At 72.6% G+C, this 111,680-nt stretch carries 106 protein-coding genes, 1 tRNA gene and 1 pseudogene (1 of these 108 running past the window's edge); 55 read left to right on the top strand and 53 right to left on the bottom strand.

The genetic code is table 11. The features are described 5' to 3' along the window. Positions 1–679, bottom strand: the 5' portion of a protein-coding gene (locus ACZ6RT_RS09865) for a metallophosphoesterase family protein (RefSeq protein WP_470152855.1). Its footprint begins 35 nt before the window's first position; the window shows 679 of its 714 coding nt (coding positions 1–679); the start codon lies at positions 677–679; its stop codon lies off the left edge, out of view. Continuing rightward, on the bottom strand, positions 676–921 hold the full coding sequence (locus ACZ6RT_RS09860; RefSeq protein WP_344894681.1) for a BON domain-containing protein: 246 nt from the start codon (positions 919–921) through the stop codon (positions 676–678). The genes ACZ6RT_RS09865 and ACZ6RT_RS09860 overlap by 4 nt, the downstream gene beginning before the upstream one ends. Before the next feature lie 145 nt (positions 922–1,066). Here ACZ6RT_RS09860 and ACZ6RT_RS09855 point away from each other — a divergent pair, with 145 nt between their 5' ends. After that, positions 1,067–2,338, top strand: a complete 1,272-nt coding sequence (locus tag ACZ6RT_RS09855; RefSeq protein ID WP_470152853.1) for a glycosyltransferase — start codon at positions 1,067–1,069, stop codon at positions 2,336–2,338. 291 nt (positions 2,339–2,629) lie between these two features. Here ACZ6RT_RS09855 and ACZ6RT_RS09850 read toward each other — a convergent pair whose 3' ends face one another. The 9 genes from ACZ6RT_RS09850 to ACZ6RT_RS09810 all read right to left on the bottom strand — a co-directional run bounded on the left by ACZ6RT_RS09850 (position 2,630) and on the right by ACZ6RT_RS09810 (position 9,057). Further along, positions 2,630–2,881 carry a DUF4235 domain-containing protein gene (locus ACZ6RT_RS09850; RefSeq protein WP_399186284.1) on the bottom strand — a complete coding sequence of 84 codons (252 nt, stop codon included), beginning with the start codon at positions 2,879–2,881 and terminating at the stop codon, positions 2,630–2,632. 121 nt (positions 2,882–3,002) lie between these two features. Next, positions 3,003–3,269 carry a DUF6458 family protein gene (locus tag ACZ6RT_RS09845; protein ID WP_399186285.1) on the bottom strand — a complete coding sequence of 89 codons (267 nt, stop codon included), beginning with the start codon at positions 3,267–3,269 and terminating at the stop codon, positions 3,003–3,005. Between the two features lie 155 nt (positions 3,270–3,424). Further along, positions 3,425–4,189, bottom strand: a complete 765-nt coding sequence (locus tag ACZ6RT_RS09840) for a DUF305 domain-containing protein (RefSeq protein ID WP_470152851.1) — start codon at positions 4,187–4,189, stop codon at positions 3,425–3,427. Between the two features lie 90 nt (positions 4,190–4,279). Then, a complete protein-coding gene (locus tag ACZ6RT_RS09835) occupies positions 4,280–5,155 on the bottom strand; it encodes a lytic polysaccharide monooxygenase (protein WP_470152849.1) in 876 nt (291 codons plus the stop codon). Positions 5,156–5,459: 304 nt separating this feature from the next. Continuing rightward, positions 5,460–6,317 (bottom strand): 3-methyladenine DNA glycosylase, encoded by an 858-nt coding sequence (locus ACZ6RT_RS09830; protein ID WP_399186288.1) that lies wholly within the window; start codon positions 6,315–6,317, stop codon positions 5,460–5,462. Positions 6,318–6,449: 132 nt separating this feature from the next. Then, positions 6,450–6,526 (bottom strand) — tRNA-Lys (locus ACZ6RT_RS09825). Between the two features lie 655 nt (positions 6,527–7,181). Continuing rightward, positions 7,182–7,577 carry an OsmC family protein gene (locus ACZ6RT_RS09820; protein WP_399186289.1) on the bottom strand — a complete coding sequence of 132 codons (396 nt, stop codon included), beginning with the start codon at positions 7,575–7,577 and terminating at the stop codon, positions 7,182–7,184. Positions 7,578–7,675: 98 nt separating this feature from the next. After that, positions 7,676–7,960 carry a hypothetical protein gene (locus ACZ6RT_RS09815; RefSeq protein ID WP_470152847.1) on the bottom strand — a complete coding sequence of 95 codons (285 nt, stop codon included), beginning with the start codon at positions 7,958–7,960 and terminating at the stop codon, positions 7,676–7,678. Positions 7,961–7,995: 35 nt separating this feature from the next. Beyond that, positions 7,996–9,057 carry an NADP-dependent oxidoreductase gene (locus ACZ6RT_RS09810; RefSeq protein WP_470152846.1) on the bottom strand — a complete coding sequence of 354 codons (1,062 nt, stop codon included), beginning with the start codon at positions 9,055–9,057 and terminating at the stop codon, positions 7,996–7,998. Between the two features lie 322 nt (positions 9,058–9,379). Between ACZ6RT_RS09810 and ACZ6RT_RS09805 the strand changes: the two genes are divergently transcribed. After that, positions 9,380–9,748: a phage holin family protein gene (locus tag ACZ6RT_RS09805; RefSeq protein WP_470152844.1), complete on the top strand. Its 369-nt coding sequence runs from the start codon at positions 9,380–9,382 to the stop codon at positions 9,746–9,748. Between the two features lie 49 nt (positions 9,749–9,797). Further along, positions 9,798–11,204, top strand: a complete 1,407-nt coding sequence (locus tag ACZ6RT_RS09800; protein ID WP_470152843.1) for an aromatic amino acid lyase — start codon at positions 9,798–9,800, stop codon at positions 11,202–11,204. A 79-nt stretch (positions 11,205–11,283) separates the two neighbouring features. Here the strand turns inward: ACZ6RT_RS09800 and ACZ6RT_RS09795 are convergent, their stop codons facing one another. Next, entirely contained in the window at positions 11,284–12,237 is a 954-nt protein-coding gene (locus ACZ6RT_RS09795) for a LacI family DNA-binding transcriptional regulator (protein ID WP_344894644.1), read from the bottom strand. A 239-nt stretch (positions 12,238–12,476) separates the two neighbouring features. On the opposite strand from ACZ6RT_RS09795, the gene ACZ6RT_RS09790 reads away from it, so the two are divergent. The 3 genes from ACZ6RT_RS09790 to ACZ6RT_RS09780 all read left to right on the top strand — a co-directional run bounded on the left by ACZ6RT_RS09790 (position 12,477) and on the right by ACZ6RT_RS09780 (position 14,674). After that, the gene (locus tag ACZ6RT_RS09790; RefSeq protein ID WP_399186294.1) at positions 12,477–13,466 is read left to right on the top strand and encodes an amidohydrolase; all 990 of its coding nucleotides are present in this window, start codon (positions 12,477–12,479) and stop codon (positions 13,464–13,466) included. A 145-nt stretch (positions 13,467–13,611) separates the two neighbouring features. Continuing rightward, on the top strand, positions 13,612–14,130 hold the full coding sequence (locus tag ACZ6RT_RS09785; RefSeq protein WP_344894638.1) for a cysteine dioxygenase: 519 nt from the start codon (positions 13,612–13,614) through the stop codon (positions 14,128–14,130). 121 nt (positions 14,131–14,251) lie between these two features. Continuing rightward, a complete protein-coding gene (locus ACZ6RT_RS09780; protein WP_399186295.1) occupies positions 14,252–14,674 on the top strand; it encodes a nuclear transport factor 2 family protein in 423 nt (140 codons plus the stop codon). Between the two features lie 40 nt (positions 14,675–14,714). On the opposite strand, the gene ACZ6RT_RS09775 is transcribed toward ACZ6RT_RS09780, so the two are convergent. After that, positions 14,715–15,125, bottom strand: a complete 411-nt coding sequence (locus ACZ6RT_RS09775; RefSeq protein WP_399186296.1) for a MerR family transcriptional regulator — start codon at positions 15,123–15,125, stop codon at positions 14,715–14,717. A 50-nt stretch (positions 15,126–15,175) separates the two neighbouring features. On the opposite strand from ACZ6RT_RS09775, the gene ACZ6RT_RS09770 reads away from it, so the two are divergent. Together ACZ6RT_RS09770 and ACZ6RT_RS09765 are read left to right on the top strand one after the other, a co-directional pair. Further along, positions 15,176–16,108, top strand: a complete 933-nt coding sequence (locus ACZ6RT_RS09770) for an NAD(P)-dependent oxidoreductase (protein ID WP_470152840.1) — start codon at positions 15,176–15,178, stop codon at positions 16,106–16,108. 154 nt (positions 16,109–16,262) lie between these two features. Further along, entirely contained in the window at positions 16,263–16,694 is a 432-nt protein-coding gene (locus tag ACZ6RT_RS09765; RefSeq protein WP_399186298.1) for a PPOX class F420-dependent oxidoreductase, read from the top strand. A gap of 126 nt (positions 16,695–16,820) precedes the next feature. Here the strand turns inward: ACZ6RT_RS09765 and ACZ6RT_RS09760 are convergent, their stop codons facing one another. Both ACZ6RT_RS09760 and ACZ6RT_RS09755 read right to left on the bottom strand, forming a co-directional pair. Beyond that, positions 16,821–17,486, bottom strand: coding sequence for a response regulator (locus tag ACZ6RT_RS09760; RefSeq protein WP_470152838.1), 666 nt, complete (start codon positions 17,484–17,486; stop codon positions 16,821–16,823). Next, positions 17,483–18,634 carry a sensor histidine kinase gene (locus tag ACZ6RT_RS09755; protein ID WP_399186300.1) on the bottom strand — a complete coding sequence of 384 codons (1,152 nt, stop codon included), beginning with the start codon at positions 18,632–18,634 and terminating at the stop codon, positions 17,483–17,485. Before ACZ6RT_RS09755 ends, ACZ6RT_RS09760 begins: the two co-directional genes overlap by 4 nt. A 124-nt stretch (positions 18,635–18,758) precedes the next feature. On the opposite strand from ACZ6RT_RS09755, the gene ACZ6RT_RS09750 reads away from it, so the two are divergent. Continuing rightward, positions 18,759–19,565, top strand: a complete 807-nt coding sequence (locus tag ACZ6RT_RS09750) for a lysostaphin resistance A-like protein (RefSeq protein WP_399186301.1) — start codon at positions 18,759–18,761, stop codon at positions 19,563–19,565. Between the two features lie 163 nt (positions 19,566–19,728). Here ACZ6RT_RS09750 and ACZ6RT_RS09745 read toward each other — a convergent pair whose 3' ends face one another. The 3 genes from ACZ6RT_RS09745 to ACZ6RT_RS09735 form a co-directional block, all read right to left on the bottom strand. Further along, on the bottom strand, positions 19,729–20,826 hold the full coding sequence (locus ACZ6RT_RS09745; RefSeq protein WP_399186302.1) for a glycerophosphodiester phosphodiesterase: 1,098 nt from the start codon (positions 20,824–20,826) through the stop codon (positions 19,729–19,731). Between the two features lie 19 nt (positions 20,827–20,845). Continuing rightward, positions 20,846–22,057, bottom strand: coding sequence for a CynX/NimT family MFS transporter (locus ACZ6RT_RS09740; protein ID WP_470152835.1), 1,212 nt, complete (start codon positions 22,055–22,057; stop codon positions 20,846–20,848). A gap of 194 nt (positions 22,058–22,251) precedes the next feature. After that, positions 22,252–23,358 carry an epoxide hydrolase family protein gene (locus ACZ6RT_RS09735; protein ID WP_470152834.1) on the bottom strand — a complete coding sequence of 369 codons (1,107 nt, stop codon included), beginning with the start codon at positions 23,356–23,358 and terminating at the stop codon, positions 22,252–22,254. 321 nt (positions 23,359–23,679) lie between these two features. Here ACZ6RT_RS09735 and ACZ6RT_RS09730 point away from each other — a divergent pair, with 321 nt between their 5' ends. From ACZ6RT_RS09730 to ACZ6RT_RS09695, 8 genes are all read left to right on the top strand, one after another. Further along, positions 23,680–24,480 carry a CoA transferase subunit A gene (locus tag ACZ6RT_RS09730; protein WP_399186304.1) on the top strand — a complete coding sequence of 267 codons (801 nt, stop codon included), beginning with the start codon at positions 23,680–23,682 and terminating at the stop codon, positions 24,478–24,480. Positions 24,481–24,515: 35 nt separating this feature from the next. Further along, positions 24,516–25,265, top strand: a complete 750-nt coding sequence (locus tag ACZ6RT_RS09725) for a CoA-transferase subunit beta (RefSeq protein WP_470153069.1) — start codon at positions 24,516–24,518, stop codon at positions 25,263–25,265. Beyond that, positions 25,262–26,443 carry a thiolase family protein gene (locus ACZ6RT_RS09720; RefSeq protein WP_470152833.1) on the top strand — a complete coding sequence of 394 codons (1,182 nt, stop codon included), beginning with the start codon at positions 25,262–25,264 and terminating at the stop codon, positions 26,441–26,443. Before ACZ6RT_RS09725 ends, ACZ6RT_RS09720 begins: the two co-directional genes overlap by 4 nt. A 187-nt stretch (positions 26,444–26,630) precedes the next feature. Continuing rightward, positions 26,631–28,001 (top strand): 3-carboxy-cis,cis-muconate cycloisomerase, encoded by a 1,371-nt coding sequence (gene pcaB / locus ACZ6RT_RS09715; protein WP_470152831.1) that lies wholly within the window; start codon positions 26,631–26,633, stop codon positions 27,999–28,001. Then, positions 27,998–28,483: a 4-carboxymuconolactone decarboxylase gene (gene pcaC / locus ACZ6RT_RS09710; protein WP_470152829.1), complete on the top strand. Its 486-nt coding sequence runs from the start codon at positions 27,998–28,000 to the stop codon at positions 28,481–28,483. Before pcaB ends, pcaC begins: the two co-directional genes overlap by 4 nt. Next, positions 28,467–29,273 carry an IclR family transcriptional regulator domain-containing protein gene (locus tag ACZ6RT_RS09705; protein WP_470152827.1) on the top strand — a complete coding sequence of 269 codons (807 nt, stop codon included), beginning with the start codon at positions 28,467–28,469 and terminating at the stop codon, positions 29,271–29,273. The genes pcaC and ACZ6RT_RS09705 overlap by 17 nt, the downstream gene beginning before the upstream one ends. A gap of 55 nt (positions 29,274–29,328) precedes the next feature. Next, positions 29,329–30,417, top strand: a complete 1,089-nt coding sequence (locus ACZ6RT_RS09700; protein ID WP_470152825.1) for a LacI family DNA-binding transcriptional regulator — start codon at positions 29,329–29,331, stop codon at positions 30,415–30,417. A 196-nt stretch (positions 30,418–30,613) separates the two neighbouring features. Beyond that, a complete protein-coding gene (locus ACZ6RT_RS09695; protein ID WP_399186310.1) occupies positions 30,614–31,249 on the top strand; it encodes an MBL fold metallo-hydrolase in 636 nt (211 codons plus the stop codon). Between the two features lie 87 nt (positions 31,250–31,336). On the opposite strand, the gene ACZ6RT_RS09690 is transcribed toward ACZ6RT_RS09695, so the two are convergent. From ACZ6RT_RS09690 to ACZ6RT_RS09675, 4 genes are all read right to left on the bottom strand, one after another. Next, the gene (locus ACZ6RT_RS09690) at positions 31,337–31,969 is read right to left on the bottom strand and encodes a maleylpyruvate isomerase family mycothiol-dependent enzyme (RefSeq protein WP_399186311.1); all 633 of its coding nucleotides are present in this window, start codon (positions 31,967–31,969) and stop codon (positions 31,337–31,339) included. A gap of 89 nt (positions 31,970–32,058) precedes the next feature. Then, positions 32,059–33,345: an RNA polymerase sigma factor gene (locus tag ACZ6RT_RS09685; protein ID WP_470152823.1), complete on the bottom strand. Its 1,287-nt coding sequence runs from the start codon at positions 33,343–33,345 to the stop codon at positions 32,059–32,061. Positions 33,346–33,358: 13 nt separating this feature from the next. Continuing rightward, positions 33,359–33,709, bottom strand: coding sequence for a YciI family protein (locus tag ACZ6RT_RS09680; RefSeq protein WP_470152821.1), 351 nt, complete (start codon positions 33,707–33,709; stop codon positions 33,359–33,361). Positions 33,710–33,956: 247 nt separating this feature from the next. Then, complete coding sequence (locus ACZ6RT_RS09675) at positions 33,957–35,354, bottom strand: MFS transporter (RefSeq protein ID WP_470152819.1); 1,398 nt, start codon at positions 35,352–35,354, stop codon at positions 33,957–33,959. 65 nt (positions 35,355–35,419) lie between these two features. On the opposite strand from ACZ6RT_RS09675, the gene ACZ6RT_RS09670 reads away from it, so the two are divergent. Then, positions 35,420–36,403 (top strand): ArsR/SmtB family transcription factor, encoded by a 984-nt coding sequence (locus ACZ6RT_RS09670; RefSeq protein WP_470152818.1) that lies wholly within the window; start codon positions 35,420–35,422, stop codon positions 36,401–36,403. Between the two features lie 27 nt (positions 36,404–36,430). Here the strand turns inward: ACZ6RT_RS09670 and ACZ6RT_RS09665 are convergent, their stop codons facing one another. The 5 genes from ACZ6RT_RS09665 to ACZ6RT_RS09645 form a co-directional block, all read right to left on the bottom strand. Further along, positions 36,431–37,363 (bottom strand): carbohydrate ABC transporter permease, encoded by a 933-nt coding sequence (locus tag ACZ6RT_RS09665; RefSeq protein WP_399186316.1) that lies wholly within the window; start codon positions 37,361–37,363, stop codon positions 36,431–36,433. 46 nt (positions 37,364–37,409) lie between these two features. Beyond that, positions 37,410–38,297, bottom strand: a complete 888-nt coding sequence (locus tag ACZ6RT_RS09660; protein WP_399186663.1) for a carbohydrate ABC transporter permease — start codon at positions 38,295–38,297, stop codon at positions 37,410–37,412. 143 nt (positions 38,298–38,440) lie between these two features. Continuing rightward, the gene (locus ACZ6RT_RS09655; RefSeq protein WP_470152817.1) at positions 38,441–39,730 is read right to left on the bottom strand and encodes an ABC transporter substrate-binding protein; all 1,290 of its coding nucleotides are present in this window, start codon (positions 39,728–39,730) and stop codon (positions 38,441–38,443) included. Between the two features lie 319 nt (positions 39,731–40,049). Then, on the bottom strand, positions 40,050–40,826 hold the full coding sequence (locus tag ACZ6RT_RS09650; RefSeq protein ID WP_399186318.1) for an AMP-binding protein: 777 nt from the start codon (positions 40,824–40,826) through the stop codon (positions 40,050–40,052). Positions 40,827–41,295: 469 nt separating this feature from the next. Further along, positions 41,296–43,773, bottom strand: a complete 2,478-nt coding sequence (locus ACZ6RT_RS09645; protein WP_470152815.1) for a tetratricopeptide repeat protein — start codon at positions 43,771–43,773, stop codon at positions 41,296–41,298. A 179-nt stretch (positions 43,774–43,952) separates the two neighbouring features. Between ACZ6RT_RS09645 and ACZ6RT_RS09640 the strand changes: the two genes are divergently transcribed. Next, the gene (locus ACZ6RT_RS09640) at positions 43,953–45,998 is read left to right on the top strand and encodes an ABC transporter ATP-binding protein (RefSeq protein ID WP_470152814.1); all 2,046 of its coding nucleotides are present in this window, start codon (positions 43,953–43,955) and stop codon (positions 45,996–45,998) included. Here the strand turns inward: ACZ6RT_RS09640 and ACZ6RT_RS09635 are convergent. Beyond that, the gene (locus ACZ6RT_RS09635) at positions 45,986–47,452 is read right to left on the bottom strand and encodes a penicillin-binding transpeptidase domain-containing protein (protein WP_399186321.1); all 1,467 of its coding nucleotides are present in this window, start codon (positions 47,450–47,452) and stop codon (positions 45,986–45,988) included. The two genes, ACZ6RT_RS09640 and ACZ6RT_RS09635, sit on opposite strands and share 13 nt — an antisense overlap. A gap of 196 nt (positions 47,453–47,648) precedes the next feature. On the opposite strand from ACZ6RT_RS09635, the gene ACZ6RT_RS09630 reads away from it, so the two are divergent. Both ACZ6RT_RS09630 and ACZ6RT_RS09625 read left to right on the top strand, forming a co-directional pair. Further along, a complete protein-coding gene (locus tag ACZ6RT_RS09630) occupies positions 47,649–48,068 on the top strand; it encodes a hypothetical protein (RefSeq protein WP_470152811.1) in 420 nt (139 codons plus the stop codon). Continuing rightward, on the top strand, positions 48,065–48,364 hold the full coding sequence (locus ACZ6RT_RS09625) for a transcriptional regulator (protein ID WP_399186323.1): 300 nt from the start codon (positions 48,065–48,067) through the stop codon (positions 48,362–48,364). The genes ACZ6RT_RS09630 and ACZ6RT_RS09625 overlap by 4 nt, the downstream gene beginning before the upstream one ends. 20 nt (positions 48,365–48,384) lie before the next feature. Here ACZ6RT_RS09625 and ACZ6RT_RS09620 read toward each other — a convergent pair whose 3' ends face one another. Then, positions 48,385–48,765, bottom strand: coding sequence for a MerR family transcriptional regulator (locus ACZ6RT_RS09620; RefSeq protein WP_470152810.1), 381 nt, complete (start codon positions 48,763–48,765; stop codon positions 48,385–48,387). A 252-nt stretch (positions 48,766–49,017) separates the two neighbouring features. Between ACZ6RT_RS09620 and ACZ6RT_RS09615 the strand changes: the two genes are divergently transcribed. Continuing rightward, positions 49,018–49,956, top strand: coding sequence for an aldo/keto reductase (locus tag ACZ6RT_RS09615; RefSeq protein ID WP_470152808.1), 939 nt, complete (start codon positions 49,018–49,020; stop codon positions 49,954–49,956). Positions 49,957–50,029: 73 nt separating this feature from the next. On the opposite strand, the gene ACZ6RT_RS09610 is transcribed toward ACZ6RT_RS09615, so the two are convergent. Beyond that, on the bottom strand, positions 50,030–50,686 hold the full coding sequence (locus tag ACZ6RT_RS09610; RefSeq protein ID WP_470152806.1) for a TetR/AcrR family transcriptional regulator: 657 nt from the start codon (positions 50,684–50,686) through the stop codon (positions 50,030–50,032). Between the two features lie 89 nt (positions 50,687–50,775). On the opposite strand from ACZ6RT_RS09610, the gene ACZ6RT_RS09605 reads away from it, so the two are divergent. After that, the gene (locus ACZ6RT_RS09605; RefSeq protein WP_470152804.1) at positions 50,776–52,077 is read left to right on the top strand and encodes a GH1 family beta-glucosidase; all 1,302 of its coding nucleotides are present in this window, start codon (positions 50,776–50,778) and stop codon (positions 52,075–52,077) included. A gap of 42 nt (positions 52,078–52,119) precedes the next feature. Here the strand turns inward: ACZ6RT_RS09605 and ACZ6RT_RS09600 are convergent, their stop codons facing one another. Continuing rightward, complete coding sequence (locus ACZ6RT_RS09600; protein ID WP_470153067.1) at positions 52,120–52,929, bottom strand: aldo/keto reductase; 810 nt, start codon at positions 52,927–52,929, stop codon at positions 52,120–52,122. A 328-nt stretch (positions 52,930–53,257) separates the two neighbouring features. Between ACZ6RT_RS09600 and ACZ6RT_RS09595 the strand changes: the two genes are divergently transcribed. The 7 genes from ACZ6RT_RS09595 to ACZ6RT_RS09565 all read left to right on the top strand — a co-directional run bounded on the left by ACZ6RT_RS09595 (position 53,258) and on the right by ACZ6RT_RS09565 (position 61,280). Further along, positions 53,258–53,932: a GAP family protein gene (locus ACZ6RT_RS09595; protein ID WP_399186329.1), complete on the top strand. Its 675-nt coding sequence runs from the start codon at positions 53,258–53,260 to the stop codon at positions 53,930–53,932. Between the two features lie 234 nt (positions 53,933–54,166). Beyond that, positions 54,167–54,982 carry an ErmE/ErmH/ErmO/ErmR family 23S rRNA (adenine(2058)-N(6))-methyltransferase gene (gene erm, locus ACZ6RT_RS09590; RefSeq protein ID WP_470152803.1) on the top strand — a complete coding sequence of 272 codons (816 nt, stop codon included), beginning with the start codon at positions 54,167–54,169 and terminating at the stop codon, positions 54,980–54,982. A gap of 357 nt (positions 54,983–55,339) precedes the next feature. Continuing rightward, positions 55,340–56,848 carry an arabinosylfuranosidase ArfA gene (arfA, locus tag ACZ6RT_RS09585; protein WP_399186331.1) on the top strand — a complete coding sequence of 503 codons (1,509 nt, stop codon included), beginning with the start codon at positions 55,340–55,342 and terminating at the stop codon, positions 56,846–56,848. Between the two features lie 164 nt (positions 56,849–57,012). Next, positions 57,013–58,353: an extracellular solute-binding protein gene (locus ACZ6RT_RS09580; RefSeq protein WP_470152801.1), complete on the top strand. Its 1,341-nt coding sequence runs from the start codon at positions 57,013–57,015 to the stop codon at positions 58,351–58,353. After that, complete coding sequence (locus tag ACZ6RT_RS09575; protein WP_399186333.1) at positions 58,350–59,270, top strand: carbohydrate ABC transporter permease; 921 nt, start codon at positions 58,350–58,352, stop codon at positions 59,268–59,270. Before ACZ6RT_RS09580 ends, ACZ6RT_RS09575 begins: the two co-directional genes overlap by 4 nt. Then, positions 59,267–60,100, top strand: coding sequence for a carbohydrate ABC transporter permease (locus tag ACZ6RT_RS09570; RefSeq protein ID WP_399186334.1), 834 nt, complete (start codon positions 59,267–59,269; stop codon positions 60,098–60,100). The genes ACZ6RT_RS09575 and ACZ6RT_RS09570 overlap by 4 nt, the downstream gene beginning before the upstream one ends. Positions 60,101–60,242: 142 nt before the next feature. Next, a complete protein-coding gene (locus ACZ6RT_RS09565) occupies positions 60,243–61,280 on the top strand; it encodes a sigma-70 family RNA polymerase sigma factor (RefSeq protein WP_470152799.1) in 1,038 nt (345 codons plus the stop codon). A 6-nt stretch (positions 61,281–61,286) separates the two neighbouring features. On the opposite strand, the gene ACZ6RT_RS09560 is transcribed toward ACZ6RT_RS09565, so the two are convergent. The 4 genes from ACZ6RT_RS09560 to ACZ6RT_RS09545 form a co-directional block, all read right to left on the bottom strand. Further along, complete coding sequence (locus ACZ6RT_RS09560) at positions 61,287–62,096, bottom strand: alpha/beta fold hydrolase (protein ID WP_470152798.1); 810 nt, start codon at positions 62,094–62,096, stop codon at positions 61,287–61,289. Then, the gene (locus ACZ6RT_RS09555; RefSeq protein ID WP_344894514.1) at positions 62,093–63,067 is read right to left on the bottom strand and encodes an SDR family oxidoreductase; all 975 of its coding nucleotides are present in this window, start codon (positions 63,065–63,067) and stop codon (positions 62,093–62,095) included. Before ACZ6RT_RS09555 ends, ACZ6RT_RS09560 begins: the two co-directional genes overlap by 4 nt. A 222-nt stretch (positions 63,068–63,289) precedes the next feature. Then, positions 63,290–63,886: an isopenicillin N synthase family oxygenase gene (locus ACZ6RT_RS09550; RefSeq protein ID WP_470152796.1), complete on the bottom strand. Its 597-nt coding sequence runs from the start codon at positions 63,884–63,886 to the stop codon at positions 63,290–63,292. 550 nt (positions 63,887–64,436) lie between these two features. Continuing rightward, entirely contained in the window at positions 64,437–65,087 is a 651-nt protein-coding gene (locus ACZ6RT_RS09545; RefSeq protein WP_470152794.1) for a helix-turn-helix transcriptional regulator, read from the bottom strand. A gap of 846 nt (positions 65,088–65,933) precedes the next feature. On the opposite strand from ACZ6RT_RS09545, the gene hisG (ACZ6RT_RS09540) reads away from it, so the two are divergent. The 11 genes from hisG (ACZ6RT_RS09540) (at position 65,934) to ACZ6RT_RS09490 (ending at position 79,189) form a co-directional block, all read left to right on the top strand. Then, positions 65,934–66,905 (top strand): ATP phosphoribosyltransferase, encoded by a 972-nt coding sequence (gene hisG / locus ACZ6RT_RS09540; RefSeq protein ID WP_470152792.1) that lies wholly within the window; start codon positions 65,934–65,936, stop codon positions 66,903–66,905. 172 nt (positions 66,906–67,077) lie between these two features. Then, complete coding sequence (locus ACZ6RT_RS09535) at positions 67,078–67,869, top strand: HAD family hydrolase (RefSeq protein ID WP_399186340.1); 792 nt, start codon at positions 67,078–67,080, stop codon at positions 67,867–67,869. A gap of 228 nt (positions 67,870–68,097) precedes the next feature. Then, positions 68,098–69,147, top strand: coding sequence for a BMP family lipoprotein (locus ACZ6RT_RS09530; RefSeq protein WP_470152791.1), 1,050 nt, complete (start codon positions 68,098–68,100; stop codon positions 69,145–69,147). A gap of 52 nt (positions 69,148–69,199) precedes the next feature. Next, on the top strand, positions 69,200–70,777 hold the full coding sequence (locus ACZ6RT_RS09525) for an ABC transporter ATP-binding protein (RefSeq protein WP_470152790.1): 1,578 nt from the start codon (positions 69,200–69,202) through the stop codon (positions 70,775–70,777). Continuing rightward, positions 70,774–71,907: an ABC transporter permease gene (locus tag ACZ6RT_RS09520; protein WP_470152789.1), complete on the top strand. Its 1,134-nt coding sequence runs from the start codon at positions 70,774–70,776 to the stop codon at positions 71,905–71,907. The genes ACZ6RT_RS09525 and ACZ6RT_RS09520 overlap by 4 nt, the downstream gene beginning before the upstream one ends. Further along, positions 71,904–73,223 carry an ABC transporter permease gene (locus tag ACZ6RT_RS09515; protein WP_470152787.1) on the top strand — a complete coding sequence of 440 codons (1,320 nt, stop codon included), beginning with the start codon at positions 71,904–71,906 and terminating at the stop codon, positions 73,221–73,223. Before ACZ6RT_RS09520 ends, ACZ6RT_RS09515 begins: the two co-directional genes overlap by 4 nt. Before the next feature lie 4 nt (positions 73,224–73,227). Further along, complete coding sequence (locus tag ACZ6RT_RS09510) at positions 73,228–75,483, top strand: N,N-dimethylformamidase beta subunit family domain-containing protein (RefSeq protein WP_470152785.1); 2,256 nt, start codon at positions 73,228–73,230, stop codon at positions 75,481–75,483. Between the two features lie 102 nt (positions 75,484–75,585). Next, a complete protein-coding gene (locus ACZ6RT_RS09505) occupies positions 75,586–76,497 on the top strand; it encodes a 6-phosphogluconolactonase (protein ID WP_399186345.1) in 912 nt (303 codons plus the stop codon). Beyond that, positions 76,494–77,444: a PfkB family carbohydrate kinase gene (locus tag ACZ6RT_RS09500; RefSeq protein WP_470152784.1), complete on the top strand. Its 951-nt coding sequence runs from the start codon at positions 76,494–76,496 to the stop codon at positions 77,442–77,444. The genes ACZ6RT_RS09505 and ACZ6RT_RS09500 overlap by 4 nt, the downstream gene beginning before the upstream one ends. Continuing rightward, entirely contained in the window at positions 77,441–78,166 is a 726-nt protein-coding gene (locus ACZ6RT_RS09495) for a GntR family transcriptional regulator (protein ID WP_399186347.1), read from the top strand. Before ACZ6RT_RS09500 ends, ACZ6RT_RS09495 begins: the two co-directional genes overlap by 4 nt. A gap of 42 nt (positions 78,167–78,208) precedes the next feature. Beyond that, a complete protein-coding gene (locus ACZ6RT_RS09490) occupies positions 78,209–79,189 on the top strand; it encodes a nucleoside hydrolase (RefSeq protein WP_470152782.1) in 981 nt (326 codons plus the stop codon). A gap of 9 nt (positions 79,190–79,198) precedes the next feature. Here ACZ6RT_RS09490 and ACZ6RT_RS09485 read toward each other — a convergent pair whose 3' ends face one another. From ACZ6RT_RS09485 to ACZ6RT_RS09465, 5 genes are read right to left on the bottom strand one after another with little or no spacing between them, the layout of a single operon-like run. Further along, entirely contained in the window at positions 79,199–79,726 is a 528-nt protein-coding gene (locus tag ACZ6RT_RS09485) for an NUDIX hydrolase (RefSeq protein WP_470152780.1), read from the bottom strand. Beyond that, positions 79,723–81,501 (bottom strand): ABC transporter ATP-binding protein, encoded by a 1,779-nt coding sequence (locus ACZ6RT_RS09480; RefSeq protein WP_470152779.1) that lies wholly within the window; start codon positions 81,499–81,501, stop codon positions 79,723–79,725. Before ACZ6RT_RS09480 ends, ACZ6RT_RS09485 begins: the two co-directional genes overlap by 4 nt. 48 nt (positions 81,502–81,549) lie before the next feature. Further along, positions 81,550–83,310: an ABC transporter ATP-binding protein gene (locus ACZ6RT_RS09475; RefSeq protein ID WP_470152777.1), complete on the bottom strand. Its 1,761-nt coding sequence runs from the start codon at positions 83,308–83,310 to the stop codon at positions 81,550–81,552. Between the two features lie 37 nt (positions 83,311–83,347). Beyond that, entirely contained in the window at positions 83,348–84,403 is a 1,056-nt protein-coding gene (locus tag ACZ6RT_RS09470; protein WP_399186355.1) for a Gfo/Idh/MocA family protein, read from the bottom strand. Continuing rightward, entirely contained in the window at positions 84,396–85,718 is a 1,323-nt protein-coding gene (locus ACZ6RT_RS09465; protein WP_399186356.1) for an aminotransferase class III-fold pyridoxal phosphate-dependent enzyme, read from the bottom strand. The genes ACZ6RT_RS09470 and ACZ6RT_RS09465 overlap by 8 nt, the downstream gene beginning before the upstream one ends. A gap of 73 nt (positions 85,719–85,791) precedes the next feature. Here ACZ6RT_RS09465 and ACZ6RT_RS09460 point away from each other — a divergent pair, with 73 nt between their 5' ends. The 4 genes from ACZ6RT_RS09460 to ACZ6RT_RS09445 all read left to right on the top strand — a co-directional run bounded on the left by ACZ6RT_RS09460 (position 85,792) and on the right by ACZ6RT_RS09445 (position 89,655). Beyond that, positions 85,792–86,586, top strand: a complete 795-nt coding sequence (locus ACZ6RT_RS09460) for a phosphoribosylaminoimidazolesuccinocarboxamide synthase (RefSeq protein WP_470152775.1) — start codon at positions 85,792–85,794, stop codon at positions 86,584–86,586. Beyond that, positions 86,573–87,277: an SDR family oxidoreductase gene (locus ACZ6RT_RS09455; protein WP_470152773.1), complete on the top strand. Its 705-nt coding sequence runs from the start codon at positions 86,573–86,575 to the stop codon at positions 87,275–87,277. The genes ACZ6RT_RS09460 and ACZ6RT_RS09455 overlap by 14 nt, the downstream gene beginning before the upstream one ends. Before the next feature lie 31 nt (positions 87,278–87,308). Further along, on the top strand, positions 87,309–88,199 hold the full coding sequence (hisG, locus tag ACZ6RT_RS09450) for an ATP phosphoribosyltransferase (RefSeq protein ID WP_399186359.1): 891 nt from the start codon (positions 87,309–87,311) through the stop codon (positions 88,197–88,199). Between the two features lie 232 nt (positions 88,200–88,431). Further along, positions 88,432–89,655, top strand: a complete 1,224-nt coding sequence (locus tag ACZ6RT_RS09445) for an MFS transporter (protein ID WP_470152771.1) — start codon at positions 88,432–88,434, stop codon at positions 89,653–89,655. 17 nt (positions 89,656–89,672) lie between these two features. On the opposite strand, the gene ACZ6RT_RS09440 is transcribed toward ACZ6RT_RS09445, so the two are convergent. Continuing rightward, a complete protein-coding gene (locus tag ACZ6RT_RS09440; RefSeq protein ID WP_470152770.1) occupies positions 89,673–90,503 on the bottom strand; it encodes an SDR family NAD(P)-dependent oxidoreductase in 831 nt (276 codons plus the stop codon). A 75-nt stretch (positions 90,504–90,578) separates the two neighbouring features. Here ACZ6RT_RS09440 and ACZ6RT_RS09435 point away from each other — a divergent pair, with 75 nt between their 5' ends. Next, positions 90,579–91,136, top strand: coding sequence for a winged helix-turn-helix transcriptional regulator (locus ACZ6RT_RS09435; RefSeq protein ID WP_470152768.1), 558 nt, complete (start codon positions 90,579–90,581; stop codon positions 91,134–91,136). Here ACZ6RT_RS09435 and ACZ6RT_RS09430 read toward each other — a convergent pair. The 4 genes from ACZ6RT_RS09430 to ACZ6RT_RS09415 all read right to left on the bottom strand — a co-directional run bounded on the left by ACZ6RT_RS09430 (position 91,121) and on the right by ACZ6RT_RS09415 (position 95,688). Beyond that, a complete protein-coding gene (locus ACZ6RT_RS09430; protein WP_470152766.1) occupies positions 91,121–93,511 on the bottom strand; it encodes an ATP-binding cassette domain-containing protein in 2,391 nt (796 codons plus the stop codon). The two genes, ACZ6RT_RS09435 and ACZ6RT_RS09430, sit on opposite strands and share 16 nt — an antisense overlap. Before the next feature lie 387 nt (positions 93,512–93,898). After that, positions 93,899–94,543 (bottom strand): hypothetical protein, encoded by a 645-nt coding sequence (locus tag ACZ6RT_RS09425; RefSeq protein ID WP_470152764.1) that lies wholly within the window; start codon positions 94,541–94,543, stop codon positions 93,899–93,901. Continuing rightward, positions 94,507–94,785, bottom strand: coding sequence for a hypothetical protein (locus ACZ6RT_RS09420; RefSeq protein WP_470152763.1), 279 nt, complete (start codon positions 94,783–94,785; stop codon positions 94,507–94,509). Before ACZ6RT_RS09420 ends, ACZ6RT_RS09425 begins: the two co-directional genes overlap by 37 nt. A gap of 207 nt (positions 94,786–94,992) precedes the next feature. Beyond that, positions 94,993–95,688, bottom strand: a complete 696-nt coding sequence (locus ACZ6RT_RS09415; RefSeq protein WP_470152762.1) for an alpha/beta hydrolase — start codon at positions 95,686–95,688, stop codon at positions 94,993–94,995. A gap of 223 nt (positions 95,689–95,911) precedes the next feature. On the opposite strand from ACZ6RT_RS09415, the gene ACZ6RT_RS09410 reads away from it, so the two are divergent. Then, positions 95,912–96,274, top strand: coding sequence for a nuclear transport factor 2 family protein (locus tag ACZ6RT_RS09410; RefSeq protein ID WP_399186366.1), 363 nt, complete (start codon positions 95,912–95,914; stop codon positions 96,272–96,274). 285 nt (positions 96,275–96,559) lie between these two features. Continuing rightward, a complete protein-coding gene (locus ACZ6RT_RS09405) occupies positions 96,560–98,032 on the top strand; it encodes a hypothetical protein (protein WP_470152761.1) in 1,473 nt (490 codons plus the stop codon). 84 nt (positions 98,033–98,116) lie between these two features. Here ACZ6RT_RS09405 and ACZ6RT_RS09400 read toward each other — a convergent pair whose 3' ends face one another. Then, positions 98,117–98,734: a Pycsar system effector family protein gene (locus tag ACZ6RT_RS09400; protein WP_399186368.1), complete on the bottom strand. Its 618-nt coding sequence runs from the start codon at positions 98,732–98,734 to the stop codon at positions 98,117–98,119. A gap of 627 nt (positions 98,735–99,361) precedes the next feature. On the opposite strand from ACZ6RT_RS09400, the gene ACZ6RT_RS09395 reads away from it, so the two are divergent. Next, entirely contained in the window at positions 99,362–99,574 is a 213-nt protein-coding gene (locus tag ACZ6RT_RS09395; RefSeq protein WP_470152760.1) for a hypothetical protein, read from the top strand. 18 nt (positions 99,575–99,592) lie between these two features. Here ACZ6RT_RS09395 and ACZ6RT_RS09390 read toward each other — a convergent pair whose 3' ends face one another. Beyond that, positions 99,593–101,074: a SulP family inorganic anion transporter gene (locus tag ACZ6RT_RS09390; protein WP_470153065.1), complete on the bottom strand. Its 1,482-nt coding sequence runs from the start codon at positions 101,072–101,074 to the stop codon at positions 99,593–99,595. 445 nt (positions 101,075–101,519) lie between these two features. Here ACZ6RT_RS09390 and ACZ6RT_RS09385 point away from each other — a divergent pair, with 445 nt between their 5' ends. Next, positions 101,520–101,915, top strand: a complete 396-nt coding sequence (locus ACZ6RT_RS09385; RefSeq protein WP_470153063.1) for a MerR family transcriptional regulator — start codon at positions 101,520–101,522, stop codon at positions 101,913–101,915. A gap of 165 nt (positions 101,916–102,080) precedes the next feature. On the opposite strand, the pseudogene ACZ6RT_RS09380 reads toward ACZ6RT_RS09385, so the two are convergent. Together ACZ6RT_RS09380 and ACZ6RT_RS09375 are read right to left on the bottom strand one after the other, a co-directional pair. Then, positions 102,081–102,176 (bottom strand): annotated as a pseudogene (locus ACZ6RT_RS09380) (hypothetical protein); the annotation flags it as partial. Between the two features lie 344 nt (positions 102,177–102,520). Then, positions 102,521–102,730: a hypothetical protein gene (locus tag ACZ6RT_RS09375; protein ID WP_470152759.1), complete on the bottom strand. Its 210-nt coding sequence runs from the start codon at positions 102,728–102,730 to the stop codon at positions 102,521–102,523. A gap of 110 nt (positions 102,731–102,840) precedes the next feature. Here ACZ6RT_RS09375 and ACZ6RT_RS09370 point away from each other — a divergent pair, with 110 nt between their 5' ends. From ACZ6RT_RS09370 to ACZ6RT_RS09360, 3 genes are all read left to right on the top strand, one after another. Continuing rightward, a complete protein-coding gene (locus ACZ6RT_RS09370; protein ID WP_470152758.1) occupies positions 102,841–103,149 on the top strand; it encodes a hypothetical protein in 309 nt (102 codons plus the stop codon). A gap of 220 nt (positions 103,150–103,369) precedes the next feature. After that, a complete protein-coding gene (locus ACZ6RT_RS09365) occupies positions 103,370–103,813 on the top strand; it encodes a CBS domain-containing protein (protein ID WP_470152757.1) in 444 nt (147 codons plus the stop codon). Continuing rightward, positions 103,810–105,102 (top strand): ArsB/NhaD family transporter, encoded by a 1,293-nt coding sequence (locus tag ACZ6RT_RS09360; RefSeq protein WP_470152756.1) that lies wholly within the window; start codon positions 103,810–103,812, stop codon positions 105,100–105,102. The genes ACZ6RT_RS09365 and ACZ6RT_RS09360 overlap by 4 nt, the downstream gene beginning before the upstream one ends. Positions 105,103–105,160: 58 nt before the next feature. Here the strand turns inward: ACZ6RT_RS09360 and ACZ6RT_RS09355 are convergent, their stop codons facing one another. Then, positions 105,161–106,018: an alpha/beta fold hydrolase gene (locus ACZ6RT_RS09355; RefSeq protein WP_470152755.1), complete on the bottom strand. Its 858-nt coding sequence runs from the start codon at positions 106,016–106,018 to the stop codon at positions 105,161–105,163. A 101-nt stretch (positions 106,019–106,119) separates the two neighbouring features. Between ACZ6RT_RS09355 and ACZ6RT_RS09350 the strand changes: the two genes are divergently transcribed. Then, positions 106,120–106,749 (top strand): TetR/AcrR family transcriptional regulator, encoded by a 630-nt coding sequence (locus tag ACZ6RT_RS09350; RefSeq protein WP_470152754.1) that lies wholly within the window; start codon positions 106,120–106,122, stop codon positions 106,747–106,749. After that, entirely contained in the window at positions 106,746–108,005 is a 1,260-nt protein-coding gene (locus tag ACZ6RT_RS09345) for a glycosyltransferase (protein WP_470152753.1), read from the top strand. Before ACZ6RT_RS09350 ends, ACZ6RT_RS09345 begins: the two co-directional genes overlap by 4 nt. A gap of 125 nt (positions 108,006–108,130) precedes the next feature. Here the strand turns inward: ACZ6RT_RS09345 and ACZ6RT_RS09340 are convergent, their stop codons facing one another. From ACZ6RT_RS09340 to ACZ6RT_RS09330, 3 genes are all read right to left on the bottom strand, one after another. Next, the gene (locus ACZ6RT_RS09340; RefSeq protein ID WP_399186378.1) at positions 108,131–109,369 is read right to left on the bottom strand and encodes a cation:proton antiporter; all 1,239 of its coding nucleotides are present in this window, start codon (positions 109,367–109,369) and stop codon (positions 108,131–108,133) included. Between the two features lie 306 nt (positions 109,370–109,675). After that, positions 109,676–110,824, bottom strand: a complete 1,149-nt coding sequence (locus ACZ6RT_RS09335) for an FAD-dependent monooxygenase (protein ID WP_470152752.1) — start codon at positions 110,822–110,824, stop codon at positions 109,676–109,678. 1 nt (position 110,825) lies between these two features. Next, positions 110,826–111,311: a GbsR/MarR family transcriptional regulator gene (locus tag ACZ6RT_RS09330; RefSeq protein WP_399186380.1), complete on the bottom strand. Its 486-nt coding sequence runs from the start codon at positions 111,309–111,311 to the stop codon at positions 110,826–110,828. Between the last annotated feature and the right edge of the window lie 369 nt (positions 111,312–111,680).

The raw sequence follows: 111,680 nt of genomic DNA, 5'->3' as shown, positions 1-111,680 counted from the left end.
CCGGCAGGGCGACGTTGCGCACCCGGATGCCGCCCGGCGTCACGCCCCTCTCCGTACCGGCGTGCGCGTGACCGTGAACGATCAGGTCGGCGCCCTCGGCGTCGACCGCCTCGGCCAGCAGGTAGCTGCCGAGGAAGGGGTAGATCTCCAGCGGCTCGCCCGCCAGCGTGTCCTTGACCGGCGAGTAGTGGGAGAGCACGACCGTGCGGTCGGCCTCCAGTTCCTTCAGGGCCACCCGCCAGCGCTCCGCGATCCGCTTGGTGTGACCCACGAACGCCTTGATCTCGGGCTCGCCGAAGTCACTGGCGCACTTGCCGGCGTACCCTCCGCCGAACCCCTTGCCGCCGACCACGCCGAGCCGCACCCCGTCGATGTCGAGCACCGTGGCGTCGTCGTGCAGGACGTGGATGCCGGCGTCCCGCAGCAGGGCGGCGATCTCGGCGGGCAGGTCGGAGTGGTGGTCGTGGTTGCCCAGCACGGCGACCACCGGGATCGGCAGGTCGCGGAACTCGTCGGCCACCACCCGCCCCTCCTCCAGCGTGCCGTGCCGGGTCAGGTCACCGGCGAGCAGCAGGACGTCGGCGCGCTCCTCGATACCCTCGAGCCGCTTGCGGTACTGCCCCCGCAGGCTCTCGTCCAGGTGCACGTCCCCGACGGCGGCGATGCGCAGCTCTCTCACAGCTTCTCCTCCTTCCCCGGTTCCCGTACGTCCACGACGTCGATCTCGTTGTGGACGACCAGGCCGGGGGCCGCCTCACCGGCCACCTCGGCGATCAGGTCACGGCGTTCGGCAGCGGTGACCTGACCGCGCAGGTAGAGCTGGTCGCCCCGGACGTCCGCCCGGATGCCGAGTTCCGTGGTCCTCTCGTCCTCGGCGAGCGCGCTCTGCACGCGCGCCGCGATGTACTGCGGAGCCTCCATCGTCGAACTCCTCTCCGTCCGAAGCAGTTCGCCTTCCCACGTATGCCGAGGTCAAACACGTTTAAAACCCTCGGCAGGGGCAGCTGGGACGCGTGTGCCTAGGACGCAGGCACGGCTACCTCGTACCCCAGGAGGAGACGTGCCCATGCGGATCGCCATCGTGTCCGAACACGCCAGCCCCCTCGCGACCGTCGGCGGCGCCGACGCCGGGGGCCAGAACGTCCACGTCGCCGCCCTCTCGCGGGCGCTCGCCGGACGCGGGCACGAGGTGACCGTCTACACCCGCCGGGAGTCGCCCCTCCAGCGGGAGGAGATCGCCCTGGCCCCCGGGGTGACCGTGGTCCACGTCCCGGCCGGGCCCGCCGTGGTCCTGGCCAAGGACGACCTGCTCCCCTGGATCCCGGACTTCGGCCGCTGGCTCGCCCGGCGCTGGAGGTCGCGCGCGTCGGCACCGCCCGACATGGTGCACAGCCACTTCTGGATGAGCGGCCTGGCCGCCCTGGCCGCCGCGCGGGACGCCGGAGTCCCGGTCGCGCACACCTTCCACGCCCTCGGCACGGTCAAGCGGCGCCACCAGGGCGCGGCCGACACCAGCCCGCCCGAGCGCGTCGGGATCGAGACCACGGTCGCCTGCCACGCGGACGTGACCATCGCGACCTGCTCCGACGAGGTGGAGGAACTGCGCCGGATGGGCGTGCCCGGCCACCGGACGAGGGTGGTGCCGTGCGGCGTCGACGTGCGCGCCTTCACCCCCGAGGGCCCCCGGATGGACCTGGGCGCCGGGCCCGTCCTGCTCTCCATCGGCCGCCCGGTGCCCCGCAAGGGCGTGGACACCGCGATCCGGGCCCTCGCCGACGTCCCGGAGGCCACCCTGGTGATCGCCGGCGGTCATCCGGACGACCCGGAGACCGAAAGGCTCGCGCGGGTCGCGTCCGGCTGCGGGGTGGGCGACCGCGTCAGGTTCCTCGGCAGGGTGGACAGGGAGGACGTCCCGGCCCTGATGCGCTCGGCGGACGTCGTGGTGACCGTGCCCTGGTACGAGCCGTTCGGGATCGTGCCGCTGGAGGCCATGGCCTGCGGCGTGCCGGTGGTCGCCTCGGCCGTGGGCGGGCACCTGGACACCGTGCTGTCCGGCGTCACCGGCCTGCTGGTCCCGCCGCGCGAGCCGCACGCCTTGGGCGGCGCGCTGCGCCGGCTGCTCGCCGCACCTGACCTGCTGTCCGCGTACGGTGCCGCCGCGGCCGCCCACGCGCGGGCGCACTACGACTGGGAGGGCGTCGCCGCCCGTACCTGCGCCGTCTACGCGGAGGTGCTCTCCCGCCGGGCCCCCGACCGGCGGACCGGCGGCACCCGGCGAGGCCACGATCTCCCCGCGCGGCGGACCGGCCGCAGGCGGCCGTGCACCGGGGTCGCCTGACCCGGCCTCCGTCCGCGCCTACGTCCGCGCCTCCGTTCCCGCCGCCCGGCCGCCCCTGCGTCGTCCCGACGCTCCCCTCGCCCCCGCCGTCCCCGGCCCCCGGCTCGTACGGGACCGTCCCCGGCCCTCCGGCTCGTACGGGACCGTTTCCGTCCTCGGTTCGTGCGGGACGCGGAAAGGCCGTCCGGACGCGCGAGAGCCCCGGCCCTCCGTGGAGGGCCGGGGCTCCTGGCGCCGGACCGGTGTCACCGGCTCGACCGGTCTCAGCCGCCGGTGGTGGCTCTCATGGGATCACTTGCCGGTGGCCCTGTGAATGCTCCGTGAGGCGGACCGGTCGATCGCGGCCTTGACCACGCCGAAGATCGCCCCCTGGATGGCGGCGGCGACCAGGACCTCGCGCCAGCCGTACTCCTCGTTCGTCGCCTGAGGCGCGTCGTCCTTACCCGAGGCGAACTTCCAGACCTGCTTGAAGATGGCGCCGGCGATGGCACCACCGAGCATTCCGCTCGCGGCACTCGCGCCGCGGGATACGACCCTGCTCAACGTCCTGTCCTCCGTTCGCTTCTACCGAGAAAGGACGGTTACCCGCCCGGAGAGGTTCTTAACGGATCCGACCCGATCAAGGACCGGCGGATCTCCGCCCTGCCGTGGCTCCCCCGGGGGATCACACCACCGGCGGGTCGTTGTAGCGGCGCTCCTCGTAGACGCGGCGCTGGACGACCGGGTCGTCGATGACCGCGGTCGCCGTGGAGTCCGCCACCGCCCGGCGGGCGAGGCTGAGCCGGTAGACGGCGAACAGCAGCCAGGCGAGGCCACCGATCATGAGGATGACACCGACGACGTTGATGTCGAATCCGGCGATGTCGAACTCGACCGCCCACGTGAGGATGGCGCCGAGCATGATGAGAATGATGCCGCCTGCGATGGTCATGGGATCTCCTCCTTCGAGCCAACATCTGACCATCTATCCCCCACACGGATCTCAAACGTCACCGGCGGAGGCATGTCCCTGTCGGCGCCTTCCCGCGGCCGTCAGGCGGCCCGTCGTCCCGCGGGGATCCTCCCGCCGTACGGGCGGGCGGATCCCTACCGGCCGCGCAGGGCCAGCATCTGCGCGACCTGCGCGGTACGCGAGACGTCGACCCGCCTGGCCATCCCGGTGACCTGGGAGTGCAACCCGGTCGCCACCTCCACCTTGGCCATCTGGGAGGCGTCGTCCTGCTGGGCGATCATCATGTCCAGGAACCTCCTCTCGAACTCGGCCGGTGGGGCGGAGGTGAGCGCCTCGATCTCCTCCTGGCTCACCCCGGGCATCCCGCCGTGGGCGGCGTGCTCGTCGTCCTCCGCGGTCGCGGGCTGCCCCCAGGCGGCCAGCAGGGCGGCCATCGAGGCGGCCTCGCGCTCCTGGGTCACCCCGATCGCCTCGGCCAGCTCCCGCACCTCGGGACGGACCTCCCGCCCGCGGACCAGCCGCACCAGTCCGACCACCTGGGTGTTGTGCGGGACCATCATCTGCAGGAACATCACGTCCGGGGCGTTGAAGGCGACTCCCGCGGCGGTCCCGACCGGTGGCGCCGGAGAGGGGCTGGGCACTCCCCCGCCGGCCCCGGTCCCGTCGTGGCCGCCGTGCTCCCCGTGCCCGGACGCGCCGGACGGGGAGGTGCCCGGCGTACCGGACGCGGGGGCACCGGGCGTGCCGGACGCCGGGGCGCCCGTGGTGACCGTGGTGGTCGGGGCCGAGGCGCCGTGCGCTCCGTGACCCGAGGCGCCGCGGAGCTGCTGGACGTCGTGGGCGCCGCAGCCGGACAGCAGCAGGACGCCGAACACGACCGCCGGTACCGCACTCCTCATCGGAACTCCTTCGAAGGACGACGGACCCGGCCGGGACGGGCCGCGGGTCGCGGTCCGTTCCGGCCGGGTCTCACCGGGGCACGGACCGGATCAGAGACGCTGCCACAGGGCCGGGACGTTCGGCGGCTCCCAGCCGTCCAGCGCGGTGTGCGCCTGCAGGCACCGGTAGGTCGCGCCGCCGTAGGTCACCTGGGTGCCCGCCGTGTAGGCGGTGCCCGCCCTCCAGCTGCCACCCGGCTGGCTCGTCGGCGTCGGGGTCGGCGTCGGGGTCGGGGTCGGCTTCACCGTGGGGGTCACGGTCGGGGTGGGGGTCGGCGAGGGGCCGGGGCCACCGCCGCCGAACTCCACGTCGGAGCAGGTGTAGAAGGCCTCGGTGCTGCCCACGACGCGCTGCCAGATCGAGAAGAGGATGTGGCGGCCGCTCCGCTGCGGGAGGTTGATCGTCCAGTTGGTGAACTGGGTGGGGTTCTGGTTGTTGAAGGTCCTGATGTGCTCCAGGTCCGACCAGCGCAGCGGCTGGGACGGGTCATAGCCCTGCCGGGTGATGTAGAACTCGAAGTTGCTGTTCGCGTGCGGCGCGGTCGCGTGGTAGGTGACGGTCAGCGGGCCCGTGGAGACCCGGGTGGCGGGCCAGTCGGTCCTGGCCAGGTTGAGCCCGCGGTACTTGTCACGTCCCGCGCCGCAGAGCTGGCCGTCGGGGATGATCTGACGGTGGTTGCCGCCGGCCTCTAGGCGGGACACCTCGTGCCAGTCGTAGAACGCCTGGGTGCCTCCCGCCGCGACGGCCGCCTTGCAGGCCGCGGACTTGGCGGTCTCGGGACCTTCGGTCTTGCAGACGTAGGCCCGGCTGGGCGGGTTCGACATGGATCCGTGGGCGACGGCCGGGGCGGACGGCAGCAGGACGAGCAGTGATCCCGCGCTGACCACGGCGGTACCGGCAGTGATGATCTTGTTGCGCAAACGCACGTCGACTCCTCCAGAAAGGGGGAAATGGGAGGCGGAACATGTCCAACGGCCGACGGATAGCACGTTATTAACAAGAAACCTTACTAACAGTCCCCTTCCGGACGCCAGCCGTTCGGGAAGATTCCCTACGCGCGGGAGCCGCGCGCCACGCACAGCGACGCCCGGCCCCGTGATGCGACCGGCCCACCGGCGCAGACCGGTGGGCCGGTCACCCGATCGGTTGCTTCATGATCTTCTTCATGACCGCGACGCGCTCGGCCGGGTCTTCCGGAACGACGGCGGCATGCTCGGCGGGACGGGCCGTTCAGGTCAGGGCAAGCAGCCGGTCGCACTCCCGCAGCAGCCGCTCGCGCAGCGGGGCGGCCCGCTCGGTGAAGCCGCGCTGGGCGGTCACGTACTCCGCGCGCCCGTCGGTGGTCTCCACCTGGATGGGCCGGTACCCCAGGGCGCTCAGGTCGTACGGGCTGGCCCGCATGTCCACGGTCCGGATGTCGCGGGCCAGCGCGAAGCAGTCCGCGACCAGCTCGCTGCCGACCAGGGGCGACAGCTTGTAGGCCCACTTGTACAGGTCCATGTTGGCGTGCAGGCAGCCCGGCTGCTCCAGCTCCCGCTGGAGCTCGCGGGTCGGCTGGATCGTGTTGAGCGGGCGGGCCGGGGCGGTGAAGAAACGGAACGCGTCGAAGTGGCCGCACCGCACCCCGCGCCGGTCGACGATCTCCTCGATCCGCTCGGGAGAGAGCCTGAGCGGGAAGGAGGAGTGCCGGATCTCCTCCTCGGGCGTCCGGTAGACCATCGCCCACTCGTGCATCCCGAAACAGCCCAGGTGCGGCGGCCTGCTCGCGGTGGCGGCCAGCAGGTCCCGGATCCAGCCGATCACGGCCGTGCGCCGGGGCAGGACCTCGTCGAGATCCAGTACGGCGCCCTCGGCGCAGTCGCGGTAATGGGTCCCGAAGGAGCGGGCCCCGGCCAGGACCACACCGGCCCCGGGATGCCACTGCAGCAGGCGTCCGGGCCGGAAGCTGTAGTAGGTGAACAGGAAGTCCTCGACCGGATGGGCGACCCGCTCGCGGCCACGGCGCAGATGCGGCCCGATCCAGGCCCCGACCCGGTCCCGGTGCGCCAGATCCCGGCGCCGCCACTCCTGCTCGCTCAGCACTTCCATACCGGCATCGTAGGAAGCCCCGGCCGGCGAGCGGTAAACGGAGCCCGCCCGGTCACGCGCCCGCTCTCGCCGGGGAGCGCGCGGGAACGGGGAAAGCCCAGGCCGGACGTGCCGACCTGGGCTTTCTGATCGTGGTGCGCCGCCAGGGACTCGAACCCCGGACCCGCTGATTAAGAGTCAGCTGCTCTAACCAACTGAGCTAGCGGCGCCCGCAACGGAGGTAACTCTAGCAGCAGCCTCGACGCGCCCGCACCCCGGTTGATCTCGGATCGATCTCCCTCGCAACGCGCCGTCCGGCCGGTGCCTCGATCATCGTTCCGGCCCCGGACAAGACTCGGGGCCGGACAGTCCCCCAACTGTCCGACCCCGATCTCTTTGCGGGCTGTGCCTTCGTCTCCCCCAAGACTCCGGCGGCTCCGCTAGGAACGCGATCCCCCTCGCGCCCTTTATCCGGTGAAAGGCTCTTGCGGTTCCGGAGGCTTCCCAACCCCCTCGACCTGCAACCACACTACCTGGCCAAATGTAACGTGCGCGTCATCCAAAGGTTGATTTTGCGCCTACACCCAACCTTGACCCGGTATCACCGAAGGGCCGCCATCTCCGCCTGACACGCGAAAATCGGCCTCCGGAGCGTCGATCCCATTGGTTCGGGTTTCGATTTCATTGGTTCGGCGGCTATCGCCTGGCTCGTCCCGGTCGACAGCCCCGGCCGGTCGCCCGCCCCGGCCCAGAACCCCGGAACCGGAGCCCTGGACCCGGAGCCTTCGGCCGAGAGCCCCGGCCCAGAACCCTGAACCCAGAACCCTGGACCTGCAGCCTCCGGCCGGGAACCGGCCCGGAGCCCCGGGACCGCCCGGCGCCCCCTCAGGGGAGTTCGAGGCGGACCTCGGTGGTCTCCCTCAGGGCCCGGCTCACCGTGCAGTACTTCTCCTCGACCCGGCGGGCCACCGCGTCGAGGACCTCCCCGGCCTTCTCGTCGCCCTCGGGCAGTTCCACGTCGTAGGTGATGGTGATCGGCCCCAGCCGGGTGGCCTCGACCTTCTCGGCGTGCACGGTCATCGCCAGGCGGACCATGCGGTGACCGCGCTGGGCGGTCAGCGGCTCCACGGTGACGATGTTGCAGCCGCCGAGCGCCGCGAGCAGCAGCTCGACGGGCGTGAACGCCCCCTGCTCGTCACCACCGCCCATGGCGACCTCGGCCCCGCGGTCGTTGCGCGCCACGAAACCGTCCTCGGTCCGCTCCACACTCACCCGCGCCATGGTGTCCTCCCTCGGCCTGTCCCGGATGCTCGGACTGCCCCGGATCCGCCGATCACCCTACAGAGGGCCGGACATCGGGATGACCCGCGGGAAAGGGCTCAAGTCTCCGGATGTTTGGACAGGTAGTCGATGTAGAACGGCCGCAGCGCCTCGCCCAGCTCCCCGTGGCCCGAGGCCATGGCGTCGCTGAGCAGCGCCGAGACCCGGCTGAGGTCGTTGGTCGTCTGATCCTCGTTCCCCGAGGACGCCTCCGCCGCCGGGATCAGCGTGAGCAGCTCCCACAGGAAGCCGAGATCTCCGTGGTGCACGGCGTAGTGGACCGCGCGGTCATGCAGTTCCTGGGCCGACAGCGCCTCAAGCTCGTCCGTCTCCAACAGACCCACCCCCTCACGCCCCTTCTGCCCCCAGAATGCGGACGTCATGCGCGATCTCGGTACGTGCCTCGGTTGCCCAGCCGGACCACCATTTTTCCGGTGTTGGCGCCACCCAGCATGTCGATGAAGGCCGTGGGGGCGTTCTCCAGGCCGTCCACCACGGTCTCGGTGAAGACCAGCCTGCCCTCGCGGATCCAGGCGCCCACCTCGGCGACCATGTCGGGCATCCGGTCCAGGTGGTCGGAGACGATGAACCCGCGCAGGGTGAGCCGCTTCCCCACGGCCAGGCCCAGGTTGTCCGGGCCCGGTACGGGACCGGTGGCGTTGTAGGCGGAGATCGCCCCGCACATCGCGACCCTGCCGTACGTCCTCAGCGCGCCGATGGCCGCCCGCAGATGGTCACCGCCGACGTTGTCGAAGTAGAGGTCGATCCCGCCGGGGGCGGCCCCGGCGAGCCGCTCGTCGATCGCGCCGTCATGGTAGTCGAAGGCCGCGTCGAAGCCGAGGTCGTCGAGCAGGTGGACGATCTTCTCCGGTGATCCGGCGCTGCCCACCACCCGCGAGGCCCCCTTCAGGCGGGCGATCTGCCCGGCCAGGCTGCCCACCGCCCCGGCCGCGCCGGACACGAACACCACGTCCCCCTCCTTCAGGCCGGCGATGTCGAGCAGTCCCACGTACGCGGTCAGGCCGGTCGCGCCCAGGGCGCCGAGATGGACCGAGAGCGGGACGCCGGGCGTCTCCTCGACCGGGCGGGCCCGCCCGGCGTCGAGGACGGCGTACTCGCGCCAGCCGTACCCGTGGTAGACCACGTCCCCGGGCGACAGTCCGGGCGCGCGGGAGACGACGACCTCGCCGAGGGCGCCCCCGTCGAGCGGTTCGCCGATCCGGAAGGGCGGGACGTAGGACTCGCCCTCGTTCATGCGCCCCCTCATGTAGGGGTCGACGCTCATGAAGAGGTTGCGGACGAGGATCTCATCGTCCGCGGGGGCGGGCAGGTCGGTCTCGGCGAGCTCGAAGTTCTCCGGGACCGGCGGACCGGAGGGGCGCGACACGAGCCGTACCTCCCGGGAGACCGTACGGCCGGTGGACGATCTGTTCTCGGACATGTCCGCCCCTTCGCTGCCCCACCCCGTGATCCGGGCTTCTCACCTGGGCCTTCCCATCTCCGGACGGTTCTCCCCGTCCGCGGGCGGACGGTTCCTGCCGGGACTCGCCGCTTTCGCGACCACGTACGGTCACGGATGCGACACTCTCCACGGAACCGGGTTCCGGTCCAGCGGGCCGGTCACCGCGCTCGCGGCCTCCGCGGTGCCCGCCGAGGTCCGGCGGCTGCGCGGCGGTCCGGAAAACTCACCAGTATTTGTATATGTCCACCTTTGGAGTACGGATTCATCGTCCGTTTGATCATCCATGCGAGGATGCCGAAACGTGAAAATTCTCATCAAGATCCTGGCCGTGGCGGCCACCCTGTGGGCGGCGACCCAGCTCGTGGACGGCATCGCGGTCTCCGCGAGAACCCCGCTGAGGGAGATCGGCACGCTCGTCGCCGTCGCCTTCGTCTTCGGGATCGTCAACGCGGTCCTCAAGCCGATCATCAAACTGCTCGGCTGCGCCTTCTACGTCCTCACGCTCGGCCTGTTCGCCCTGGTGGTCAACGCGGGGCTGCTGCTGCTGACCAGCTGGATCGCCGAGCAGCTCCGCCTGCCCTTCCACGTGTCGGGGTTCTGGCCCGCGTTCTGGGGCGCGATCCTCATCGGCCTGATCAGCTGGGTGCTCGACCTGATCCTCGGCGACTGAGACGGCCGAGGCGATCGAGGACACCGAGACGACCCGGAGGACCGAGAAGATGACCTTCGTCCTTGACGGCGCCCACCTGACCTGCGAACAGGTCGACCGGGCGGCGAACGGCTCCGGGATCGAGCTGGGCTCCACCGCCGCCGCGGAGGCGGCCTGGCGGACGGCCGCCCTGCTCGACGGGCCGGTGTACGGCCGGACCACCGGCGTGGGCGCCAACAAGGACGTGGAGACCGACGGCTCCGGCCTGGACCTGCTCCGCAGCCACGCGGGCGGCGCCGGGCCGCCGATCGGCGAGACCCGCGCCCGCGCCACCCTCGTCGTCCGGCTCAACCAGCTCCTCGCCGGTGGCTCGGGGGTCGATCCCGCCCTGCTGCCCGTCCTGGCCACCGCCGTCAACCAGGGCCTGACGCCACCGATCCGCGGGTACGGCGCCATCGGCACCGGCGACCTGACCGCGCTGGCCACCACCGCGCTCTGCCTGCTGGGGGAGATCGCCTGGACGCCGCCGTCGGCGGGCCTGCCCTCGGCGGGCACCGGGCCCGGCGGCGGCCCGGCCCCGGGACGCAGCGGGGAGGCCGTGCCGCGTTTCGCGCTCGCCTCCTCCGACGCGCTGCCCTTCATCAGCTCGGGCGCGGCGACGCTGGCGGACGCGGCGCTGGCCTGTCACCGCCTGCGGCTCCTGCTGGCCGCGGCCACCGCGGTCGCGGCCCGTTCCTTCCGGGCCGTCGAGGGCTCGCTGGAGCCGCTCTCGCCCCAGGTGCAGCGCGGCCCCGAACAGACCTCGGTCGCCGCCGGCCTGCGGGCCCTGGTCGGGCTCACCACCCCGCGCCGCGTCCAGGACCCGTACGGGTACCGCGCCTTCCCGCAGGTGCACGGGGCGGCGCTGGACGCCCTGGGGCGGGCGGAGCGGACCGTCACCGAGGAGATGAACGCGTCCCCGGAGAACCCGCTGATCGCCGGGGGGCGGGCCTGGCACAACGGCAACTTCCACTCGGCGCGGGTGGCGCTGGCCCTGGACGCCCTGCGGGCCGCGCTCGTGCAGACCGCGACGCTCAGCGCCGCCAGGCTCGCCACCCTGAACGACCCCGCGCACACCGGGCTCCTGCCCTTCCTCGCCGAACGCCCCGGGCTGTCCGGGGTGATGATCCTGGAGTACGTCGCGCACTCGGCCCTGGGCGAGCTGCGCCACCTGGCCGCCCCGGTCACCCTGGGGGGTGCCGTGCTCTCGCTGGGGACCGAGGACCACGCGAGCTTCACCCCGCAGGCGGCCCGCTCCTCGCTCGCCGCCGTCGAACCGCTGGAGATCGTCCTGGCGTGCGAGCTGGTCGCCTCGGTACGGGCGCTGCGGCTGCGCGGGATCCCCTGCGACGTGCCGCTCGACCCGGCGACGGGCGACCGCCCGCTCGACGGCGACCTCGACGCGGCCCGCGCGCTGCTGGCCTCGCTGGCCCCCTGACCTCCCCGTTCCGATCACCGGCAGTCCGGGAGGGGTCTCGGGACGGTCGGCCGGACCCGCTGCCGGCCGGTCCGGCGCGTCAGCCCACCGAGCCGCGTTCGCGCAGCTGGGGCGACTGCACGATGCGACGGCGGCGGGTGTTGCCGTCGGCGGCGGCGACCACGATCCGGACGGCGGCGCGGACGATGCCGTCGATGTCCCAGTCGACCGTGGTCAGGCCGGGGGTGAGCAGGCCCGACATGGGGTGGTCGTCGTAGCCCATCACGGACACGTCCGACGGGATGCCCAGCTTCCGCTCGGCCGCGGCCGCGTAGACGCCGTAGGCGATCGAGTCCGCGAAGCAGAAGAACGCCCGGTGCCCGGCGTCGAGCATCTCACCGGCGACCCGGGTGGCCGCCGCCAGCGACTGCGGGGCGGTGACCGTCCCGATCTCCAGGCCCAGCCGTTCGGCCTCGGCCATGACGTGCACGTCGGCGGGCCGGTCGGGGGTGCTGGCCCGGGTGGAGGTGAGGACGGCCATGCGCCGGTGGCCTCGGCCGCGCAGGTGCTCCAGCGCGAGGGTGACCCCGGCCCGGTTGTCGAAGACGACCTCGCCCGCCGACCGTCCCCCGGCCAGCGCGTCGCCGATCGACACCACCGGCAGCCCGTCGCACAGATCGGCCCAGAGCGGCGCCGCCGGGTCGACCGGCTGCACGATCAGCGCGTCCACCCGCTGGTCGCGGAGCTGCCTGGCGAGCGTGTGCTCCCTGGCCGGGTCCCCCGCGGCGTCCAGGATCAGGGCGTAGCGGTCGTTGTCCTTGAGCGCGCGGCCGATGCCGACGGCCAGCGCCTGCTGCCAGAGGTCCTCCAGTGAGCCGCAGAGCAGGCCGATCATCCCGGTCCTGCCGCTGGCCAGCGCGCGGGCGATGGGGTCGGCCTCGTACCCGAGCTCGGCCGCGGCCCGGCGTACCCGCTCGATGGTCTCCTCCGAGACCTGCATGCCACGCAGGGCGTACGACACGGCGGCGGGTGACAGACCGGTGGCCTTCGCCACCTCGCGTATGGTCGCTCGTTTCCGAGGCTGAGGCATCGGTCCAGCCTATTGCCAGGGGCCTGCGGAAGCGTGCCGGAACACGATCACGGCTCTCGCGGGGATTGACAGCGCTTCGGGTGAAGCGGTTCACTGAAACGGTTCACTGAAACGCATCACATGGATGTGTGGTGCGGTGGGAGGGGTTACCTATATTCTAGGTAGGTAATACCTCGAAACACCGGAGAGGAGGGGATCGACCCATGCCCGTCGACGTTCACCAGCACCTGTGGACGCCCGCGTTCGTGGACGCGCTCAGGCGCCGCACGACCGCGCCCTTCCTCGACGGCTGGACCCTCCACCTGGAGGGCGAGCCCCCCTACCGGGTCGATCCCGCCGCCCACGACCTCACCCGCAGGCTGGCGCTGGACGCGGACCTCGACCTGGCCCTGGTCTCCCTGTCCAGCCCGCTCGGCGTCGAGTCGCTGCCGCCCGAGGAGTCCTGGCCCGTCATCGACGCCTACCACGAGGACGCCCTCGCCCTGCCCGCGCCGTTCGGCGCCTGGGCGGCGACCTGCCTCGGCGAGATCGACCCGGCGAGGCTGGCCAAGACCCTCGACACGGCCGGCGCCGGTCAGGACGGCGCGCGAGGTGCCGTCCAGGGGTTCACCGGACGAGGGTTCGCCGGCCTCCAGCTCCCCGCGACCGCGGTGTCCGACGCCGAGGGCCTGGACCGGGTCGCCCCGCTGCTCGACGTGCTCACCGAACGCGACCTGCCGCTCTTCGTGCACCCCGGCCCCGCCCCCGTCGCCCCCGTCGCCCCCGTCGCCCGGGCCGCCCGGGCCGCTTCCGGGCCCGGGGAGCCCGGCTGGTGGCCCGCGGTCGTGCCGTACGTGCAGCAGATGCACGCCGCCTGGTACGCCTTCACCGCCTTCGGCCGCGCCCGCCACCCCCGCCTGCGGGTCTGCTTCGCGCTGCTCGCCGGGCTGGCCCCGCTGCACTCGGAGCGCCTGGCCAACCGGGGAGGCGAGGGCCGCGGACGGGTCGACACCGACCTGTTCCTGGAGACCTCCTCCTACGGCCCGCGCGCCGTCGACGCGATCGTCCGCGAACTCGGCGTCGACGTCGTGGTCAGCGGTTCCGACCGCCCCTACGCCACCGCACCGGACCCCGCGCTCGGCGACGCCGCCTGGCACGCCATCGCGGTCACCAATCCCGGCCGTCTACTGAACGGAAAGGAGTCGCGCACATGAAGCAAACGAACCAGTCCCGGGGCCGCGAGAGCTGTGCGCCCCGGGCGACGTTCACCCGCGAGGGGCGAGCACGGGCCGGCGGGCCCGGTCCGCACGCCGGGACGCCCGGCTCCGGTCCGTCCCGTCGGGCCGCCGGGGGAACCCGATGAGCTACGAGTCGCTGCCCGCCCGCGCCCTCGACCGGCGTGAACTCCTCGACCTGGTCAACGAGCTGGCCGCCGACCCGTCCCGGTGGCGGGACCAGGTGGAGTTCCCCGAGGAGGGCGGACGCCATTTCGCCTCCCTCTACCGCGACTCGCACGTGGACGTCTGGCTGCTGTGCTGGCGCCCCGAGGACGACACCGGCTGGCACGACCACGACACCTCCTCCGGCGCGGTCCGGGTGGTGGCCGGGACGCTGCTGGAGTGCAACCCGCGCATCGGCGGCGAGCACCTGGAGACCGTGGTCTCCGAGGGCGAGTCGTTCTCCTTCGGACCCGACCACATCCACCGGCTGACCGGCGCGGTGCACGGCAGCGTCTCGATCCACGCCTACTCGCCACCGCTCTGGCGGCTGGGGCAGTACTCGATCAGCGACAGCGGCGTGATGCGCCGCGTCTCGGTCAGCTACGCCGACGAGCTGCGTCCCATGGACGACGCCGAGCAGATGGCGGGGGTCGCCTGAGGTCCACGCGACGAGGAGCGACCCGTCCCGGTCCCGGACGGGTCCTCACCGCCCGGGACCCCGAAGCCGCCTTACCCTGGCGGTAATCGACGGGCCGGGCCCGGTCCGAAAGGCTGGGCGTATGAGCAGCGAGACCCGCAGCACCGTGGAAGAACTGATGCGCCGGATGACCGAGGGGGATCACGACCGTACGGCGGAGTTGTTCGCCGAGCCGGTCGACTGGCTGCTGAGCTGGCCCGACGAGGGGCACCCCGAGGTGCCGTGGATCCGTCCCCGGTCCGGCAGGACCGACGTGGCGGACCACTTCCGGTCGCTGGAGGCCCACCACGTGCCCGAGCTGAACGGCACGTCGGTGTCGCACGTCCTGGTCGACGGGGCGGACGCCGTCGTGCTCGGCGAGATCGTGCAGACGGTACGGAGCACCGGGGTCGCGTACACCTCCCCGTTCGCCCTGCACCTCACCGTCGCCGACGGGCTCGTCACCCGTTACCACATCTACGAGGACAGCCTCACGGTCGCGCGGGCCCTCGGCGCCCGGCCGTGATCGGGAAGCGAGCGGCTCATCGTGCCGGTACCGGCTCCGGTCATCGTGCCGGTACCGGCTCCGGCGCGGTGGCGTCGCACGGCGGGTAGTGCGGTGACACCCGCCGCTCGGTGACGTCGATGTAGTCGCGCAGGGCGTCGCGGGAGCGGCTGAGCGCGTCGATCTGCTCGTCCAGCCCGTACAGGCGGGCTCGCAGGGTGTCCAGGAGCTCGGGACAGGGCTCCAGATCGGGGGCAGGGCCGGTGACGCAGGGCAGCAGGTACGCGATCTGCCGGCTCGACAGGCCGGCCTGGAGCAGCTTCCTGATCTGGATCACCGTCAGGACGGCGTCGTCGCCGTACTCGCGGTAACCGCTGGCGGCGCGGTCGGGCTCCAGCAGCCCCTGGGCCTCGTAGTAGCGCAGCTGGTGCGTGTGGACGCCGGTCCGCCGGCTCAGCTCCCCGATCAGCATGCCCGCTCCCCCTTGACCTTCATACCGGTATGAACGTTGAGGATTCTGCCATGAGCACCGATTCTCCTAAGAAGGAGCACATGATGCAGGATCGCGACACCGGCCCCGCTCCCGTGGCGGTCCTCGGCCTGGGGCTGATGGGACGGGCGCTGGCCGAGGCGTTCCTGCGCGCGGGACACCCCACGACCGTGTGGAACCGCACCGCGGCGAAGGCCGAGCCCCTCGTCGCCCAGGGCGCGAAGCTCGCCGGTTCACCCGGCGACGCCGTCACGGCCGCTCCGCTCGTGATCGTCTGCGTCGCGGACCACGACGCCGTACGGGAACTCCTCGACTCCTTCGGTGACGTCCTCGACGGCCGGGTCCTGGTGAACCTGACGTCCGGCACGTCGCGGACGGCCCGCGAGACCGCGGAACGGGTGGAGCAGAAGGGCGGCGCCTATCTCGACGGCGCGATCCTGGCCGCCCCTCCGGGCATCGGCACCGAGGCCGTCATCCTCTACAGCGGGCCGCGATCGGCCTTCGACCCGCACGAGCCGGCCCTGAGGGTTCTCGGCGCGGGCACGACGTACCTCGGTGAGGACCATGCCCTGTCGTCGCTGTACGACGTGGCCGTGCTGGGACTGATGTGGGGCATCCTCAACGGTTTCCTGCAGGGTGCCGCCCTGCTCGGCGCCGCGGGCGTGAAGGCCACGGCGTTCACCCCGGTCGCGACGACCGGGATCGCCACCGTGGCCGGCTGGGTGGCCGGTTACGCGCAGCAGATCGACGACGGCGCGTACCCGGCCCCCGACGCCACCATCGGCACCCACCTGGCCGCGATGGAGCACCTCGTCCACGAGAGCGAGTCCCTCGGCGTCAGCACCGAGTTCCCCCGGCTGGTCAAGGCCCTGGCCGAGCGGGCCGTGGCCGACGGGCGGGGCGGTGACGGCTACGCGGCGATGATCGAGCAGTTCCGCACGCCCACCGCGGGAGCGCGGGCGTGACCGGCCACCGGCCCGGAACCTCCGCGAACGGCCGGTGGCCGGTCACGTACGCCCGTCGCGGGGGCGCGGGCGCGGCCGGCCACCGGCCCGGGACCTCCGGGACCGCCGGAACCTCCGGGATCGGGCGGCGTCCGGTCAGCACCCGGTCCCGGACATGACCGCCGCTCCGTTCAGCCCGCGCGCGCTGCTCGCGGAGAGCCGGCTCGGTGTCCTCGCGACGATCAAGCCCGACGGCCGTCCCCAGCTCTCCCCCGTCATGCCCTTCTACGACCGCAAGACCGAGCTCGTCCACGTCTCGATGAACGAGGGAAAGGCCAAGACGGCGAACCTGCGCCGGGACCCGCGTGCCACGCTGGAGGTCACCGGCCCCGACGGCCTGTCCTGGGCCACCGCCGAGGGGATCGCGACGCTCACCGGCCCGGGAACCGACCCCCACGGCCCCGAGGTCGAGGCACTGGTGAACTACTACCGCCTCGCCGCCGGGGAGCACCCGGACTGGGAGGAGTACCGGTCGGTGGTGGTGGCCGACCGCAGGGTGCTCATGGTGATGACGGTCGACCACGTGTACGGCGCCGAGATCCGCTGACGGCACCGGGCACGACCCGCAACGTCCACCATGCCCCGTCCCCGGCACGCGGCCCCTTCCCGGGGGCGGGAAGGATCCGGTCACCGTCACTCCTTCAGGTGCAGGGCGGGAAGGATCCGGTCACCGTCACTCCTTCAGGTGCAGGGCGAGCTGGATCCGGTCGCGCAGGCCCAGCTTGCGCAGCACGCTGGAGACGTGGTTCTTGACCGTGCCCTCGGTGATGAACAGCCTGGCCGCGATCTCCCGGTTGGCGGCTCCCTGGGCGACCATCCTGGCCACCTCGACCTCGCGGGTGGAGAGCAGTTCCTGTCCGCGGAAGCGGGCGGCGAGCAGGTTCTCCGCCCGCGGCCCCCCGCCCGCCGCGGGTGCGTGCCGGAGCTCGGCGACCAGCCTGGCGGCCACCGGGGCGCCGAGCACGGTCTCCCCCCGGCCGACCCGGTGGACGGCCGAGACCAGTTCCTCGGGGGAGCAGTCCTTGAGCAGGTAGCCGAGGGCACCGCCGCGCAGCGCGCCGAAGATGTAGTCGTCCTCGTCGAAGGTGCTGAGCACGATCGCGGCCACCCGCGGGTGCTCGGCGGAGAGCCGGACGATCAGCTCCACCCCGTCCATCCCGGGCATCCGCGCGTCCACCAGGGCCACGTCCGGGTCGGTCGCCGCCACCACCCGCAGGGCCTCCACCCCGTCGGCCGCCTCCCCCACCACCTCGATCCCGGGCTCGACCTCCAGCAGCTTGCGCAGCCCCTGGCGCATCAGCACCTGGTCGTCGACCAGGATGATCCTGATCGGGCTCATGACCGCCTCCCCACCCCGGCCGGCGCGACCGGCAGCTCGGCCCGTAACGCGAACCCGCCCTCGGGGGCGTTGCCGCCGGTCAGCGTACCTCCGAGGGCCCGGGCCCGCTCGGTCAGCGACGTCAGCCCGAAGCCCCGCCTGGAGCGCTCGTCGGCGCCCTTGCCGTCGTCGGTGACCACGAGCACGGTCCTCGCCTCGCCGAAGACGAGCCTGACGGTCACGTGCAGTGCCCGGGAGTGCCGCAGCGCGTTGGTCAGCCCCTCCTGCAGCACCCGGTACAGCACCAGCTCGACGTCGGCCTCCAGCCGGTGCTCCGTGCCCTCGACCTCGAAGGTGACCGTGATGCCGGTGCCGTCGAACGAGGCGGCCAGCCGTTCCAGCGCCGCGCTGCCGACCCGTCCGTCCAGGGCGAGCGGGCGCAGCGCGCGCACCCAGCGCCGGGCGTCGGTCAGCGCCTCGACGGTCAGCTCCTTGGCATGGCGCACCTCGTCCCAGGCGGCCTCCGGGCGGCGCTCGCGGAAGCGTTCGGCGTTCTCCAGGTCCATCTTGATCACGGTCAGGTGGTGCCCGATCGAGTCGTGCATCTCCGCGGCCATCCTCGCCCGTTCCTCCGCGACCGCGAGCTCCCTGATCCGTCCCAGCAGGCGCCGTGTCTCCTCGCGGCTGCGGCGCGCCGCCAGCGTGGAGGAGGCCATCCCCAGCACGAACACGGAGAACATCGCCATCTTGCCGACCTGGGCCAGCCCGTCGAGGACGGGCTTGCCGAAGAGCAGCGGGACGGCCGCGAACAGGCACACCCCCAGTGACGTCAGGATGACCGACGCGGCGCGCATGCCGTACAGGAAGGCGAGGTTGGCGACGGCGATGAGGGGGAGCAGCGTGTGGGTGCCGTTGGAACCGGTGGCCCCCAGCAGCAGGGTGGCCACCAGGAACATCGGGGCCACGAAGTGGCGGCCCCGTGACAGGTCCCACGGCAGCACCAGCCACAGGCCCGCGACCAGCGCGAGGTTCAGCCCGGTCAGCACGCGGGCGAGCGGGACGCTGGGAGAGAGCGCGTGCGCGACGGCGGTGGCGACGAGCACGCTCCAGAACACGACGGTGAACAGGAAGGGCCGGTCGTCGTCGCGGAGCCAGTCCAAACGCGGCATGTCACGACCTTAGGCCGCCGGACTCCCGCGGGTGATCCCCCCACGGTCACCATGACCGAGGTCATGGTCGTCTCTATCCGCCGCTCGATGTGCCGGACGGTGTCCGTTCCTAGGGTTACCGTCCATGAGAGCCACTCGCCCCGTCTGGGCCGTACCGATAACGATGGCCGCCATGTTCGTCCAGGTCCTGGCCGGCACGTTGCCCGTCACATTGCTGATGGACCGGGCGAATCCGCTCTACAGACCGCTGGGCATGCTCGGCATCACGGTCGCCTCGATCGCCCTGGTGTACGCGATCCGCCGTTACCTGGGCCGTCAGAGCTGGTCGGGGGTGCGGCTGACACGGTCCTGGTCGGCCGCGTGGCACCTGCCGGCCGGCATCCTCATCGGCGTCGTGCCGATGGTCGCCGGGAACGCGCTCTCGGTGGCGCTGGGCGTGGCCACCTGGGCGTCGTGGGAGCAGGGGGTGGCGCCCACGCCGCCCTACATCGCGCTCGCGGTCGCGTTCGTCGTTCTCGGCCAGGCGTTCCCCGAGGAGTTGCTCTGGAGGGGGCACCTGTTCGACACGCTCTCGGGCCGCCTCTCGCCGCGCATGGTCCTGTTCGTCGTGTCGGCGGGCTTCGGTGTCCTGCACATCGTCTCTCAGAGCCCGGCCGACAGCGTCGCCGAGAAACTGCTCTACGTCGTGCAGGCGACCGCCCTGGGCTTCGCCTGCACGGCGGCACGGGCCCGCAGTGGCGCGGTCTGGATGGCGGTCGGCGTGCACACCGGCTTCCACATCGGCAACATGCTGACGCCCACCAAGGACCTCCGCTACGACGTGCAGCTCATCCTGCTGACCTGCGCCCTGTTCCTGGCCGGGCTGGCCGTCCTGCCCCGGTCCCGCAGAGGCCCGCGCCCGGCCGACGCGGCTCTCCACTCCCGCGTATGACCTCTCCCCCACCCGTAGGAGGGCGGGGGATTCCAGGCCGTCGCCCACCACCCCGGTCCCGCCGCCATCGGCGAGACCGAGGAACAGCGGGACCGGGAGTGGTGAGCAGCGGGACCGGGAGGAGCAGCGGGACCGAGGTAGGGAGGGGAACGAAAGGGGAGGGTCAGCTCACCCGTTCCCGGACCGCCCTGGCCACCCCCGGGTCGTCGGCGAAGACGCCGTCCAGGCCGAGGCCGTAGAGCTTCTCCAGCCAGCCCATCACGTCTCCGGTGGCGCGCGGGTAGGCCGGGCTGGCCGGGTTGCCGAGTCGGAAGTCCACCGGGAGCTGGGCGTTCTCGTTCCTGACCGTCCAGGTGTGGACCTTCAGGCCGGCCCGGTGGGCGTCCCTGACGAGGGTGGTGGGCTGCAGGAGCCTGCCGTCGGGGCCGACGGGCACGAGACGCCGGGTGTCGACGCCGATACCGGCCGCGTAGCCCGCGACCTCGCGCAGTCCGGCGGGGGTGACCATGGTGTCGTAGGTGCGCGGGTCACCGGCCGCGATCCAGTCGTACGGGGAACCGGTGGCGGTGATCAGCTGGATCAGCGGCACCCTGGTCTTCCTGCTCAGCTCGCGCAGGTTGGCGGTCTCGAACGACTGGATGAAGACCGGGGCGCGCCGCCCGTTCCAGCCGTGCCGGCCGAGCACCTCCAGCAGCGGCTCCTCCAGGGAGAGGCCGATGGAGTCGAAGTAGCTCGGGTGCTTGGTCTCGGGGTAGACGCCCACGCCGTGGCGCCGCGCGAGCTGGACGACCTCGTCGAAGGTGGGGATCTGCGCGAGACCGTTGAAGGCGGTGTTGTCGGGGCGCAGGTCAGGGATGCGCTCCTCGGCCCGGAGGGTCCTCAGCTCGGCGAGCGTGAAGTCCTCGGTGAACCAGCCGGTGACCGGGGTGCCGTCGATGGTCTTGGTCGTACGGCGACCGGCGAACTCGGGGTGGTTCTCGACGTCCGTGGTGCCGCCGATCTCGTTCTCGTGCCTGGCGACGAGCACGTGGTCCTTGGTCGAGACCAGGTCGGGTTCGATGTAGTCGGCGCCGAGCGCGATGGCGGCCTCGTACGAGAGCAGCGTGTGCTCGGGCCGGTGCGCGCTGGCGCCGCGGTGGCCGATGACGAGGGGGGCGCGTCCGCGGAGGTCGGCGGAGGCGGGTTCGGGTCGTTGCAGCACAACGGCGACGGTACCGGTCGCGAGGACCGCCAGCGCCGCGGCCAGAAGCCTACGGATCATGCCCAGGACGGTAGAAGACTCAGGTGGCCGGAGGAACAACGATGCGCGAAGAAAGCGGGACGGACGCCACGATCGGGCGGCCCGCCAGGAAACCGGCCACCAGTTGCAGGCCGCACGCGCCCAGCCCGGCCAGCAGCGGCAGCGTCCAGCCGCCCGAGCTCTCGCGCAGCGCGCCGACCAGGAGCGGGCCGAGGGCGGCCAGCACGTACCCGAAGGACTGGGCGACGGCCGACAGCGCGGTCACCGAGACCGGGTCGGGGGCGCGCAGCGTGATGATGAGCAGGGCCAGCGCGATCGAGGCGCCCTGTCCCACCCCCAGGACGACCATCCACAGCCACGGCAGGGTGGCCGGGGCGAGGAGCACGCCGAGGTATCCGGCCACGGTCAGCACGGTCGCGGCCGTGACGTAGGTCACCTGCGAGCGCGCCCGGCCCGCCAGGACGGGGACGGTGAGGGTGGCCGCCACCTGGGCCAGGTTGGTGAGGCTGAGCATGTACCCGGCCTGGTCGGCGGGCAGGCCCGCGTCCTGGAAGATCGTCGGCAGCCAGGCCAGCATGATGTAGAAGGTCAGCGACTGCAGGCCCATGTAGACGGTGACGTACCAGGTCACCCGGGTGCGCAGCAGCAGGGCGAACGGCCGGGGCGCGGCCTCGGAGCGGGCGGGGCGGCGCAACGCCTGGGGCAGCCAGAGCGCCGCGGCCGCCAGCGCCGGGATCGCGGCCATGGCGGTCACCTCGCGCCAGCCGTACCCGGTGGCGCGCTCCAGCGGGACCGCCAGCCCGGACGCGGCGGCTGCTCCCAGCACCAGGCCGGAGACGTAGACCGCGGTGAACGGCCCGACCCGGCCGGGGAAGTGCTGCTTGACCACGCCGGGCATCACGACGTTCATGACGGCGATGGCCGTACCGGCGACGGCCGCGCCCGCGTACAGGGCGGGGACGCCTCCGGCAGCGCGCAGGACCACCCCGGCGGCGACGAGCAGCAGCCCGGCCAGGAGCGTGCGGTCCAGGCCGAAGCGGCGCGCGAGCAGCGGCGCGAGCGGGCCGAGCACGCCCAGGCAGGCCACCATGACCGTGGTGATCGCCCCTCCCCCGGCGGCGCTCAGCCCGAGGTCGTCCATGATCTCGTCCAGCACCGGGGAGACCCCCGCCAGCGCGGGCCGCAGGTTGAGCGAGGCCAGCACGAATCCCGCGACGAGCACCGCCCACGACATTCGCGACAAACGCGACACATACACCTCTTTGGACACCGCCTCACCTTCCCACAGCGCTCCCGGCCGGCCGGATGAAGGGTCGGTACGACGCGTTCCGGCCGCGGGGGCCAGGGGTGGCCGGGATCGGTTCAAGGGTGGACACGACGTGACCCGGTCACAGGGACAGCGGCGTGACCGGGGCCGGTTCTCCGCACGACGGTCCCGCCGGCCCGTCAGCGGGTGGCGATCGGGAGGCCGGACGCGACAAGGGCGAGGAAGAAGGCCCGGACGTCCTCGGCGAGCAGCTCCGGCACCTCCATCGCGGCGAAGTGGCCGCCGCGCTCGAACTCCGACCAGTGCCTGACGTCGTACAGCCGCTCGGCCAGCGGCCGTACCGACTGCGTGATGTCGTACGCGAACACCGCCACGCCGACCGGCACCGGGCACGGCTCGATCCGCCTCGGGGCCTCGCGGTGCAGCCGGGCCGAGGAGGCCGCGGTGGCGGTCAGCCAGTACAGCGAGATGTCGGTGAGCATCCGCTCGTCGTCGATCGGCGATCGAGGGTCGGTCCACTGCGCGAAGCGCTCGGCGATCCAGGCCAGCTGGCCCACCGGCGAGTCGGTCAGCGCGTAGCCGATGGTCTGCGGGGTGGTGGCCTGCAGGGCCTGGTACGGCGGACGGCTCGCCATCAGCTGCCTGACCTTGTCCAGCCGCGCCTCGTCCGTTTCGGACAGCTCGACGTCGGCGTCCGGGACCGGCCGGGTCGGCAGGTAGTTGACGTGCACCCCGACGACCCGCTCGGGTGCCACGGCGCCGAGCGCCATCGAGATGCCCGAGCCGAAGTCGCCCCCCTGCGCGCCGTAGCGCTCGTACCCGAGACGGCCCATCAGCTCGGCCCAGGCCCGCGCGACCCGGACGATGTCCCAGCCGCGCTCGTGGGTCGGCCCGGAGAAGCCGTACCCGGGGATGGAGGGGATCACCAGGTGGAAGTCGCGCGAGAGCGGTTCGATCACCTCGAGGAACTCCAGGAACGAACCGGGCCAGCCGTGGGTGAGGACCAGCGCGAGCGCGTCCGGGTTCGAGGACCGGACGTGGACGAAGTGGATGTTCTGGCCGTCGATCTCGGTGGTGAAGTGCGGAAGCTCGTTGAGCCTGGCCTCGTGCTCCCGCCAGTCGTAGCCGGTGCGCCAGTACTCGGCCAGTTCCCGCAGGCGCGCCAGCGGGAACCCGTAGTCCCATCCGGCGTCGGCGACCTCGTTGGGCCAGCGGGTGCGGGAGAGGCGGTCGGCCAGGTCGTCGAGGTCGGCCTGGGGGATGTCGATGCGGAACGGCTTGATCATGGTGGTGACTCCAGGAGAACGCGTTCGATGCCCAAACGTTGGTGCTACCAACGTTTGATGTCCGGACGATACCATAACCGTTGGTAGTACCAACAATTTGCTCGGACTCGTCCCCGGAGACCCCGCCGGGAAAGGCGCCCACCGCCCGAGAGAACCCGCCCGGCCACCGAGCACCGGCCACCGGCCACCGGCGATCCCGCACCGGCCGAGCCCGTATCCCCGTCGCCCGCACGTCCCCGGCCGGGTTGACCGTCCGAAGGCGTGACGGATATGTTCGATGGAAGAACATCCGTTCGCATGGCGAACACCGGGAGGGGATCGATGGCCACGGTGGTTCCGCTCGCCGAGGCGGTGGCCGACCTCGTGCACGACGGCGACAGCGTGGCGATGGAGGGGTTCACCCACCTCATCCCCTACGCGGCCGGTCACGAGATCATCAGGCAGGGGCGCCGCGACCTGACGCTGATCAGGATGACCCCGGACCTGATCTACGACCAGCTCATCGGGATGGGCTGCGCCCGCAGGCTGGTCTTCTCCTGGGGCGGCAACCCCGGGGTGGGGTCGCTGCACCGCTTCCGCGACGCCGTGCAGAACCGCTGGCCCGGTCCGCTGGAGATCGAGGAGCACAGCCACGCGGGCATCGCCAACGCCTACGTCGCCGGGGCCTCCGGGCTCCCCTTCGCGGTGCTGCGCGGCTACCGGGGCACCGACCTGCCCGGCAGGACCGCGAACATCAAGCCCATCACCTGCCCGTTCACCGGCGAGGAGCTGACCGCCGTCCCCGCGATCAACCCCGACGTGGCGGTGGTGCACGCCCAGCGCGCCGACCGTCAGGGCAACGTGCAGCTGTGGGGCATCACCGGCGTGCAGAAGGAGGCCGTCCTGGCCGCCCGCCGCTCGCTGGTCACCGTGGAGGAGATCGTCGAGGAGCTGGAGCCGCGGCCGGGCGCGATCGTGCTGCCGGGCTGGGCGATCACCCGTGTCTGCGAGGTCCCCGGCGGCTCGCACCCGTCCTACAGCGCCGGGTACTCCGGCCGAGACAACGACTTCTACCTCGCCTGGGACGAGATCAGCCGCGACCGGGAGACGTTCGCGGCCTGGATGAGGGAGCACGTGCTGTGACATCCTCCACCGCCGGCGCGTACACCTCGGACGAGATGATGACCGTGGCCGCGGCCCGGCGCCTGGACGACGGCGCGTGCTGCTTCGTCGGCATCGGCCTGCCCAGCACCGCCGCCAACCTCGCCCGCCGCACGCACGCCCCCGGCCTGGTCCTGATCTACGAGTCCGGCACCATCGGCGCCAAGCCGGACCGGCCTCCGCTGTCCATCGGGGACGGCGTGCTGGCCGAGACCGCGGACGCCGTCGTCAGCGTGCCGGAGATCTTCAACTACTGGCTCCAGCCGGGCCGCATCGACGTCGGCTTCCTGGGCGCCGCCCAGATCGACCGGTTCGCCAACATCAACACGACCGTGATCGGCCCGTACGACGACCCCAAGGTCCGCCTTCCCGGCGCGGGCGGGGCCCCGGAGATCGCCGCGTCCTGCCGCGAGGTGACGGTGATCGTGCGGCAGAGCCGGCGCGCGTTCGTCGAACGGGTGGACTTCGTCACCTCGGTGGGCTTCGGCTCGGGGCCGGGCGACCGCGAGCGCCTGGGCCTGCGCGGCAGCGGCCCGCGTACGGTCATCACCGACCTGGGCATCCTGGAGCCCGACCCGGACACCTGCGAGCTGGTCCTCACCCACCTGCACCCCGGCGTCACCCTGGAGGACGCCCGCGCCGCCACCGGCTGGGACCTCAAGGCCGCCCCGGGCCTGCGCGAGACCGCGGCCCCGTCCGCCGCGGAACTCGACGCCCTGCGCGCGCTCACCGGACGGCATCCCTCGGACAGGAGTGACCGATCATGAACGACGTCCACATCCTCGACGCGGTCCGCACCCCGATCGGCCGGCACGGCGGCGCGCTGTCCGGCGTACGCCCCGACGACCTGGCCGCGCACGTCGTCCGGGCGCTCACCGACCGCTCCCCCGCCCTGGACCCCGCCGCGATCGAGGACGTGTTCTTCGGCGCGGCCAACGGCGCGGGCGAGGACAACCGCGACGTCGCGCGGATGGCGGTGCTGCTCGCCGGGCTGCCGGTGACCGTGCCCGGCACCACCCTCAACCGGCTCTGCGGCTCCGGCATGGAGGCGGCCGTCGCCGCCTGCCGCGCGGTGGCCGTGGGCGACGCGTCCCTGGTGGTCGCCGGGGGTTCGGAGTCGATGAGCCGGGCGCCGTGGGTGATGCCCAAGCCGGCCCGCGCCTTCGACCGGGGACCGGCGACCCTGCACGACACGTCCCTGGGCTGGCGCATGGTCAACCCCCGGATGCCCGAGGAGTGGACGGTCGCGCTGGGCGAGGGCGCCGAGATCCTCGCCGACCGCTACGGCATCGGCCGCGAGGCCCAGGACCGGTTCGCGCTGCGCAGCCACCGGCGCGCGGCCGCGGCCCGGGAGCGTGGCGTCTTCGCCGGTGAGCTCGCCCCGCTCGACGTCCTCGACCACGACGAGTCGATCAGGGCCGACTCGACCGAGGAGTCGCTCGCCCGGCTCAAGCCGGTCTTCCGCGCGGGCGGCACCGTCACCGCGGGCAACTCCTCCCCGCTGAACGACGGCGCCACCGCGCTGCTGCTGGGCGACGAGGCCGGGGCGGCGCGGGCGGGACGGACCCCGCTGGCCAGGATCGTCTCGCGCGCGGTGGTCGGCGTGGAGCCGCAGCTGTTCGGCATCGGCCCGGTCGAGGCCGCCCGCACGGCGCTCGAGCGGGCCGGTATCGGCTGGGGCGACCTGAGCGTGGTGGAGCTCAACGAGGCGTTCGCCTCCCAGTCGCTGGCGTGCCTGGCCGAGTGGCCCGACCTCGATCCGGAGATCGTCAACGTCAACGGCGGCGCGATCGCGCTCGGTCACCCGCTGGGCTCCTCGGGCGCGCGCATCCTGGGCACCCTCGCCCACGAGCTGCACCGCAGGGGCGGCGGGTACGGGCTGGCGGCCATCTGCATCGGCATCGGCCAGGGACTGGCCGTGGTCCTGGAGGGGAACGGGTCCTGAACGGCCACGGCACGCCGCGCACGGCCACGGCCCGCCGCACGGCGACGGCCGCGGACCGCTCCGGAACGACGGCCGTGACCGGCTCCGGGACGGTGGCCGTGGCCGGTACGCGGCGATCGGGTACACGGGCGGCAGGCACACGACCGGCTCCGGAGACACCGGCGCCGCAGAGCAGGCGGAGGTGGACATGAGTCCTCCGGCGAACGACGGCCCGTCCCCTCCGGCGTCCCCGGGGGGCGGGCTGTTCTCCGGGACGACCGCCAGGGGCGGGGCCGCGGAGCAGGTGTCGGACGCCGCCTGGCTGGCCGCCATGCTGGACGTCGAGGCCGCGCTGGCCGCCGCGCAGGCGCGGATCGGCCTGGTCCCCGCCGAGGTGCCCGCGGCACTGGCCGCCGTCTGCCGTCCCGAGCTCTACGACCCGGCCGAGCTGGGGCGCGCGGCCGCGTGGACCGGCAACCCGGTCATCCCGCTGGTCGCCGCCCTGCGCGAGCGGGTCGATCCCGGCCTGCGGCGGTTCGTCCACTACGGCGCCACCAGCCAGGACGTCAACGACACCGCGGCGATGCTCCTCGCCCGCCGTGCCCTGGCACCGATCCTGGAGGACCTGTCCGCCTGCGCCGGTGCGTGCGCGCGCCTGGCCGCCGGGCACCGCGGCACCGTCATGATCGGGCGGACCGTGCTGCAGCACGCCGTACCGATCACGTTCGGGCTGAAGGCGGCGCTCTGGCTGAGCGCGCTGGACGGCGCCCGGGCCGGTCTGGCCCGGGTGCCGCTGCCGGTCCAGTACGGCGGCGCGGCCGGCACCCTGTCGGTGCTGGGCGACCGGGGTCACGAGGTGCCGCCGCTGCTCGCGGCCGAGCTGGGGCTGGCCGAGACGGTCGTTCCCTGGCACACCGACCGGGGTCCGGTGGCCCGGCTGGCCTGCGCGCTCGGCGTCTCCGCCGGGACCCTCGCCAAGATCGCGAACGATGTGAAACTGCTCGCCCAGACCGAGGTGGCGGAGGTGGCGGAGCCCACCGGGCCGGGACGGGGCACCTCCAGCGCGATGCCGCACAAGCGCAACCCGGTGGGCTCGATGTCGGTGCTCGCCTGCGTGCAGCGGATCCCGGGGCTGGTCGCCTCGATCCTCGGCGGCATGGTGGCCGAGCACGAGCGCGCGGCCGGTCCCTGGCAGGCCGAGTGGGAGACGCTGGGCGAGCTGCTCCGGCTCACCGGCAGCGCCGCCGCCTGGCTCCGCGAGGTGCTGGAGGGGCTGACCGTGGACGCGGGCCGGATGCGCGCCAACCTCGACCTGACTCGGGGGCTGCCCATGGCCGAGCGGGTCGTGGCCGGGCTCGGCGGCACCCCGCGGGCCCGGGAGGCGGTGGACGCAGCCTGCGCGCTCGCCGTGGACGAGGGCCTGTCACTGCGCGAGGCGCTGCTCGCCGACCCCGGCATCCCGCTGAGCGCCGAGGAGATCGACGCGGCCCTCGACCCGGCGGGCGCCCTGGGGTCCGCCGCCACCTTCGTCGACCGGGCGCTCGCCGCCCACCACAACGGCACGGGAGCAGGACCATGAACGCGAGACGGGCCGCCACGGGCACGGGTGCGGACACGAACACGGGCACGGGTGCGGGCACGGACATCGGCATCGGCACCGGCCGGGACCGGTGGGAGGCCGGGGACGCGACGCGCCGGGCCGTCCTGGGCGACGAGCACGTGGACCGCGCCGTCGCGGAGAGCACACCGTTCACCGCGGACTTCCAGGAGTTCATCACCACCTACGCGTGGGGGGAGATCTGGACCCGTCCCGGCCTGGACCGGCGTACCCGGAGCTGCGTCACGCTGGCCATGCTCGCCGCGCTCGGGCACGAGCACGAGCTGGGCATGCACGTACGGGCGGCGCTGCGGATCGGCCTGACCGAGGAGGAGATCAAGGAGGTGCTGCTGCAGACCGCGATCTACGCGGGCGTGCCCGCGGCCAACAGGGCGTTCGCGGTCGCGCGGGCGGCGCTGGAGTCCGGCCGGGACGAGGAGGACGGCAATGATCGAACCGGTTGACCGCGGCTCCGACCACGTGCAGTCGCTGGCCCGCGGTCTCTCCGTGATCAAGGCGTTCAGCGCCACGAGCCCCGAGCTGACGCTCAGCGAGGTCGCCCGTGCCACCGGCCTGACCAGGGCGGCGGCCCGGCGCTTCCTGCTGACGCTCGTCGACCTCGGCTACGTCAGGACCGACGGGCGGCTGTTCGCGCTCTCCCCCCGCGTCCTGGACCTCGGGTACGCCTACCTGTCCAGCCTCTCGCTGCCCGAGGTGGCCGAACCGCATCTGGAACGGCTCGTCGCCGAGGTGCACGAGTCGGCGTCGGTGGCGGTGCTCGACGGCGAGGACGTCGTCTACGTGGCCCGGGTGGCGACGAGCAGGATCATGCGGGTGACCATCAGCATCGGCACCCGCTTCCCGGCGTACTGCACCTCGATGGGCAGGGTGCTGCTGGCCGGGCTGTCCCCGGACGACCTCGACGCCTACCTCGACCGCGTCGAGCTGCGCAGGATCACCGCCAGGACGGTCACCTCGACCGCCGCGCTCCGGGCGGAGCTGGAGCGGGTCCGCGCCCAGGGCTGGGCCATGGTCGACCAGGAGCTGGAGGAGGGGCTGCGCTCGATCGCGGCGCCGGTCAGGGAGCGGTCGGGGCGGGTGACCGCCGCGATCAACATCTCCTCGCACGCCAGCCGTACGACCACCGACTCGGCCCGCCGCCACCTGCTGCCCCCGCTGCTGGCCACCGTCGCGCGGGTGGAGGCCGACCTGCACGCCACCGGTGCCGGTGGCGGCGTCTCCTCGCACCGCTGACCGGCGACCCGGTGACAACGTTGTCGGTACGGCGAACCTGGGTGATGATCGAGACGTGACAGAGAGTGCGCGGGGACGTCCCACCATGAAGGACGTCGCGGAGGCGGCCGGGGTGGCGCTGAAGACCGTCTCCCGGGTCGTCAACGACGAACCGGGGGTCACCCCGGCCACCGCGGAACGGGTCTCCGCCGCCATCGAGCGGCTCGGTTACCGGCGCAACGAGAGCGCCCGCGTCCTGCGCCGGGGCAGCACGTCGAGCATCGGCCTGGTGATCGAGGACGTGGCGGACCCGTTCTACTCGGTGTTCGGCCGCGCGGTCGAGGAGGTGGCGCTGCGGCACGGCTCGCTGGTGCTGAGCGGCTCCTCCGGGGAGGATCCGCTGCGCGAGCGGGAGCTGATCCTCACCTTCTGCTCCCGCCGGGTGGACGGCCTGATCATCGTGCCCTCCGGGACCGACCACGACTACCTCCGTCCCGAGCTGGACGCGGGCATCGCCGCGGTCTTCGCCGACCGTCCGGGAGGGCCGGGCACCGGTACGGCCCCGTACGGCACCGCGTACGGCACGGCCCCCGGCTCCGACCCCGGCTCCATCCATGACGTCCCGGGCGCCTCGGGTGGCGCCGTCTCGTGCGACACCGTCCTGTGCGACAACGCCGGGGGCGCGTACGCCGGGGTGAGCCACCTGATCCGGCACGGCCACCGGCGCGTCGCCTTCGTCGGCGACAGGGCGTCCATCTTCACCTCGGGCGAACGGCTGCGGGGCTACCGCCGTGCCCTTGAGGAGGCCGGCCTGCCCTTCGAGGAGTCGCTGGTCTCGACCGGCCCCGCCGAGCAGGCGGGTGCCGCCCTGACCCGGATGCTCTCCGGTGGCGACCCGCCCACGGCGGTCTTCACCGGCAACGGCCGGATCACCGTGGCGGTGCTGCGCGCCGGGCACCGCCAGGCCCTGGTGGGCTTCGACGACTTCGAGCTGGCCGACCTGCTGGTCCCCGGCGTGACCGTGGTGGCCCAGGATCCGGCCGGGCTCGGCAGGACCTCCGCCGAGCTGCTCTTCCGCCGCCTGTCCGGCGACCGCGGCGCCCCCGAGCGAATCGAGCTGCCGACCCGGCTCATCCCCCGCGGATCCGGAGAGCTCCCGCCCTGACCGGTCCCGGTGACTCCGGACCTGCCCTGACCGGCCCTGCCCCGGGCTCCGGTGGAGTCCGGGCTCGCCCTGACCGGTCCCGGTGAGGCCGGACCTGCCCCGACCGCCCCTGACCCGCCGTTCCCGGCCGGCAGGGGACGTTCGCCCGTGGCGGATCCGGCCGGGGGGTCACCCCGCGGCGACCAGTATGAGACGCATGAAAATCACCAAATTCGGACACGCCTGCGTACGGCTGGAGAAGGACGGGCGGGCCCTGGTCATCGACCCCGGCGCGATGACCCCGGAGGCCGACGCCCTGACCGGCGTGGAGGCCGTGCTCATCACGCACGAGCACTTCGACCACTTCGAGCCCGATCGCCTGCGCGCGGCCGCCACCGCCGATCCGGGCCTGGTCGTGTACACCTGCCCCGGCGTGGCCCGGCACCTGGAGTGGCTCGGTGACCGCGTGCACGTGGCCCAGGAGGGGGACGTGCTGTCGATCGCGGGCTTCGAGGTGTCGGTCGTGGGGGACAAGCACCACTTCAGCCATCCCGACGTGCCACCGGTCGACAACATCGGGTTCGTCCTCGACGGCGAGGTCCTCCATCCCGGTGACGCGCTGACCGCGATCGAGGTGCCGACGCTGCTGCTGCCCGGCCAGGCTCCCTGGATGACCGTGCCGGACATGATCGCCTATCTGCGGGCGATCGCCCCCCGGCGCGCGTACGCGATCCATGACGGGCTGATCAACGAGTGGGGTGTCCAGGTGCTGGAGAGTGTGCTCGCCGCCGAGGCCGAACGCCTGGGCGCCGACGTCCGGCGGCTGGTTCCCGGCGAGAGCGTCGAGATCTGACCGCCGGGATCCGGCCGGACCGGCCCGATGTCCCACGCGAGCGCGGGACCGCACGCGCGGGTACGAGGCCGCCCTCGCGGTACGGGCCTACAGTGCCGCCGCGATCCGCTCGGCCCCCGGCCCCGAGACCCCGGCGAGCCCGGCCGGGCGGCCGGTCGCCAGGAGGAGCAGGTCGCACACCTTCCCCCGTACCTCGTCGGGCCCCTCGCCCGCAGACCACTCCAGGTCGGTGGCCACCAGCCTCGTGCCGGCGAGGCGCTTGCGGGCACCGTAGAACATGCTGGCCATGACGTGCTCGATCGCCGTGACCGCGGGACGGAGGGGCATATCCCGCGCGCGTCCGAGGGGGCGCGCGATGTCCTGCCCGTGGACCAGCGCGTCGACGAGCGGGTCCACCGGACTGGACAGAGGGGCGCGGCGAGCCGAGCCGGCCGTCTCGCGGATCTGCGCGATGAGCTCCGCGGGCTCGAAGGCGAGTGCCCTCTCCCGTGCCTTGGTGTCCTCCATGCGGTCGAAGTCGCCGCGTGCCCGGATCGCGCTCCTGATCGTCCCGAGGAGGGTGGCGCGGGTGGACAGCGTCAGGTGCGCGGCCACCTCACGCACCGTCCAGCCGGCGCACAGGGAGGGAACCGCCCATTCGTGCTCGTCGAGGTCGTCGAGAAGGTCGGCGAAGCTGAGCCGTTCGGCCTTCACCCATGCGAGAACCTGGTCGCGGTCCATGTCTGTCGTTCTCCTCGTTCGGGTACGGGTACGGGTACGGGTACGGGTACGGGTACGGGTACGGAGGCCGGGCGGCGCGACGCGTGCCGTCACGCGCCGGTCCCGGTGTCCGGGCCGGTCGGTTCGACCGCGCTCAGCCTGCGCCGCAGGTGGGCGCGTTCGGGTTCGGTACCGGCCAGGGCGAGCGCCTCCCGGTAGGCCGCGGCGGCCTCGGGAAGGCGGCCGAGCCGTTGCAGCAGGTCCGCCCGTGCCATCGGGTAGGGGTGGTGACCGCGCAACCGCTCCTCGCCGGCCAGGTTCTCCAGCAGTGCCAGACCGGCCTCCGGGCCGTCGCGCATCGCGACCGCCGCGGCGTGGTTCAGGGCGACGACCGGGGACGGCGCGAGGGCGAGCAGCACCCCGTAGAGCGCCACGATCTGCGGCCAGTCCGTGGTCCGCAGGTCCGCCGCCTCGTCGTGCAGGGCGGCGATCGCGGCCTGCACGCCGTACGGGCCGGGCGGGCCGCCCCTCAGCGCGACGGGCACCAGGGCCAGCCCCTCTTCGATCATCGTCCGGTCCCAGCGGCCGCGGTCCTGGTCCTCGAGCAGCACGAGCCCGCCGTCCGGGCCGGTGCGGGCGTCGCGCCGCGCGTGGACCAGCAGCATGAGCCCGAGCAGTCCGGCGACCTCCCGCTCGGCGGGCAGCAGCCGGCGCAGGATCCGCGCCAGCCGGAGGGCCTCCTCGGCCAGGTCGAGCCGCTGCAACCGGGGACCGGCGCTGGCCGCGTACCCTTCCGTGAAGATCGAGTAGAGGACCTGGAGCACACCGGGCAGGCGGGCGGGCAGCTCGTCGGCGCCCGGCACCCTGAAGGGGATCCGGGCCTCGCGGATCTTCTTCTTCGCCCGTACGATCCGCTGCGCCATCGTCGCCGGGGGGACGAGGAAGGCCCGCGCGACCTGGGGTGTGGTCAGTCCCGCCAGGCAGCGCAGCGTCAGCGCGCCGCGGACCTCGGCCGGTAGCGCGGGGTGGGCGCAGGTGAAGAACAGCTGCAGCCGCTCGTCCGGGAGGTCGGCGTCCTCGCCCGCGGGCGGGGCCGGGGGCGTCCGGTCGGCCTCCACCTGCAGGACGGCGAGCCGGGCGGCGTACGCCTGGTCCCGCCGCAGCCGGTCGACGGCCTTGCGCCGGGCCGTGGTCAGCAGCCAGGCGCCGGGCCTGTCCGGGACGCCCCGCTCCGGCCAGTGCACCAGCGCGGCCTCGATCGCCTCGGCGGCGACCTCCTCCGCCAGGTCGAGGTCCCCGAAACGGTGGACGAGGGAGGCGAGCAGCCGGCCGTGTTCCTCGCGGAACACCGACTCCACGGCCCTGTCCGTACCGGTGCCGGTCGTCCGTTCCGTCATCCCCGTCACCTCGTCAGGCCCCGAAGTCGGCGACCGGCCGTACCACGACCGATCCGCTGCCGCCCGCGCCGGGACAGCGGGCCGCCCAGTCGAGCGCGGCGTCGAGGTCCGGCACGTCGATGACGTAGAAGCCGCCGAGCACCTCGCGGGTCTCGGCGAACGGCCCGTCGGTGACGGTTCGCTCGCCGTCGGCCCCGACCCGGACCGTCGTGGCGGTGACCAGGTCCGCCAGTGACTCCCCCGAGACGTAGATCCCCGCGTCCTGGACGGCCTTGTCGTAGGCCGTCCAGTCCTCGACGGTGCACTCCGCGGCCCCGCCGTCCGCGTCGGTCGCACCACTGTTGATCAGCAGCATGTACTTCATGGCCGGTTCCTCCGGATCCTCTCGCGCGGCGGGCCGCCGCACACCATGACGACGAACGGGACCCGGCCGCATCGACAGCGCCCGGGAGATTTCCTCGGACGGGCCCGGCCGCCGGGTCAGGGAAGACTACGCGGTCTCCGGGCGGTGCCCCTCCGGGAGCCCCGCACCGCGGGAGCGTGCTCGCGGGATCGGGCGGTCACAGGCCCGTGTCCCGTGGCCCCGTGCCCCGTCTCCGGGCGGGGCGGTGTCACGCGGGCCGTCGCCCGCCGCCCCTGAGCGACCGGTGCAGGGCGAGCGAGCAGGCGCAGGTAGCCGCCCCCGCGATGACGACGGCCATCGGCGGAGAGGTCAGCTCGGCGGCCACGCCGACCAGGGCGGCGCCCAGGGCCTGGCCGGTCATCATCCCCGCCGACGCCAGGCCGAAGGACTGCCCCCTGATCGTCTCCGGTACCGCCTCCACGAACCACCGCTGCAGCCCCAGCTCGAAGGCGGACAGCGCCGCCGTGGCGAGCAGCACGAGCAGGGCGGCCCCCACCAGACCCGGCCGGAGGGCGAACACCAGGAGGGGAAGGCCCGTCACCACCGCGAGGGGGAACGCCAGCCGCTCCCTGCCCGCGGGCGAGACCAGCCGGCCTGCGGCGAGACTCCCGAGCGCCATGCCCACCGAGGCGGCGGCGAGCGCGAACCCGGCCTCGTTCCCCAGGTAGGGGATCAGCATCGCCTCGGCACCGGCCACGATCGAGACCGGCAGCCACTGCGCGAGGAGCAGGCCGCGCACCCGCGCGTCCGCCAGCAGGAGCCGGTTGACCCGCAGCGTCTCCCGCACGGCGCCGCCCCTCGCGGACGCGCCCACCTGCTCGCCGCCGCCCGCGGGCGTCCCCGCGCGCCGATGACCTTCCGGGCGCGCCTGCACGCGCCCGTCGCCGCCCGCCTCTCCCCCGGACGGGTCACCGCCCTCGGTCTCCCCGGCGGGCGGGGCGTCCTCGCGCGTACGCCTTCCCGCGGGACCGGCGGGACCGGCGTTCCGGGCGGGGAAGTCGGGCATGCCGTAGCGCAGCACCACGGCGGCCACGACGGACAGCGCGGCGGTGACGGCCAGTGCCCCGGCGGGTCCGGTGACGGCGAGGACGGCGCCGCCCACGGCCAGGCCGCCGATCTGGGCTCCGGCGGCCGTCACGTTCAGCACGGACCTGCCCAGCACGAACGCGTCACCGGGCAGCAGGTCCGGCAGCAGGGCCGTCCGCGCCGCCCCGAAGACCGGGGAGAACAGGCCGGTGACCAGGACCAGGGCCAGCATCGCCCAGACGGGCATCCCGGTGAAGGCGAGCAGCAGGCAGGTCACGGCCCTGACCCACTCACCGGCGACCATCAGGACGCGTGGCCGGATCCGGTCGGCCAGCGAGAGCAGGAACGTCCCGCCGACGATGTAGGGCAGGAACCCCAGCATGTACGTCGCCGCCGACAGCCCCGGCGAGCCGGTCCGCGCGTAGACCAGCGCCGACAGGGCCAGCATCTTGATCTGGTCTCCCGCGACCAGCAGGGTGAAGCCGCCGAAGAGGATGCGGAACTCCCGGCTCGCGAAGACCTCCGTGTAGGTCGCGCCGCGTTCGTCCACCGCCTGCGTGTCACGTTCTTCCACCGTCATGGACACGATGGTGGAAGGCCCTCACCCGGCTGGCTAATCTTTCGGATATATCCGAAAGGTCAACCATGGTCTTCCGCATCGAGGTCACCCCGCAGGACATCATGGCCAGCAGGTTCGCCATCTCCCCGCTCATCGTGACCAAGCACGCGCTCTGGATCCTGTCCGGCAGGCGGGAGGTCGGGCCGTGGCGGGCCTGGGTGGACCGGGTGCGGGAGCCGTACGAGAGACTGCTGGTCACGCAGCCGGGGCTGGCCCTCATGGTGGCGTTGTTCCGCGAGAGGGCGTACAACGCCGACTTCCCCGCACCGCCGCCGACCGGGGTGAACACCCCCTTCGAGGCGGAGATCGCGGTGGTGCGCGCCACCCCGGTGGCGCGGGCGCACGCCGAGATCGCCAGGAACCTGGAGGGGATGCCGCGCCCTCCGCGGCACGTCGTGGACCTGCTGTTCTCCCCCGGCGTGGTGCGGCTGTTCGCCGACGCGCTCCAGGCGACCTGGGACGAGATCGTCGCCCCGGCCTGGCCGCGCTTCCACGCCATCATGGAGCGGGACGTGATCCAGCGGTCCGGCCGCCTGGCGACCTACGGCTGGGCCGCCGCGCTCGACGACCTCAGCCCCCGGGTCCGGTGGCATCCCGACGGTGTCATCGAGGTGCTCTCCGAGAGCGCGGACGAGAGCTACCGGCTCGACGGGCGCGGCCTGCTCTTCATCCCGAGCGTGATCCCCGTCGGGGTGGGCTCCTACCTGGAGACCCACTGGCCGTACGCGATCAGCTATCCGGCCCGGGGCACCGGCATCCCGCCCGAGGCGCCGGACGGCCTGGTCGGGCTGATCGGCGGCACCAGGACCCGGGTGCTGCTCGAACTGGCCGCCCCCGCGACGACCACGGCGCTCGTCGCCCTGCTGGGGCTGAGCCTGGGAACCGTGGGCGGCCACATCGCCGCCCTGCGCCGGGCGGGCCTGGTCACCGGCAGCCGCACCGGCCGCCGCGTCCTGTACCACCGCACCGCACTGGGCGACGCGCTGGTCAACCCCGGCCAGGCGACATGATCACCCGTCCGGGGCGGCCGCGCGGGTTCAGCCCTTGAGGGCTCCGGCCATGAGGCCGCGCATGAAGAAGCGGCCGAGGAGGATGTAGATGATCATTGTGGGGATGGAGGCGAGCAGGGCTGCGGCCATCTGCTGGCTGTAGGGGACGGTCTGGGCACCGGCGATGTTGTTGAGCATGACCGTGGTGGGCCAGCTCTGCGGGCCGGTGAGGAAGACGGCGAACAGGAAGTCGTTCCACATCGAGGTGAACTGCCAGATGATCACGACCGCGAAGGCCGGGCCGGAGACCGGCAGCACGACCGACCAGTAGGTCCGCAGCATTCCCGCCCCGTCCACCCGGGACGCCTCGATCAGCTCGTCCGGGATGGTGACGTAGTAGTTGCGGAAGATCAGCGTGCAGATCGGGATGCCGTAGACCACGTGGGCCAGCAGCAGGCCGGGGATCGCGCCGTAGAAGACCCCCGGCACCCCGGTGACCGCCAGCGTGACCTCGTTCAGCTTCACCAGGAGCTGGACCAGCGGGATCATGACGCCCTGGTACGGGATGAACATGCCGAACAGGAACAGGGTGAACAGCACGTCGGAGCCGGGGAAGCGCCACTTCGACAGCACGTAGCCGTTCATGGAGCCCAGGATCGCCGAGATCAGCGAGCCGGGGACCGCGAGCAGCACGCTGTTCCAGATGCCGGGGGCGAGCTTCTCCCAGGCCACCCGCCACGGCTCGGCCGTCCACACCTCGGGCAGTGCCCATGCCCGGCCCGGGTCGGCCTCGGTCAGCGGCTTGAAGCTGGTGACCAGCAGCACGTAGATCGGGATCAGGAAGACGAGCAGGAAGGCGACCAGCAGCACCAGCCTGACGCCGCGCGACAGCCGTGCCCGCCGCCTGGCCCGGTCACCGGGGTCGCCCGCGCCGCCGCCCCGCGCGGGGGCGACACCGGGACCGGTCACGGTGGTCGTCATCGGGTGCCTCCGGGGTGGGGGACCGTTCTCGGTGCCGGCGGGAGGGTCACGAGCGCCTCTCCTTGCGGAGCGTCCAGACCAGGTACGGGATGACGAAGACGCTGACCGCGAGCACGATGTAGGACGCGATGGTGGCGCCCTTGGCCGGGTCGTGGGAGTCGAAGACCGCGACCCACATGAACACGGCGGGCACGTCGGTGATGATCTGCTTGCCGGAGACCGCGACGATCAGGTCGAAGACCTTGAGCGAGATGTGCCCCAGGATGATCAGCGCGGACAGGGTGACCGGGCGGAGCAGCGGCAGCACGATGTGCCGGTAGACCTGCCACTCGCCACAGCCGTCGACCCGGGCAGCCTCCCTCAGGTCCTCGGGGACCCCGCGGAACCCCGCCAAGAACAATGCCATGACATATCCGGACATCTGCCAGATCGCAGGGATGGCCATGGCCGCCATCCCCCAGTCCGGGTCCCGGAACCACTGCCACTGCAGGAACTCCAGGCCCAGGGTGTCGAACAACCGGTTCAGCCCGACCGCCCGCTCGCCCTGGGAGGAGTTCATCAGCCAGCGCCAGACGACCCCGGTCGCGACGAAGGAGACCGCCATGGGGAACAGGTAGACCGCCCGGAAGGTCCCCTCACCCCTGATCCCCTTCTCCATCAGGAACGCCAGCAGCCAGCCGAGCACCAGCGCCCCGAACACGAAGACCACCGTGAAGACGATGGCGTGCTCGACCGAGATGCCCCAGCGCTTCTGGTCCCAGAGCGTGACGAAGTTCTCCAGGCCGACGAAGTTTCCCTCGGACACCTCGTCGTGCTTGTCGGTCATGGCCAGCCGGAAGTTCCAGCCGAGCATGCCGTACACGAAGACCGCGATCGCGACGATCGACGGCGTGACCAGCAGCAGGCCCGGAAGCCACCTGCGCATCCGCGACATCGTCCCCACGCGTGTCGTCCGTGTCGCCGGTGCTCTCGGCGCCGTCGGTGTCGTCGGCGTCGTCGGCGTCGGCCGCGTCATCGGTGTCACCGGCACCCCTTCCGCGAGGTACGGCCCGCGTCACCGCGGGCCGTACCGAAAGATCACTGTCCGGAGTTCTTGGCGGCCTCGGCCAGCGCCGTCTGGAACGCGGCCATGTCCTTGTCGCCGTGGAACACGCCGACCGCCTCGTTGATCGAGACGCGCCAGGCGTCGTTCACGACCACGCCGTGCTGGATGGAACCGGCGAGCTCGTCGGAACCCCAGTCCTTGAGCGCGTCCGCGAGGTAGTCGGTGTAGAGGGCGGTGTCGGCGTCCTTGCGGGCCGGGATGGAGCCCTTCTTGGGGTTGAAGGCGTCCTGGCCCTCCTTGCTGGCGGCCACCTTCAGCCAGGCCACGGCGCCGTCGCGGTTGGGCGCGCCCTTGGGCAGGGTGAAGCTGTCCGACAGCCACATGAACGTGCCCGCGGTGCCGGGCGAGGGCGCCCAGTCGAAGTCGGTCTTGGACGTCTTGCCCAGGCCGCCGTCCGGCGGGTTGTGGAAGTAGCCGTACGCCCAGTCGCCCATGATGTTGAAGGCGGCCTCGCCGTCGGCGACCTGCTTGGCCGCGGGCTGCCAGTCGTCGGCCGGGTCACCGGCGTAGGACAGGATCGTCTTGAAGTCGTTCAGCGCCTTGGTCATCGCCGGGCCGGACCAGTCCGAGCCCGCGGTCCACAGCCTGTTGTACGCGTCGGTGCCCAGCGAGCCGAGCAGCACGCTCTCCAGCAGGTGGACCATGGTCCACTCCGAGCCGATCGAGAGCGGGATCTTGCCCTTCTGCTTGACCTTCTCCAGCGCCGCGACGAAGTCCGGGATCGTCTTCGGCACCTCGGCGACGCCCGCCTCCTTCAGGACGACGGGGTTGAACCACATCACGTTGGAGCGGTGGACGTTGACCGGGACCGAGTAGATCTGGCCCTGGACGCTGATCTGGTCGACGAGCTGCTGCGGGAACGCCTCCTTGAGCTTGAGCTCGTCGTAGAGGAAGTTCAGCGGTTCGAGCTGACCGGCCTTGATGTATCCCTGCAGCTCGGCGCCCGCGTGACCCTGGAAGGTGTCGGGCGGGGTCTGGGCCTGCAGCTTGGTGGTCAGCAGGGCCCGCGCCTTGTCCCCGGAGCCGCCCGCCACGGCCGCGTCGAAGAACTCCAGCCCGGCGTTCTGCTTCTGGAAGATCTCCCTCATGGCCTTCAGCCCGTCGGCCTCGCCGGGGCCGGTCCACCAGGAGAAGACCTCGACCTTCTTCTTCGCGTCGGCCTGCGGGCTCTGCGGGGCACCGCCGCCGTCACCACCACAGGCGGTCAGGGCGAGCAGGCCCGCCATGGTGGCCGCGACGGCCGCCATCAACTGTCGTCGCACAGCTCTCCGTCCCTTCGGGGTCGAGGTTGCACAGGTGTTCCCCCGAGAACATGACAACGTTGTCAGCGTCGTCGACACGTGCAATCAAGCCACTCCGCACCGAGCGCCGTCAAGATTGCGGGGATAACAGCTCCGCATCCCGACATGTGAGAATCACCGGTGTCCGCGGGTGACGGCGAGCGCCCCCGCGCGCCGGTACGCGTTCCTGTGCGCCGGTACGCGGCGCCAGTGCCCGGTGGCCCCGCGCGTGACGTGCCCGGTGCCGCGCGCCCCGTCCCTGACCCGCCGGACGGCGCCGGACGGCGGGGCGCGGCCCGCCTCAGACGCGCTGGACGGCCCCGTCGGGGAGCGCCACGACGGTGACGCCGAAGTCCTGGATGGTCGCCGACAGCTCCCGGGACATCAGCCCCGGGGCCACCACGACCAGCGCGCCGCGCATCAGCGCCAGCCCGATCAGGATCGTCAGGGCCATGCTGCACCGCAGGGGCCAGGTGATCAGCAGCACGTCGGACTTGCCGAGGTCGGCTCCCCGGTCGAGCGCGTTCATCCGGGTGATCAGATCCTGGTGGGTCAGCACGCCCCCGTCCTCGACCAGCAGCGCGGGCTGCACCACCGGGTCGAGGAAGGGCAGCGGGACCGGTTCGAGCAGCAGCAGGTCGGCGAAGTCGACGGTGTCGCGGGCCTGGCCGAACGCGATCACCTGCCGCACCCGGGAGTCCTCCACCGCGCGCAGCGACGCGCCCGCCAGCCGCGGGGTGGTGATGAGCAGCCGCGCGTCCCACTCGGCCAGCAGGTCGGCCATCTCCTCGCACCCCGAGGTGATGGGCGCCGCCACCCCACCGGCCGCGATGACCGTGTGCACCGCCAGCGTCTGGGCCACCGCGCTGTCCACGTGGATGCCGGCGACCTGACGCCGCCTGGCCCCCCGCCGCACCAGACCCGAGGCTCCCCGCGTCACCTCCGCGGCCAGGCGGCGGTGGCCGTACACCAGGCCGGCGTCGAGGTCGATCAGCGCGGGCCGATCGCCTCGCCCGTGCGCGTAGCCGAACACCGCCTCGGTGAGGGTGCAGCTGGTGGACGGAGAGGTCGGTCTCATTCCGCCGACGCTAGGGGCGGGCCGTCCGCGCGGGCATCGGCAGATGTATGTAGATGGCTGTGTATCCGGCCCCTCCGCGCCCGCCCGTCCACCCGGCCGCGGGACGTCCGGCCCGCGGGTCCCCCGGCGCGTCCCGGGCGGCGTCGTGACCGTGGGCGGGAACGCCGGGCGGGCCCGGGCCCTGCGCGACCCGAGCCCGCTGTCACATGCCCCATGACCTGGTCCCCACCCCTCCGAGGAGACCCCGGCCGTCGACAAGGGCACGCGACGTCCGCGACGTGCCCGACCGAGACGTCCGGGATGGTGTGGACCTCCGTCCCGTACCGGGGTTTCGGCCGGCGCGGTGCGGAAGGCTGGACGTCATCGGTCGAACACCAGGAAAACGTACGGCGCGCCACGGGTCCGCCACATGCTCCGGAGTGCGTATCCCGGGATGTATCTTCCGCGCCGCACATGTGTAGCCCGCGGGCTAGGAACGGTTCTGCTCGACCACCCAGGTGGCGACCTGCGTCCGGGAGGAGAAGCCGAGCTTGGCCAGGATGTTGGCGACGTGCCGGGCGGCGGTGGCGGGACTGATCACCAGGTCGTCGGCGATGGCCTTGTTGCTCAGGCCCCTGGCGACGAGCTCGGCGATCTCCCACTCCCGGCAGGTGAGCGTGGTCAGCGGGGTGACCGCCGGGGAGGCGCCGAGCAGCGGGGGCGTCTCGTGCGGCTCCTCGACCTGCAGCGCGTAGCGGACCGCCTGCTCCTGGGACATCTCCTGGCCCTGCGCCCACAGCCGGGCGACCTGGCTCTCGCCGAGGCGCATCCGGGCGGGCTGGAGCAGCTCCTCCATCCGCGCCCCGAACCCGGGCGGGAGCACGGCGCCGCTCATCGCGCTCCTGATCGCGGCGGAGGCCCCGGCCAGGCGCACCGCGCGGCGGTCGTCCTCCTCGGCGAGGGCGAGCTGGGCGAGCGTCTCGATCCGGCGGGCCACGCCGAGCCGCTGGCCGGTCCCGATGCACAGCCGCAGGCTCTCGATCAGCCTGACCCGCGCGGTGGCGAGGTCTCCCTGGGCGAGGGCGATGCGGCCCAGTCCGGACAGGCACGTGACGACCTGCCAGTGGGCGGTGATGTCCTGGAGCATGTCGAGGGCGCGCTCGTAGCGGGCGCGGGCCTCGGCCAGGTCGCCGCGGAGCCAGGCGACCTGGGCCAGGCCGATCAGCGCGACCGGCGCGGCCCAGTGGTTGTCGAGCTCGTGCGCGATCGCCAGCGCGGCCTCGAAGGAGCGCTGCGACTCCTTCGCCCTGCCCTCGGAGAGGGCGAGCGTGCCCTCCATCGACCGGACGACCGTCTCGTGCCAGGGGTCGTCGACCGCGCGCACGGCCTCCAGCGCCTCGTCCAGCAGGGCCCTGGCCCGGTCGGGACGGCGCTGGTAGATGGCCACCCAGGCCAGCACGGCCAGCGCGCCGCCGAGCGGCCCGTGCAGGCCCGCCTGCCGGCACAGCCCGACCGCGGCGGTGCAGGCGACCTGGGCCGCGTCGGGGTCGCCCTGCCCGAAGGCCACCTGCCCGCGCAGCGCGAGGGCGTCGCCGCGCACCTGGGGCGACAGCTCCTCGGGGGCGGCCTCCAGCAGGCGGTCGAGCCACTTGTCGGCCGGGGTGAACCTGCCCCCGGCGATGAGCGGCCAGCGCAGCAGGACGAGCAGGCGCAGCGCGCTCTCCGGGTCGTCGTCGGCCTCGGCCGACCAGCGCACCGCCGCCCACACGTTGGCCTGGAGCTCGTCCATCATGACCAGCATCGGGCAGATCTCCGCCCAGGTGGGGCGGGGCCGCCGGACGATCGTGCGGTGCATCCGGGCGGCGACCTCGATCATGTGGTCGCGGTGCAGCCTGCGGAAGCCGGACTCCTCCCCGGAGGCGGCCAGCTGCTCGGCCGCGTACTCGCGGATCGTCTCCAGCATGCGGTAGCGCGTCTCGCCCGCGACCGCCGTCTCGGCCAGCACCAGTGACTTGTCGACCAGGACGCAGAGCACCCTCAGCACGTCCTCGGCGCGCAGGGCGTCGCGCGCGCAGACCCGCTCGGCCATGTCGAGCGTCCACCCGCCGGTGAAGACCGCCAGCCGCCTGAGCAGGATCCGTTCGGGCTCGTCCAGCTGCTGGTAACTCCAGTCGACGGTCGCCCTGAGCGTCTGCTGCCTGGCCGGGGCCGTCCGGTCGCCCGCCGACAGCAGCCGGAACCGGTCCCTGATCCGGGCGTTGATCTGCCCCACGGTCAGCACCCGGCACAGGGCGGCGGCGAGCTCGATGGCCAGCGGCATCCCGTCGAGCGCCTCGCAGAGCCCGGCGATGTCGGCCTCGTTCTGCTCGGTGACGGCGAACTCGCGGGAGGCCGCGGCGGCGCGGTCGACGAAGAGCCGCACCGCCTCGCTGTCGGCCGGGTCGTGGCCGCCGCCCCGGGGCAGGCTGAGCGGCGGCACGCGCCACACGGTCTCCCCGGCCACCCGCAGCGGCTCCCGGCTGGTCGTGAGCACGCGCACCTCGGGGCAGACGGTCAGGACCGCGCGGCAGAACCTGGCGGACTCCTCGATGAGCGATTCGCAGTTGTCCATGACCAGCAGCAGCCGCCGGTCGCCGAGCGCGTCGATCAGGGTCTCGGCCAGCGCGCGGGACGGCTCGGCCTTGACCCCGAGCACGGCGGCCACCCTGGTCTCGATCTGGTCGCCGGGCACCGCGTCGGCCAGCTCGACCAGCCAGACGCCCCCGGGGAACTCCGCCGCCACCTGGGAGGCCACCCGGATCGCCAGCCTGCTCTTGCCGATGCCGCCCGTCCCGCAGAGCGTCACCACCCGGGCGACGCCCAGCAGGTCGACGAGTTCTTCCACGTCGGTCTCACGCCCCACGAAGCCGTTCGGTTCGAGGGGCAGGTTGCCACCGGTGAGGGAGGCGTGCGCGGTGTCCTGGGTCATCGGCTCTTAGGGAGGTCGGGTAGAACCGTCACAGAAAGTGTGACATCAATTACCGAACCATGCCCGGTCTTAGTCCTTTTTCCGGGCGGCGCGCGGGCGCGGGTCCCGGTGCTGACCGTCAGCGGCCATCGGATGGCCATCGGATGGCCATCGCCGGGACGGCCGCTCACACTGCTTCCATGGCCGACTCCCCCGTCCCCCGCTCCCCCGACCCGTCGGGCTCCCCGCCCCCTTCCGGCACGTCCGGCCCGGCCGACGCCCCCGGCCCGGCCGGTGCTCCCGATCCGGCCGACGCCCCAGGCCCGGCCGGTGCTCCCGGCCCGGCCGGTGACCCGGGTCCGTCCCGGGCCCCCGGTCCGGCCGCGGACGACTCCCCCGAGTTCGGCGAGCTGAACCTCTCCGAGTGGTACGCGCACGCCGACACGATGGCGAAGGTCGGGTTCCTGACCATCGCCCGCAGGCTCCCGGCCCTGGTCTCGCAGGCCGTCGGGCTGGCGTGGTCGGCCAGCCGCCGCGACACCGCCGTCGCGATCGCGCTGAGCCTGCTGGCCGGCGTGTTCACCGCGTTCGGGCTGCTCGCCACCACCGAGGTGCTGTCGGCGCTGTTCGCGGCCGGTCCGACCCCCGAGCGGGTGCGGGCCGCCCTGCCCGGCCTGATCATGGTGGGGGTGGCCGCGGCCCTGCGCACCCTCATGCAGGCGGGCGCGGGCTGGGCGCAGTCACGGCTGGAGCCTCAGGTCGGCCGGCTCGCCGAGGAGCGCCTGTACGGGCTGACCAGCAAGGTCGAGCTCGCGGCCTTCGACGACCCCGACTTCCACGACGCCCTCCAGCGGGCCCGGACGCGCGGGGTCTCCACGGCCGACGTGGTGGTGGGCACGACCGTCAACGTGCTGACCGCGGCGATCGGCATCGTCGCCGCCGCGGGCGTGCTGGGGGTGCTCCACCCCGTGCTGCTGCCGCTGCTGGCGCTGGCGGTGCTGCCCGACGCCTGGGCGGCGGTCCGCTCGGCGCGGATGCGCTACACGACCCTGTACGCGCTGATCCCGGTCGGCCGCCGTAAGTGGATCATCTCGGACCTGCTGGCGCAGCGGGACCCGGCGGCCGAGGTGCGCTCGTTCACCATGCGCGACTTCCTGATGCGGATGTACGACGTGGTCGCCACGGCCGAGCAGACCGTCATGCTCACCCTGGCGCGGCGGCAGACGGTCGCCAGGATCGTGGGCGAGGCGCTGGGCGGGATCGGCACCGCCCTGGTGTACGTGGCGCTGGGGGTGCTGCTGGCGATGGGCGCGGTCCCGCTGGCGGTGGCGGGCACCGCGGTGCTGGCGATCCGCTCGGGCCAGACGTACCTGGCCAACCTGATGTTCGCCACGAACCGCCTGTACGAGGAGGGCCTGTACTTCACCGACTTCCTGGACTTCTGCGCCGAGGCGGAGGGGAGGATGGCGGCCGGGCGGCCGGCACCGGCGCCGGAGGCCTTCGCCCGGATCGTCGCCGAGGACGTCGTCTTCACCTATCCCGGCTCCGCCTCCCCTGCGCTGCGGGGGGTGAGCGTGCGCGTCGAGCGGGGCGAGGTGATCGCGCTGGTCGGGGAGAACGGGTCGGGCAAGACCACGCTGGCCAAGATCCTGTCCGGGCTGTACGAGCCGGACGCCGGCCGGGTCCTGTGGGACGACACCGACCTGTCCACCGTCGACCCCGACGCGCTGAGGCGCCGTATCGCGGTCATCGCCCAGGACCACACCCGCTGGCCGCTGCGGGCCCGCCACAACATCACCATGGGCACCGACAAGGGGGAGCCCGCGCTCGTCGCGGCGGCCGAGGTCGCCGGTGCCGACCAGGTCGTGGCCGAGCTGCCGCACGGCTACCGCACCCTGCTCGACCGGCGTTTCAAGGACGGCCACGAGCTGTCCGGAGGTCAGTGGCAGAGGATCGCGGTGGCCCGCGGCTTCCACAGGGACGCCCCGCTGCTGATCTGCGACGAGCCCACCGCCGCGCTGGACGCCCGCGCCGAGAACGCCCTGTTCGAACGCATCCGGGAGCACGCCGACGGGCGCACCGTCCTGCTGATCACCCACCGGCTGGCGAGCGTCCGCTACGCCGACCGGATCTACGTGCTGGACCACGGCAGGGTCATCGAGCAGGGCACCCACGACGAGCTCATCGGCCTCGACGGCCTCTACGCCGACCTGTACGGGCTCCAGGCCTCCGCCTACTCGGCCTGACCGACCAGCACGGCCTCGATGACGGCCCTGGCGATGGGGGCCGCCACCCGCCCGCCCTCCCCGCCGCCCTCGACCAGGACGCCCACCGCGACCCGGGGGGCGGCGGCCGGTGCGAAGCCGGTGAAGAGCGCGTGGTCCGCGGCCGGGGGGACGTTCCCTGCCGAACCGGTCTCGGCCGCGACCTTCACCCCGGGGACGGCCGCGGCGACGCCCGTCCCTCCCGGCTCGGTGACGGCGACCATCATCCCGGTGAGCCGTTCGGCCTCCTCGGCGCCGAACACCCGGCGGTAGGGCGACGGCTCGGCCCGCTCGATCACGGTGTCGTCGGCGAGGCGGACGTCCTCCACCAGGTGGGGGCGCATCAGCAGGCCGTCGTTGGCCACCGTCGCCGCGATCATCGCCATCATCAGCGGGGTGACCCGGACACCGGCCCCGCCCAGCGCCGACAACGCGGTCCGCGCGTCGTCCGTCGCCGGCGGGTAGACGCTCCTGACCACCGGCATGGGGATCCGCAGGTCGTCGGTGTCGAACCCGAACGCCTCGGCCCGCTCGCGCAGCGCGTCGTGGCCGAGCTCGATGCCGAGCTTGGCGAAGGGGGTGTCGCAGGAGGACCGGAACGCCTGGAGCAGGGCCGCCTCCCCTCCGGCACAGGCGGCGCCGCGCCGTTCGCGCAGGTAGGTGCCGGTGCCGGGGAGCCGGAGCGAGGCCGGGACGCTGACGGCGACGCCGGGGCCGTACCGCCCGGAGGCGAGCGCCGCGGCGCTGGTGACGATCTTGAAGGTGGACCCGGCCGGGTGGCTCCGCTGGATGGCCCGGTTGACCAGCGGGTCGGCGGGATCGCCCCGCAGCCTCTTGTCCGCCCGGTCGAGCCTGGCCGGGTTGAAGCTCGCGTACAGGTTCGGGTTGTAGGAGGGCAGGGAGACCATCGCCAGGACGGCGCCGGTGCGGGGGTCGATCGCGACGACTGCGCCGGGCAGGCCGGTGGCGCGCAGGCCGTCGTAGGCGGCCCGCTGGGCGCCGCGGTCGAGGGTGAGCCTGAGGGTGGCGCCGTCGCGGGTCCCGCCGATCAGCCCGCGCACCCGTACCCGGGGGTCGTTCCCGGACAGCAGGGCGTCCTCGGCCCGCTCCAGCCCGCCGCTGCCGTGGAGCGAGAAGTGCCCGGTGACCGGCGCGTACAGCCGGCCGCCGGGGTAGACCCGCCGGTAGCGGTAGGTGACGCTCCTGGACCTGCGGCTGGCCGCGACGACCGTGCCGTCGCGGAGCAGGATCCGGCCCCTGGGGCTCTCGAAGCGGGCGATCGTCGTCCGGCGGTTGCGCGGGTCCTCGTTGAGCCGTTCGGAGTCCAGCGCCTGCAGGTAGGTCACGTTGGCCAGGAGGGCGAACAGCATGGCGCCGCACATGAGGGCGACATGCCGCAGCGGAATGTTGATCCGGCGTGCCCGCGGTGCGATCATGACCCCTCCCGGACCCCGGCTCCGATACCGGTTTAACAGCCGGACCGAAAAGGGCGCCCCGAGCCGGGGCAAAGCCGCCGTACGGCTTGCGGTCCCCGTCACGCGACCCATGTGGGAAAAAGCGCGGGAAATTACTTAGCAATTTGGAAAGTAATGCCCTACTGTGAAGGTACTGCCCGAGCAGGAAGGTGGCCCCATGACACAGCACGATCACATGAGCCCGGCGGAGGCGCTGGCACGCGCCGAGGAGCTGGAGACCGTCGTGCGGAACCGCTCCAAGTGGTACGCCCGCTATCTGGCCACGTTCGGTGTCGCGACGTTCGCGTTGATGCTCGCGCTCGGATTCACCTCGGGCCCGCTCGCCCTGACGGTCTCCATGACCCTGTGGGTGGCGTTCGTCGCGGCCATATCCGTCTACGCCGTACGCCAGCCGGTGAGCCGCCGCGGGTTCGGCACCCGGCACGGCGTGATCATGGCGACGTGGGGGCTGCTGTACGCCGCCGTCCTGATGGGCGGGCTGGCCTGGTTCCGCGGCGAGCCCGTCTGGTGGGTCCCGGGCGCGGTCGTGGTGTCGCTGCCCGCCTTCGTCGGCGCCTACCTGGAGGCGCGCCGGTGAGTCATCCGCGCCACCTGCTCGACGACGTCATCCACTCGCCGGTCCGGTTCGCGATCGTGGCGCTGCTCGCCGCCGCCGAGAAGGCCGAGTTCGGCTACGTCCGCGACACCGTCGAGGTGACCGACTCGGCCCTGTCCCGGCAGGTCGCCACGCTGGAGAACGCCGGTTACGTCCAGGTCACCAAGGGCTACGTCGGCAAGCGCCCGCGGACCTGGCTCGCTCTCAGCAAGGAGGGCAAGGCCGCGTTCGCCGCGCACTGCGCGGCGCTGCGGGCGATCGCCGACGGCGTGCCGTAGCGCGAGCCCGCCGGAGGCGGTCAGCCGGCCACCGAGTGGTAGTACCGGATCTTGTTCCGGATCGCCACCTGCTGCTCGCGCAGGTCGTCGACCTGCTCCTCCACCCGCCGGTCGTGGGCCTCCAGCAGCGCGATCCGCTCGCGGAACGTGTGGTCGCCCGCCCTGGTCAGCTCCGCGAAACGGAGCATCTCCGCGATCGGCATGCCGGTGCCGCGCAGGCAGCGGAGCATGCCGAGCCAGCCGACGTCCTGCTGGGTGAACCTGCGCTGCCCGGCCGCGTTGCGGCCGATCGGTTCGAGCAGCCCGATCCGCTCGTAGTAGCGGAGCGTGTCGAGGCTGAAGCCGGTCTCCTCGACCACCTGTCCCGGTGTGTACACGCTCACGTCCGTGGACCCCGTCACCTGACCACCTCACCGAGAGTCGCCCCTGCCGGCCCGCCGTCGCCGGCGGATCGGCACAACCTGAAAGGTCCCGGACCGACGCGGCGGCCCGGAGCCCTGTCCCGTCCGTCCGGGATGGTTCACGAAGACACGAACCTGCCACGACCCTACCGACGCCCCCGCGGCCGTAACAAACGCCCGGACCCCCGGGACACGGGTCCCTCAGCGGTCGCGCTTGACCTGGAGTGAACTCCAGCCTGCAGGGTGGGACCCATGACGCACATCCCCCTCGCCCTGGGCACCATCCCGTTCGGCACCGCCGTCGACGACGAGACCACGTTCGCCATCCTCGACCGGTTCGCCGAGGCCGGCGGCACCATGCTGGACACCGCGAACAACTACCCGTTCTGGATCGAGGGCGCCACCGGTGACGAGAGCGAGCTGGCCGTCGGCCGCTGGCTGGCCGCCCGCGGCAACCGTGACCGGATGGTGCTGAGCACCAAGTGCGGCGCCCGGCCGGCCGTCCCGGGCGACCGTACCCTGGACTTCGCCGAGGGCCTGTCCGCCAAGGCGATCGCCGCCGCCGCCGAGGGCAGCCTGCGGCGGCTCGGCACCGACCACGTCGACGTGTACTGGGCGCACGTCGAGGACCGCTCCGTCCCGCTGGAGGAGACGCTGGGCGCCTTCGGCGAGCTGGTACGGGCCGGCGCGGTGCGCGAGATCGGCGCGAGCAACGTCCCCGCCTGGCGCCTGGAGCGCGCCCGCGCCCTCTCCCGGGCCATGGACCTGCCGCCCTACACCCACGTGCAGCTCCGCCACACCTACCTGCGGCCCCGGCCCGGGGTGAGGCTCCCCGAGGGGGGTCACGTCCTGGTCCAGGACGACATGCTCGACTACCTGCGCTCGGAGCCGGACCTGACGCTGTGGGCGTACAACACGCTCATGTTCGGCGCCTACACCCGCGCGGACCGGCCGATCCAGGACGTCTACGACCACCCGGGCACCACCCGCGGGCTCGCCGTGCTGCGGGAGATCGCCGGTGAGCTGGGCGCGAGCGTCAACCAGGTGGTGCTGGCCTGGCTGATCGGCGGTGACGTCAGGACGGTCCCGATCGTCGGCGTGAGCTCCCTGGCCCAGCTGGAGGAGGCCCTGGGCGCCCTGGACCTCACCCTCGACGCCGGGCACCGCGACCGCCTGGAGTCCGTCCGCTGACGCCCTCCCCGCGACGGCCCCGCGACGGCCCCGCGACGGCGCGGGGACGGAGACGGGCACGGGCGCCCGCGTGTCACCCGGCGGGCAGGTGGACCGACAGATAGCGCCGGACCAGGTTCTTGCACTCCTCGATCAGGTCGGGGTCGCCGTCCGGGTGGGAGCGGAAGGCGAGCTTGAGCACCGCGTCGGCGGCCTCGACCGCGACGAAGAGGGCCCGGTCCAGGCCGGGGCCGATCGGGGCGCCCATCAGCTCGACGGTGATCCCGCGGAGCCGGTCGGCCACGATGGCGTTGTTCTCCATCGCGGCGTCGAGCATCCGGTCGGTGCCCTTGACCACCGAACCGGACGGACCGGCGAGCACCTTCCCGAAGTCGACGACCGCGAAGCCCGGGGTGGACCGCTTCATCGCGACGAACTCGTCGACGGCGAGGTCGACCATCTCCGTCCAGTCGGACAGGTGCGCCTGCGCGAGCCTGGCCGTGATCCGGCCGAGGAACGCCTCCAGGTTGCGCATCGCCAGCGCCCGGACCAGCCCCTGCTTGTCCGGGAAGAACTGGTAGAAGGTCCCGATCGGCACCTCGGCGCGGCGGGCGACCTCCTTGGTGGTCATCATCTCGTAGCCGACCTCGTCGAGCAGACGCGCGCACTCGTCCAGCATGCGTTCCACCCTCTCCAGGCTGCGGCGCTGGGCAGGACGGCGGCGAAGCGTTCCCCCGGAGACGTTCGTCATCTCCCCATCATCCCTCACGGGAGGGATCGTCCCCTCACGAACGGGCGGGGGGTTACCATGATCCGGACTCAGGCGGGCTGGAGGCCGGGATGTTCCTGTGGGGTACGGCGACCGCGTCCTACCAGATCGAGGGCGCCGTCGCCGAGGACGGCCGGGGCGCCTCGATCTGGGACACCTTCTCCCACGAGCCCGGCCGGATCCGGGGCGGTGACACCGGCGACGTGGCCTGCGACCACTACCACCGCTGGCGGGAGGACGTCGCGCTGATGTCCGGCCTCGGGGTGAACTCCTACCGGTTCTCCATCGCCTGGCCGCGCGTCCAGCCCGACGGCAGGGGCGCGGTCAACCGGGCGGGGCTGGACTTCTACGACCGGCTGACCGACGCGCTCGTCGAGCGGGACATCGTCCCCGCGGCCACGCTGTTCCACTGGGACCTGCCCCAGCGGCTGGAGGACGAGGGCGGGTGGCTGAACCGCGACACCGCCCACCGCTTCGCCGAGTACGCCGCGGCCGTGGCCGACCGGCTCGCCGACCGGATCCCCATCTGGATCACCCTGAACGAGCCCTTCGTCCACATGGTCTACGGGTACGCGCTGGGTACCCACGCCCCCGGCAGGACCCTGGTCCTGGACGCGCTGCCCGCCGCCCACCACCAGCTGCTCGGGCACGGCCTGGCCGTGCGGGAGCTGCGGGCGCGCGGCGCGGAGAAGGTGCTGATCACCAACAACTGCACCCCGGTCCGTCCCGCCTCCGGCGACCCGGCCGACCTGGCCGCCGCGGACGCCTACGACACGCTGCACAACCGCCTGTTCAACGACCCGGTGCTGCTGGGCGCCTACCCCGACCTGTCCGCGTACGGGACGGACATGGACGGGGTCCGCGACGACGACCTGGAGCTCATCTCCGCCCCGCTCGACGGCATCGGTATCAACTACTACAACCCCACCCGGATCGCCGCCCCCGTCGACGAGGGTCTCCCCTTCCACGACGCGGGCGTCACCGGCCATCCCGTCACCGGCTTCGGCTGGCCCGTCGTCCCCGACGGGCTGCGCGAGCTTCTCGTCGGCCTCCGGGACCGGTACGGCGACGCCCTGCCGCCCGTGTACGTCACCGAGAACGGCTGCTCCCAGCCCGACGAGCCCGGCCCGGACGGGACGGTCGACGACCGGGCCAGGATCGAGTTCCTCGACGGCCACATCGAGGCCATGGAGCGGGCGCGGGCCGAGGGGGTGGACGTGCGCGGCTACTACGTCTGGTCCCTGCTGGACAACTTCGAGTGGGCCGAGGGCTACAGCCAGCGTTTCGGGCTCGTCCACGTCGACTTCCCCACCGGGGCGCGTACCCCGAAGGCCTCCTACCACTGGCTGCGCGAGCGCATCGCGCGACCGTGACCGTGACCCCCGGGGCCTCCCGCCGCCGGTGGGGCGGCCGGCTCAGTTGAACTCGTCGGGGTCCGGGCCGATGCGGGTGCCCTTCTCCAGCCCGGCGATCCGCGTCATGTCCTCCTCGGTGAGGGAGAAGTCGGAGAGGTCGAAGTTCTCCCTGATCCTCGACGGGGTGACCGACTTGGGGATCACGACGTTCCCCAGGTCCAGGTGCCAGCGCAGCACGACCTGGGCGGGGGTCTTGCCGTACCGGCCGGCGATGTCGGTGATCACCGGGTCGTCCAGCACGTCCCCCTGCGCCAGCGGGCTCCACGCCTCGGTGACGATCCCGTGCCGGTCGTGGAACGCGCGCAGCTCGGCCTGCTGCAGGGCGGGGTGGAGCTCGATCTGGTTGACCGCGGGGACGAGGCCGGTCTCGTCGATGACGCGCGTCAGGTGGGCCGGCTGGAAGTTGGACACCCCGACGGCGCGGATCCGGCCGTCGGCGTGGAGCTTCTCCAGCGCCCTCCAGGTGTCCAGGTACCGGTCCCTGGCCGGGGTGGGCCAGTGGATGAGGTAGAGGTCGAGCCGGTCCAGGCCCAGCCGCTGCATGCTCGCGTCGAAGGCGGCCAGGGTGGAGTCGTAGCCCTGGTCGTCGTTCCACAGCTTGGTGGTGACGAACACCTCGTCGCGGGGCAGGCCGGCGGAGGCCAGTGCCTCGCCCACCTCCCGCTCGTTGCCGTACACCTTGGCGGTGTCGATGCTGCGGTACCCCGTCTCCAGGGCGGTGCTCACCGCCTTCGCGGTCTCGGCCGGGGGGATCTGGAACACGCCGAAACCGAGCCGGGGCATGGACACCCCGTTGTTCAAAGTGATCATCATCTCTGGTTCTCTCCTCATCGGTCGCGAACGACCCGGGGCCGCCGGTGCGCGGCCGCCGTGGACGGGCGTGCCGTCGGCCGGCGCCCGTCATCGGGCCACGTGACCACGGCGGACGCCGGAACAGGTCCATACCCGCCCTCGCGCCGGTACGCCTCGGCGGGCCGTAGTCCCAAAGGTGTACGGCCACCTCGACGTCACGCAGGAGGTCACGCGCGGGTCCGGGGCGGAGGATCGAAGGGACGGTGGGCGAGATCCTGCCGATCCCTGCCGATCCCTGCCGATCCCTGCCGATCCCTGCCCCCGTCCCCACCGCCGAAGGACCACGTTGACCATCACCCTGATGCTCACCCTCGCCGCGCTGGCCCTCCTGGACAGCATGAGCTTCGGGACCCTGGGCGTCCCCGTGTACCTGCTGATCTCCTCGGACCGGTCGCCGGCGGGCCGCCTGGTGGTCTACCTGACCACGGTCGCGCTGTTCTACTTCGGGGTCGGCGTGGCCCTGATGCTCGGGCTGGCCGCCGCCCTCGACACCTTCGACGAGGCCCTGAGCAGCCGTCCCGCCTACTGGGTGCAGCTCGTCATCGGCGTGGGACTGTTCGCGCTCAGCTTCCGGTTCGACTCCAAGCGGCAGAGGGACCGCCCGGACCGCTGGGAGTCCCGCCTGGGCGGCCCGGGGGCGATGGTCCTGCTCGGGCTGACCGCCGCCCTGCTGGAGGTCGCGACGATGCTGCCCTATCTCGGCGCGATCGGCTTCATGACCTCCGCGCAACTGCCCGCCGCGCAGTGGGTGCCGCTGCTGGCGGGCTACGTGATCGTCATGATCCTGCCCGCGCTCGTGCTGTTCGCCCTCTGGTCGGTCGCCCGGCGGCGGCTGGAGCCCGCGCTGCGGCGGCTGCGCGACTGGATGCGCAGGCACTCGGCCTCCACGATCGGCTGGACCCTGGGCATCGTCGGGTTCTTCGTCGCCCGGGACGCCGCGGCCCACCTGTTCCTCCTCTGACCTGCGAGGACCCGCGCGGAAAACCGGTTGCGCAGTGGCGAGACGAGTCGTATCGTCTATCGCCATGTGCCTGTATTACGCCGTCATGACCTACGGCTATGTGATCCGTCCCCGCGGTGACCGGCCCCTGGCCCGCTAGGGACGCGTCACCCCTTCTCCGTTCCGCCACGCGTCCCCGATGCGCGCCCCGGGCCTTCCGAGACCTCTCACCTCGGACCCGAAAGGGCGAAAGCCGTGGCGCACTTCTCCGCGCACCGAAACCGTTCATCATCTCAGGGAAAGGGGGAAAGCGACCGTGGCCGGGCCAGGCGCGTCCTGTCACAGAACTTCCTCGTCGATCCGCACGCCGTACGCCTGATGGCCGAGACCGCGGGCTCGCACGAGCTGCTCCTGGAGCCGGGGGCCGGCCGGGGAGCCCTCACCCTCGCGCTGGCCGGCCCCTGCGCCAGGGTGGTGGCGTACGAGATCGACCCGGAGCACGCGGACAGGCTCGCCGCGCGCGCCCGCGGTCACGACCGGATCGAGGTGGTCAGGGCCGACTTCCTGACCGCGCGGGCCCCGCGCGAGCCGTTCGCGGTCGCCGGGAACATCCCGTACTCGATCACCTCGGCGATCGTCGGCTGGTGCCTGCGCGCCCCCGCGCTCACCTCGGCGACCCTGCTCACCCAGCGCGAGTACGCGCGCAAGCGCTCCGGCGACTTCGGCCGCTGGAGCAGGCTGACCGTGCTGACCTGGCCGGGCCACTCCTGGGAGCTGGCCGGTCGCGTCGGCCGGGCGAGCTTCCGCCCGGTGCCCGCCGTCGACTCGGCGATCCTGCGGATCACGGCCCGGCCGGTCCCGCTGCTGCCGTCCGGGCGGCACGACGCCTGGCGGGCGTTCGTCGAGGAGGGCTTCACCGGGCGGGGCGGCTCGCTGCACGCCTCGCTGCGCGGGCGGTACCCGTCCCGCAGGGTCGACGCGGCCTTCGCGCGGGCGGGGGTGGACCGTGACACGGTGGTGGCGTTCGTCCATCCCGACCGGTGGCTGACGCTCTTCGAGCTGATCTGCTGAGTCCCCGGGCCGCGGGAGCGCCCGGGGCGGGGATCGCCCCGTCCCGGCCACTCCCGCACCCTCGCTTCAAAACGATTTTATTCCGGCGGAAGGCGGGGCTCACCCCCGGTGAGCTGGGAGATCGCCGACGACACCGGCCTCCAGAGGCGATGACGGACGAATCCTGACATGCGTCACTCTTGACTCACCGTTACCGGAGCGTTGACACTCGCTCAAAGCCGTCGCCGACCTTTCGTTGTGTTAACGCTAACAACTCGCGACCTACGTCGACAACCCGCGACCTCCGCTCTCCGCCGCCCCGTGAACCGGACGGTTCCGCACCGCCCGGCCCGCACCCCCGCACATGAGGAGATCTTCGTGCCGTCCGCGTACCTCACCATCGATCCCGCGTTCAGGGTGGCCCCCGTCAGCCGGCGCACGTTCGGGACGTTCGTCGAGCACCTCGGCCGCTGCGTCTACACCGGCGTCTACGAGCCGGACCACCCCACCGCCGACGAGGACGGCCTCCGGCGCGACGTCCTGGAGCTCACCCGCGAGCTGGGCGTCACCACGGCCCGCTACCCCGGCGGGAACTTCGTGTCCGGCTACCGCTGGGAGGACGGCGTCGGCCCGCGCGAGCGCCGCCCCCGCCGGATCGACCCGGCCTGGCACAGCACCGAGACCAACGCGTTCGGCCTGGACGAGTTCGTCGCCTGGGCCCGCAAGGCCGGGGTCGAGCCGATGATGGCCGTCAACCTCGGCACCCGGGGCGTCGCCGAGGCGATGGACCTGCTGGAGTACTGCAACCTCCCCTCCGGCACCCACCTGTCGGACCTGCGGGTCGCCAACGGAGCCAAGGAGCCGCACGGCATCCGGATGTGGTGCCTGGGCAACGAGATGGACGGCCCCTGGCAGATCGGCCACAAGAACGCCCGCGAGTACGGGCGGCTGGCCGCCGCGACCGGCCGGGCGATGCGGATGATCGACCCGGACGTGGAGCTCGTCGCCTGCGGCAGCTCCGGCTCCTCCATGCCGACCTTCGGCGCCTGGGAGGCGGCCGTGCTGGAGGAGACCTACGACGTGGTCGACTTCATCTCCTGCCACGCCTACTACGAGGAGCACGACGGCGACCTGGCGAGCTTCCTGGCCTCGGCGACGGACATGGACCGCTTCGTCGACGCGGTGACGGCGACGGCCGACAGCGTGGGGGCCAGGCTCAAGAGCGCCAAGAGGATCGACATCTCCTTCGACGAGTGGAACGTCTGGTACCTGTCCCGCTTCCAGAACGCCGAGCCGCCCCGGGACTGGCCGGTCGCCCCGCCGCTGCTGGAGGACCACTACCACCTGGCCGACGCGGTGACCGTCGGCGGCCTGCTCATCTCGCTGCTGCGGCACAGCGACCGGGTGACCTCCGCGTGCCTGGCCCAGCTGGTCAACGTGATCGCGCCGATCATGACCGAGCCGGGCGGCAGGGCCTGGCGGCAGACCACCTTCCACCCCTTCGCCCTGACCTCCCGGTACGCGGCCGGCCACGTGCTGCGGGTCCCGTTCGACTCCCCCTCGCACGAGACCGCCCGGTTCGGCGAGGTGACCGCGCTCGACGCCGTCGCCACCCACGACGAGGAGACCGGCGACACCACGCTGTTCGCCGTCAACCGCTCGACCGACCGGCCGCTCACCCTCACGGCCGACCTGCGCGCCCTCGGCCCGGTGCACCTCGCCGAGGCCACGGTGCTGGCCGGCCCCGACCCCTACGCCCGCAACACCGCCGACGCCCCCGGCACGGTGGTCCCCCGCGCCAACCCCGACGCCCGCCTCGGCGACGGGAAGCTGGAGATCACCCTGCCGCCCGTCTCGTGGAACGCGGTCCGCCTCACCCGCCCGTAAGTCCGCCCCGGCGCGCCGTCACTTCCCACCGGCCGCCGGCACACCCGCACAGAAGCAGATCCGTCCCGGCGCGCCGTCACCTCCCCGGCCGCCGACGCACGCGGAAACACCTCCGTCCGGCCGCGCCGTCGGGAAGGCGCGGCCCCGTCCCCCTGGAGACAGCAATGGACGACATTCCACCGACCCCCTCACCCATCAGCCGGAGAAACCTGCTGGGCGGCGCGCTCGCCCTCGGCCTCCTCGGCTCCGGCTGCTCCATCCCGGTGGACCTGGGCTCCTCGCGGACCCGGGTCAAGTACTGGCACTTCCTCGGCGCGAGCGACGGGGTGATCATGAACGGCATGGTCGGCGCGTTCGCCGAGGAGAACCCCGACCTGTTCGTCGAGGAGAACGTGCTGCAGTGGGGCGAGCCCTACTACACCAAGGTCGCGATGGCGGGCTCGGGAGGCCGCTCCCCCGACGTCGCCACCTTCCACCTCGCCCGGCTGCCCGGCATCGGCCCCGGCCAGATCCTCGACCCGATCAACCTCGACCTGCTCGCCGAGAACGGCCTGCGCGCCGAGGACTTCAGCCCGCCCATCTGGGAACGCGCCCACATCGACGGCGTGCTGTACGCGGTGCCGTTCGACGCCCACCCCATGGTCCAGTACTACAACACCGACATCTGCGGCAAGGCCGGGCTGCTCGGCGGCGACGGGAAACTGCTCCCCACCAAGGGCACCGACGAGCTGCTGGCGGCGCTGCGCAAGGCCAAGGACGCGCTCGGCGGCAAGCCCCCGCTGGTCTTCGACGCGCTCGGCCTGGGCACCGTGGGCCCCTGGCGCGTCTGGTGGTCGCTGTACCCGCAGAGCGGCGGCACCCTGCTGTCACAGGACGGCACGCAGGTCACCATCGACGACGCCAAGGCGCTGGAGGCGCTGGCCTTCATGCGCACGCTCGGCGAGGAGGGCCTGTGTGACACCACCCTCGACTACGCCGCGTCGGTCGCCGCCTTCCAGAGCGGCACCGCGGCCTTCCTGTGGAACGGCGACTGGGAGACCACCACCTTCAAGCTGGCGAAGATGCCGTTCAGCATGGCGCGCTTCCCGTCGGTGCTGGGCGGTCACTCGGCGCAGGCCGACTGCCACGTCTTCGTGGTGCCCCACCAGCGCGACCGCGACCCCGAGGTCGAACGGGCGACCTACCGGTTCATCGCCTCCCTGGTGAAGAGCAGCGCCGACTGGGCGGTCGCCGGTCACGTCCCGGCGTACCTGCCGGCGCTGGAGAAACCCGAGTACCTCGCCCTGAACCCGCAGTCGGAGTACCGCTCGGTCATCACCGACGTGGCGCTCGACCCGCAGGTCTGGTTCGCCGGGTCGGCCTCCCGGCTGTGGATCGAGTTCGGCGGGGCGTTCTCTACGGTGATCAGCGGAGCGCGCACGCCCGAGCAGGGCCTGGCCGTGGCCAAGGACGCCTTGCGCCGCCTGATGGCCGCCCCGAACCCCTTCCCCGAGGAGCCCCGATGACGACCACCGTCACCGCTCCCGCCACCGCCGCGCCGGTCGCGGCGGCCCGGGCGGGTCACCGCTGGACCCAGCACGGGCTGCTGTTCGTCGCGCCCTTCCTGATCATCTATCTGGCCTTCCTGGTCTGGCCGCTGATACAGGGCCTGCGGATGAGCCTGACCAGCGTCAACGTCGCCGGGTCCAACGACCGGTTCGTCGGGTTCGCCAACTACGCCGAGGCGTTCGGCGACCCCCGGATGTGGAACGCGCTGTGGAACACGCTGCGCTTCACCGTGCTGAGCACGATCCCGCTGGTCGTGCTGGGGCTGGCCCTGGCCCTGCTGGTGCACAACCTGCGTTTCATGCGGTGGCTGTGGCGGTTGTCGTTCTTCGCCCCGTTCCTGCTGCCCTCGGCGGTGGTGTCGCTGCTGTGGATGCACATGATCTACCAGCCGAGCTTCGGCCTGCTGAACAACGCCCTCGGCACCGACGTGCTGTGGCTCGGCGACCCGGGCATGGCGATGTGGTCGGTCGTGCTGACCACCGTGTGGTGGACGGTCGGCTTCAACTTCCTGCTCTACCTGGCCGCGCTGCAGAGCATCCCCGAGCACCTGTACGAGGCCGCCTCCATCGACGGCGCCTCGGCCTGGGACAAGCTGCGCTCGATCACGCTGCCGATGCTCCGCCGCACCACCGGCCTCATCGTGGTGCTGCAGCTGCTGGCCTCGCTCAAGGTCTTCGACCAGATCTACCTGATGACCGGCGGCGGCCCGGACGACTCCACCCGCCCGATCATCGAGTACGCCTACGACATGGGCTTCACCGGCTACCGCATCGGCTACGCCTCGGCCGTGTCCTACATCCTCTTCGTCCTGATCGTGATCGTCTCCCTGGTGCAGCTCCGGCTGTTCCGCAAGCGCGAGGAGTCCCGCCGATGACCAGACGCCTCAGCCCGGGACAGCTCGTCCTGCTGGTGATCACCGCACTGCTGGCCCTGCTCTGGCTCGTCCCCGTCGCCTGGGCGGTCGCCACCTCCCTCAAGCCCGAGGCCGACACCACCGCGATCCCGCTGCGCTGGTTCGGCGAGGAGGTGACCCTGGACGCCTACGCCCTGGTCCTGGGCACCGGCGGCATCGTGAAGTGGGCGATCAACTCCACCGTCATCGCGGTCGCCGTGACGTTCATGACCGTGCTGTTCTCGGCGATGGCCGCGTACGGCTTCGCGCGGATCCCGTTCCGGGGGCAGCGGGTGCTGCTCGCGGCGATCCTCGCGGGGATCATGGTGCCCCCGCAGGTGCTGATCGCCCCGCTGTTCGCCGAGATGGTGGCGCTCGGCCTGGTCGACACCTGGTGGGGCGTCATCCTGCCGCAGGTCGCGGCGCCGGTCATCGTCTACATCCTCTACAAGTTCTTCCAGGGGGTGCCGCCGGAGCTGGAGCAGGCCGCGTTCGTCGACGGGGCGGGGCGCTGGCGGGTGTTCTTCACGATCGTGCTCCCGCTCTCCCGCCCGGTGCTCGCCGCGGTGTCGATCTTCACGTTCATCACCACCTGGAACAACTTCCTGTGGCCGTTCCTGGTCTCCACCGACCCGAACACGATGACCCTGCCGGTGGGGCTGGCCAACGTGGTGCAGGGCACCTTCGGCGTCCGGTACGCGCAGATCATGGCCTCGGTGGTCCTGGCCGGCCTGCCACTGCTCGTGATCTTCGTTCTCTTCCAGCGCCAGATCGTCCGCGGCGTCGCCCACACCGGCCTGGCCGGTGAGTGACGGGCGCCTGACGACCGCCCGTCCCCCGCGAGGTCTCCCGCGAGGTCTCCCGCGGGACGGGTGACCGTCCCCGCCGCGGGGTCCCGCGACGTGCGGGCCCCGCGGCGGCGGCCGTCCGCGCTCGCGTAGGGTTCTCCCCGAGATGAGCGAGATCGGGACGACCGGCGGGACCGACGCCGCACGGCTGCTGGAGGCGGCGAGGGCGGGTGACCCCGACGCCTTCGGGCGCCTGGTCGACCCGTTCCGCGCCGAGCTGCAGGCGCACTGCTACCGGATGCTCGGGGCGGTGCACGACGCCGAGGACGCGCTCCAGGAGACGCTGGTACGCGCCTGGCGGAGCCTGGGGCGGTTCGAGGACCGCGGCTCGATCCGGCCGTGGCTGTACCGGATCGCGACCAACCGCTGCCTGACGCTGATCGAGCAGCGGGGCCGCCGCGAGCTGCCCGCCGACCTCGGCCCCGGCTCCGCGCCGCTCGCCGAGATCGCGTGGATCGAGCCCTACCCCGACGCGCGGCTGGGCCCGGAGGCCCGCTACCTGGAGCGCGAGGCGGTGGAGCTGGCCTTCGTCGCCGCGCTCCAGCACCTGCCGGGCCGCCAGCGGGCCGTGCTGGTCCTGCGGGAGGTCCTCGGGTTCTCCGCGCGCGAGGTGGCGGACCTGCTGGAGAGCACGGTCGCGTCGGTCAACAGCGCGATGCAGCGCGCCCGCGCGTTCCTGGACTCCCGGCTCCCCGCCACCGGCCAGCAGGAGACCCTGCGGTCGCTGGGCGAGGAGAGGGTCAGGCGGCTGGCCGAGGACTACGCCGGCGCGTGGGAGGCCGGTGACGTCGACGCCATCGTGGCCATGCTGACCGACGACGCCAGGTACGCGATGCCGCCGCTGGCCGAATGGTACGCGGGACACGAGGCCGTCAGGGCCTTCCTGCTGGAGGGGCCGCTGGCCAGGCGGTGGCGCTTCCTGCCGGCGCATGCCAACGGGCAGATCGCGTTCGGCACCTACATGTGGGACGAGGACAGGGCCGCCTACGTCGCCGGCGGGCTCGACGTGCTCACCCTGCGCGGCACGAAGGTCGCCGAGGTCGTCGCGTTCCTGGACCCGGAGGTCTTCCCGCTGTTCGGGCTTCCCGCCGAGGTCGCCGACCCGCCCGGCGGCCCCCGGGACATCCGGCCGTCCCGGCCGTAGGTCGTCTCAGCCGAGGGCGGGGGCGGCCCGGATGATCCGGGCCACCTCGGCGGGCGCGCTGTAGTTGAGGGTGTGCCCGGCTCCGGGCACCTCGGTCAGCTCTCCCCGGGGGAGCAGGGCGGCGACCCTCCGCGACCACTCCCGTGGCGCGATGAGGTCCCGCTCCCCGCGCACCACCATGGCGGGGACGTGCACGTGGCCCAGCTTGTCCTCGATCGGGTCGGCCAGGGCGGCGTCCAGCGTGGCGAAGTAGCGGCGCGGGCCGCAGACGAGGTAGTCGCGGCCCAGCACCGGCACCAGGCCGGGCCGTTCGAACGCCGTGTTCCCCGCCAGCCGCGCCGCCTGCCGCCACGCGGAGCGCGCGCCGGCGTCCATGGTGGGGCCGATGAGGGTCACCGGCCCCAGCAGCTCGGGGGCGTGCACCGCCATGTCGACGACGACCTGGCAGCCGACCGAGTTGGCCACCAGCGGCGTGCCGCCGCGCCCGGTGGCGCGCAGCCATCCGGCCAGCACCCGCGACAGGCCGCGGATGTCCAGCGGCTCGCGCGGGCCGGGCGTACGGCCGAATCCGGGCAGGTCGACGGCGACCGCCCGCGTCTCCGGTGCCAGGCACCGGGCCAGGGGCAGGAAGTAGCGGTGCGAGCAGCCGAGGCCGTGCACGAGCACCATCTCCGGCGCGGAGGCGGGCCCCAGCACGGCGGCGTGCACCGGGACGCCCGCCACGGCGGTGACCTCGTGCTCCTGCCAGCCGGTCGCCCGCCGTCGGGACGGCCGCCGGCCGGTCGGTGACCGGCCGGCCGGCTGCTCGCCCGTCACCTCGTCGTCAGCAGACGCCGCGCGCCCACGGCCGCTCCGGCCAGGGTCGCCGCCACGGCGATCCGGCGTACCGCGGTCTTGCGCCCGCCGTGCCAGCCCCCGGTCACCGCTCCCGGCCCCGGGATCGGCTCGTGCAGGTTGCCGTGCGTGTCGGCGGCGCGCTTCCTGCGCGACAGGTGGGTACGGTCGACCTGGGTGGCCATCGCCCGCTCGGTGCGGCCGGGGGCCTTCTTGGCCTGCCGCACCATGGCGCGCCCGGCCGGGCCGACGACGACCTCCCTGCGCGGGGACCGCACCACCTTGACGATCGCCTTCGCGACCCGCTGCGGCGTGTACACCGGCGGCATCGCCACCGGCTTGCGCCCGGTGTAGTTGGCCGCGTGCTCGAACAGCGGAGTGTCGATGGTCGCGGGCATCACCGTGCACACGTCGATCTTCTTGGCGCCCTCCAGCGCCAGTTCCTGCCGCAGGCTGGCCCCCAGGGCGCGGACCGCGAACTTCGACATCGTGTACGCGTGCGTGTAGGGCTGGGCCACCACGCCGACGATCGACGCCACGTTCACCAGCACCCCGGCGCCCTGTGCCCGCAGGTAGGGCAGGGCCGCCCTGGCGCCGTGCACGTACCCCATCACGTTGACGTCCATCACCCGGCGGAAGTCCTCCAGCGGCACGTCGCTGAACGGCCCGAAGACGGTCACCGCGGCGCAGTTCACCCAGACGTCGATGCGCCCGAACCGCTCGGCCGCCAGCCGCGCCAGTTCCCGTACGGCCTGCTCGTCGGTCACGTCGGTCGGCACCACCAGGGCCCGCCCGCCGGTGGCCTCACACTCCTCGGCGACCTCCTTGAGCACGCCCTCGCGCCGTGCGGCCAGCACCACCGAGGCCCCCTCGGCCGCGAACGCCAGGGCGGTCGCCCGCCCGATACCGCTCGACGCGCCGGTGACGACGACGACCTTGTCCTTCACCTTCATCCGACGACTCCCCGAACTAGAGATTCACGGGCCGCTACCGGCCCGTTCTCCCCCTCCCCGGTAGACCCCCGCCGAAACAACACCCCCCGCGCGTCGTCCCCGGCCGCGGCGGGACCCGGGGCGAAGAACGACGGAGCCCGCCTCCCCGGGGAGGCGGGCTCCGCGACGTTCACGGCTCCCACGGGCTCCGGACGAGGCGGGCCCGCGGGTGGCGCGGGGCGCTCAGGTCTGCGACGACTCCTTGCCCAGGCCCTTGAACCTGTTCTCGATGAAGTCCCCCCACGTCGCGTCCAGCATCGTCAGCTCGCCGTCGACCATCTTCCACTGCCGGGCCTTGTGCGGCGGGTAGGCGAACAGCACCGACGACAGGCGCCGGTAGCCGGGGGGCATGGGCTTGGTGTGCACGCGGTGCGTCGACGGCCGGAAGCGCTCATCGGACGCGCTCCAGAGCATCCGGCCGATGTTGCACAGGACCACGTCGGTCCCGGCGATGACCGGCTCGACCCAGGTGCCGTCGTGCAGGACGTACTGCAGGCCCTGGTCGGACGGGGGGAGCTGGAGACCGAGCATCTGAATGCCCGAGTGCTCGTGCGCCAGCACCTGGCGGTCGCCCACGTCCCTGTAGTTGATCACCCGCAGGTTGGTCGCGTCACGCGAGAGGTCCAGCTCCGGCGTCCCGGGCGGCATCATGCCGCGGACGACCTCGCCGAAGAGCGAGATCAGCCTGAACGCGACGTCGAACACCTCGGTGGCGGCGGCCCCGAACCTCGGGAAGGCGCGCAGGACGTCCGCGGCCCCGGGCGGCTGATCCGAGATCATCGCCCCGCTGACGTGAATGAACTCCTTGGGGTCGGCCACGCCGTTGGCCAGGCGGGGAATCTCCGAATGGTACGGAAAGAATCCGTGCGTCCCACCGGCGGACAACTGCGGAACGGATTCGTACCGATAATCGGACAGGCTCGGTTCGGTCGACGCGCAGGCCGACGCGAATTCGTTCATCATGCCTGCGACGCGTTCACCGATACCGGGGACCTCTGCGGCCATGAAGCCCCATCCGGTCAACTGCGCGCCGATGTCCTCGGCGGCGGAGTTCATGTCCGCCTCGAGTTCGTTCAGTCTTATGGAGGGAACGCGGCCACTGAGTTCCATCGGGGGGACGTCCAATGTCGCTCCTTTTGTCGTCGGCCATCCTTGTTCGAGGCTAGCCCTTTCACCGGAGCAGTCAAGGAGTCGCGGATCGATTTCGGAGAAAACATTTCCCGGCATGGAACGGAATTAACTCCGGATGATAATGACCGCGCGCGGCGGGCCGGAACCGGGCACGGCGCGCCGTCGCCGGTGCCCCCTCCGGGTCCTCGGGGACGGTTCCTCACCGCGCGAGCCCGCTCCCCAGCCGCTCCGCGGCCAGGGCCACCTCCGTCCGGTTGGAGCAGCCGAACTTCACCAGCAGGTTCGAGACGTGACGCTTGACGCCGTGGATGGATATCCCCATGGCGCGGGCGATCTGGTGATTGCTCATCCCCTCCAGCAGGAGGGCCAGCACGGCGCGCTCGCGCTCGGTCAGCCTCCCGATCGGGCGCGTTCCCGGACCGGGCGCACCGCGCTCGCCGCCGTTCACCGGACCGCGCGTCCCCCCGGCAGGAACGGCCGGGACGGGCGGGCCGGGCACGGCGGACGGGCGGGAAAGGCCGGGCACCGCGGACGTGCCGGACGGATCGGGCCTGGTGGGAGGGCCGATCGGGTCACCGCGGAGCACCCGCTCGAAGGTGGCGGACAGCCCCGCGACGCTGATCTCTCCGGGCGTCAGGTAGCCGTCGGCGAGGGACGGGACGGGCCGGACCCGCTCCTGTCGCAGGACGGCCAGCATCGTCGGGCGCCTTCCGGCGGGGCTCGCGGCCAGGATCTCCGGCAGCGCGTCCAGGGGTGCCACCGCCACGTCGAAACGCCGTTCCGCGAGCAGCGCCCGGGCCTCCGCCGCGTTCCGCCCGACCGCGGCCTCGGCCACGGCCGGCACCTTCATGAGCAGTAGCGGGAGCCCGTGATAGGAGACGTCGTCCTCGGCGAGCCAGAGGACACAGAGCCCGGAGCGGCGCGGGCCGCCCTTTCCGGCCCGTCGGCGGGAAGGGGTGCCCGGAAAGGGATCTCCGGCCTCCGTCACGCTGGCATCCATCGCACGGCCCTTTCTCCTGGATCCGCGAAGAACGCATTCCACGCCGGGCCGGAAAGAACGGTCCCGGCATTGTCAGGGCACGAGGAGCGCGCCGGGCCGTACGGCAGGGCTCCGTGCGCCGACGGCGCGCGACGGCCGCACGCCTTCATGTTTCCGGCCCTTGCGGGAACCTCGCCGACCCCTGGCCGGTGGACGATATACGACTCCGGTTACGGCCCCTCATAAACAATACGGATTAGCATGGATATATATTTCTTTACCGTTCAAGCACGTTATCCAACGGCCTGGGGTCCGTCAACCGGCCGGATGACGGCCCCCTATGGCCGCGGCCCGCTTTTCCGGCGCGGGCATATCGGCGAGCTCGGCGGACGATCGTTTCCGGTGCCGCGGCCGGGTGCCGTCGCGGGTCGTGACGTGAACCATCGGCCACCTCCATGGTTCACTTGCCGCCGCCCTCGCGCCGCGGGGACGCTTACCGGGGCGCAGACCGGATCACGGTGACGGGCGGTCCGCGGTCACGGACGACCTCGCCGGGACCCGGTACGACGAGGGCGGCCCGGCGTGCGGCACCACGGGGTGCCGCGGGGCCGCCACGGGGTCGCCACGGGGCTTCGGAACCCTCACGGCCGGGACCCGGGCGGCCTCCCCGAACCCCCGTCACCGGTACGACCGTCGCCGCACGCCTGGGAGGACTGCATGGTTTCGCTCGCGCTGCCCAAGGGATCCCCGCTGGAGCGGCGGACCCTGGACCTCTTCGCGGCGGCCGGCCTCGACGTGCGCAGAGCCTCCGACCGCAGCTACCGGGCGGGCATCGACTACGACGGCCGGATCCAGGTCGCCTTCTACCGGCCGCGCGAGATACCGCTGGTCGTCGAGAGCGGGGCCTTCGACTTCGGCCTGACCGGCACCGAGTGGATCGAGGAGACCGGCGCCAAGGTCGAGCCCGTGAGGGCGTTCACCTCCTGCACGGGGACGGACCGGCCCTGGCGGGTGGTGCTCGCCGTCCCGACCGGCCATCCGGCCGGGAACGCCCGCGAGCTGCCGCCCGGGGTGCGCGTCGCCACCGAGTACCCGAACATCGGCCGCCGGTTCTTCCGGAGCCTGGGACTGCCCGCCGAGATCGTCCACTCCTACGGCGCCACCGAGGCCAAGATCCCCGAACTCGCCGACGCCGTCATCGACGTCACCGGGGGCGACTCCGCGCTCCGGCACAACGACCTGAGGATCATCGACACCCTCAGGACGTGCGCGCCGCATCTCGTCGCGGGCCCGAACGCCTGGCGCGACACGGACAAGCGCGTCACGATCCAGAAGGTCGCGCGGCTGCTGGACTCCGTCCACGCGGGGGCGGCACGCGTGCTGCTGACGGCGCGCGTCCCGGCGCGCGACCTGCCGCGCGTGGCGTCGGCGATGCCGGGCCCCTCCTGGCGGGCCGGCACCGGCCTGACCGGTGACGACGCCGGCGCGGGGGGCCGGGAGGGCGAGGGGGACCTGGTCGTCGTCCAGGCACTGGTGCCCCGGCGGCACCTGGCCGAGACCGTCGACGCGGTCCTGGCGGCCGGGGCCCTCGACGTCGTGGAGTCGCGGGTCGGCAGGGTGGCGACGTCCGGGCGGGACGACCCGCGGGGCGGATCACCCGGCCCCGGGGACCCTCGTGTGATCACATGACGGCACGGGGGCCGGGGCGACCCGCGTCACGCCCCCGTCCGGTCACGACCAGACGAACGGAGACGCGCATGACGCGCCCGTACCACCACGCCCCGGGGCGGCCGGGGGTCGCCTCCCCGCCGGCCGCTCCCCGTCGCGCGCGTCGCGCCGGCCACGAAGGAGACGGCACGCCGTGAGACGCCGGATGATCGTGTGCGACCTCGACGGGACGCTGCTGGACTCCGCCGGCCTGGTGTCGGAGCGCACCCGCGTGGCGGTGCACCGCGTGCAGCGGGACGGGCACGTGTTCGTCGTCGCGACGGCACGGCCGGTGCGCGACACCCGGCACGTGGCCGTGGCGCTCGGCGGCACGCCCGTCGCGGTCTGCGGGAACGGCTCCATCACCTTCGACTTCGTCCGGGACGAGGTGGTCGACTACCACCCGCTGGCCGAGGAGCACGTCGCCGAGGCGCTGAAGGTCCTGCGCGACCGGTTCCCCGGGGTCCGCCTGGGCGCGGAGTGCCGGCTGGAGCTGGTGCTGGAGGACTCCTTCGGCCTGCCCGAACCCCTGTCGCGGAGCGCGCGGCGGGTGCCCCGCCTGGAGGACGGGCTCGACCGGCACAACGTCGGCAAGCTCATGGTGCAGCTGGAGGGGAACGCCCGCCACTACCACGACAGCGTGCGCCACCTGCTGACCGGATGCGAGGTCACCATCTCGGCGGACGTGTTCTGCGAGGTGATGCGCGCCGGCGTCACCAAGGCGGCCGCCCTGGAGGCGATGGCCGGGCGGCTCGGGTTCGGCACCGTCGACGTGATCGCGTTCGGCGACATGCCGAACGACCTTCCCATGCTGACCTGGGCGGGAACGGCGGTGGCCGTCGCGAACGCCCACCCGGCGGTGCTCGCCTCGGCCGACGAGGTGACGGCGTCCAACGACGAGGACGGGGTCGCCAGGTGGCTGGAGCGGCTGACCGGCCGCGGATGACCGGGCCACGGATGATCGAGCCACGGGCGAACGGCCGCGGATGACCGGGCCACGGGTGAACGGGCCGGCCCCCGGCATCCGGCGGCACTTGTCTGATGAGTATTGACGCTTGTCTGACCGGTGTCCATCATGGGTTCACCGGAGCCGAGGCCCCACCGGCCGCACCCGGCTCACGGAGGTGGACCCCGGGCCGTGCCAGGCGCGGGCGCTCGATCCGAGAGGTGCGCCATGCCCCGACCACTCGCCGTCCGGCTCCTCGTCACCTGCCTGGTGATCTGCTCACTCGCGGCCTGCTCGACCGCGGGGAACGGCAGCGCCGCGAACCCGCCCTCCGGCGGGGACGGCGCCGCCACCTCGGCCGTCACGGTCGGGGTCGCCTACAGCCGGGGCGGCCGTGGCGACAAGTCCTTCAACGACTCGGTCGGCGCCGGGCTGGACCGGGCCAAGGCCGAACTCGGCGTGAAGGTCAAGGAACTCAGCCCCAACGCGGCCGGGTCGGACCTGGAGGAGGTCCTGCGCCTGCTGGCCGAGACGGGCCACAACCCCGTCCTGGCCGTCGGCTTCTTCTACGCCCAGCCCCTGACGAAGGTCGCGCCGGCCTTCCCCCGCACCCAGTTCGTCATCGTCGACGACGCGTCGGTGAAGCTGCCCAACGTCACCAACGTGGCCTTCCGGGAGGAGGAGGCGAGCTACCTGGTCGGAGCGGCCGCGGCCCTGAAGTCGGCCACCGGGCGGATCGGCTTCGTCGGGGGCGTGCAGACCCCGCCCCAGGAGAGCTTCATCGCCGGGTACGCGGCCGGTGCCAGGAAGATCAATCCCAAGATCGACATCTCCAGCGTCTTCATCAGCCAGCCGCCCGACTTCAGCGGGTTCTCCTCGCCGGACAAGGCCCAGGAGGCGGCCCGCGGCATGTACGACGGCGGCGCCGACATCGTCTACCACGCCGCGGGCGCCTCCGGGCTCGGCGTCTTCCAGGCGGCCAAGGCGGCGGGCAAGCAGGCCATCGGGGTCGACGTGGACCAGCGCGCGACCGTGGACCCCGCGCTGGCCGACGTGATCCTCACCAGCGCCACCAAGGAGCTCGACGTCGCGGTGCTGCGCACCATCCAGGAGGCCGCGGCGGGCAAGCCGGTCTACGGGGTGCGCGAGTTCGGGCTCAAGGAGAAGGGGGTGTCCTACGCCACCAGCGGCGGCGGCCTCAGCGACGTCCGGCCGCGCCTGGAGGAGCTGCGCGAGCAGATCGTCGCGGGCGAGATCGACGTACCCGCCACCCTCTGACCGATCCACCCGCGCCGGTGGCCCGGTCACCGGCGCGATCCCCGGAGGCGCGTTGTCCCCCCACACCCCGTCCCCCCGCACCCCGCCCCCTCGCCCGCCGTCCGAACCCGAAAGGTCCCCGCTCGTCGAACTCCGCCACATCAGCAAGCGCTACCCGGGCGTCGTGGCCAACCGCGACATGAACCTGGTCGTCCGTCCCGGTCAGGTCCACGCCGTGGTGGGCGAGAACGGGGCCGGCAAGTCCACGCTGATGAGGATCCTCTACGGAGAGGAGCAGCCCGACGGAGGCGAGCTGCTCCTCTCCGGCGAGCCGGTCCGGCTGCGCTCGCCCGCCGACGCCATCGCGGCCGGCATCGGCATGGTCCACCAGCACTTCATGCTCGCCGAGAACCTCACCGTCCTGGAGAACGTGATCCTGGGGGCCGAGACCTCGCGGTGGGGCCTGCTGGACCGGCGATCCGGCAGGCGGGCCCTGGAGGAGGTGAGCGAGCGCTACGGCCTCGACGTCGATCCCGACGTCACCGTCGAGCACCTGGGGGTGGGGCAGCGGCAGCGCGTCGAGATCCTCAAGGTCCTCTACCGGGGCGCGCGCGTCCTGATCCTCGACGAGCCCACCGCGGTGCTCGTGCCCGACGAGGTGCGGGCCCTGTTCGACAGCCTGGCCGGGCTGCGCGCGCGGGGACTGGCCGTCATCTTCATCTCCCACAAGCTCGACGAGGTGCTCGCCGTATCCGACCACGTCACGGTCATCCGGGCCGGCACCTCGGTGGGGGACTTCGCGACCTCGGAGGCCGACCCGCGCCGCCTGTCCCGGCTCATCATCGGGGGCGAGCTGCCCGCGCCCGCGACGCGCGACCGTACCGGGGGCGGGCCGGTGGCCCTGCGCTCGCGCGGCCTGCGGGCCGGTCCCGTCGTCGAGGCGAACCTGGAGGTGGCCCGCGGGGAGATCCTGGGCGTCGCCGGGGTCCAGGGCAACGGGCAGTCCGAGCTCATCGACGCGATCACGGGGGTACGGGAGATCTCCGCGGGCTCGCTGCACCTCGCGGAGCGGGACGTCACCCGGCTGGACACGCGGCAGCGGCGGCGGCTGGGGCTGGCCTGCATCCCGGAGGACCGCCACCGCCAGGCGCTGGCGCTGCCCGCCACGCTGTGGGAGAACGTCATGCTCGGCAGCGAGGACCTGCGCCGCCGCGGCCGGTGGCGGGTCGACCGGAAGGCGGCCAGGGACCTCACCCGCGAGCTCATCGCCCGGCTCGACATCAAGGCGCCCTCGGTAGACGTGCCGGCCGCCGCGCTGTCCGGGGGCAACCAGCAGAAGCTGGTCGTCGGCAGGGAGCTCAGCGGCCGGCCCGCGGTGCTGCTGGCCGCCCATCCCACCCGCGGCGTGGACGTCGGCGCCCAGGCCGTCATCTGGGAGCTGCTGCGCGACGCCAGGGACGACGGCCTGGCGATCCTGCTGGTCAGCGCCGACCTCGACGAGGTGCTCGGCCTGTGCGACCGCGTACAGGTCATGCTGCGCGGACGGCTGAGCGCCGCCGTGCCCGCCGCCGAGCTGACCCCGCAGCGGCTCGGCCGGCTGATGACCGGGACCGAGCCGGAGCCGGCCGGTCCGGTGGCGGGGGCCCGGTGAGGCCGGCCTGGGCGACGGGCCGGGGGGCGCTGAGCACGCTCGCCGCGCCGGCGCTGGCCCTGCTGATCGCGCTCACGGTCTCCACCGCGCTGCTGCTCACGGTGGGCGCCTCGCCGGGGGCGACGTACCTGACGATGCTGGAGTTCGGGGTCCGGCCGGACTCGCTGGTCTCCGCGGTCAACCGGTCGACCATCTACTTCTTCGCCGGTCTGGCCGTGGCGCTCACCTTCCGCATGAACCTCTTCAACATCGGGGTGGAGGGCCAGTGCCGGATCGCGGCGCTGCTCGCCGCGGCGGCCGGCGCGAGCCTCGACCTGCCCGCGCCGCTGCACCTGGCCGTCATCTGCCTGGTGGCCGTGCTCACCGGCGCGGTGTGGGCGGGCATCGCCGCCCTGCTGAAGGTGTGGCGCGGGGTCTCGGAGGTGCTGTCCACGCTCCTGCTGAACTACGTCGCCACCGCCGTCATCGCCTACCTGCTGGCCGAGGTGTTCGCGGCCGACAGCGTCACCGGATCGACCCGCGAGCTGCCCCCGTCGGCGCGGCTGCCCGTGCTCGACGGGCTGCTGACCTCGTTCGGGCTGTCGCTCCCGGCGGGCGCGCACCTGGGCGGGGCCGTGCTGGGCGCGGTGGTGTTCGGGGCGGCGGTGCACTGGACGCTCACCCGCACGCTGTACGGCCACGACCTGAGGATCAGCGGGCTGAACCCGGCTGCGGCCCGCGCCCACGGCATCGACCCGCGCCGCATGATCATCGTCACGATGCTCGTCTCCGGCGGACTCGCCGGGCTGGCCGGGCTGCCGGACCTGCTGGGCAACACCTACCGCTACGGCCTGGACTTCCCCTCGGGCGCGGGCTACACCGGCATCGCCGTTGCCCTGCTCGGCCGCAACACCCCCGTCGGCATCGCGCTGTCGGCCCTGCTCTTCGGCTTCCTGGAGCGATCCGCACTGATCCTGGACATCCAGGGCATCCCCAAGGAGATCGTCACGATCATGCAGGGCGTCATCGTGATCAGCGTCGTGGTCGCCTACGAGGTGGTGCGCCGCGTGGAGCGCAGGCGCACCGCCCGGCTGGTACGTGAGGAGACCGCCCGGACCGTCGCCTCCGAGCCGGTGGGACAGGCCTCGTGAGCGCGACGACATCCCAGACCGCGCGGAGCCCCCAGAGCTCGTGGGGCTCGCGGGCCTGGTGGAGCTCGCGGAGCCCGCGAGGCTCGCGGCCCCCGCGGCCCTGGTGGCGCCGGGGGTGGGTGCTCGCCGTGGTCGCCGTCCTGGTCGCGGCGTCGGCGGTGCGGGTCCTCACCGGGACCGACGCCCTCACCGGGTCCGGCGTCGTGAACGCCGCGCTCCGCCTGGCGGTCCCCATCGGCCTCGCCGGCCTGAGCGGCCTGTGGAGCGAGCGCGCGGGCGTCGCCAACCTCGGCATCGAGGGCATGATGATCATTGGGACCGTGTGCGGGGCCTGGGCCGGGTACACCCACGGCGTCTGGGCCGGGGTGCTGGCCGGTGCGCTGGGCGGCGTCGCCGCGGGCCTGCTGCACGCCGTGGCCACCGTGACGTTCGGGGTGGACCAGGCGGTCTGCGGCATCGCCATCAACATCCTGGCGCTGGGGGTCGCGCGCTTCCTGTCGGTCATCGCCTTCAGCGGCCTGCCCGGGGCAGGGGCCACCCAGTCGCCGCCGGTCAGGGGGGTGATCGACACCGTCAGCGTGCCGTTCCTGGCGGGCGGCGCCGGCACGCCGGACCTGCTCGGCGACCTGGAACGGACCCGGTGGTTCCTGGTGTCCGACGCCGCGGGCATCCTGCGCGGGCTCCTGCACGAGGTCTCCTGGCTCACCGTGCTCGCCGTCGCGCTGGTGCTGGGCAGCGTCGTGGTGCTCTGGTACACCGCCTTCGGGCTGCGCCTGCGCTCGGCCGGCGAGCATCCCGCCGCGGCGGACTCGCTCGGGGTCCCGGTCCACCGGATGCGGTACTGCGGGGTGCTGGTGTCCGGGGCGCTGGCCGGGCTCGCCGGGTCCTACCTGGTCACCGTCTCCTCCAACGTCTACCGGGAGGGCCAGACCGGCGGCCGGGGCTTCATCGGGCTCGCGGCCATGATCTTCGGCAACTGGCGGCCGGGCGGAACGGCCGGCGGAGCCCTGCTGTTCGGGTACGCCGACGCCCTGCAGCTGCGCCAGGCGACCGCCGTGCACGTGCTGCTGCTGCTCGCCGCCGTGCTGGCGTGGACGGCGGCCCTCGTCGTGCTGCGCCGGCGCCCGCGGACGGCCGCGGCCCTGGCCCTGGCCGGGGTGGCCGCCTTCGCGGTCTTCCGGACCACCGACGCGATCCCCACCCAGCTCATCTACGCCACGCCGTACCTGGTCACCCTGCTGGTGCTGGTCACGGTCGCCCAACGACTGCGGATGCCGACCTACGCCGGCCTCCCCTACCGGCGAGGAGAGACCTGAGCGCATGGCAACGGAGCAGGAACCCCGCCTGATGGCGTACGCCGACAGCTGGTCGGTCCCCCCCGGACGGCAGGTGAGCGTGTACGCCTCCGGCGCGCCGGGGACCGTGGCCGTCGACCTCGTGGACCTCGTGGACCTCGTGGACGAGGCCGTCCTCACCCCGGCCACGCGGGTCGCCGTCGAGCCGCGGCGGATCAGGACCGGTTCCCACCTGGAGGCGACCTCCGTACCGGTGCCCGCCGACGGAGGGCTCGCGCTGTGGGTCCGTCCTCACCGTCTCGGCCCGCGCCAGGTCATGGCGGACCTGAGCGCCGGGGACTGGCGGCTGCTCCTCGTCCTGGACGAGGAGGGCCGGCCCGAGGTGAGCGCCGGCACGCCCTCGGGCCGGGTACGGGCCCGCCTGCCCGGCCCCGTCCGGCGGGGGTCGTGGTCCCTGCTCGTGGCGGCCTGGGAGACGACGCCGTCCGGGACCGTCGTCCACCTGACCGTCGGCGACGACCCCGCCCGGGACGGATCGACACGGGACGGGCTCGCGCGGGACGGATCGGCACACGACGGACCGACGCGGGACGGGTCGGTGAAGGACGGGCCGGTGGAGGACGGCGGCGTGACCGGGGTCGGTGCGCGCGGGGCGGCCCCGCCCCCGCCGCCCTCGCCGGCCACGGCCGGGGTCCTCCGGATCGGGGCCGGCCAGGACGGGGACGACCCCTATCTGGGGCGCGTCGCCCTGCCGCTGCTGACGCGCGGTCCGCTCACCGGGGCCGGTTGCGTACCCCTGCTCGGCCTGACCACGGCGTCCGGCCTGATCGAGCACACCGGGGCGGACCTCGTGGCCCTGTGGGACGTCTCGGCCGATCCGGGCGCCCCCCTGGTCCCCGACCTCAGCGGGAACGGCCGGCACGCGCGCGCCGTCAACAGGCCGCTCATGGGGCTGGTCGGCCCGGGGGCGGGCGCCGGGGAGACGGCCGCCCGTACCGCCGTCCAGTTCTCCCCCGAGGACCTGGACGACGCGGGCTGGCCGGAGACGTGCACGGTGACCGTCCCCGCCGACACGGCCTCCACCGTGCTCGGCATCCGGCTGCGCGGCCCGGGGCGGTCCTTCGTCGTCCCGCTGATCGTCCGCCCCGCGGAGACGCCACGGGAAACGGCGGACCGCCCGATCGCGGTGGTCCTGCCCACGTTCACCTATTTGGCCTACGCCAACCACCGCCAGTCCAGCGAGGCCGAGTACTTCGGGGACTACTCGCGGGTGACCGCCCGGCCCATCACGCTCTCCCCCACGGACGTCTACCTCAACGCCCACCGGGAGCTGGGACTGTCCCTGTACGACAGCAGGCGGGAGGGCGGTGCCGTCCACCACTCCTCCCGGCTCCGCCCGGTGCTGAACCACACCGCCGACTACCGCTGGTGGATGACGGGGGCTCCCCGGCACTTCTCCGCCGACATCCTGCTCCTGCGCTGGCTGCGGTCGGAGGGGTTCGCCTTCGACGTGCTGGCCGACGAGGACGTGCACGCGGGCGGGGCCGCGCTGCTGGCGGGCTACCGCGTCGTGCTGACCGGCAGCCACCCCGAGTACGTCAGCGCGCCCGAGCGCGACGCCGTCAGCGCGTACGTGTCCGGCGGCGGGCGGCTGATGTACCTCGGCGGGAACGGGTTCTACTGGGCGACCGGCGTCGATCCCCGCCACCCGCACGCCATCGAGGTCCGCCGCCGGGGCTCGGGCGACTGGTGGGACAACGAGCCGGGCGAGGACGTCCTCACCTCCACCGGGCAGCCCGGCGGGCTCTGGCGCCACCTGGGCCTGCCCCCACAGGGACTGCTCGGCGTCGGCTTCGCAGCCCAGGGGTGGGGCCCGGCCCCCGGCTACACGCGCCTGCCCGACAGCCGCCTCGACGAGGCGGCCTGGGTCTTCGCCGGTGTCGAGACCGACACCGTGGGCCGCTACGGGCTCGCGCTCGGCGGCGCCGCCGGGGACGAGATCGACCGCGCCGCGCCGGAGCTGGGCACCCCGCCCGGCACCCTGGTGCTCGCGACGTCCGCGGGCGGGCACAGCCACCACTACCTGGCCGCGTCGGAGGACTCCTCGCCGGGCCAGGAGACCGTCCGCGCCGACATGACCCTGCGCCGGCTCGACGGCGGCGGCGCGGTGTTCTCCGTCGGATCCGTCAACTGGATCGCCAGCCTCGCCTGCCGCGACGGCGACATCAGGCGGATCACCCGAAACGTCCTGTCCCGGTTCCTGCTGCCCGACCCCCTGTGACGAGCCCCCCAGCGACCCCCGCGACCCCAGCGACCTCGGTGACCTCGGCGACCCCCACGACCCTCGCGACACGGTCGACGAGTCCCCGCGACAAGGAGTGACATGCCCACCGCCGGCGCGCCGCGCGACGCCTACCCCTATCCCCGCACCTGCGGCGACCTCACCGACGAGCACCTGTCCATGCCCGTGGAGGACCTCGTCGCGATCGCCCGCCACCCCCTGACCGTGCACCCGGACACCACCGTCCTCTACCACCGGCTGGCCCGGGAGATGGCCGACGAGCTGCGGGAGAACAACCGGCGCGGGGAGCCCACCCGCTGGATCCTGCCCGTGGGTCCCAAGGCGCAGTACCCGATCCTCGCGCGCATCTGCAACGAGGAGCGCATCGGCTGGGGCGACGTGTTCGCCTTCCACATGGACGAGTTCCTCGACTGGCAGGGCCGGCCCGTGGACCCGTCCCACCCCTTCAGCTTCCGCGGCTACTGCGACCGCAACCTCTACCGGCTGCTCGACCCGGAACTGCGGCCCCACCCCGGGAACGTCGTCTACCCCGACGTGTTCGACCCCGACGCCTACGCCGAGCGCCTGCGGCGCGAGGGAGGGGCCGACACCTGTTTCGCGGGCTTCGGCTACCGGGGGCACCTGGCCTTCAACGAGCCGCCGGCGACCCGCTGGCACGACTACGGCGTCGAGGAGTTCGCCGCCTCCACCACGCGGATCGTCCCGCTGCTGGAGGACACGATCGTGGCCCACTCCCACCGGGTGACCGGCGGCTACACGCAGGCCATCCCGCGCATGGCCGTCACCCTGGGGATGGCGGAGATCCTCTCGGCCCGCAGGCTGCACCTCATCACCGACGGGGGCGCCTGGAAGCGCTACATCGTGCGGGTCCTGCTGCTGACCACCGAACCCGACGTGATGCTCCCGGTCACCCTCGCCCACCGCCACCCCGACGTGCGCGTCACCGTGGACGCCGGCAGCATCGCGCCCTGCGCGCTGGGCCTCGACGGATGACCGTGCTCGCCGTCGGCGCGTACACCCTGGACCTGTACATGTTCGGCGACCGCCTGCCGGCGACCGGGGAGAGCGTCGACGCCTTCGACTACGCCACCGCGCACGGCGGCAAGGCGGCGAACGTCGCGGTCGCGTCCGCCCGGCTGGGCGCCCCCACCCGCTTCGTCGGCTGCCTGGGGGACGACGCCGACGGGCCGGCGGCGCTGGCCGCGCTGCGGGCCGACGGCGTCGAGGTCGGCGACTGCGCCACGGCCGGCGGCACCGCGACCGGGCGCAGCTTCGTCTACGTCGACGGCGCCGGCCGGCAGATCGTCATGACATGGCCGGGGGCGGCGAACCTGCTCCCGGCGTCCCGGGCCGCCGCCACGGCCGCGGGCCTGCCACCCGGCTCGGTGCTCGTGCTGCAGGGCGAGATCCCGGTGGAGACGTCGGCCGCGGCGGCGGCCGCGGCCCCGCCCGGGGTGCGCCTGGTGCTCAACCCCAGCCCGGCTGCGGCGTTCCTCGGCGGCACCGGGCGGGACCTGCTCGGCCGGGCCGACGTGCTGGTGCTCAACGAGGGCGAGCTGTCCGAGCTGTCCGTCCTGGCCGGGGGGACGCCGGGCGCTCGCGCCGGGCCGGTGGAGGGCCTGCGCTCCCGGACCAGGGGCCGTACCGTGATCGTCACCCGGGGGGAGCACGGCGCCGAGGTGGTCGACGATCACGGCACTATGCTGATCGGCGCACCCGTCGTGGACGCCGTGGACACGACCGGTGCGGGTGACGCCTTCACCGGTGCCCTGGCGGCCGCCCTGCGCGCCGGCGCGAGCCTGGCGCAGGGGGTCCGGCTCGGCTGCCGGGTGGCGGCGGTCTCGGTCACCCGCCGCTTCTGCGCTCCCAGCTACCCGTCCGCCTCGGAGCTCGGCGTCGCACCGTTCCACGGCCCGTACGGGCAGGAGAGACCCACGTGACACGACGACAGCCCACCCTGGCGGTGCAGGTGCGCGACCGGATCCGGGCCCTGATCGTCGAGCAGGGGTTGCGCGCCGGGGACAGGCTGCCCTCGGAGAACGAGCTCATCGCCCTGTTCGACGTGGGCCGCACCAGCATCAGGGAGGCGCTCAAGCTCCTGGAGCAGGAGGGCCTCATCCAGGCGCGCCACGGCGACGGCCGCTACCTCACCTCCCAGCCCAGCCTGGACCGGCCGCTCACCCGCCTGGAGGGCGTGACGGAGATGCTGGCCAGCCGGGGGCACACCGCCGACAACACCGTCCTGGACGTCGCCGCGGCCGAGCCGAGCCGTCACCAGCGCGAGCTGCTGCAGCTGCCGCCCGGCGAGACCGTCGTGCGGCTGGAGCGCCTGCGCCGGCACCGCGACGACGCGCTGCTGTACTCGATCGACCTGTTCCCCCGCTCCCTGGTCGGCCGTCCCCTGGACGAGGTGGACTGGACCGGGTCGCTGTTCGGCCTGCTCACCGAGTACGGGCACGACATCGCCTACGCGGTCGCCCAGGTCCGGGCGGTCACCCTCGGCGAGGCGCAGGCCGGGCGCATCGGCGGCGCCGAGGCCGGTGGCGCCTGGCTGCTGCTGACCCAGACCCACCACGACAGCGCGGGACGGCCGCTGCTGTACTCGCAGGACTACCACCGGGGGACCGACTTCTCCTTCCACCTGGTGAGGCGCCGTGACTGATCCCCTTGGGGCGACGCGCCGGCGCCCCGGACGCGAGGTGCCATGACCGACCTCTCCCCGCGCTCCCGCCGGGTCCTGTTCGACCACGACGGCGCGCCGGACGACCTGCTCTCCCTTCTCCTGCTGACCCGGTACGGCCACGTCGACCTGCGCGGGGTCGCGGTGACCCCGGCCGACTGCCTGCCCGAGCCCGCCCTGTCGGTCACCCGCAAGATCCTCGACCTGACCGGCAGGGACGTGCCCACGGCCGTGGGCACGCTGCCCGGACGCAACCCCTTCCCCCTGGAGTGGCGCATCGACGCCCTGCGGGCGGACGCGCTGCCCGTGCTGAACCGGAAGGACCCGGACATCGGCCCCGCGGACGCGCTCCCGGCGCACGAACGGCTCGCCGCCTGGCTGGCGCGGACCCCGGCCCCGGTCACCGTGCTCGCCACCGGCCCGCTGACCAACCTCGCCTGGTGCCTGGAGCACCACCCCGAGCTGGAGTCCCGTATCGAGGAGGTGGTGTTCATGGGCGGTGCCCTGGACGTCGCCGGCAACGTCCTGCGGCCGGACCACGACGGCAGCGCGGAGTGGAACGTCTTCTGGGACCCCGACGCCGTCAGGCGCGTCTTCGACTCGGCCGTGCCGATCACGATGTTCCCGCTGGACGTGACCGACCGCGTGCCGGTGACCATGGACCTCGCCCGCGCGTTCGGGCGCGCCTACGGCGACCCCGTCGGCGACCTGGCCGGGTCGCTGCTCGCGCTGACGTTCGGCACCCTGGAGACCACGGGCCTGGCCTACTGCTGCTGGGACAGCCTGACCACCTCCTACCTGGCCGAACCCGGCATCTGCGCGTTCGAGACCGTGCACTGCGACGTGATCACCCGGGGGGTGAGCCAGGGACGCGTCCTGCGGCGCGCCAGGGGACGCGCCGTGAGGTGCGCCGTGACGGTCGACGCCGGCCGGTTCTACCGGCACGTCCTGGACACCCTCGCCCCGGGCGGCCACCGGCCCGCAGGGGTAGGGCCGGAGGGGTAGGGCCGGAGGTCACCCGGGAGGTCGTGCCGGCGGGGCGCCTCCGGGGCGTCCGGCCAGGGCGCGCAGGGCGAGGTCGATCATGCCGGAGTCGGTGGAGGACGCCGCCAGGGCGCGCAGCGCGGCCTCGTCCAGCCAGCGCGCCTCGACGAACTTCTCCCGCTCGATCCTGGGCCGGGTCAGGTCGCCCTCGACGGTGGCGAGCACGTCGATCTCACGCCTGCGCTCGCCGTCGCCGCCGTTCCAGTCGAAGACGTCCACCATGCCGTCCACCCGGACCAGACGCCATCCCGTCTCCTCCTCGATCTCCCTGGCCAGTGCCGCGCACAGCGTCTCGCCCTCCTCGACGTGCCCCCCGACGATGTCCCAGCAGCCGGGGAAGAGCCGTACGTGGGGGGCCCGGCGCTGCAGGAACACCTCGCCGCGCGGGTTGACCAGGACCGCGCCCACCACGCACCGCACGCCCGCGCCGGCGGCCTCGCGGTGGATCCGCTCGAACTCCGGCGGGTGCGGGGCACAGCCGCCGTTCCGCGCGCTCATGCCGGCCTCTGGTGGGCGTAGTAGGTCGCGTACAGCTCGGAGAACGCGCCGTCGCGGTTCAGCAGATCGTCGAAGCCGCCGTCCTCGGCGATCGTGCCCTCCCGCATGACCAGGATGCGGTCGGCCCGCCGGATCGTGGCGAGCCGGTGGGCGATCACCAGCACGGTCCGGTCGGTGAACAGCCGGGACAGCGCGTTCTGGATGCCCCTCTCGGTCAGCGGGTCGACGCTGGCCGTCGGCTCGTCCAGGATGACGATGTCCGGCTCCCGCAGGAACATCCGGGCCAGCGCGATGAGCTGCCGCTGCCCGACCGAGACGCCCTGGCCTCCCGCGGCCAGGTGGTCGTGCAGGGACATCGGCATGCTGCGCGACCACACCCGGCGCCCGATCCTGTCGACGGCGCGTTCGACGTCGGCGTGGTCGGCGTCCGGCCTGCCGTAGGCGATGTTCTCGGCGAGCGTCCCCGCGAAGATGAACGGGTGCTGCGGGACGACGCCGACGCGCCGCCGGTAGGAGCGCAGGTCGAGCGAGCGGATGTCGCGGCCGTCGACGAGCAGTTCGCCCTCCTGGAAGTCGTAGGCGCGGGCGATCACCTTGGCCAGGGTGGACTTGCCGCCGCCGGTGTGCCCGACGACGGCCACGGTCTGCCGCGCGGCGATCCGCAGGTCCAGGCCGCGGAACACGACCGATCCGGGCCCGTACGCGAACGTCAGGCCGCGCGCCTCGATGTCGCCCCGCAGCTCGGTCACCGGCTCGTTCCCGTGCTGGACGACGGCGTGCTCGCTGTCGATCAGCGCGAACACCCGTTCGGCCGCGGCGAGGCCCTGCTGGAAGAGGCTCCAGAAGGACGCCGCCTGGGTGACCGGCTGCCAGAGCATGCCGAGCGCCTGCAGGGCGAAGTACCACTCGCCCGGCGAGAGCCTGCCGAGCACCGCGAAACGCCCGCCCTGGTAGAGCACGACGGCCGTCGCCAGCCCGGCCAGCAGCGTCAGGACCGGCAGGATGAGCGTGTAGATGAGGCCCTGCCTGACGTAGACCGCGTACGACAGCCGGTTGACCTCGTCGAAGTCGCGGTACACCGTCCGCTCCCGGCCGAAGCCCTTGGCGACCGAGATGCCCAGCATCGACTCGTGCACGTTGGCGTTGACCCTGGCCATCACCCGCCGGGTGGCGGCCGCGGCCGTCCTGGCGATCCTGCGGAAGGCCAGCGCGGTGCCGAGCAGCAGCGGCAGCGCCGCGAGGATGATCAGGCCGAGGTCGACGTCGATCCAGAACACCACGCCGCCGAGCAGCAGTACCAGGAACAGCTGGCTGAGCAGGTTCAGGGTGAGGGTCATGACCGAGCTGAAGCCCTCGGTGTCGCCGGTGACCCGGCTGAGCACCTTCCCGACCGAGTTCCGGTCGTGGAACGCGATGTCCTTGGCGAGCGCGGCGTCGGCGGCGTCGCACTGCAGCCGGTACACCACGTCGCCGACCAGGCGGGCGGTGATGGCCTGGCGCGCCCAGTTCATCGCCCAGGCCACCACCGCGGCCGCGACCACGAACAGGCTCAGCCGCAGTCCCAGCCCGGCCCCGGCCGCGACCTGGTCGATCACCTGGGAGATGACGATCGGCACGGCCGCGGTCAGCAGGGCCGCCCCCACCACGAGGGCGGCGGAGCCGAGCATGGCGCCGCGCCGTTCCCGCAGGTAGTGCAGGATGCGGCCGAGCAGGCGGCGGTTGCCGTAGACGCGGTCGTAGTCGTCGGCGTGCAGGCCCGCGAACAGGTCGCTCACCGCGGCCACCGATCCGCCGGCGCCGGTGGGGCCGATGCGGCCCGGACGTCATTCACTGTAGATCTCCTGGTACAGCGCGCAGCGCGCGATCAGCTCTTCGTGCGTTCCCTGGTCGACGACCCGCCCGGCGTCCAGCAGCAGGATGAGGTCGGCGCGCCGGATCTGGCCGGGGCGGTGCGAGACCAGGATCGTGGTACGGCCGGTGGCCGCGCGTTCGATCGCCTCGGTGATGGCCGTCTCGGTCCGCGCGTCGACCGCGCTGGTCGCGTCGTCGAGGGTGAGGATGCGGGGGTCGGTGAGCAGCGCCCTGGCGATGGCCAGCCGCTGCCGTTGCCCGCCGGACAGCGTGGTCCCCCCCTCGTTGAGGACCGTGTCGTAGCCGTGCTCCATCGCCCGGACGAACTCGTCGGCGCACGCCTGCTTGGCGGCGCGCACGACGTCCTCGTCGTCGGCCCCGTCCGGCGAGCCGAACGCGATGTTGTCCAGCACGCTCTTGGAGAACAGGAAGGTCTCCTGGTCCACCTGGCCGATCTGGCGGCGGAGCGCGCCCGGTTCCCACTCGCGCACGTCCCGGCCGTCGATGAGCACCCGGCCCTCGGTGGCGTCGTACATCCGGTTGACCAGTTTGACGAGCATGCTCTTGCCGCTGCCGGTGGGCCCGACGACGGCCAGGGTGCGGCCCGCGGGCACGTGGAAGGAGACGTCGCGCAGGATGTCCCTCCCGTCGTGGCGCAGGTGGACGCCCTCGAAGGTGACGGCACCCCGCAGCGTCGCGGTCGTCCCCGCGGTGTCCTCCCGCTCGCCCGGGTCGCCCTCGGTGATCTGCCGCATCCGGGACGCGGCGACGAAGCCCTCCTGGATGATCGGCACGGCCTGCTCGGACATGGTGACCGGCTGGGCGAACAGCACCAGCCAGCCCAGATAGGTCACGACCTGGGCGAGGGTCAGCCCGCCCTGGGCGTACAGGTGCAGGGAGTGCAGGGCGCCGATCGCCATCGCGAGCGCGAAGCTGAGCGCGGGCAGGTAGACGGCCTGCGCCCTGCCCCGCCTGACGAAGGCGTCCCGGTAGGCGGCGGCGGCCCGGGTGAACGCGCGCCGCTCGTGGTCCTCCTGGGTGAAGGCCTTGACCGTGGCGATGCCGCCGAGGGTGGTGGAGAAACGTTCGTTGAGGTCGGCGAAGGTCTCCCGGGCGCGCATGGTCAGCGGGTGCAGCCGCCGTACGTGGCGGTGCAGCGCGTACCCGAACACCACGATCATCACGCCGGGGGCCAGCAGCAGCCAGGGGTGCAGCGAGGCGATGAACAGGATCGGGACCAGCAGGGCCAGCAGGCCGTTGAAGGCGGTGGAGACGCCGGGGCTGAGCATGTAGTCGACGAGCCTGGCGTCGTTGATGGCGCGGGCCAGGATGTCGCCGATGCGCTGCTGGTCGTGGAAGGACAGACGTTTGGCGAGCAGGCCGCGGTACAGCTCGTCGCGCGCGTCCCGCTTGACCCGCTGGGCGATGATCTCCATCGACCCGTTGAACAGCAGGTCGGCGGCGAACCGGCCGGCCGCGAGCAGGCCGATCGCGACCGCCGCGGCCCCGACCACGCCGAGGTCGGGATCGGGGCCGGTGGCCGCGGCGAACGCCGCGCCGATCTGGACGGGGACGAGGGTGGAGCAGAGGTTCGCCGCCACCGCCGTGACGGCGAACACCGCCAGCAGCGTCCGGTGCCGTCCCAGGTGGCCGAAGATCCACCCCCGCACGCCCGAGGACGCGGCCGGCCCGCCGAGGGCGGGTTCTCCCTCCGGTCGCGTCCCCTCAGCCATCGGTTCCCCCGCCGGTCGCGGTGGTTGTCGTGGTCACCTAGCCGACCCGGAGCGGGTCCGCGAGGACTCCGACGCCGTTCCCGCCGGTGGCGTACAGCTCGTCCATCGTCCGGTCGCACAGCACCGACGCGGCGAGCGCGTCGGCGACCGACGGCACGTCCTGCGCGGCGGCCGAGCCGTCGGCGGGGCTCCCGGCCACCCTGGCGCGGCACGCGGTGACGAAGGCCTCCAGCTCGGGCCCGAAGCCGCTGCGCCCCCAGCCGTGGTCGAGGTTGCGCATGCTGTGCAACTCCTGGCCGAACGGCACGCCGTCGGACAGCTCCAGGGTCACCCGCTCCAGGGACGGTGCGCTGTAGCGGCTGCCGTCCATGCCCTGCACGGCGACGCCCACGATGAAGCGCTTGACGTGGTTGCCCATCCGCAACGTCGTCAGGGAGCCGTCGTGGTGACGCAGCACGAGGTTGACCTGGAAGCGGTCGGTGCCGTCGAGGATGGCGTGCGCGATCACCTGGACGACCGGTGAGGGCGTGAACCAGCGGGCCAGGTCCAGCGCGTGCACCCCGTTGTGGCGGATCCACGCCTCCAGGGTCGTGTCCACCCCCCACTGCGGCGCCGACGGGTGGCGGCTGTAGAAGTCGATGGTCACCGAACAGGGGGTCTTGCGGGCGCCCGCGCTCAGCTCGTGCAGCCGCTGGAGGGTCTCGGTGTAGCGGAAGTTGAAGCCCACCTGGACGTGGCGGCCGGTGAGGCGTACCACCTGGTCCAGGTCCTGGAGCGCGGGGGTGGACGGCCCGGCCGGCTTCTCCACGAAGCAGTCGACTCCCGCCTCCACCAGGTGCCGGGTGAGCCGGTAGGACGGCTCGGGCGGGACGGCCAGCAGCGCCGCGTCCACGGTCCCGGCGTCGAGCCCGTCGACGGAGTCGGCCAGGACCGGCGCGCCGGTCAGGGCCTGCATCTCCTCGGCCATGGACAGGTCGGGGTCGACGCAGGCGACGACGCGGTGACCGCGGATGCGCTGCAGGAAGGGGAAGAGGTTCTGCTGCATCTGCCTGCCGCAGCCGATCAGGGCGAGGCGTACGACCGGCTCAGCCACGGCCGGCTCCGGTGGAGGTGCTCCACTGCTCGAAGGCCTGGCGCGCCCGGTCGTGCAGGTCGCTCCAGTCGATGTCGCGGTGCGCGAGGCTCACGAAGGAGGGGTGTCCCTCGAGCAGCAGGATGCCGGCGCCGGTGAGGGCGCCGAGCAGCGCCTCGCGCCGGTCCTTGTCACCGAGCAGCCCGTCGTCGTGGTAGACCAGTTCGAACATCCCGCCGCCCAGCACCGGGCGGGCACCGACCAGGGAGCCCACCCCGGCCTCCGTGGCGGCCGCGGACAGGACGGACGCCACCTGCGTGCCGATCCTGCCGACCTCGGCCCAGCCGTCCGGGGACTCCCCGACGGGCTTCTCCAGGATGTCGCGGGTGGCCAGCGCGGCGTACACGGCGATCATCTCCTTGGAGAAGGTGCCGCTGAGCCGGGCCCGCTCGGCGTGGGCGAGCAGCTCGGCACTGCCGACCAGGATGCTCAGCGGCGCCCCGTTGGCCAGCGCCTTGCCGATCACGACCAGGTCGGAGCCGATGGCGTTGTCGTGGTCGTAGCCGAGCGGCGAGATCCGTCCCCCGGTCTTGGTCTCGTCGAAGACCGTGAGCATGCCGGCCTCGCGGCACATCGCGACGGCCCGCCGCAGCACCTCGGGCGTGGTGAACGACGCGAGATAGGCGTCGAACACGAAACACCCTAAACGGTCCCGGTACCGCTCCAGCAGTTCGGAAAGCGTTTCCAGGCGCAGGTCGACCCAGTTCACCGCGGGTTCAGAGTCGCCGATGCCCCGCATGGCGTCGGTGTACTTTAGCCTTTCCCTGAGTGGCGAGTGAAGGGGCTCGTGCCATTTCAAGGAATTGGCGATCTGCGCGTCGTGCCAGCCGACGTAACCGCTCCGCACGATGCCGAGCCGGCCCGTCTGCATCGCGGCCAGCCGGAAGGCCGCGGTGACGGCCTCGGAGGCGGTCTTGAAGAACGCTCCGCGATCTTCGGGCCGATTTCCGAGAAGCCGTTCCAGATACTCCTGGTGGAAGGTCGTATATCCCGGCATCATGACGCCGTTGTCCAGGTGACCGCGCACGATCTCGTTGAAAAGGTCATCGGCGTGGCCGATTATCACTGGTCCGTAACCCATGACGAAGTCGATGTACGTCATGCCGTTCGCGTCCCGCACCTCACCCCCCCTACCCTGGGAGAACAAGAGCTGGCGCCCCTCGGACTTGAACTTACGCGTGATCTTCGAGTGGGCTATCCGCTCGTTTTGGGACAAGGATCCTCCCGGTGGTGCGCTATCCGATCCCGTACTTAATCTCAAGGACCGTACAGTCACGTCGTAAGGGCGTCAACCATCCTTAATTCTCGGCTTTTCGGCATCTTGACAGTCCCGCACAACGCATATCAAGGTGTGTGAGGCCATTAAAGACGGGCCGGCCGACACGAACTGCGAACGCCGATATGGAGGCGATGTGGATTACGGGTCGAGAGAGGGAATTCCGGTCCTCGACGTGGCCAGGACGACCGAGCCGGATATCGTCGGGCGAAGCAAGCGCCTATGGCTTCTTCCCGGTGGGCGCTGCCTCGTGCAGATAATCCCCAGCCTGCGTAGTTTCACGTACCAGCGTGACGAAATGGTGGAGCGCACCGGCCCGCTCCGCCTCGATTTCTACGAGAAGGCCGCGGCCCGTCTCGTGGCCGCGGGCGTGCCGTGCGCCTTCAGGGAGCGGGTCTCCGCCGACCACTACCTCGCCGACTACTGTCCGGCCCCGCCCTTCGAGGTCATCGTGAAGAACAGGGCCACCGGGTCGACCACCCGCAAGTACCCGGGCCTGTTCGAGGACGGCGCCCCGCTGCCGCGGCCGGTCGTGAAGTTCGACTACCGGGTCGATCCCGAGGACCAGCCGATCGGCGAGGACTACCTCAGGGCCCTGGGGCTGCCGGTCGAGGAGATGCGCGAACGCTCCCTCGCCGTCAACGACGTGCTGCGGTCCTGGCTGCACCCGGTCGAGGTGTGGGACTTCTGCCTGATATTCGGGCAGACCGAGGACGGCGAGCTGACCGTCATCTCCGAGATCTCCCAGGACTGCATGCGGCTGCGGCACGAGGACGGCTCCCCCCTGGACAAGGACCTGTTCCGCAAGGGCGTCGGCGGGGACGAGATCGTGAACCAGTGGAGTCGCATCCTCGATGTCATCTCCTGAGGCCCGGGTCGCCCTGGTCACCGGCACCAACCGCGGCAGCGGGCTGGCCATCGCCGAGGACCTGCGCGACCGCGGCTACCGCGTCTTCTCCCTGAACCGCTCACCGGCGGGACGGGACGTGTCCGGCGAGCACCGGTGCGACCTGGCCGACCCCGCGCAGATCAGGAGCGCGGTCGGCCGGGTGCTCCAGGAGGCGGGACGTCTCGACGTGTGCGTGTCCAACGCGGTCGACCGGGTGCTCGACCCCATAGCCGACCTGGACGAGGCCGACTGGGACCGGCTGGTCGCGGTCAACCTCAGCGCGGGCTTCCACCTGCTCAAGGCCGTCCTGCCCGCGCTGCGGGCGAGCCGGGGCCTGTTCGTCGCGATGGGCAGCCACGCCGCCACCCGCTTCTTCGAAGGCGGCGCCGCCTACAGCGCCACCAAGGCCGGGCTGAAGGCGCTGGTCGAGACGCTCCTGCTGGAGGAGCGGCGCAACGGGGTCCGCGCCTGCCTGGTGTCCCCGGGCGCCATCGCCAACCTGGACGGCGACGGGTCGCCGCACAAGATGAGCACCCGCTCGGTCGCCCGCTGCGTGGGCGCCATCGTCGACTCCTGGCCCAAGGACCTCGTGGTGGGGGAGATCGAGATACGCCCCGCCGGCCTGCCCGAGCCGCCCGTCATCGGGATCGACCGGTTGCTGCACGTGTGACCGGCCACAGGGGAACCGTGAAGGAGCAGTCATGATCTCCCTCGCACTGCCGAAGGGGTCGCTGGAGCGGCGGGCCCTGGAGCTCTTCGCGGCCGCCGGGCTCGACGTGCGGCGCTCCTCGGAGCGCTCCTACCGCGGCACGATCGACTACGCCGGGATGACGCGGGTGGCGTTCTACAAGCCGCGCGAGATCCCGTCGGTGGTCGGGAGCGGGTCGTTCGACCTGGGGCTGACCGGGGCCGACTGGGTGGAGGAGACCGGCGCCGTGGTCGAGGTGGTGGAGTCCTTCGACTACTCCCGGCACTCCGAGAGGCCCTGGCGGCTGGTGCTCGCGGTGCCGTCCGGCCACCCCGCCACCGGGGTGGCGGACCTCGGCGACGGCGTCCGCGTGGCCACCGAGTACCCCAACATCGGCCGCCGCTTCCTCCGGGACGCCGGGGTCGGGGCCGAGGTGATCGTCTCCTACGGCGCGACCGAGGCCAAGATCCCGGAACTGGCCGACGCGATGGTGGACGTGGTGGAGACCGGCCGTTCGCTCCGGCAGAACGACCTGCGGATCATCGAGACCATCCGGACCTGCGGCGCGCAGCTGATCGCCAACCCGGCGGCCTACGCGGAGAAGGACAAGCGCGCCGTGATCCGGAACGTCGCCCGGCTGCTGCGGGCCGCCTGGGTCGGCCCCGCCCACGTCCTGCTGACGGTACGCGCGCGCGCCGAGGACCTGCCGGGGGTGGCCCTCGCCATGCCCGGACGGTCGTGGCGCGCCGGGTCGGGCCTGTCGGACGAGGACGTGGTCGTCCTGCAGGGGGTGCTGCCGAGAAAAGACGTCCCGGAGACGATCGACGTCCTGCTGTCGGCGGGGGCCGTCGACGTCACCGAATCGGACATCGGCATCCTCGCCTCGAACACGCCGCGGGCATGACGCCTCCGGCGGGCGAACCCGGGCGGACACCGCCACCGGGACGAGAGTGATCGAATCTGGGAAAGTCCCCGGAACGACGCGCCCGCGCCTGATTGGGTGGAGGCCGGGCGGCCACCCGGGACACCGGCCGCCCTCGGAGACCCCCGCGGCCACCCGGGACGCGGGCCGCCCTCGGAGACCCCCGCCCGGCCGGTCCGCCCGGCCGTCGCGACATCGCGCGAAGGAGAGTTTCATGGACCGCCGGCCGATGCCAGGCACCTCGGAGCCGGACGAGGAACTGCGGCGGCCCTCGCCGTGGGGGACGATCGCCGTCGTCTACCTCGGCGGGGTCGTCGCGGCGATGGGCCTGGGCAAGTTCGCCTCGGTCGGGCCGGAGGTCGCGGACCGGCTGTCGCTGTCGCTGTCGCAGCTGGGCTGGGTGATCTCGGCGGTCGTCGGGGTGGGAGCCGTCGCGGGCCTGCCCGCCGGGTACCTGATCCGCCGGTTCGGCACGGAGAGGTCACTGGTCACCGGCCTGGTCCTGATCGCGGCAGCGAGCGCGGCGAGCGTCCTGGCGGGCGACTTCCCCTGGCTGCTGGCCGCCCGGGGCGTCGAGGGCGTCGGGTACGTGCTGGTCACGATCTCGTGCCCGGCGCTGATCATCCATCTGGCCAGGGAGAGGGACCGTGGAGCGGCCATGTCGCTGTGGGCCACGTTCGTCCCGGTGGGCATCGGGGCGAGCACGCTGGCCGGCGGGGCGGCCGGTTCCGCGCTGGGCTGGCGGGGCTGGATCGGGCTGATCGCCGGCCTGACGCTCGCTATGGCGCTGGCCGCGTGGGCGCGGCTGCCGCGCGGGCCCGGCCGGCAGGCGGCGGCCGGGCCCGTCCCCCGGGCGGGGGCGCTGGCCTGGCCGGCCGTGCTCGCCGTCTCCTTCTGCCTGAACGTCCTGGTGACCATCCCGGTGATCGTGCTCCTGCCCACGCTCCTCATCGAGGAGTACGGCCGCTCGGCCGCCGCCGCGGGCGCCGTGACCTCGGCGATCTCGCTGCTCGGGGTGCTCGGCGGGCTGGCCGTGGGGGTGCTGCTCCGCCGGGGCGCGCCGGTCGGCCTGCTGGCGCTGGCCGGGCTCCTCGTCGTACCGGCGGCCTGGCTCGTGTACGGCGGCAGCGGTTCGCAGGCCGCCGCGCTGGCCGGGGCGGGGGTGATCTCCGTCGCGAACGGGTTCCTGGCGGCCCTCGTCTTCGCCGCCCTCCCCCTGGTGCTGAAGAACCTCGCCGACGCCGACGTCGGCAACGGCGTGGTCGCCCAGGCGGGCAGCGTCGGATCGCTGCTCGGCCCCCCGATGTTCGGCCTGGTGGCCGGTGGGCTCGGCTTCCAGGCCCTGGTGCCGGTCATCGCCGCCGGGACGCTGGGCGCCGTCGGGGCGTTGCTGCTGGCCGGCGGACGGGCGGCCCGGTCCCGGCCGTCCACCGGCTGACTCCCGCCGCGACGCGTTCAGCGGCCGCGCAGGAGGTCCTCGGTGTAGGCCGCCAGGCGGGCGGCGTCGCCGGGATCGAGCGTTCTCAGGGACCTGTCGACCGGCCGGCCCCTGTCGACCGCGGAGAGCGCATCGGCCGGCGGCTCGTCGATCCACCCGACGATCGGCCGGACCGCGTCGGCCACCGGACGGGCGAAGAGCCCGGCGAGCAGCTTGATCGAGCCGCGTACCAGCGGATTCGGATGCGCGTCGGCCCCGCTGCGGGTGAAGCCGGGGTGGTAGAGGACGTAGCGCGCCCTGCTCCCGGCCCGTGCGGCGAACGCGACGCCGAGCAGGTCGTTGGCCCGGCCCGCCTGGAGCTGGGCGCGCACCTGCCCGTAGCCGCGGGTGAGCTGCGGGTCCTCCCAGAAGATCCGGCCCGCGGTGTTCCCGACCCCGGCGACGTTGACGATCACGGGGTTCGGGGCGGCGTCGAGCAGCGGGGCCAGCCGGTGGCCGAGCAGGTAGCGGCTCAGGTAGTACAGCGCGAAGGTGTACTCCAGCCCGTCGGCGGTCCGCCTGCGCGCAGGGCTCGGCCGGTTGGCGAACAACGCCAGCGCGTCGATGCTCTCGTGCCGCCCGGAGATGTCGGCGACGACCCGAGTCACCTCGGCGATCGACGACAGGTCCGCCCGTACGAACCGCAGGCGGGGGTTCGCGGCCCGCTCCAGCAGGGCGCGTCCCCTGGCCTCGTCACTGCCGATCACGGTGACGTGGTCGCCCCTGGAGAGCCGTTCGAGGGCGGTCGCGCGGCCCATGCCGCCGGTACCGCCGCTGATGATCACAGTTTTCGGGGGCCGGGTCGGCACGTGTCCTCCGTAGGCTCGGAATCGGCTGGACCCATCGTGGGTCCGTCACGTCCGAGGCGGAAAGAAGGCAGTTTCATGTCCGGTACGCACACCGATGTGCCCTCGGTGCTGGCGCACGAGCTCCCCCGGCCGGTTCCGGCCGACGAGTTCGCGGCGTGTCCCGTGAGCGACGTGTTCCGGCGGGTGGGCGACAAGTGGAGCATGCTGCTGGTGATCCTGCTCGGGGGCCGCCCGCACCGGTACAACGAGCTGCACCGCGCCGTCGAGGGGATCAGCCAGCGCATGCTGACCCGCACGCTGCGCGGCCTGGAGACCGACGGGCTGGTCTGGCGCGAGGTGCGTCCCACCGTGCCGCCCGCCGTCGAGTACGGCCTGACCCCGCTCGGGCGGACGCTGCTCGAACCGCTCTCGGCGCTGGCCGACTGGGCGGTCCGGCACGAGGCGGAGATCGGCGAGGCCCGTTCCCGCCGGGCCCCGGCCCGCAAGGCCCCTGAGGTCCCTGAGGTCCCTGAGGACGCCGGGCGGGCGGCGCACGACACCCGCCACGGCCCCGGTCAGGCGCGGCGGGCCCGGCCGGGGACCTCGGCCGGGCCCGCGCGGCACCCGCGGGGGCCCGGTCAGGCTCCGACGTAGGCCGCCAGGTGCTCGCCGGTGAGGGTCGAGCGGGCGGCGACGAGGTCGGCGGGGGTGCCCTCGAAGACGACCAGGCCGCCGTCGTGACCGGCGCCGGGGCCGAGGTCGATGATCCAGTCCGCGTGCGCCATGACCGCCTGGTGGTGCTCGATGACGATGACCGACGTACCGGACTCGACCAGCCGGTCGAGCAGGCCGAGCAGCTGCTCGACGTCGGCGAGGTGCAGGCCGGTGGTCGGCTCGTCGAGGACGTAGACGCCGCCCTTGTCGGCCATGTGGGTGGCCAGCTTGAGCCGCTGCCGCTCGCCGCCGGACAGCGTGGTGAGCGGCTGGCCGAGGCTGAGGTAGCCGAGCCCGACGTCGGCGAGCCGGCCGAGGACGGCGTGCGCGGCCGGGGTGCGCGCCTCACCGGCGCCGAAGAACCCCCGGGCCTCGGTCACCGACATCGCGAGCACCTCGCTGATGTCACGGCCGCCGAGACGGTGCTCCAGCACCGAGGCGTGGAACCGCTTCCCCTCGCACTCCTCGCAGGTGGTGGAGACGCCGGCCATCATCCCCAGGTCCATGTAGATCACGCCGGCCCCGTTGCAGGTGGGGCAGGCACCCTCGGAGTTGGCGCTGAACAGCGCCGGCTTCACGCCGTTCGCCTTCGCGAACGCCTTGCGGATCGGGTCCAGCAGCCCGGTGTACGTCGCCGGGTTGCTGCGCCGCGAGCCGCGGATCGGCGACTGGTCGACGGACACCACACCGGCCCCGGCCGGGATCGACCCGTGGATCAGCGAGCTCTTGCCCGAACCCGCGACACCGGTGACGACGCACAGGACGCCGAGCGGGATGTCGACGTCGACGTTCCGCAGGTTGTGGCGGTCGGCGCCGCGGATCTCCAGCGCGCCCTTGGGGGTCCGCACCGTCTCCTTGAGGGCGGCCCGGTCGTCGAGGTGGCGGCCGGTGACGGTGCCGCTGGCCCGCAGACCCTCGACGGTGCCCTCGAAGCAGATGGTGCCGCCCGCCGTACCGGCACCGGGGCCGATGTCGACGACGTGGTCGGCGATCACGATCGCCTCGGGCTTGTGCTCGACGACGAGCACCGTGTTGCCCTTGTCCCGCAGCCGCAGCAGCAGGTCGTTCATCCGCTGGATGTCGTGCGGGTGCAGGCCGATGGTCGGCTCGTCGAAGACGTAGGTCACGTCGGTCAGCGCGGAGCCGAGGTGGCGGATCATCTTGACGCGCTGGGCCTCGCCGCCCGACAGCGTGCCCGACGGCCGGTCGAGCGAGAGGTAGCCCAGCCCGATCTCCACGAACGAGTCGAGGGTGTGCCGCAGCGCGGCGAGCAACGGCGCGACCGACGGCTCGTCGAGGCCGCCGATCCATCCGGCGAGGTCGCTGATCTGCATCGCGCAGGCGTCGGCGATGTTGACACCCTTGATCCGCGAGGAGCGGGCCTCCGGGCTGAGCCGGGTGCCCTCGCACTCGGGACAGGTGGTGAAGGTGACCGCGCGGTCCACGAACGCCCGGATGTGCGGCTGCATCGCCTCCCGGTCCTTGGACAGGAACGACTTCTGGATCTTCGGGATCAGTCCCTCGTAGGTGAGGTTGACGCCGTCGACCTTCACCTTGACCGGCTCCCTGTAGAGGAAGTCGTGCAGTTCCTTCTCGGTGTAGTCGCGGATCGGCTTGTTCGGGTCGACGAAGCCCGACTCGGCGTAGGTCCGTACGGTCCAGAAGCTGTCCGACTTCCAGCCGGGGATGGTGAACGCGCCCTCGGCGAGCGACTTGGAGTCGTCGTAGAGCTGGGCGAGGTCGAGATCGGTGACCGAGCCCCGGCCCTCGCAGCGCGTGCACATGCCGCCGATACGGGTGAAGGTAGCCTTCTCGGCCTTGTGGGCGCCGCGCTCGACGGTGATCGCGCCGCTCGCTCGGACCGTGGGGACGTTGAAGGAGAAGGCCTGGGGAGAGCCGATGTGCGGCTGCCCGAGCCGGCTGAAGAGGATGCGCAGCATCGCGTTGGCGTCGGTGGCGGTACCGACGGTGGAGCGGGGGTCGGAGCCCATCCGCTGCTGGTCCACGATGATCGCGGTCGTCAGGCCGTCGAGGACGTCCACCTCGGGCCGCGCCAGCGTCGGCATGAAGCCCTGCACGAAGGCACTGTAGGTCTCGTTGATCAGCCGCTGCGACTCGGCGGCGATCGTGCTGAACACCAGCGAGCTCTTGCCCGAGCCGGAGACGCCGGTGAACACCGTCAGCCGGCGCTTCGGGATCTCGATGCTGACGTCCTTGAGGTTGTTCACGCGCGCGCCGTGCACGCGGATCAGGTCGTGACTGTCGGCGGCGTGCGGCGCGGACGACCGCGTCTCCGTTCCCGGGGCCGTGCTCATCGTGTCTCCCTCTGTTACGCGAGCTCTGTTACGTGAGCCCTGTCATGTGAGCTCTGTACGCGAGCTTCTGTTACGCGGGGCCGCCTTCACGCGCTCCCCGTCGGCGTCGCCCCGGTCGATCTAACCAGCTTCGAGCGGTACGTCCGGTCCTTTGCGTCGGCTCGTCCCGAACGCCGGCCGGTTCGTCCCGTACGCCGACCCATGGGTAAGCCCCGAGCACGCGGCACGTCCGGCCGGGACGTCACGCTAGCCGCGGCCGGGGGCCGTCGCTTCTCGATTCCTGACCGATCCGGCCGTCCGTCTCAGGCCGATCCGGCCGTTCGGCTCACGAGGCGCGGCTCCGCGGCGGCCTGTCCCCCGAACGGCGTGTTCCCCGGGGGCCACGGGTCAGAGGCCGTCCGGTACGACCGGGGCCGGGTACGCGTTGGCGGGCAGGTGGACCTTGCGCAGGAAGGCCGGCAGCAGCCAGGGACGCCGCCCGGTGACGACGACCTTCCCGGTCAGCGCCGCCCTGGCCCGGCTCATCCTCCCGAACAGCACCAGGTTCAGGGCGACCGGGTCGAAACGCAGGCGTACGTCGGCCCCGGACCCCGCCTCCTCCACCGTCACCCTCCCGTCCCGCAGCACCAGCGTCACCGGGGTGACGTACCGGGACCGGAACTCCACGGCGATGCGGCGCGGGTTCGGCGGTTCCCCGTGCTCCAGCAGCGACCCGCTGCCGTTGCGGGACAGCCCCACCAGGAACAGGTCGAAGAAGAGGGCGGCGTCCCGGGGGGACATCGGCCAGGGGGCACCGAGGGCGCGGGCGACGTCCCGGCCGTGGATCATCAGCTCGTTGACCAGGTGCGCCAGCAGCCCGGCCACGGGCAGTCGGGAGGCGCCGAGCCAGGTCACCGTCCGGCCGGGATCGGCGTTCTCGCTCATCCGCAGGATGTCCCCGATGTGGCGCCGCAGGTGCCCGGCCAGCACCCGCGGGTCCCGCTCGGTGAACTCCTTCATGACGTGGTGGTTGAGCTCGGCGACCGTGTCCACGTCGACGGTGTGGATGCGGTCCGCGAGGCCCGGGAACGGGTCGGGGACGCCGGGCCCAGCAGGGACGGGTAGTACGAGGCGATGGTGACCACGTGGGCCGCGGTGTCGGCGACCGTCCACTCCCGGGTGACCATGGCCCGGGGATCGGGCGCGGAGGTCACCAGCTCGGCGAACCGGTCGCCGTTACGCTCCAGGGCGGCGCGGGCCTCGCGCCACAGGTCCTCCGTGGTTCTTCCCGCCATACCGGCCTCCAGAGATCCACCGCAGCGCCACGGTAACACCCCCCGGCCCGCCGCTCTTATCCGGAAATGCGCCGTTCCGGGCCCGGCGGCGTCCCGCCTCGGAGGCCGGGCCCTCCTGACCGTTCACGAAGCGGCCTCGGAGAGCCCTTCCGATCACCGACGGCCTCCGGGGCGGCGCAGGACCGGGCCGGTCCGTCCAGGAACGGATCAGCGCCCGGCGGCGAGGTCGGCGATGTGCCGGGCCGTGCCCGCCGGGTCGACCATCTGGTGCAGGTGCGCCCCGGGCAGGTGCGCCACCCGCCAGCCACGGTCGCGCGCCTCGGCGGCGAAGGTGTCGTACGGGGGACCGAACAGCAGGTACGAGCAGGGATGGTCGTCCCAGCCGTCGGGGACGGGGACGCGCTGCTCGTAGTAGGACAGCGGCAACCTGGGCTGTTCCTCGACGACCGTCCGCCGCATCTTGGGACCGGAGAACATGGGGGCGACGTCCGCCTCGTCCCACCAGTCGGTCCAGCGGGGCAGCACGCCGTTCACGGCCTTCGGGCGGAGGAACTCCAGCAGCTCGGGCGGGGCCACGGGGGTCTCCCCGCTCCGGGCCGGCAGCGCGGCGTCGACGAAGATCGAACCGGCCACCGGGCGGTCGAGGGCCGAACGGATCGCGGGAAGGAAGAACCCCGCGTTGCTGTGCACCACCAGCACGACCGGAACGGCGGCCGGGACCTGTTCGAGGTCGTCGCAGACGGCGCCGGCGACCCGGGGCCAGAACGGCGGGCCACCGGCGCCCACGTTCACCAGGGACGGCACCCGCACCCGATGTCCGGCCGCGGTCAGCCGTTCGGCGACGGGATGCCAGGTCGAGGGGCCGACGGACGGGCTGTGCACGAGGACGAAGACCGGCTGCATGGGGGCATCCTGTCGCCGTGCAGCCGGAGACGCCACCGGATCAGCGGACGGTGAACGCTCCACCGCGAAGGCGCCCGGACGCGGAACAGCCCGCACACCGTCGCACCGGAGATCTCCGGTGAGCGCCGGCGCGACACGATACCCACCTCGGGGACAGTTGCGCGTCGTCCTTCGCCCCGTATCGTCCCCACCAGTGGCCCCGGCCGGGCGAGGAAGGATCGGCATGAGCGACGAGGTGGTGCGGCACGTCTTCCAGGTGGTCGACTCGTTCGACCCCGACGCGTTCGTACGGCTGCTCGCCGAGGACGCCACGCTGGTGTTCGGCAACGCCGAGCCGACGACGGGACGCGAGGCCGTCGCCGCCGGGCTGCGGACGTTCTTCTCCACCATCGGCGGCCTGCGGCACCGGATCGTCAGGAACTGGCAGGTGGGGGCGGACATCATCGCCGAGACCGAGGTGACCTACCGGCGGCTCGACGGCAAGGAGGCGAGCGTCGTGGCCGTGTCCATCTGGCGCACCCGCGACGACGGCCTGATCACCGACTACCGCATATTCGTCGACCTCGCCCCCGTCTACCTGCCCTGAGCCCCGGCGAGCCCCCTCGTGCTCCGCGTCGTAGGCGATCACCGTGCCGTCGGCGTAGACCTCGACCTGCACCTGGGCGTATCCCTCGTCATCGAGGGCGAGGTGGAAGGTGGACGTTCCCCAGCTCGCGTACTCGTCCCCCCGGTCCTCGTCCCACCCTCGCCGGAAGTACCTCACCTCATCACGTCCTTCCCGACGGTCCCGTCCCCACGAGGAGCGCGGGGACGGCGGTGAACGGTCCGACCGATGAAGATCTTGTCATAGGCGGTTGCTACCTTCCCGACCATGATGAAGGCCGGAGACGTCGCCGCCATGCCCCTTCCGCTGGGCGGCTACGGTGCGTGCCAGGTGGGCGGGATCGGCGCCGACGGCTGGGCGACGGTGTGCACGCTCGACTGGTACTCCGCGGTGATGCCCGCGCTGGAGGACCTCGCCTCGGCCGGTCCGCTCGTCCTCACCCACCACGGCTGGCCGAAGTGGCCGGAAAGACCGGAGGCCCTCAGGGTCGACCTCTCCGTCCCCCCGCCACCGGATCTCGTCTGGCTCGGGTGGATGCCCGTCCTCCCCGGTGTCCCGCAGGAGACCAACGCCTACGGCGTCTGGGAGAGCATGCCTTCGTCCGTCGTCCACCAGCGGCGGTGGGACCTTCAGGTGCCCGCGGACGCCAGGGCCGCCTACGGCGAACCCGTCCAGGACCCGGTGGTGGTCGATCTCGGCGACGGGCCGCGGACCCTGTACGCCACGGTGCCGGACCTCGACCTTCCGCCCCACCTCCCCCGGTTTCGCTGGCCGGCCCTGGACGCGCTGCCCTGCCTGACCGCCCTGCGGCACTCCGGTCCCGACCGCGGTCTCACCGAGGCTCTCACCGCCCGCCCTCTCATCGACCGGCTCACCTGGAACGATCCGCCGGGCACCGTCGATCTGAGCACGACGCACCTCACCACACTGACGATCTCGGGAACCGGGCTCCGGCACCTGCGCCTGCCACCCGGGCTGATGGACCTCCGTCTGACGGGTGAACCGCCCGAGACCGTCGAGGCGGCCGAGGACGGCCGGTGGATCGAGCTGACCATGACCTCGGCGGCCGGTACCGTCCCGAGCGGCCTGCACGGGGTTCGCGAGCTCGACCTCCACGTGGCGGGCGACCTGTCACCGGTCACGCTCGGAGCCCTCACCATCCTGGAGTCCCTGCACCTGGAGTGGAGCCGGCCGTACGGCCGGTTGCTCGACACCTTCGACCCGGGCCGTTTCCCGCGGCTGCACACCCTGCGGCTCACCGACGCCTACGGCATCGACGCCACCTTCCTGCCGCCTTCCGCCGCGTCCCTGCGCCGCGTGAGCGTCGACGGGATCCGGCGCAGCCAGGCCGGACTTCTCAAGACCCGTTACAGGGGAACGCCCGTGCACGTGACCGTCCGGGGCGCCAAGTCCGACGCCTGGCTGGCGGCCAATGTCGACAACCCGCTGCGTGACTGGGTCGACGACGACGAACGAGCGGGTGCCGCGGCCTGCAAGGCCTACGCGTCCGCCGTCCGCGCCGTCGGCCGCCTGTCCGCCGGCGATCCCGCCACGGTGGCCGCGGCCCGGCCGATCCTGCGGACCCTCGTGGAGAAACTCAACGGGATCGAAGAACGCTACGAGATCATCGACACCCTCCGGCGGGAACAGGCCGCGGACGCCTTCTTCGACCTGGCACAACGCGCCGGAATCCCCGATTCCCAGGCCGCCGGCCGGTTCGACGAGTGGCGCGACTTCTAGCTCGCGGCAGCCGTGCGGACGGCTCGGCGGCATACCCGGGACGCGTACGGCCGGGTATGCCGTTCCGGCGGTCACGCGAGGGCCTCAGAGGGCCAGCTGGATCACCGCCGAACCGACCATCGACGCGATGGAGACCAGAAGCAGCCAGAAACCCCACCGGATGAGCCGGTACTTTCTGGTGACGATCACACTGATCGTCCGGATCTGTTCGGCCAGGGCGGTCAGGTCCTCGTCGTCGTGTTTGCGCAGCGCGTTGGCGATCTTCACCGCGGAGCCGTACCGGTTGACGTCACCGAAGTAGGTGAACCCCAGCGCGCGCTTCGTGATGCGCGGGTAGACCGCGCCCGCCAGGCAGACCAGGGCGGCGAGCGCGCACACCGCCCCCACCCACCACAGCCATTGCAGACCCACGTGCAACTTCAGCGGCGACCAGTTCCCCGCGAGCAGGCCACCGGCGACCGCGCCGATTCCCAGCCCCGCGACACCGAGAAGCACCTGTGCCTTCGTGTCCGCTCGGTTGAGTTCTTCACGGGCTTCGGTGAACAGCCGGGCCCCGCGCGCACGCGCCTGCGCGTCACGGTCCCGCGGCGGCGGTACGGACACGTTCGTCCTGGTCATCCACCGGAACACCTGTGCCCCCTGGGTGATCGAACCTTGAATTGTTCTGTTGTGCATGGCGAAGGACATCGAGGAGCGATTCATGACCGACGCTTTCGACACCCTTCGAACGGCACTCTATGTGATCAACAGCCGGTGCCGAATATGCCGTCATCGTTCTCGTACGCGCCGCTTCCGGAACATCCGGCTCCCGTGACAGGGAGGGATCGCCCCCGCTCCCGACCCGCCTCCATTTCCCGAGGAGCCGACGGCCACCGGGTACGGCGGCGCCGAGAAGGGGCGGCGAAAAGAAGCGGTGAACGAACGTACAAGGTGATACCGCACCCCGACATGCCTCCCTGCGCCGTCCGTCGCCGGTTTCGGGACGCCCGGACGACCGCTGTCCGGGGCCATCGAACTTGACAGTGGGGTGCCGCCCCCACCTGCGCACTGTCCATTAGATGGCTGTCCAACCAGGGCGACCGAACGTCATTCGAGGTGACAGTACGAGCCGAACTCGGTTCGGTCGCCCCTTCGACCGTTCCTCCGGCATCTCTGCCGAGAGAGGGGAATCGCGGTTGGTGTGCCGCCGGGCGTAGTGGGACGTTTTCGACAACGGAGAACCAGGGAAGCTCCCTTCGTTATACGCGCGCCCGGGAGCGGTGGGTCTTGAGGTGGGCGATGAGTTTGCGGGTGAGGTAGCGGGCGTCGCGGCCCGCTCCGCGCAGGGTGTTGAAGGCCGTGGCGGTGGCCTGCGCCGTCGCCGCGTTCGCACCGGTCGCCTACCACCGCGCATCATTTAGGCAGATCGCCATCGAACTGGTCGCCCGCCAGGCCGGCATCTCGCGGTCGTGGCTCTATGGCCGCCAGGCCGACCCGCGCGAACGGTTGGCCGTCGCACTCGGTGAGCTTCGCGCGCCGCGCCGAACCGGCGGGTTCGCCTGACCTGTGGTCACGGCCGGTTCAGTGGCTGGTGAGTTCTCCGCTGAGGGTGTCGTGCATCTTGGCGCTGTGGGTGTTGAGGCCGATGATCTCCACCGTTTTGCCGCGGGCCTCGTACTTGGTGGTGACGGCGTCCAGGGCGGCGACGGAGGAGGCGTCCCAGATGTGCGCGCCGGTCAGGTCGATGATCACCCTGTCGGGGTCGCCCGCGTAGTCGAACTGGTAGACCAGGTCGTTGCTGGAGGCGAAGAACAGCGCCCCGGTGACGGAGTAGATGACCTGGTGGCCCTCGGGGTCGACCACGGCGGTGACGTTGACCAGGTGAGCGACCCGCCGGGCGAAGATGACCATGGCGGTGAGGGAACCCAGGACCACGCCGATGGCCAGGTTGTGGGTGGCGACCACGGCCGCGACGGTGACGGCCATGACGATGAGCTCCCCGGCGGGCATCCGCCTGAGCGTGGCCGGGGCGATGGAGTGCCAGTCGAAGGTGGCGAAGGCGACCAGGATCATCACCGCGACCAGCGCGGCCATCGGGATGGTCGAGACGACCGGCCCGAACACGATGCACAACACCATCAAGAACACCCCGGCCAGGAACGTCGACAGGCGGGTCCGGGCCCCGTTCCTCACGTTGATCATCGTCTGGCCGATCATGGCACAGCCGCCCATCCCGCCGAAGAAGCCGGTGACGATGTTGGCGACGCCCTGGCCGATCGACTCGCGGGTCTTGTTGGAGTGGGTGTCGGTGAGGTCGTCGACGAGCTTGGCGGTCATCAGCGACTCCATCAGCCCGACCAGCGCCATCGCCAGCGCGTACGGGGCGATCAGCGTCAGGGTGTCCAGGGTGAACGGCACGTCGGGCAGGCCCGGCACCGGCAGCGAGGACGGCAGGGCGCCCTTGTCGCCCACGGTCGGCACCGCGATCCCGGCTGCCACCGTGATGACGGTCAAGATCGCGATCGACACCAGCGGCGCCGGCACCGCCTTGGTGACCTTAGGGAAGAGCACCATCAGCGCCAGCCCCGCGGCGACCAGCGGATAGACGGCCCAGGGAACGTCTCGCATCTCCGGGATCTGCGCGGCGAAGATGAGGATGGCCAGGGCGTTGACGAATCCGACCATCACCGAGCGCGGCACGAACCGCATCAGCCGGGCCACTCCCAAAGAGCCCAGCACCACCTGGATGACGCCGCCGAGGATGACCGCGGCGACCAGGTATCCCAGGCCGTGCTCGCGGTTGAGCGGGGCGATGACCAGGGCGATGGCGCCGGTCGCCGCGGAGATCATCGCGGGGCGGCCACCGACGACGGCGATGGTGACGGCCATGGTGAAGGAGGCGAACAGCCCGATGCCGGGGTCGACCCCGGCGATGATGGAGAACGAGATCGCCTCGGGAATCAACGCCAGGGCCACCACCAGGCCGGCCAGCACCTCGGTGCGCGCGACCTTCGGCGACAGCCAGGAGGGGCGGAAACCGCGCAGCCGCGCGGCCGAAGACAGCAGGGAAGTCTGCAAGGGAGAAGGAACCTGTCGTGCTCGGGCACGCCCCTGTCGATACGGGACGCGCGAGGAAGGAGAACGCGGGAGACCAGGGCGGCCACCCGCGGATCGCCCGCGACGGCGGCGGGCGGAAGTCGTCGAAGAGCAGCGGTCCTGCTCAGTCGGGGTGAGAGGTCACGGGCGAGGGGGTCACGGCGGGCAGGCGGCGCCTGGCATCGCGGCTACGCGCACGCTCTCTCCCGCTGAGTGTCGGTGGTCTTCGCCGGGGACCTCATCGTCCATGGGCACGGCCGGGGGCACACCCGCACCGGTGGGCGGACGGCACACCAAGGGCCGCTCCCCACATAGGCTGAACCCTACCCTAACGTTAGAGTAGGGATCGCTCCTGGGGTGTCAGGGGCGTGTCGACCAGCCAGAAGGGCCGCCGGGCGTGGACTCCGAACACATGCGGATCGGCGAGGTCGCCACCCGCACCGAGCTGTCCCTGCGGACCATCCGCCACTACGAGGAAGTCGGGCTGGTCATCCCCTCCGCCCGCTCCCAGGGCGGCTTTCGCCTCTACACCGAACGCGACGTCGCCCGCCTCATGGTGATCCGCCGGATGAAACCGCTCGGCTTCACCCTGGACCAGATGCGCGACCTGCTGGAGGCCACCGACCGGCTCGACGACCCCGACCCGATCGACCCCGGGCAGCGCGAACGGCTGCTGGACATCGTGCGCGGCTACGAGCAGGTGGCCAAGGACCGGATCACCGACCTGCGGACCCAGCTGGAACGCGCCGAGGACTTCGCCGCCACCCTCCATGCCCGCCTGAACCGAGCCGGGTCCACCCGCACCTGATCTTCGACACCACACCCCGGCGTCACGACGACGGAATGCGTCTCGCCCGCGTCGCGGTCCTGCCCGTGCCAAGAGGTGGTCGCGGTAGTGGATGTTGTGACGGGCCAAGACGATGACGGCCGACAGCGTGGCCACGGCGGAGGCGAGCAGGACCGCCCCCTTGGCGTGTTCCAGCATGTCCGGCTGGTCAAAGCAGGCCAGTTCGCTGATCAGCGGGGAGACGGTGAAGCCGATGCCGGCCAACTGGGCCATGCCGATGATGTCGATCCGGGCCAGGGCGGGGTTGAGTTCGGCCCGGGTGAGGGTGGCGGTCAGGTAGGCGCCGCGGGTGCGGGCCCGCCAACCGGTCAGTCCGGCGGCCAGCAGCGCCTCGTGCCCGCCCTCCGCAGCACGAAAGGGACGCCATGATCACTTCCACGTACCTGCCCGACCTCGGAGCACAACTGGTCATTGACCAGGGGGTCCGGCAGGAACGGAACGGTAAGCCCGGCTTGGTGTCACATTCGTTGACATGATCACCGCGAGTCGGTGTATCGCCGGGCACAGCGAGCGGAGTTCGAAAGCCGGCGGCCGTGTTGTGTCGCGCGTGTCGGTGGTGCCGGCGGTCAGCGGTGGTGGTCGGCTCTGCACCACCATGCCGCGGTGGCGAGCACGCCCGCGGCTCCGACCGCGAGGACCAGAAGGAAGCCGATCGGGCCGGGCCCCTCCTGGTCGGGGCCGGCGATTCCGGCGTACAGGCCGGGAACCGACCAGGGGAAGTGGTGGCCGAAGCCGAGAGCGGCGATGACCTGGGCGCAGAACAGTGCGGCGAACATGGCCACGGGGAGCCTGGTGGGGGCACGCCGGCCTCGACCAGCACGGTGGCCACCTCTTCGGGCCGGGCCACAGCGCGTTCGCCGGTGAGGACGAGCCCCGTGCCGCGGTCGTGAGCGGCCTCGTGGCCGCGGGCGTGCAGGACCTGGCGGGCTGTGGTGTCGTCGCGGGTGGTCACGGTCAGGTGGCGGCGCAGGCGCTCGTCCAGGGCGGCGGTGTGGAGTTCCTGGATCAGGCGGCCGTGGTGAATGATGCCGACGCGGGTGGCCGGGCGCGCGACCTCGGCCAGCAGGTGGCTGGACAAGAACACCGTGACGCCGTGTTCGCGGGCCAGGCCGGCCAGCAGGGTACGGATCTCCACGACGCCGGCGGGATCCAGGCCGTTGACGGGCTCGTCCAAGATGAGCAGGCCGGCCGATGAGGGCCTTGGCCAGGGCCAGGCGCTGCAGGTTGCCCATGGACAGGGTGCGGGCGCGACGGTCGGCGTAAGGGGTCAGGGCCAGACGGTTTGGTCAGGCCGGCCGCCTCGACGGTGGACACCGGCCCACCCTCTCTCGAATCGGCGATCGTTGATAGGGTCCGTCGAAGGTGAGCCGGGAAGTCTGGTCGGCAGTTCTGCCGTCGACCCCGGAAGGGCCCTCATGCGTGCTCGCGACCTGCTCGCCGACTTCCCCACCGTCACCCTCGACACCTCCGTCCTGGACGCCGCCCGGCTGCTGGCCGACCAGGACCTGCCGGGCCTGATCGTGGTGGACCCCGGCGGGCTGCCGCTCAGCATCCTGGCGGGCACCCAGGTGCTGGCCCTGGCGGTGCCCGGTTACTGCCAGGACGATCCCGCGCTGGCCCGGGTGGTGGACGAGGCCCACGCCGACGCCTTCCTGCGCGACGTGGCCGGCCAGACCGTACGCCAGGCGCTGCCGCCCACGCCGCGCGAGTTACCGGTCACCGACCCGGACGCCACCGTGCTGGAGATCGCCGCGCTGATGGCCCGTACCCACAGCCCGCTGGTGGCCGTGGTGGACCAGGGCCGCCTGCTCGGTGCGGTGACGCTGCAGGCGCTCATGGACGGGGTGCTCGCGTCGTGACGGCTCTGGCCTGGCTGTCGGTGGCGGTCTTCCTCGGCGCCTATGCGCTGATCGCGACCGAGCGGATCCACCGCGTCGCCTCCGCCCTCGGCGGAGCCGGGATCATGCTGGCCGTCCACGCCAGCGACGCGGAGGCGGCGTTCTTCTCCCCCGAGAGCGGCATCGACTGGAACGTCATCTTCCTGCTGCTGGGCATGATGGTCATCGTCGGGGTGCTGAAGCAGACCGGGATCTTCGAGTACCTGGCCATCTGGGCGGCCAAGCGGGCCAAAGGACGCCCGTTCCGGCTGATGGTGCTGCTGGTGCTCATCACCGCGCTCGCCTCGGCGCTGCTGGACAACGTCACCACGGTGCTGCTGATCGCGCCGGTGACGTTCCTGGTGTGCCAGCGCCTGGCGCTGCCGGTGGTGCCGTTCCTGCTCGCCGAGGCGATGGCCTCCAACATCGGCGGGGCCGCCACCCTGGTCGGCGACCCGCCCAACATCATCATCGCCAGCCGGGGCGGGCTGAGTTTCAACGACTTCCTCGTGCACATGGCACCGATGATCGTCATCTTGATGGTGGTGTTCGTCGGCCTGTGCCGGATCCTGTTCCGCAAGGCGTTCGTCCACGACCCCGAACGCGCCGCCGGCATCATGGCCCTGGACGAGCGCGAGGCCATCGCCGACCGCACCCTGCTGTGGCAGAGCCTGGTCGTGCTCGCCGTGGTGATGGCCGCCTTCGTGCTGCACCCGGTGCTGCACTACGAGCCCTCGGTGGTGGCGATCCTCGGCGCCGGGGTCCTGGTGGCGGCCACCAAGGTCACCACCGAGCAGGCCATCGCCGAGGTCGAGTGGCCCACCCTGGTGTTCTTCATGGGGCTGTTCGTGATGGTCGGCGGCCTGGTCGAGACCGGCGTCATCGGCCAGATCTCCCAGGCCGCCGTCGGCGCCACCGAGGGCCGGCTGGGGCTGACCGCGATCGGCCTGCTGTGGGCCTCGGCCGGCATCTCGGCGATCGTGGACAACATCCCGTACGTGGCGACGATGAGCCCGATCGTCGCCGACCTGGTCCAGGCGAACGGCGGCGGCGACCAGGCGCAGGTGCTGTGGTGGGCGCTGGCCTTCGGCGCCGACCTGGGCGGCAACGCCACCGCCGTCGGCGCCGCCGCCAACGTCGTCATCATCGGCATCGCCGCCCGCAACCGCACCCCGATCAGCTTCTGGGAGTTCACCAGGTACGGCCTCGTCGTCGCCTTCGTCACGGTGGCGCTGGTGACGCCCTACCTGTGGCTGCGCTATCTGATGTGAACCCCCGGACCCCCCGTCCCCGGGGCGATGCGTGCCGGGGACGGGGGCGGGTGAGCGCTCACCCCGCGCCGAGAAAATTCTTGATCCTTCCGGCGATCGCCGGGTAGTCGGGAGCGAACCAGATCATGTGACCGTCGGCCCGGCTCTCGGCCGGCTCGGCCCGCGGGACGGTCGCGGCGAGGGACTCGGCGTGGGTGAAGGGGACCGAGCGGTCGGTGCGGCTGGCGATGACCAGGACCGGCTGGGTGACCTGCCCGGCGCAGTCGGGCACGGGCAGCATGTCGTTGACGAAGCCCTCCCCTGAGCGCATGAGCGTGAACAGCGCGATGAGTTCGGCCCGGTCGTGCTCGCTCAGGCCGGCCATGACCTGGCCGGTCGGCCGGGTGGACAGGTCACGCAGCAACAACCGCAACCCGACCTGCGGCGCCGTGCGCATCAGCAGCCGTACCGCCGCCCAGGTGACGACTTCGGCGCGGGCGTTGAACACCAGGCGGCCGACCAGGCGGGTGCGCCGGTCGGGCCAGGGTACGAAGGCGACGGCGCTCTGCAGGATCACCCGCTCCACCAGGTGCGGATGACGCGCCGCCATGGTGAGCGCGGTGCGCCCGCCCGCCGAGACGCCCACCACCGCGGCGACCCGCTCGATGCCCAATTCATGGCACAGGTGCGCGGTGAGGTCGGCGAAGGCGGCGGGCGTGGTGGCGGTGGTCAGCGGGGTCCGCCCGTATCCGGGACGGGAGAGGGCGAGCACCTGATGGCCCGAGGCGGTGAAGACCTCCTCCCCCAGGGCCAGTCCGGCCCGCATGTGACCACCGTGGAAGATCACGACCGTCTCGGGGCCCTCGCCCTCCAGCCGGTACTCCACCAGCCCCTGCGCGAGGTGGGCGGTGGTGGTCTCTCGCTCCGTGATCGTCATGAATCGTCATGCTCGCATGTCCGCCATCGGCGACATAACCGCTCATCGAGATGTTCCCGACCCCTTCCCTTCGGGCTGAACATTTGTTTAGCATGCTGAACATGCGTTCAGGCAGTGATCTCACCGCGCGGGCCCGGATCGGGAACGCGGCCCTGGAGTTGTTCGGCTCCGAGGGCGTCGCCCGGGTGAGCATCCGGGCCATCGCCGCCAAGGCGGGCGTCTCCCCCGCCCTCGTGGTGCACCACTTCGGGTCCAAGGAGGGCCTGCGCACGGCGTGCGACCAGTATGTGATCTCCCTGGTACGCGGGGATCCCGACGACCCGGTCGACCTGGCCGACACCTCCGGCCTGGCCGCCATGCTGGAGGCGGCCGAGCCGGTGCGGCGCTATCTGGCCCGCGCCTTCCTCGACGGCACCGAGCAGGCGGCCGCGCTGTTCGACGAGATCGTCGAGACCACCGCCGCCTGGCTGCAGCAGGGCAGCGACGAAGGATGGGTGCGCCCCGCCGACGACGCGCGGGCCCGCGCCGCCCTGTACGTGACCTGGCTGCTGGCGCCACTGGCCTTCGGCGAGCACCTGTCACGGGTGCTGGACGTGGCCGACCTGCACCACACCGACGCGACCTTGCGCTACTCGCGTACCGCCGTGGACATGCTCACCCACGGCGTGTTCACCGACGAGCGCATGCTCAGCGCCTGGGACGGCGCCGCCACGAAACGAGGAACGCGATGAAGGTCCTCATCCTCACCCACGGCACCCGCGGTGACGTCCAGCCGTACGCCGCCCTGGCCCTGGCCCTGCGAAACGCCGGTCACCACGCGGTGCTGGCCGCCCCGGCCGCTTCGGCCGCCCTCGCCGAACCGCACGGCCTGCCGTTCGCGCCGGTGCACGACGGCCCCAACACCCTCCTGGACGCCCCCCGCATCCGCACGGCGATCGAGACCAACTACCGCGGCCTGGCCGGCAAGAAGATCGCCCTGGAGGTGATGCGGGCCAGCAAACCGCTGATGGCGCGGGTGTTCACCGACATGGTCGCCGTCGCCGAAGACGGCGCCGACCTGGTCGTGCACGGCCCCAGCATCCCGGGCCATCGCATCGCCGAGGCCCTGGGGGTGCCCTCCGTGGCGGCGCTGCTGCAGCCGGTGTGGGTGCCCAACGCCTCCTTCGCCAACCCGATGATCCCACTACCGTTGCCGCGGGCGCTGAATCGCGCCTCCTACCTGCCGTTTCGGCTGATGTTGCGCTCCTTCGGCGCGGTGGCCGACACGACGCTCGACCTGCCCCGCCGACGCGGCCGCCACGACTTCCTGCGCCGCCCTGATGGGGGCCCTGCCACCGTGCTGCACGGCTTCAGCCGTCACCTGCTCCCCTCCGGCGCCGACTACCCGCCTCAGGTCCACACCACCGGGTTCTGGTTCCTGCCCGCCGCCCCCACCTGGAGCCCGCCGCAGGAGTTGGTCAGGTTCCTGGCTGATGGTCCGGCGCCGCTCTACATCGGGTTCGGCAGCATGGCCGGCACCGACCCCCATCGCATCGGCCGCGTCGTCCTGGACGCGGTTCGCCTGACCGGTATGCGCGCGGTGCTGGTGTCGGGCTGGGGCGGCATCGCCGTCGACGGCCCGCCCGCCCTGCCCGAGGAGGTGTTCGTGCTGGACCAGGCCCCGCACGACTGGCTGTTTCCCCGCATGGCCGCGATCGTCCACCACGGTGGCAGCGGCACCACCGGCGCGGCACTGGCCTCGGGACGGCCGCAGATCATCTGTCCCTTCGTCGCCGACCAGCCGTTCTGGGCCGCCCGCGCACACGCCGCGGGTGTGGCCCCGGCACCACTGCCGCAACGCCACCTCACCGCCCAAGGGCTCGCCGCCGCGATCCGCCAGGCCACCGGCGAGCACGCCATGGCCCGGCGCGCCGACCGGCTCGCCGCCGCCGTCCGCGCTGAAGACGGCACGAAAGCCGCAGTCACCATCCTGGAATCGCTCAGCTGATCGCCTCTGCCCCGCTGCAGCGTATGCCTCGGCGGGGTGCGGTACGGCTCAACGCCGCAGGAGCCGGTGATCGAGGCCGGCGGCACCGGCGGCACCGAACCCGGTGAGGACGGCTCTGGGCGGGACTATGCCGGGTCCCCGGTTTCCCTGCCACCTCGCAGCCGGGTGCGGACCCGGCGGACGGTGTCGTGCCAGGCGGGGGTCTCGCGCTCGTCGTCGAACCAGCGGGCCACCACGACGTCGGTGGAGGAGTGCAGCAGGATCGACAGCACGATGGTCACGGCGACCAGGGTGAACACCTGTTCGGCCGCGGTGATGGCGGAGTTGAGCACGATGAGGGCGTAGACGACCGAGGCGAAGCCCTTGGGGCCGAACCACATCACGGCCGCCACCTCCCGGGTGCCGAGCCCGGAGCGCAGGAAGGACAGCCAGATGGCCAGCGGGCGGGCCAGCACCAGGGCCAGGATCGCGAACAGCCACCCCTGCCAGCCCACCGAGGCGAGCAGGGCCGGGGAGATGAGCACGCCGAAGACCAGCAGCGCGGCCAGCTTGAGCAGTTCGGCGACGAGTTCGCCGAACTGCTCGAAGGATTCGCGCTGGCGCTCTCCGAAGGTCGCCACCGTGATACCGGCGGAGAAGGCGGCGAGGAACAGGTTGCCGTGGGTGGCCTTGCCCAGGGCCAGCACCAGCAGGCCGATGGCCACCGCGTTGAGCGGCTCGTAGTGGTGGGAGGCCGAGAACCAGCGGGTGCGCTCCAGCATGATGGCCGCCCACGGCACCGCGACGCCGATCAGCACGCCCAGGCCCAGTTCCAGGGCCAGCTCGCCCAGGTGCAGGTCGGCCGAGCCGGCCGCGATGGCGAGGAACACCATGACGAACGGCAGCGCCAGGCCGTCGTTGACGCCGGATTCCACGTTCAGCAGCTGGCGCAGCCGAGGGGGCACCCGCTCGTTGCCGACCAGCGCGGCGGCGAACACCGGGTCGGTGGGCGCCAGGATCGCCCCGATGAGCAGTGACTCGATCCAGCCCAGCCCGATGAGGTAGTGCGCCGTCAGGGCGGTGATGATCAGGGTGAGCGGCAGGCCCCAGCCCAGGGCGCGGCCGGGCAGCCGCCAGGCGTGGCGCAGGTCGGTCCAGCCCACCCGCATGCCGTCGGTGAACAGCACCGCGAACAGCGCCAGCTCGGCCAGCGTGGCCACCACCGGATCGTCCGGGGTCAGCGGGATGAGCCCGCTGACCCCGTCGCCCAGGACGAACCCGGCCAGCAGGAACAGTGCCGCGGTCGACAGGATCGTCCGATTGGCCAGGTTGGAGACCAGGACCGCGAGCAGCAACAGCGCGGAGAAGGCCAGCAGCAGGTTCATCGGGGCTCCGGTGCGGTAGCGGGACGTGGGTGAAGAACTGCCGACCAGACTTCCCGGCGCACCGCCGCACACCCTAACAACCCCGTCCGGGCACCGGTACACCGCCTGCCGGTGAAGGTCGCACGTCCTTCCGGCTCGTCCCACCGGATACAGGAAGGGGTATGTGCGATGCGTGCGCCGCCCGGTTGGCCCATTCCCCTGAAGGGCCGTTCGACGGGTGGCCCCGCGCCGGGCCCGGCCTCGGCGCCACCGGCGTGAGGGTCCGCGGGCCGGTCCTGGTCACCGGTCCGGCGCGGGCGTGATCCTTCAGCGGGGAAGCGGCGGTGGCGTCCAGTCCCATACCGGGGCGAGGGCCTTGGCGGCCAGGGCGGGCCAGCGCGAGGAGGGGACCAGGCGCAGGGCGGTCGTCCGCAGGTGGTAGCCGACGGCGTTGCCGGAGGTCGACCCCAAGCCCTTGGCGCGCGCCTGCCGGACGATGGTCTGGGTACGGGGACGTCGTCGTTCGTCGTAGCGGGCCAGCGCCGCAGGGATGTCGTCGCTGCTCTCGGCGAGAGCGGCGGCGAGCACGACGGCGTCCTCCAGCGCCTGGGCGGCTCCCTGGGCCATGTCGGGGTGCATCGCGTGGGCGGCGTCGCCGAGCAGGACCACCCTTCCCCGCGCGTAGTCCCTCAGGGGGTCCAGGTCGGTGATGTCGTGATGCAGGACCGCCTCGGGCGGGGTCGCCTCCAGCAGGTGAGGGATCGGGTCGTGCCAGCCCTGGACGCGGCGGCGCACCTCGGCGAGCTCGTCGTCGTAGCACACGCCGGGCCGGTCGGCGCGGGCACCCAGCGCCCAGTAGACCCGGCCGCCTCCGACCGGCATGACCAGGAAGTACCGGCCGCGTCCCAGGGTCATGGCGGCTTCGACGCCGTCGGTGCGCGCGATGCCCCGCCAGACGGTGTTCCCCCAGAACCGTGGGCCGGGCGCCTCGGGCCACAGCAGACGCCGGACCGTGCTGTTCACCCCGTCGGCCGCCACCACCAGATCGGCCCTCAGCTCCTCGGTGTCGCAGCCGACGATGACCTCGTCGCCATCTTGGCGGACGGTACTCACCTGCGCGCCGGTACGCACCCACCCGGCGGGCACCGTGTCCAGAAGCACCCGGTGCAGGTCGGCGCGGTGGAAACCGAGCAGCGGGCCGGTGGTGCCGGGCAGCGCGCGGGCGATGTGGCCGCCGGAGGGGACGCGCAGGTTGAAGATGCCGGGAAACGGCACCCCGGCGGCTCGCGCCGCATCGGCGACACCCAGCTCGGCCAGTGCGCGCAGGGCGTTGGGCGACTGGGACATGCCGGCGCCGATCTCCCCGAGTTCGGAGCTGCGCTCCAGGACGGTCACCGTCCAGCCGATCCGCCTCAGCCCGATGGCGGCGGCCAGGCCGCCGATCCCACCGCCGACCACCACGGCGTTCCCGGTCACGTCAGGTCTCCGTAACGGGGGTGGGGGGCGGCGCGTCGTCGAACACCTTCGCCATCCAGTCGAAGATGTGGTGCGCCTCGCGGATCCGCGCGGCCCGCGCGCCGTCCGGGCCGATCAGGTTCATGCCGTCACCGGCGACCTCGCGAAACGCGGTCAGGGTCGCGATCTGCCGCCGCACGACCTTCTCCCAGGCCCCCTCCTCCACCCGGTAGTAGGCGGTGCGCTCACCGGGCCGGGTGCGCCGGCTGACGAACCCCATGGCCTGCAGCACCCGCATGTTCGTGGTCAGGGCCGCGGGACTGGCCCCGATCGCCCGGCCGATCTGCCCGGCCGACTGCTCGGGCGGATCACAGATCATCAGCCACCCCAGCACGCGCCCCGCGACCGGCGGCAGGCCGTCGGCGGTCAGGAACATCGCCACCCGCTCGACCCAGCCCAGCACCTCCTCACGATCCGCCTCACGCGCCATGCCCACCGAACCCTCCATGAAGCCAACCCCTTCACAACTAGAAAGTAATTTCACAATATTGTGAAATACGAGAACGAGCAAGCCTGAAGGCATGATGCCATCGGAGCGGCTCCCGCCGAGTCCGGCCGCCTGGAACGCCGGGGCCGTGCGACCTTCGACTTCGAGGAAATCCCGCACTGTCGGCTCAACGTCAAGCCCGATCGGCGGATGTCTCGTCACCGCTCGGCCGGAGCGCGACGGTCGGCCTTCCGCGCGCCTTTGTCCAACCTTGCGCTTGAAGACGCCTTCGGGATGTCGTGACTCGCTTGATGCTTGACGTAATGGCATCGGATGATGCTTGACACTCCTAGCTGGTCTTTCGCTGTTTAGTATGCGCTTTGGACTTGA

Source organism: Streptosporangium sp. NPDC050148 (assembly GCF_055586505.1).
The sequence above is the reverse complement of the archived record's forward strand: the minus strand, read 5'-3'. Positions and strand labels throughout refer to the sequence as shown.

Coding starts and splice junctions, on each gene's coding strand:
- ACZ6RT_RS09365 (WP_470152757.1), top strand. CDS start 103,370: ATGCGTGCTCGCGACCTGCTCGCCGACTTCCCCACCGTCACCCTCGAC.
- ACZ6RT_RS09550 (WP_470152796.1), bottom strand. CDS start 63,886: ATGATCTCGGATCAGCCGCCCGGGGCCGCGGACGTCCTGCGCGCCTTC.
- pcaC (WP_470152829.1), top strand. CDS start 27,998: ATGAACGCGAGACGGGCCGCCACGGGCACGGGTGCGGACACGAACACG.
- ACZ6RT_RS09680 (WP_470152821.1), bottom strand. CDS start 33,709: ATGAAGTACATGCTGCTGATCAACAGTGGTGCGACCGACGCGGACGGC.
- ACZ6RT_RS09750 (WP_399186301.1), top strand. CDS start 18,759: ATGAGAGCCACTCGCCCCGTCTGGGCCGTACCGATAACGATGGCCGCC.
- ACZ6RT_RS09615 (WP_470152808.1), top strand. CDS start 49,018: ATGACGCACATCCCCCTCGCCCTGGGCACCATCCCGTTCGGCACCGCC.
- ACZ6RT_RS09330 (WP_399186380.1), bottom strand. CDS start 111,311: ATGGAGGGTTCGGTGGGCATGGCGCGTGAGGCGGATCGTGAGGAGGTG.
- ACZ6RT_RS09375 (WP_470152759.1), bottom strand. CDS start 102,730: ATGTTCGCCGCACTGTTCTGCGCCCAGGTCATCGCCGCTCTCGGCTTC.
- ACZ6RT_RS09430 (WP_470152766.1), bottom strand. CDS start 93,511: ATGAGCACGGCCCCGGGAACGGAGACGCGGTCGTCCGCGCCGCACGCC.
- ACZ6RT_RS09695 (WP_399186310.1), top strand. CDS start 30,614: ATGAAAATCACCAAATTCGGACACGCCTGCGTACGGCTGGAGAAGGAC.
- ACZ6RT_RS09650 (WP_399186318.1), bottom strand. CDS start 40,826: ATGAGACCGACCTCTCCGTCCACCAGCTGCACCCTCACCGAGGCGGTG.
- ACZ6RT_RS09765 (WP_399186298.1), top strand. CDS start 16,263: ATGACCGCCGCTCCGTTCAGCCCGCGCGCGCTGCTCGCGGAGAGCCGG.
- ACZ6RT_RS09790 (WP_399186294.1), top strand. CDS start 12,477: ATGCCCGTCGACGTTCACCAGCACCTGTGGACGCCCGCGTTCGTGGAC.
- ACZ6RT_RS09500 (WP_470152784.1), top strand. CDS start 76,494: ATGACCGTGCTCGCCGTCGGCGCGTACACCCTGGACCTGTACATGTTC.
- ACZ6RT_RS09435 (WP_470152768.1), top strand. CDS start 90,579: ATGTCCGGTACGCACACCGATGTGCCCTCGGTGCTGGCGCACGAGCTC.
- ACZ6RT_RS09445 (WP_470152771.1), top strand. CDS start 88,432: ATGGACCGCCGGCCGATGCCAGGCACCTCGGAGCCGGACGAGGAACTG.
- ACZ6RT_RS09640 (WP_470152814.1), top strand. CDS start 43,953: ATGGCCGACTCCCCCGTCCCCCGCTCCCCCGACCCGTCGGGCTCCCCG.
- ACZ6RT_RS09845 (WP_399186285.1), bottom strand. CDS start 3,269: ATGACCATCGCAGGCGGCATCATTCTCATCATGCTCGGCGCCATCCTC.
- ACZ6RT_RS09510 (WP_470152785.1), top strand. CDS start 73,228: ATGGCAACGGAGCAGGAACCCCGCCTGATGGCGTACGCCGACAGCTGG.
- ACZ6RT_RS09345 (WP_470152753.1), top strand. CDS start 106,746: ATGAAGGTCCTCATCCTCACCCACGGCACCCGCGGTGACGTCCAGCCG.
- pcaB (WP_470152831.1), top strand. CDS start 26,631: ATGAGTCCTCCGGCGAACGACGGCCCGTCCCCTCCGGCGTCCCCGGGG.
- ACZ6RT_RS09760 (WP_470152838.1), bottom strand. CDS start 17,486: ATGAGCCCGATCAGGATCATCCTGGTCGACGACCAGGTGCTGATGCGC.
- ACZ6RT_RS09800 (WP_470152843.1), top strand. CDS start 9,798: ATGACCTTCGTCCTTGACGGCGCCCACCTGACCTGCGAACAGGTCGAC.
- ACZ6RT_RS09780 (WP_399186295.1), top strand. CDS start 14,252: ATGAGCAGCGAGACCCGCAGCACCGTGGAAGAACTGATGCGCCGGATG.
- ACZ6RT_RS09555 (WP_344894514.1), bottom strand. CDS start 63,067: ATGAAGGTGAAGGACAAGGTCGTCGTCGTCACCGGCGCGTCGAGCGGT.
- ACZ6RT_RS09420 (WP_470152763.1), bottom strand. CDS start 94,785: ATGGCGGGAAGAACCACGGAGGACCTGTGGCGCGAGGCCCGCGCCGCC.
- ACZ6RT_RS09785 (WP_344894638.1), top strand. CDS start 13,612: ATGAGCTACGAGTCGCTGCCCGCCCGCGCCCTCGACCGGCGTGAACTC.
- ACZ6RT_RS09730 (WP_399186304.1), top strand. CDS start 23,680: ATGGCCACGGTGGTTCCGCTCGCCGAGGCGGTGGCCGACCTCGTGCAC.
- ACZ6RT_RS09855 (WP_470152853.1), top strand. CDS start 1,067: ATGCGGATCGCCATCGTGTCCGAACACGCCAGCCCCCTCGCGACCGTC.
- ACZ6RT_RS09665 (WP_399186316.1), bottom strand. CDS start 37,363: ATGACGACCACCGTGACCGGTCCCGGTGTCGCCCCCGCGCGGGGCGGC.
- ACZ6RT_RS09810 (WP_470152846.1), bottom strand. CDS start 9,057: ATGTCCGAGAACAGATCGTCCACCGGCCGTACGGTCTCCCGGGAGGTA.
- ACZ6RT_RS09490 (WP_470152782.1), top strand. CDS start 78,209: ATGACCGACCTCTCCCCGCGCTCCCGCCGGGTCCTGTTCGACCACGAC.
- ACZ6RT_RS09705 (WP_470152827.1), top strand. CDS start 28,467: ATGATCGAACCGGTTGACCGCGGCTCCGACCACGTGCAGTCGCTGGCC.
- ACZ6RT_RS09840 (WP_470152851.1), bottom strand. CDS start 4,189: ATGAGGAGTGCGGTACCGGCGGTCGTGTTCGGCGTCCTGCTGCTGTCC.
- ACZ6RT_RS09530 (WP_470152791.1), top strand. CDS start 68,098: ATGCCCCGACCACTCGCCGTCCGGCTCCTCGTCACCTGCCTGGTGATC.
- ACZ6RT_RS09505 (WP_399186345.1), top strand. CDS start 75,586: ATGCCCACCGCCGGCGCGCCGCGCGACGCCTACCCCTATCCCCGCACC.
- ACZ6RT_RS09485 (WP_470152780.1), bottom strand. CDS start 79,726: ATGAGCGCGCGGAACGGCGGCTGTGCCCCGCACCCGCCGGAGTTCGAG.
- ACZ6RT_RS09755 (WP_399186300.1), bottom strand. CDS start 18,634: ATGCCGCGTTTGGACTGGCTCCGCGACGACGACCGGCCCTTCCTGTTC.
- ACZ6RT_RS09820 (WP_399186289.1), bottom strand. CDS start 7,577: ATGGCGCGGGTGAGTGTGGAGCGGACCGAGGACGGTTTCGTGGCGCGC.
- ACZ6RT_RS09685 (WP_470152823.1), bottom strand. CDS start 33,345: ATGACGGAACGGACGACCGGCACCGGTACGGACAGGGCCGTGGAGTCG.
- ACZ6RT_RS09605 (WP_470152804.1), top strand. CDS start 50,776: ATGTTCCTGTGGGGTACGGCGACCGCGTCCTACCAGATCGAGGGCGCC.
- ACZ6RT_RS09405 (WP_470152761.1), top strand. CDS start 96,560: ATGATGAAGGCCGGAGACGTCGCCGCCATGCCCCTTCCGCTGGGCGGC.
- ACZ6RT_RS09580 (WP_470152801.1), top strand. CDS start 57,013: ATGGACGACATTCCACCGACCCCCTCACCCATCAGCCGGAGAAACCTG.
- ACZ6RT_RS09475 (WP_470152777.1), bottom strand. CDS start 83,310: ATGGCTGAGGGGACGCGACCGGAGGGAGAACCCGCCCTCGGCGGGCCG.
- ACZ6RT_RS09455 (WP_470152773.1), top strand. CDS start 86,573: ATGTCATCTCCTGAGGCCCGGGTCGCCCTGGTCACCGGCACCAACCGC.
- ACZ6RT_RS09570 (WP_399186334.1), top strand. CDS start 59,267: ATGACCAGACGCCTCAGCCCGGGACAGCTCGTCCTGCTGGTGATCACC.
- ACZ6RT_RS09575 (WP_399186333.1), top strand. CDS start 58,350: ATGACGACCACCGTCACCGCTCCCGCCACCGCCGCGCCGGTCGCGGCG.
- ACZ6RT_RS09770 (WP_470152840.1), top strand. CDS start 15,176: ATGAGCACCGATTCTCCTAAGAAGGAGCACATGATGCAGGATCGCGAC.
- ACZ6RT_RS09355 (WP_470152755.1), bottom strand. CDS start 106,018: ATGACGATCACGGAGCGAGAGACCACCACCGCCCACCTCGCGCAGGGG.
- ACZ6RT_RS09400 (WP_399186368.1), bottom strand. CDS start 98,734: ATGAATCGCTCCTCGATGTCCTTCGCCATGCACAACAGAACAATTCAA.
- ACZ6RT_RS09720 (WP_470152833.1), top strand. CDS start 25,262: ATGAACGACGTCCACATCCTCGACGCGGTCCGCACCCCGATCGGCCGG.
- ACZ6RT_RS09630 (WP_470152811.1), top strand. CDS start 47,649: ATGACACAGCACGATCACATGAGCCCGGCGGAGGCGCTGGCACGCGCC.
- ACZ6RT_RS09545 (WP_470152794.1), bottom strand. CDS start 65,087: ATGAAGGTGCCGGCCGTGGCCGAGGCCGCGGTCGGGCGGAACGCGGCG.
- ACZ6RT_RS09635 (WP_399186321.1), bottom strand. CDS start 47,452: ATGATCGCACCGCGGGCACGCCGGATCAACATTCCGCTGCGGCATGTC.
- ACZ6RT_RS09860 (WP_344894681.1), bottom strand. CDS start 921: ATGGAGGCTCCGCAGTACATCGCGGCGCGCGTGCAGAGCGCGCTCGCC.
- ACZ6RT_RS09675 (WP_470152819.1), bottom strand. CDS start 35,354: ATGACGGTGGAAGAACGTGACACGCAGGCGGTGGACGAACGCGGCGCG.
- ACZ6RT_RS09385 (WP_470153063.1), top strand. CDS start 101,520: ATGCGGATCGGCGAGGTCGCCACCCGCACCGAGCTGTCCCTGCGGACC.
- ACZ6RT_RS09415 (WP_470152762.1), bottom strand. CDS start 95,688: ATGCAGCCGGTCTTCGTCCTCGTGCACAGCCCGTCCGTCGGCCCCTCG.
- ACZ6RT_RS09350 (WP_470152754.1), top strand. CDS start 106,120: ATGCGTTCAGGCAGTGATCTCACCGCGCGGGCCCGGATCGGGAACGCG.
- ACZ6RT_RS09645 (WP_470152815.1), bottom strand. CDS start 43,773: ATGACCCAGGACACCGCGCACGCCTCCCTCACCGGTGGCAACCTGCCC.
- ACZ6RT_RS09830 (WP_399186288.1), bottom strand. CDS start 6,317: ATGGAAGTGCTGAGCGAGCAGGAGTGGCGGCGCCGGGATCTGGCGCAC.
- ACZ6RT_RS09565 (WP_470152799.1), top strand. CDS start 60,243: ATGAGCGAGATCGGGACGACCGGCGGGACCGACGCCGCACGGCTGCTG.
- ACZ6RT_RS09775 (WP_399186296.1), bottom strand. CDS start 15,125: ATGCTGATCGGGGAGCTGAGCCGGCGGACCGGCGTCCACACGCACCAG.
- ACZ6RT_RS09725 (WP_470153069.1), top strand. CDS start 24,516: ATGATGACCGTGGCCGCGGCCCGGCGCCTGGACGACGGCGCGTGCTGC.
- ACZ6RT_RS09600 (WP_470153067.1), bottom strand. CDS start 52,929: ATGATCACTTTGAACAACGGGGTGTCCATGCCCCGGCTCGGTTTCGGC.
- ACZ6RT_RS09735 (WP_470152834.1), bottom strand. CDS start 23,358: ATGATCAAGCCGTTCCGCATCGACATCCCCCAGGCCGACCTCGACGAC.
- ACZ6RT_RS09690 (WP_399186311.1), bottom strand. CDS start 31,969: ATGGACCGCGACCAGGTTCTCGCATGGGTGAAGGCCGAACGGCTCAGC.
- ACZ6RT_RS09660 (WP_399186663.1), bottom strand. CDS start 38,297: ATGTCGCGGATGCGCAGGTGGCTTCCGGGCCTGCTGCTGGTCACGCCG.
- ACZ6RT_RS09610 (WP_470152806.1), bottom strand. CDS start 50,686: ATGACGAACGTCTCCGGGGGAACGCTTCGCCGCCGTCCTGCCCAGCGC.
- ACZ6RT_RS09410 (WP_399186366.1), top strand. CDS start 95,912: ATGAGCGACGAGGTGGTGCGGCACGTCTTCCAGGTGGTCGACTCGTTC.
- hisG (WP_470152792.1), top strand. CDS start 65,934: ATGGTTTCGCTCGCGCTGCCCAAGGGATCCCCGCTGGAGCGGCGGACC.
- ACZ6RT_RS09340 (WP_399186378.1), bottom strand. CDS start 109,369: ATGAACCTGCTGCTGGCCTTCTCCGCGCTGTTGCTGCTCGCGGTCCTG.
- ACZ6RT_RS09670 (WP_470152818.1), top strand. CDS start 35,420: ATGGTCTTCCGCATCGAGGTCACCCCGCAGGACATCATGGCCAGCAGG.
- ACZ6RT_RS09745 (WP_399186302.1), bottom strand. CDS start 20,826: ATGATCCGTAGGCTTCTGGCCGCGGCGCTGGCGGTCCTCGCGACCGGT.
- hisG (WP_399186359.1), top strand. CDS start 87,309: ATGATCTCCCTCGCACTGCCGAAGGGGTCGCTGGAGCGGCGGGCCCTG.